Genomic DNA, 115,343 nt, shown 5'->3' on the forward strand with positions numbered 1-115,343 from the left:
GTTGACGACTTGGATACTTTATCATATCTTCTGTCTTTTGTCAACTACTTTTTTATTTTTCTGAAAGCAGATGTATTTATCTGTTTCTTAAAAACAATTTGTTCCTAACAACTCTGATAGAATAGCATTTTTTCCATTACCTGTCAACATGTTTTTTACATAAATTTCATTTTTTTCTGAAAAACGTATTTTTTCGCCAAAAACCGCATTTCACAGACATGGTCACCACCTGTATCCTGGTGCTTTTTCGTCTGCAAAATGCGGTTTCTTTTACCCACCATAAAATATTCCTGTAAAAATACGGATAAAAATATTTTTATCATAAAGAAAATCCAGTACTGTATCACCCCGGATCAGTCCCAGACCCTTTTGCCCTATTTCCGTGTTGCATAAAATCGTAAGTACCAGCATTCCGACCCATACAAAAACAATACACTTCATGCCTCCTACTACGGCGCCGGCTATTTTGTTGATCCCACGGATGACCGGCAATCTTGCCAGGAGATCCATGGCATACGCCAGCACATGGATCAGGATTGAGGAAAGTATGTATGATACCAAAAAAGAAAGACAGTTCACTGCTACATTGGCCAGATATCCGGAAATATACCCTGCAAATGTATTAACCGCCAGATATTGATACACCAATGCCGTATTATTTTCTGTTATTCCCTTCTGGAGGAGATCCGGAATATCCATGCTGCTGATCAGCTCCTTCTGTTCCTCCTCATCCATGGTTTCTTTTCCATCTGCCAGAGAATCCACAAATGATCCGCTGGCAGTCTGGATTTTTTCATAAACAGACGTATTCTCACGTATGAACTGATTCACATAAGGATTGATCAGCCATACCAGAGCAACGGAGATCAGAACAAGCAATGCAGATACTACTTCTTTTACAAAGCCATGCCTGTATCCATCCACCATGGAAAAGGCAAGCAGGACCAGTACAGCCAGTCCAAGCCATGTCCAGTTCATATCTGCCCCCTTAACTGAATTTTATGGTGCTGACGCCTGTATCCAGTACCATAAGATATTTATTCCATCCGATCTTAAAGAAATCCCGGATCGTTCCATCTACATTTCCGGCATATTTCTGTACGCCACGGTTGTTCATCACGCAGATCTGCGAGCTGTTATACATGATGATATTATCTCCGCTCATTTTTATAGTCGTATATGGAATATTGAAATTTTTACGGAATTTCAGCTGTCCGCTCATACTATAGACTTCCATTGTATACAGATCATCTTTATTATTGTTTTTAAATACCAAGCCAATCCTGTCATCACTGAAAAATGTACTTACGATCTCCTGTTTTACATTGACTGTTTTGCTTTCTTTAGGAATCTGGCTTCCCTGGTAAGTAGAAAATCCATCATCTCGCAAAGCAATATACTTACTGTCACTGATACATTCCACCTGCGGGATCACTACATTCTCATAGGTATAACCACTTACGATCCGATCATCCTCATTCTGCCCTACATCCCCATAATTATAAAATGCCACATAGCTGGTAGTCTTGCTTCCATCAACATACTGGAATGTTACCATCATCACTCCGTTATCAGACACTGCTACATCCATGGGATATCCCGGATCATCGATCTTAGTCAGATTTTCCGCGACCAGACTGCCATCCGGATTATAAAAATTGATCCAGGTATTATCATCATTGTCCAGGATCACTGCAACCATTCCATTCGATGCGATCCGCACTTTTACAATAGCATAAGATGTTGTTACAGTTCCGGTCACACCTTTTTTGTCGCAGATATAAAGCGATGTTCCCTCGCTGTCTGCAACAACCGCCCTGCTTCCATTCACATCTGCAATAGGATTCTGCATTGTATAGGTTTCATTCCAGATCGTATTCATGCTGTTGTCCACAACAGATACTCCATCCGGACTGTATCTCAGGATATCTCCATCCATGTCCACATACTGTGTGGACACAACATCTTCCTGTTCGCTTGTATTTAATACTTTATAGCTGTGATAGCTTCTTTTTTCTGCATAGAGAAAAACCAGGCAGACTGCAGCAGCGATCACTGCCGCTGTGATCACCTTTTTCCCCTTTCTTGAAATCCTTCGGCGATGAGAAGTTCTCCCGTAGTGAGCGCCTTCCTGTGCAGCCTGTTCCTGTGCAAGCCTGGCTTTTTGCCTCATCAGCTTTTTACGCTTTTGTTTTTTCTGTATTTTTTTTATGATATTCACAACCGTATCCCTTACCTTAAGTATTTTATTTTGTAATTGGTTTTCCAGTTATTATAGCACACTCCATCAGGGTAGTACAATTACCTGCCCGGGATAAATGATCTCATTGGCAGAAATTCCGTTTAATGCACAGATCTGCTCCATCGCCGCTACAGTACCATAGCGGTTGAGACTGATCTGATACAAGGTGTCTCCCGGGCGGATCACATAAGTTTCTCCAGGATTTCCTGCAGCCACTGAAGTCTCTTCTGTTTTTTTCTCTTCTGTTTTATTATCCTTTTTTTGCGTTGCTTCTGAAACAGACTGTTTTTTTGAACTTCGAGGTTCCGGTGTTATTGAGATTTTTTCTCTTTTCTGCATGGTTTCCGTCGGGACCGGAGTTCCCCGCACAGCTTCCTGCGTCTGTACCGGTTTTTGTGTTTGCACCGGTTTCTGCGTCTGCACCGCCTTTGGCGAAACCGATACACTCCGCACCGGTTCTGTTACTGCAGGTGTCATCTGCACCACCGAAGCAGAAGCAGCGCGATAATCTTCCGGAACCTCTGTTTTTTCCTGCTGATTCCGATAAAAGCCCACTCCAGCCACAAGAACTGCCAATGCCAGACACACCGTAGCCGCATAAGAAAAAACAGAAGTTTTCTCTTCTCCCTGTTCCTCCGGATTTTTACTATCTATGATCTTTCTGAAATTTCTGACAGCCCTGTCCTCCACTTTCTCGGATGCTTCTCCGCCCTCTTTCTGGCTGCGTTCGATCATATACGTCTGCATCTGAGAATTTTTCTCATAATAAATATAATACCCGCTCAGTTTTGCCATCATGCCGCCATCATAACGGAAAAAGGCATCCTCCCGTTCTCCAGGATCCATCAGCATCAGGATCTTTTCCCCTCCGAAATGTCTGAGATGTACTTTCACAAAAAGCTCCGTGATCTCCATTGCTATCTGAGGCTGTGCAAAAAACCATCCCACGATCTCCTGCTCCGGAAAATACTGATCCTTATCCTCCTGCAGTTTCTGCCAGAGTTTTTCCGAAAAGTCAATATGTTCTGCCGCAGCCTCCATGCCGTCTGCTGCAATGGCACCTTTTATAAAAATACAGGTCATATCTGCAGTCCATTGAATTTCACCTGTAAGTACCGCCACACTTCCCTGGCCTTCCGGCTTTTCATCTTCTGCCAGGCTGCAGAGAAATGTGTATACATAATCTTCTATATAAATCCTGTAATCTCCGTTCGCCAGCCCGATCTGCCTTACATTTCTAGGCATGGAAAACGATTCCTGTGCGGCTTCCTGTTCTGTTGTGTCCTCCTTATAAATGACTTCTATCATCTCATATCACTCCTTCTGTCCAAGCATAGCACAGTAAAAATGCGGATTTTAGCAGAATGTAAGAGTCTGTCCACAGAATTTAGCGACAGATTCCGCACCATGCATATTTTTCCTTTTTTCAGGATATGATAGAGTGAAAAAAGAATCGAGGTTTCTCATGGCTTTTTACATTGATGCCGGAAAAAACGGTTCATCCGGCGAGATTGCTTATCTTCTGAAAAAATGCATTCTTCACTGTCCTAAAAAATGGACTGAGATCGTGTTTTTATGCATTGGCAGTGATCGTGTTACCGGAGATTGTTTAGGCCCATATATCGGACACCTTCTTCATCCTCATGAAACCGGACATATTTTTGTCTACGGCACTCTTTCCTGCCCGGTCCATGCCCTGAACCTGGAAAAAACTTCATCGCTTATCACAAGGCTTCATCCACACGCCCTTGTGATTGCCATAGACGCTTCTCTTGGACAAAAAAAACACCTGGGCTATGTGACCATTGGAAATGGTGCACTTTACCCAGGTGCTGGTGTTCAGAAAGATCTTCCACCTGTAGGGGACATCCATATCACCGGCATTGTAAATACTGCCGGAATCATGGAGCAGCTTACCCTGCAGACTACCCGGCTCTCCACCGTGGTAACACTTGCAGATGTGATCGCCTGCGGGATTCTTAAGATACTTCCTGCAGAAACAGACTTATCCCCTGTTGATCTTGATTATGCGAACTCCTTGATCTGCTTATAGATACCCTCTGCATCGAGACCGTATTTATGAAGAAGCTCTAATGCCGGACCGGACTCACCGAATACATCATGGATTCCGATACGTTTAACCGGTACCGGTGCCTTCTCAGCCAGGCACTCGCATACAGCTCCGCCAAGACCGCCGATGATGGAATGCTCCTCAACAGTTACAACCTTGCCGGTTTCTTTGGCAGCTGCAACAACAAGGTCCTCATCCAGAGGCTTGATGGTATGGATATTGATCACTTTTGCATCGATTCCGTCTGCTGCAAGCTTCTCAGCTGCTTCAAGAGCCGGTGCAACGCAAAGTCCGTTTGCGATGATGGTAAGATCTTTTCCCTCGCGGAGAACGATGCCCTTACCAAGCTCAAATTTATAATCCGGTCTGTCATTGATAACCGGAACAGCAAGACGTCCGAATCTCATGTATACCGGTCCCTGATGCTCGTAAGCAGCAGCAACCATAGCTTTTGCTTCGATATCATCAGAAGGACTTGCAACGACCATGCCCGGAATCACTCTCATCAGGGCAAAATCCTCCAGGCACTGATGTGTGGCGCCATCTTCACCTACAGAAATACCGCCGTGAGTTGCTCCGATCTTTACATTCAGCTTCGGATATCCGATGGAGTTACGAACCTGCTCATAAGCACGTCCTGCTGCAAACATTGCAAAAGTACTTGCAAAGGGAACCTTACCTGTGGAAGCGATTCCTGCTGCAATACCCATCATGTTGCACTCTGCGATACCGCAGTCAATGTGACGCTCCGGGAATTCTTTTTTAAACATACCTGTCTGTGTAGCTGCAGCAAGGTCAGCGTCAAGAACGATAAGATCCTCGTGTTTTTTTCCTAATTCTATGAGGGCACTGCCGTAGCTTGCTCTCGTTGCGATTTTCTTTACTTCTGACATAATGCTTCACCTACCTTCTCCAGATCTTCCATTGCCTGTGCATACTGCTCGTCATTCGGAGCTTTTCCGTGCCAGCCTACTGCGTTCTCCATGTAGGAAACGCCTTTACCTTTTACTGTTTTCATGATGATAGCTGTCGGCATACCCTTTGTAGCTCTTGCCTCATCAAAAGCAGCCTTCAGCTGATCCATATCGTTGCCGTCCGCAACATTGATCACATGGAAATTGAAAGCTTCAAATTTCTTGTCGATCGGATACGGGGAGCATACATCTGCAATGTCACCATCGATCTGAAGTCCATTGTTATCTACGATCACAACCAGGTTGTCCAGTTTACGGAAGCCTGCGAACATAGCTGCCTCCCACACCTGGCCTTCCTCGATCTCACCATCACCCAGCAATGTATATACTCGATAGTCATCATTACTGAGTTTGGCAGAAAGAGCCATACCTGCTGCTGCAGAGATTCCCTGACCAAGAGAACCACTGGACATATCAACGCCCGGAATATGCTTCATATCCGGATGTCCCTGAAGATAGGAGCCCAGATGACGAAGTGTTTTCAGATCCTCTTTTGGAAAATATCCTCTCTCTGCAAGTACAGAATAGAGTCCCGGTGCTGTATGTCCTTTGGAAAGGACAAAACGGTCACGGTCTGCCTTCTTAGGATCCTTCGGATCGATGTTCATCTCTTCAAAATATAAATAGGTGAACACGTCTGCTGCAGAAAGGGATCCGCCCGGATGGCCGGCCTTTGCTGCATGGACTGCTGTTACGATATCCTTGCGGACTTCGTTGGCAACTTTCTGAAGTTCTAACTTATCCATGTTATTAATGTCTCCTTTTTAGTGCCCTGCTGTTCACAGGGAATTTGTATATAAAAGAGGTTTCGATCACTCACCGAATACTGCCTTGTAATCAGCCTGGAATTTAGCGATACCTGCATCTGTCAGCGGATGATGTGTCATCTGCTCAATTACCTTGAACGGTACCGTAGCGATATCTGCGCCTGCAAGTGCACATGCAGTTACATGCATTGGATGACGAACGCTTGCTGCGATGATCTCTGTCGGGATATCTGCAACTGCAAACATCTCAGCGATCTGCTGGATCAGCTCAACGCCATCTGTGGAGATGTCATCCAGTCTTCCAAGGAACGGAGATACATATGTAGCACCTGCTCTTGCTGCAAGAAGTGCCTGGTTAGCAGAAAAGATCAGAGTAACGTTTGTCTTGATCCCCTCAGAGGAAAGAACCTTAACTGCCTTCAGTCCCTCTGTTGTCATAGGAATCTTAACAACCATGTTCGGATGGATGGCTGCGATCTCACGTCCCTCACGGATCATTCCCTCAGCATCTGTTGTGGTAGCTTTAACCTCACCGCTGATCGGTCCGTCAACGATCGTTGTGATCTCTTTGATCACCTCGTTGAAGTCTCTTCCTTCTTTGGCGATCAGAGACGGGTTTGTTGTAACTCCACAGATAACTCCCATGTCATTTGCTTCTCTGATATCCTCTACTTTAGCTGTGTCGATAAAAAATTTCATTGTTTTTTCCTCCTGTTTACGTTCGTTCTTTTTCTTGATGATTCCATTATAACAAACTCATTGCGGGGGTCAAGGCACCTGTTTTTTATTAATAAATATTTTATTAATAAAATAACATTTTATTAATAGTGCCTGTCAATTTTTTCACCCAAAACAGCTTCTTTCCATTTTCCTCAATTCGAATATCGCCGTAATTATCGTAGCTAACAAGGTTTCTATTCAAATGTGTCATGGAAACTCTCTCTATATATTATTATTAATAATTTTTGCGCTATTATTTATTTTTCTGTTCATCAGACTGGTTTCTGTCCAGTCTTGCATACCCCGTCGTGCGGCGCGTGATCAGCTTCGGGGTATATTCGATATTATACAGGCTGGCAGGTCTTTCATCCAGGTAAAATTTATCATTCATGTCGATCTTACGGATGATGATGTCACAGGCATCTCTTCCCTTCAGCGCAACAAAATGATCAATGGTTGTCAGGGAGATCCTGCGGATGCCGGAATAAAAAATATTGTCGCACCCTATGACAGAAACATCCTTCGGAACGTGTATCCTCATTTCATGCAACGCATCAATGGCGCCTATAGCCATCATGTCATTCTGTCCTGCGATAGCCGTAAATTTCTGTCCTTCCTGGAGAAGCTCCATGGTCAGCTCGTAGCCCATGGCATACTCGGAATCCATCCGCGGGATCTTTCTGTCATTGGATTCATCTGCCGCCTTGATGAGCACATGATCTTTTTTTCCCTCTTTTTCAAACTCGCGGACAAAGCCCTCCACACGCTTGGAGCGCTGCCACTGCCGTCTGGTAAGAGGCGGCGTGATAAATGCCACATCCGTGTGCCCCAGATCAAGAAGATGTCTGGCCATCAGCCTTCCTACCACTGTGTTGTCCTGATTGATAGCATCTACCGTGGTTGTTTTTTCCTTGTTGCTGATGATGACGAGCGGTGTTTCTTTTGCGATCTTTTCTACCTGATGCTGGAAATCCGGATGAGGATTGCAGGTATAGATGATCCCTGCCGGCCGCATGGTCTGCATCATACGGAGATATTTTTCTTCCAACCCCGCATCGCGCTGGGTGTTGCAGATAAATACCCCATATCCCTGCTCATTGGCCACAGCCTCGATCCCCTGAAGCAGCAGTACATAATAGGGACTGGTGAGTGTGGGGCAGAAAACAACGATCAGCTTTTCTTTTCTGTCAGCTTTGTGTTTCCGACGTCCGGGAAGCTCATAGCCAAGCTCTCTGGCCGCCTGCTCCACCCGCTCCACAGTTTCTCTCGAAAAAGAAACATTATATTTCCGGTTCAGCACCATGGATACCGTTGCCTGGGAAACTCCTGCGCGTGCTGCCACATCCGATGAGGTTGCTTTCTTTTTTGCCACCAGTCTCACCTCCTTTATAACCTGGGGAAATTTCCTGGCTGCTTATCACTTTTTGCAATCCCTCAGGGAATTTTTTACCTGATCCGATTAAAGCTCCACTCTTCCTTCCAATGCCCGGAGAAGTGTCACCTCATCAATATACTCCAGATCACCGCCCACCGGAACTCCGCTGGCGATACGGCTTACTTTGATCCCGGTCGGTTTGATCAGCTTACTGATGTACATAGCTGTCGTTTCGCCTTCAAGACTGGAATTGGTTGCCACAATAACTTCCTTTACATCCCCCTGAAGGCGCTTCATCAGTTCCTTCAGTTTGATATCATCCGGCCCGATCCCAAGCATCGGGGAGATCGCACCATGAAGTACATGATATACACCGTCAAATTTACCTGTTTTCTCATATGCTGCCAGATCCCTAGTATTCTCAACCACCATGATCGTGCTGTGATCCCTTTTGGGATTGGCGCAGATCGGACAAAGCTCCTGATCTGTCAGCGTGTAACAGCACTTACAGTACTGAACATTCTGCCTTGCATCGGTAATGGAGGCGGTCAGCTGCTCCACCTGGTCCTTCGGCATATTCATGATATGAAATGCAAGACGCTGGGCAGATTTGGCTCCGATCCCCGGAAGATGGGAAAGCTGCTCAATAAGTTTATTGATATGGCTGCTGTAATATTCCATCAGAAAGGAAGACCTCCGCCAAGACCGCCAAGGCCGCCTGTAAGTTTGGACATCACTGCTGCTGACTCGGACTCAACCTGACGGAGCGCCTCATTTGTTGCTGCCGCGATCATGTCCTCAAGCATCTCGATATCATCCGGATCTACCGCTTCCTCGGAAAGTGTGACCTTTGTTATTTCACGTTTACCGGAAACTGTAACGGAAACAGCTCCGCCGCCTACTGTTGCTGTAAACTCTTTTTCCTCAAGAGCTTTCTGGTTTTCTTCCATCTGACGCTGCATTTTCTGCGCCTGTTTCATAAGATTATTCATGTTTCCCGGCATACCCATGCCAGGAAATCCACCTCTTTTTGCCATAATACTTTCCTCCTGTTTTTTGTTTACGGATTTATGACTCCTCATCCGGGTCTTCTTCCACTACGATATCCATGTGGATATTCTCCCGAAGTGCATCGTCTACTGTGATCTGCGCGAGATTGGTGTGCTGATGTTTGTTGGCTACCAGCATATGTATCTCCACGCTTTTGCCTGTCCGGGCAGCAATAATGTCCTGAAGCTCTTTCTTCGCCTCCGGATTGTCTACATAATTCATCCCCAGAAAATCCTGGAATTCCACATAAAGGATGGGATCTCCTGTTTCTCCGTTATACTTGGGGACTGCACGCTGCAGGGACTGCTTGAAAAGTCCGGTAGTCTGACCCACGATGGCACGCCAGCCTGCCACGATCTTCTGAAGATCCTCAGGAGCTGCCTTCTGTGGTTTCTGCTGCTGTACCGTTGCTGTACCGGTCACTGCCGCCCCCGGTTCCCCGGCTCCACCGGCCTCGCTCTCCCGAACGATCACCTGCTGCACAGGCCGTTCCTCCATCTGCTTTTCCAGGACACGAAGCCTGTCAAGAACAGAGTCCAGATTTGTCTCCATGGCCGGTCTGCACAGCTTGATCAGTGCGATTTCCACCAATACACGCTTCTGGCTTGCAAAACGGATCTGATTGGACAGATCGGAAAAAATACGAATGTAACGCATCAGCGTCTCCACATCTGTCATCCCGCTCTCTTCCTTCAGAAGCTTCAGATTCTCAGAAGAAACATCAATGGCTTCCTCCGGATTTTCGGAAGTCTTCACAAGCAGAAGATTTCGCATATACCAGGTAAAATCTGATACAAACTGTCCCAGCTCCCGGCCGCCTGTGATCAGGTCCTCCAGCACATGGATGGAACCTGTCACATCGCCGGAAAGAACCTTTCGGAGAAGCCTACTGAATACCTCTGTATCCACAGCTCCCAGAACATCCAGGACTTTATCATAAGTAAGCACCTGTCCCAGATAAAAGGAAATACACTGATCCAGAAGACTCAGGGCATCTCGCATGGACCCGTCGCCTTTTTTTGCCACATAGCGTACAGCCTTCTCCTCTGCTTCCACCCCTTCTGCTGTCAGAAGCTCGGAAAGTCTGGCAGCAATGGTATCAATGGATATCCGGTGAAAGTCATAGCGCTGACATCTGGACAGTATTGTGATCGGTATCTTGTGGGCCTCTGTAGTTGCCAGGATAAAAATAACATAAGAAGGCGGCTCCTCCAATGTTTTCAGAAGAGCATTAAATGCACCTGTTGAGAGCATATGCACCTCATCGATGATATAAACCTTGTATTTGCCCTCTGTTGGACGATAAGCCACTTCCTCACGGATCTCACGGATGTTATCAACACCGTTGTTGGAGGCTGCATCGATTTCGATCACATTCATGGCAGTTCCCGCCTGAATGGCCTTGCACATGGCACATTCATTGCAGGGGCTGCCATTTACAGGATGTTCACAGTTTACTGCCTTCGCCAGGATCTTTGCAACCGTAGTTTTTCCGGTACCACGCGTTCCGCAGAACAGGTATGCGTGTCCGATACGGTTCGCCTTGATCTGGTTTGTCAGTGTTGTCACAATATGATCCTGTCCTTTTACATCGTCAAAATTGTCGGGACGAAATTTACGGTAAAGAGCAGTATAACTCATAAAACTCTCCTTCTCTTCGCCACAGTCGCCGCGGAAAGACTCCCGCGGCGGCCAGATGACTCATAATTCATTAATCGCCAAAACTGATTCCGATCTGTTTGGCTGCTTTTACAAGCTGATCCTTTGGAGATACCATCTTCAACTTGCCTGCGCATTCAGCAAGAGGAACCCTCTTGATCTTGCCGTTGATGACACCGATCATAACACCGTATTCCTCATCCATGATCGCCTGCGCTGCACCGGCACCGATCCTTGTGGAAAGAACGCGGTCATATGCACATGGCTCTCCGCCTCGCTGCATATGTCCCGGAACTGTGATACGTACCTCACTTCCGGTCACCTGCTGGATCTGGTCTGCGATCTCATAGGATACAGACGGATATTTCTTCGCTCTTTCCGCAAGCTTTTCTTTGTATTTTTTCTTCGGAAGCTCTGCATCTTCTTTTGAGATAGCTCCCTCAGCTACTGCAAGAATGGTAAAACGCTTGCCTGCCTTGTTACGCTTCTGGATGGCTTCTACAACCTTATTGATATCGTATGGGATCTCCGGGATCAGGATCACATCTGCTCCGCCTGCAACACCGGCATTCAGTGTAAGGCTTCCGACCTTATGTCCCATGATCTCAACAATAAATACACGTCCATGAGATGCAGCTGTTGTATGGATGCAGTCAATGGCATTTGTTGCGATCTCCAGAGCGCTCTGGAAGCCAAAGGTCATATCTGTACCCCAGATATCATTATCAATGGTCTTCGGAAGATGGATGATATTCAGGCCTTCCTCGCGGAGAAGATTGGCGGTTTTCTGCGTTCCGTTTCCGCCGAGGATCACAAGACAGTCAAGACAGAGCTTATAGTAAGTCTGTTTCATGGCCTCAACCTTATCCAGTCCCTTCTCATCCGGAACCCGCATCAGTTTGAATGGCTGTCTGGATGTTCCGAGAATAGTTCCGCCCTGAGTCAGGATTCCGGAAAAGTCCCTGGCTGTAAGCATACGGTATTTCCCGTAGATCAGTCCCTTATATCCGTCATCAAATCCATAAACCTCAAGGTTCTCAACGCTGTTGCTCAGACCCTTTACAACGCCTCTCATGGTTGCGTTCAGTGCCTGACAGTCACCACCGCTTGTCAGCAGACCGATTCTTTTAATCATAGCGTCCTCCATTCTATGCCCTCTTATGTGCACATTTTATTTGTTGCTGTCTGCATATAAGACAGATATTCCACCTGACGTATTTCTGCAGAACAACTACTGTATCCTCTCTTTTCACAGAGTTTTACACAATATAATATTATAAAGCATTTTCAGGCAGTGTACAATAGCCAAAAAAGCACGAAAACAGCGAGTGTATTGATTGACTTTACCTGTATCTCATCGTAAAATAAAATTATCAGTAACTTTCGTATGTTTACAGAAAATTTTCACCAGGAAAGGAGCGTCCTATGAAAAAAATCCTCAAAAAACTATCCTGCGCTTTATTAGCCGCAGCCATGGTATGCGCCATGACTCCTCTCGCCGCCAGTGCAGCGATCAATTATTCCAAAACCCGGATCGTTTATATGCCCACATCCGGAAAGGACCTGGGATACGATGAGATCTCGATCAGCAATATTCCTGCTAACCAGAACATTCTCAAATCCAATGTTAAAGTAGTCAGCGGAGGATCTGTGATCGCACTGGACTCCTTCGGTTCCAGCAGCTTCAAAAGTACCACGGAGGCTTTCCGCAAGGGTGCAAAACCGTACACTCACTCCGATCATTTCTACAATATCGGTTTTGCCGTTAAAAAGCCCGGAACAGGAAAGATTTCCTTCAAGGTTGGAAACAAAACCTACACTTCCACCATCAAGGTGCTTCGTTATGTCAACCCGTTGAAATCCGTCTCCATCACAGGTGTAAAAGGCAATCTTGCCGGAAAATTCAAAAGATCCGGCCATAACGCCTTTCGTTACGCCAACAAGGCACAGAAGAATGCTGTCATGAAATGCACCGCTGCAAATGGCTGGAAGATCACAGGCGTTTCTTTCAACAACAACCGGACCCATACACAGTATAGTACCAATTACAACGCTCCTAACAGCGGGGCTTCTTCTTCCACGCTCCGTATCGGAAACCTTTCCGCGAAGCAGTCCGCCTATATCAGCTTCACCCTTCGCAACACCAAAAACGGAGCGGTACAGTACTGTACACTTAATATGAACTGATTTATTTCGGTCTGTACCTTGACAAATCCGGTTTCAGAGTCTATAATTAAATTCCGCGCAGCCGGGGAGATAGCGGTGCCCTGTACCTGCAATCCGCTACAGCAGGGGTGATGCCAATCTGAGGCTTGTATCTTGCAGAGCAGCCCTTTATAAGTGGCGTTGACGTCTGGGTCTTACGCAACAGGAATCTGTGAACCGTGTCAGGGCAGGAATGCAGCAGCACTAAGCAGAAGCTCTTGTGTGCCGTGAGGGTGCCTGGGCTGAGTTAACTGTAAAGGTAACGTCTGTGAGACCATTCCGAGGTGCGGCGCGCGTAAAAAAGGTTATAATATATGATCTCTATATAAACAGCATTCCCGCCGGGTCTGTCATTTATGACTGATCCGGCGGGATTTTTTGTACTATTATTTTATTTACAATATCCGGCAACTACCTGATTGATCAGCTTGCCGTCTGCCTTTCCCTTCAGATCTCCCATAACTGCCTTCATGATCTGGCCTTTATTTCCTGTTGCCAGAACATCTGCAAATTTCTCCTCGATATAAGCCTTGATCTCTGCTTCATCCATCTGCTTCGGAGCATATTTCGCAATGATATCATATCTTGCCTGATACTCCTCTTTCAGATCTGTACGTTCTGCAGGGCAGGTGTCGATCTGCTCTTTTGCTGTTTTCAGCTCTTTCAGGATAACTTTGTCTACAAGCTCTCCTTTGATGTCATCACGGCATCCCTCATCAATGGCAGCTTTTTTTACTGCTGCGATCAGTGCGGAAACTGCTTCCTTTGTTACCTTATCTTTGGCCTTCATTGCTGCTACCATGTCTTTTCTTAAAGCTTCAAGTTCCATTTTTTGTTCCTCCATTTTCTGTCGTTCCTGTATCAACGACTTTCGTTTGACCTGAATGGATTTTCTGTCTGTAATAGTGAAATCCATTTATGATTTTATTTTGATATTTTCACAGGATTCTGTCAAGAGTAAATCTCCCGGGACTTTTCGTTCTGTTCCGCTCTCTCTGACTGTGTCTGCCCGGCAAGGCGCTCTGCTTCCTGCTTCTTCAGGATTTTTGCCTGCTTCTTTTTCTCCCGCAGTTCCCTGAAAAATGTGGAAAGCATTTCGGAGCATTCCTCTTCCAATACCCCTTCTGTGATCTTTACCTGATGATTAAAGCCTTCAATCTGAAGAAGATTCATCACAGATCCGGCACAGCCTGCTTTCGGGTTCATACAGCCGATCACCACCTCATCGATCCTGGACTGTACCAGTGCACCGGAACACATCTGACAAGGCTCCAGCGTTACATACATGGTGCATCCCTCCAGACGCCAGTCTCCCAACTTTTTACTTGCCTTTCGGATAGCATTAAGCTCTGCATGAGATAAGGTATTTTTATCTGTATTGCGACGATTGTAGCCTCTGGCTATGATCTTTCCCTCATGCACGATCACGCAGCCGATCGGCACTTCCTCCAATGCACGGGCCTTTTTTGCCTGGCGGATCGCCTCTTTCATAAAACGTTCCTGATCTGTCACGTTTTTACTCCTCCTGTAACTTCACATTCCGGAAAAAGCTCCGGGATTCTATCTGTTCATACTAAGACTGCTCTCAGCCTTCTGTCCGTTCGATTATAACTTTTCAAATATTCCATGTCAATCTACTGCAAAACAGATATTTGCACACAGCCAAAAACGCCACAGAAATTTCCACACTAATTTCTGCAGCGTTTTCTTATTGTATAACAGAAAAACGCAGACAACGGAAGCTCTCGCGAACTCCATTGTCTGCGTCAATGAATGCATTATATCTGCTTTTTTCCGGAAAGTCAAGCAGCCAGATTGGTTCAGTGTACCTGTTCCATCGTCGTTGCGGTCCACGTAGATGTAGCCGTAGCGTTTTTTCAGCTCTGCTGTAGATGCACTGACAAGGTCAATGCAGCCCCAGGAGGTGTACCCCATAAATTATATGTTTTTTTCTTCCATGAGCAAGTCCCCATCTCTGCTTACTGCTTTTCGCAACTCCGCAGGAAACTTACTTGATTCGGTTAAAAAGGCTTGCAGCTTTTTTCGGGGGAGAGTATGCTTGTAGTATCATAAATAAGAGAAACAAGGGGATTTTCCTATGAAAATATGTGGCTTTAACAAAACAACCCTGCTGGATTATCCGGGAAGGGTAGCCTGTACCATATTCTTAGGCGGCTGCAACTTCCGCTGCCCATTCTGCCAGAATGGAGCTCTTGTCGTGGAGCCTGACACCCAGCCTGAATATTCCCAGGAGGAAATCCTGGCTTTTCTAAAAAAAAGAAAGGGGATTCTCGATGGCGTCTGTATTTCCGGCGGTGAACCCACACTTGCACCGGAGCTGCCGGAATTTCTCAGCAGGATCAGGGAACTGGGCTATGATGTGAAGCTCGATACCAACGGTTCCCGCCCCTCCGTGGTAAAAAATCTCGCAGCAGCTGACCTGATCAACAAGGTTGCCATGGATATCAAGGCCTGTCCTTCCAACTATCATGTGCTTACCGGTGTACATGCTGATCTGGATGGGATCCGGGAAACTGCCGGATGGCTGCTGGACGGACACCTTGATTATGAATTTCGTACAACAGTTGTGAGGGAACTTCATTCCGAAAAAGATTTTCAGGAGATCAGCCGGTGGTTAAGCGGTGCAAAAGCTTATTATCTCCAGGCTTACCGGGATTCCGACGGAGTTCTGATACCGGGATTCTCTGCCTGCTCCGAGGAAGAAATGAAAAACTACCGGGATATCCTGTCTCAGACGATCCCGGTAGTAGAAATTCGTGGTATGGAGCTGTGATCTGCGGATTTGCAAAACTGTTTGCTTATCTGCATGGATGCCGAAATTTTTCTGATCAGATGTTAATAAAACAGTACCAGTATCCTCCCTTTCCGCCTGGGATATGAATATCCGGACATTCCTTAAAGTAGGGAAAGCCAAACATATTGGCCATAAACCGTTCCTGCTGGCTGTATCCACCGGGTACTCCCAGTATGTACTGTCCCCGGGGATTTCTGCACAGCAGAAGATGGCCGAAATTCTGATATCCGTACATGACAAAACGGTTGCTGCAGAAGCAGCCGTTTTTTCTGCATAAGGCACTGCAGTCCGATGGTCTGATCTTGCGGCAGTCTGTGAAATAGCCGTCATTAAAGGGATCGTCACAGGGTATTCCCGGAAGTGGACGAGATGGCTCCGGTCGCGATGGTTTCGGCGGATGCGGTGACGGCTGGCCTGGCCGTGGTAGTTCCGGCGGATGCGGTGATGACTGGCCTGGTCGCAGTGGCTCCGGCGGATGCGGACTGGGAGCCTGATATGAATTTCCGGTTTCCGATGTCTTTAATACATCCTCCTGAATCTCCTCCACCGTCATGATCCTGTCTGACTCCTTCTGATTTTCCTGCACTTCTGGCAAGGTTCCATCTTTTTGATTTTCTTCTTCCTTTTCTTCCCGCTCTCTGCCTGTTTTCTCCGCCGCCTTCTGATATTCCGTTCCTGTTTTCTCCGTTTCCTTCCGAGATTCCGTTTCTTTTTTCTTCCACTCGCGGAAATTCTCCGGCCGGATCGGCTGATCATCCCATTCCGTTCCCCAGAATCCGCCGGCATCGGAGATCAGAAGCAGTCCTCCAAGCTCCTGAAGACTTTTTCCCATGCCTCCAATATCCCCTGTATCCGTCTCCAGTGCGCACTCGATCCGTTCCCGCCCGGTAACACAGCTTCCGATCAAAATACCATCCATCAGCCCTTCCTGCCGCACAAACCCATACACTCTGCACCGACTTCCAGGCTCCAGTCCAACGCAGCGCAGATGAACCTCCACCCGGCATTTTCTATCCCTGGCCTCCACCCTCACATAACCGCTGCTGCCATCTTTTTTTCCTTTCCGATACTCGTACACATACGCAACAAAACGCTGATATCCAGCCAACGCACGTCCCTCCGGTATTTCGGTTTCGTTAATATATATGAAGATCGAGAGAAATCATTCCATCAACTGAAAAAAGCTCCAGGATGTACAAACATAAAAAAGAACCCCTCAACCAAGGGATTCTCAAGCTATTAGTCGAAAGAATACGGCTATACCCGAATCAGTACACCGAAACAGAATATTAACAGACAGGTGAAGAATTAAGACGTACAGAAAATTTGCGCATTTGTCAAAAAAGCATTACTATCTTAGAACATTTTGCGCTTGTCAGGATTTTCCGTATATGCTACACTGTACGGGAACAATCGTGTTACAGGGTGGCTGACCTCTAGTCCCAAAAGGATGGAGGTGGTGCTGATGAACAACAATTATTTTGACTTCAAAGATCTTATGGCTTTTGGCATGTTCATTCTAGCATTGCTTACGTTCGTATTAACGTTTTGTAAGTAATTCTTTACATAGAAAAACCACCCCAAAACTTTGGCCGAGTACAGGGTGGGATTTTCTAATCTTCTCTTATAAGGTCAACCCCTTGTGGGCGGTTGTTCTTTATATCTGTATTATAGCACTGCTATTTAAAGCATTCAAGAATATTTTCATCTGTAAATATAAAAAGGCCCCTGGTGGTCCATGCTCGGGACATTCACCAAAGGCTTTCTCATTTCTTTTCTCATTGAGGTAACACAAGGTAACACAAACTTACGTTCTCTTATTTTTCACAAACAAAAAAAGAACCCCTCAACCAAGGGATTCTCAAGCTGTTAGTCGAAGCGACAGGATTTGAACCTGCGACCTCTGCGTCCCGAACGCAGCGCTCTACCAAACTGAGCCACGCTTCGTTATTCTGTTTCAGTTGTTTGTGTTTTGCTCAACTGCAAGAGCTATTATATTAGAGTTTCTGTACTTTGTCAATAGAAAAAATTAAAATTTTTCAAAAAAATCGAATTTTTTCTTTTTTCCTGCTTCGGGCATACTTTTTTTTGCAGACCCGAAGCAGTTTTTGGAAAGGTTCTTATAAATATCTATGCCCAGCGGCTCTTCTGTTCTTCGCAGATACTGTTCCACTGGCAGTTTCCACAGATTTCCTTACGTTTATCCATCGCAAGGATTTTTTCCTGGACTTTTTTTGTAAATTCGCTGAAGTGCAATGTCTGTCCGGCTTTCAGTCCACATTTTTCCAGCACGGCATTGTCATACTCTGCCACTTTATCTCCGGCTTCGCAATGTCCGCCCAGATTATTCGGACAGGCAGAACAGATCTCATCCGTATCCACATGAAGCCTTATTTTCTTTCCCTCCAGAAAAATCTTCAGCATCTCGGCCATATGTGCAGTAAAACCGTTACTGTAGCCTTCCCCCTTAAAATACGCCAGGCACATACCATGATGAGGGCGCAGAGGAATGACTATTTCCTCTGTGCCCTCATCAGAAGCATATGCCGCAGCACTGCTTTTATCTTGCATATTTACGTACCTTTCCTGATAAAACATAAGCCAGTGCAATCTTGATAAGATCCGGAATGATAAACGGGAACACACACCAGCCAAGAACTGCCATAAGGCCTACCGGACCTGTGCTTCTTGTGTAGGCAAGCATAAACCATGCGGTTCCAAAGGCATAGCATACGATCAGTCCAACGATCATGGAAATGATCTGAACGACCGGCTTTCTGCCAAAAACGTGCTCAAATGCCCACATAACAAGTGCGGAAAAGATAAATCCAATGATATATCCGCCTGCATTTCCGAGAAGAGCTCCAATGCCTCCGGAAAATCCTGCAAAAACCGGAACTCCTACTGCTCCAAGAAGAACGTAAACCAGAACTGCCATAGTTCCTCTTTTCCCTCCAAGCACACCAACTGCCATAAATACTCCGAATGTCTGCAGAGTAAACGGTACCTGTGCCGGAATGGAAATCCATGAGCAAACTGCCATCACTACTGCAAAAACTGCAATGTAAACAAGATCATACGTCTTGCTTCTGCCTGCTGCCACTGTTGTCATAATAATCTGTATCCTTTCTTTCCTTTTCTGCTTTTCCTGTCGGAAGATCATTCCTGTCCTTTATAAATGATATCCGCTCTTTCGCTGTTAACAATTTAACACAGCAGGATTTGAATGTCAACTTAATTTTATTTTTTAAGTTTACATTTTACAATGCCGTTTACTACTATGTAAACCTGCCATTTACAAATGATATTGTCAATTTTCACTTTCAAATTCCCCTCTCTGATGCTATACTGAAACCAATGAGTTTTCAGCAAAAAGGGGGATTTTTCCACATGGATATACACGATATTCATAACATCAGCACCAACTGCACACGTACTGAATTTGTAGGGACCGCAGTCCTTGACACAATCGGACTCGTGATCTCCGGAGTTGATGATTCTCTGCTTAAAAAGATGAACGTAGGTACCCAATACCACTGTCTGGGGCTTTTCAGTTCCCGAACAGGCGCTGCCGGCCAGATCACAGCTATTGACGATGCAGTAAAAGCCACAAATACAGAAGTCCTTTCCATTGAACTTCCAAGAGACACCAAGGGCTGGGGTGGTCACGGAAACTATATCGTCCTTGGCGGAAATGATGTATCCGACGTGCGTCACGCCATTTCTCTGGCTCTGGAACTGACTAACAAATATGCAGGTGAGGTCTACATCAGCGAATCCGGCCACCTGGAGTTTGCTTTTTCCGCAAGTGCAGGTCCTGCTATCCATAAAGCCTTCGGCACACCTCTGGGTGAAGCATTTGGTTTCATGGCAGGTTCTCCGGCTGCTATCGGTCTTGTGATGGCAGATAATGCCGTGAAATCCGCAGCAGTATCCATTACACAATATATGACTCCGAATATCGGTACCAGTCATTCCAATGAAGTGATCATCGCCATCTCCGGTGATGCCAGTGCTGTAAAAGCTGCTGTACTGGAAGGCCGTCAGACAGGCCTTGAGCTTCTCATCGGTATGGGAACCTATCCGGAGATCCCGGGTACGCCGTATCTGTAAAATCTCCGGATTGCAGGAAATTTGTGAATTTCCACACACTACACTTCACGAAACACATATCTGCGTCATGCATACAAAAGCAGCGCTGCAAGGATCAGCATACGATCCTGCAGCGCTGTATTTCTCTTAAATATTCTCCTCTGGATTTTCCCGGATCAGCCCACCTGATATACATCTGCAGACTGAAGTCCGAAGCTTAATGCCTCAGAATGGCTTCCACAATAGATATCCACATGTCCGTAAGGAGTTCCCAGATCCTCTACCGTATAAACAGTGCCGTTGATCAGAAGCTTGGTCCCAAACGGAACACCTGCCATAGCAACGGTACGTCCTGCTGTCGGAACTGTTCCGCTGGCTGTAAGATTGCCGGCTGTACCGCAGCACTGTGCACAGTTGCAGTATGCGGTCAGTGTAAAGTTTCCAAGATATGTTCCCTGACTGGAAGAACCGGAATCGGACGTATCCGCAGAGGCATCTTCCGTCTCCTCGGAAGCTGTCTCATCATTGGAAACCTCCTCAGAAACCTCCTCCTGGGAGCTGTCCTCGGAAACATCTTCGGAACTTCCGGACTGTACATCATCCGCTTCCTCTTCCTCCTCTACAACAATGTCTGTACTTGTAGAGCTACTGGAAGACTCGGTTGTATCCTCCTCCGGATCATAGCCATAATCATCGTCAGAATCAGCCTCTTCACTGTCCTCGTTATCCTGATCGGCTTCTTCCTGGGCTGCCGCTTCTGCTGCCTGTCTCTCAGCCTCTGCTGCCGCTTCAGCCTTAGCTTTCTCTTCTGCAGCCTTCTCCGCCTCTGCCTGCTGTACCAGAGCGGTAATACTGCTGTCTGCATTACTGATATCTGCCATCAGCTGCTGAGCCTCTTCCTGGCTGGCGCTGATCTGGTTTACATAAGAGTTAATATCATCGCTTGTGCTGGAAGCCATGGACTGCACTTCCTGCTGTTTAGCTGCACGCTCCGTCATCAGATCATCGATCTCTGCGGACTCCGTCTCAACCTTTTTCTCATTCTCCTGGATATTCTTCTGAAGACTCACATATTTATCCAGCATGTCTCTGTCGTATGTAGAAATCTGTATCGCATTCTCCGCGCGATTGAGGAATTCTGCAAGGCTTTCGGAAGAAAGCAGTGTCTCCAGTGCGGAAGTTCCGGCATTTTCATACATATATGCGATTCGAAGCTTCATGGATTCATACTGATCTGCAGAAGCTTTCTTTGCTTTTTTCAGTTCTTTTTTTACTTTATTTAATTCATCTTCCTTCTCAGCAGCCTGGATACTAAGCTCAGAAATGCTGTTGGTAAGATCCTCATACTGTGCGTTTAAATCAGCCAGATAGCTCTCCAGCTCCTGCTTCTTGCTCTCCAGTGTGCCGATGCTGCTCTGTACCTGCGCAAGACCCTCCTCAGCGGCCTGTTTCTCCGCCTGTGCCTCTGCGATCGCAGCGTCTGTACCTGATGCATATACGGTGCTTCCCATGGAAAGGGTCAGCATACCTGTAAGCAGTAATGTGAAAACTTTTCTATTCTTCATATAAACACCTTTCGTCCTTTCATGGATTCTAGTATAACACATTTTTCATAAAAAGCAATAATTTTATTTTATTTCTGTAACAAATACGTAATAATTTAAATTTTTATGAACTGAAAAGCGTTTTTTTGTTTTCCGGAGCATAAAAAAACTGCCCTCTCACAGATTTATCTGTAAAACGGCAGTTTTTATTCTATGCTGTTTCAATCCAAAGATCATCAGCTACGAGAATACTTCTCTGATGTAATCCCCCCTGAAGCTACTTCTCTTACTCCGCAGCCTCCATAAGAACCTCATTCTCAGCTTCCTCAGCCATTACTTCCTGATACTTGTCCAGGATGATCGTCTGGATCTGCTCTCTTGTTGCTGAATTGATCGGATGTGCGATGTCACGATATTCACCGTCGCTTGCCTTACGGCTTGGCATTGCGATGAACAGCCCCTTCTCACCTTCGATCACCTTGATGTCATGTACCACAAACTCATCATCTATTGTGACAGACACAACGGCCTTCATTTTCCCTTCTTTTGCTACCTTCCTCACACGTACATCTGTAATATTCATTGCTACTTGCCCCTTTCATTTCGCTAACCGTATCTGCGGAAAACTGATCTTCCGCATTTATAATACGTAGCGTTCGTTTTTCTCTACGACGATCTTCACTTCTCCTTCTTCGCCGCAGTAATATGAATTCGCCCGGATGGTATCCCGGCTCTCAACAATGCAATTCTCAATATGCGTATTATCTCCAAGATATACGTCATTAAAGATCACAGAGTTTTTGATCACACAGTTATTTCCTACAAATACATCACGGAACAGAACAGAATTCTCCACGGTTCCGTTGATGATACATCCGCTGGACACCAGACTGTTCTTCACAGTTGCACCCGGATTGTACTTAGCAGGAGGTACATCTGCGATCTTGGTTTTGATCGCCGGCTCCTGTTTGAAGAAATAGTTCCGGATCTCCGGTTTCAGGAAATCCATATTTGTCTGATAATAAGCCTCTGCAGTAGAGATATTATTCCAGTAGTTATCGATCTTATATCCGTAAATCCTCTTCAGATTTTTGTAACGGATAAGAATATCATTTACAAAATCATGCCTTCCTTCCTGGGCAGCACGCTCGATCAGTTCGATCAGCTGCCTTCTTCGGATGACATAGATACCAGTAGATACCGTATTATAGGAGGAAACGATCGGTTTCTCCTCAAATTCCTCGATCCGACAGTCCTCATTCATGCGAAGAACACCAAATCTCTCAACCTGGCTCTGATCCTTGCATGTAGTACATACAACGGTAACATCTGCCCGCTTTGCGATATGATACTCCAGGACTTTATTGTAATCCAGCTTGTAGATTCCATCGCCGGAAGCGATCACCGCATAGGGTTCATGACTGTTCTTTAAAAAGCTCAGGTTCTGATAGATCGCATCTGCAGTACCCTGATACCATAAGCTGTTATCTCTGGTAATGGTTGGAGTAAAGACATAAAGTCCTCCCTGTTTTCTTCCGAAATCCCACCATTTGGATGAACTTAAATGCTCATTAAGGGAACGGGCATTATACTGTGTCAGCACAGCAACCTTCTGGATATGTGAATTTGCCATGTTGCTGAGGGCAAAGTCGATCGCGCGGTAACTTCCTGCAATAGGCATTGCCGCGATTGCTCTTTTGTTTGATAATTCTCTCATGCGGTTATTATTACCGCCTGCCAAAATAATACCTATCGCTCTCATTCTTTCCCACCGTCCTTTGCTGCAATTACCTGGCCGGCTGCCAGTTCTCCGTCAGGGTAGTCTTCTTTTGTTGTAACACCGGCGATAGCGGTATTCTTACCGATTTTGACACTGTCCGGAATCACGCTGTTTTCGCCGATAGCCACAAGTCCAAAGGAATATACAGCCGGTTTCAGAACATTCGGTACCTCCTCGCCGCATCCGATCACAACATTATTTCCGATGACAACATCTTCTGCCACGATGGCTTTATCCATAACAACGTTCTCACCAACTGCTGTATTCTTCATGATAATAGAATCACGGATCACACTGCCCTTGCCGATGATAACATTCGGACCGATCACTGAATTATGTACTTCACCATAGATTTCTGTTCCCTCACCGATGATACACTTGTCCACAACTGCATCTGCGGAAATATACTGTGGCGGGATCACATCTCCCTTGGTGTAGATCCTCCAGAATTCCTCATAAAGATTAAACTCCGGAATGATATCGATCAGCTCCATATTTGCTTCCCAGTAAGAACCAAGAGTTCCTACATCTTTCCAGTAGCCGTTGTACTCATAAGCAAAAAGGCGCTGCCCCTTCTCTTTACAGTACGGAAGGATATGTTTACCGAAGTCACAGCCATTCTGATCCTTCAGGGCGATCAGTGCTTCCTTCAGAACCGGCCATGAGAAAATATAGATACCCATGGATGCAAGATTGCTGCTTGGATGCTCCGGCTTCTCCTCAAACTCAGTAATACGGCTGCTCTCATCAGTAACCATAATACCAAAACGGCTGGCTTCCTCAATGGGAACCGGCATACACGCGATCGTAATATCTGCCTTGTTCGCCTTGTGGAAATCCAGCATCACTTCGTAATCCATCTTATAGATATGGTCACCGGAAAGGATCAGTACATAATCCGGGTTATACTGCTCCATATAAGCCAGATTCTGATAGATCGCATTGGCAGTTCCTGTGTACCATTCACTGCTTGTGCTCTTCTCATACGGAGGAAGGACTGTGACACCGCCTTCATTGCGGTCAAGATCCCACGGAATACCGATACCGATATGTGTATTCAGGCGGAGAGGCTGGTACTGTGTCAGCACACCCACCGTGTCAATTCCCGAGTTAATACAATTGCTCAGTGGAAAATCGATGATACGATATTTACCACCAAAAGCGACTGCCGGCTTTGCAACCTTTTCTGTCAAAACTCCTAACCTGCTGCCTTGCCCACCGGCCAAGAGCATGGCAATCATCTCTTTCTTAATCATGCGATCACCTCTTGTATGTTATGATTATTCCATTATAGCATACTTCACTGTATTAGTGAACATTTTTTACAATTATTTTAGCTGTATTTTACTTTTTTTATCGCTATTGTATATTATAAATTGGTAAGACTCATCATTTTTTTCATTTCTCTGGTAATTTTCAACATTTTTCGATGTTATTTTCTGGTTACTTTTATATTCCGGAAAAAACCGCTTTTTTAGCCAAAAGAACCACTTTTCAATTGTTTCTGTTGGCGTTATAATAAAACAGACAAAAGAGCTACGAAAATAACATATATATAAGGAGATTATTATGTATCAGATAGACTTTCATAAACCGCTCCATATTCATTTCATCGGGATCGGAGGCATCAGCATGAGCGGCCTTGCCGAGATCCTTCTGGAAGAAAATTTCCGGATTTCCGGTTCCGATGCCAAATCCAGCCCGCTGACCCGCACACTGGAAGAACGTGGCGCTGTGATCTATTACGGACAGCGCGCTTCCAACATCAAGGATGATGTAGATGTGGTTGTCTATACAGCAGCGATCCACCCGGACAACCCGGAATTTGCCTGTGCGAAAGAAAAAGGGCTTCCAATGCTCACCCGCGCAGAGCTTCTGGGACAGATCATGCGGAACTACGATACACCGATCGCAATTTCCGGAACCCACGGAAAAACCACTACTACTTCCATGGTTTCCCATATCCTTCTTGAGGGTGACTGTGATCCTACCATCAGTGTTGGCGGAATCCTTCCTGCTATCCACGGAAACATCCGCGTTGGAAATTCTGAGACCTTTATCACAGAGGCATGCGAATACACCAACAGCTTTTTAAGCTTCTTCCCTAAGATCAGTGTGATCCTGAACATGGATGCCGATCATCTGGATTTCTTCAAGGACATCGATGACATCCGCCATTCCTTCCGGAAATTTGCAGAGCTTCTCCCTGCTGACGGCACTCTGATCATCAACGCCGACACACCGGAGTATGAGACGATCACCCGGGAGCTTCCATGCAATGTTCTTACCTATGGTCTGGAGCACGATGCCGATTACACCGCAGCAGACATTACCTGGGATAAATACGGACATCCTTCCTTCTCCGTTCTCTTCCGTGGCAAAAAGATCGGCAGCTATTATCTGCGTGTACCGGGTATCCACAACGTATCCAATGCACTGGCCGCCATTGCCGTAGGACGCCTTCTGGACCTTCCGGATGATGTGATCGTCAAAGGTCTCGGAAGCTTTACCGGTACAGACCGTCGTTTCCAGTATAAAGGTGAGATCGGCGGTATTACCATCATTGATGATTACGCGCATCATCCAACCGAGATCGAGGCAACCCTTCATGCTGCAAAGAATTATCCGCATCAGAAGGTATGGTGTGTATTCCAGCCTCATACCTACACACGTACCAAAGCTCTTCTTCCGGAATTTGCAAAAGCGCTGACTCTGGCCGATCATGTTGTACTGGCTGATATTTATGCCGCACGTGAAACAGACAATCTTGGTATTTCTTCCCAGGATCTCCAGAAACAGATCCAGGAACTTGGAACCCCCTGCGAATATTTCCCGACTTTTGATGAGATCGAGAGCTTCCTCTTAAAAAGTTGTGCACATGGTGATTTGTTGATAACTATGGGCGCCGGAGACGTTGTAAATATTGGAGAACACCTTCTCGGAAAATAATTATCCACATTATCCACATGCTTATGCACATTTCAGACGTGCCTGGCATGTGGATTTTTTTGTGTATAACCTACTTGACATAATTCAACAGCCAAATTCAACAAATACCGCATTTTTCTTACAAAATTAAGGTTTTTGTTAGTTGCTGATAATGTTATCCTCAAAGTTTTCCACACTATCCACATTTTCCACATGGAAATTAGTGCACAACTTCTGTGAAAATAGACTATTCTCAAGTAAAAGCGGTTGTGCTATAATCCTTTTTAGCATGGCGGACTTTGGGATATCACCTGAAATATCTGCTGTATTTTAGAAAGGGAGCTGCTGATCATGAGCCTGATTTCACTTCAGAATTCCTCTGAACTGGAGGTAACGATTCTTTCCAATCGCTTTATTGACAATTTCATGCCTCGTGCCAACGGGGAGTTCGTAAAGGTATATATCTACCTTCTCCGGATGGTATCTGCCGCTCCTTCTTCTTTCAGCCTGGAGCATATGGCAGACAGCCTTTTCTGCACGGAAAGAGATATTTCCCGTGCGCTGAAATACTGGGAAGGTGAGAAACTGATCGCATTAACCTATACTGCAGATCAGAAGCTTTCCGGGATCACTTTGCTGGAACCCTTTGCGGATACCGGTCATAGAGAGAGCAGCGCTTCCGTGGATACTTTCACCGGTTCCGGCAATTCTGCTTCCGTTTCCGGGAACACGGATCCGGGAGTCCCAAGCTCCGCTGATTACATTCTCAGTCTCACTCCTGACCGGATCAGAGAACTTAAGCAAAACGAAGAGATCAGTCAGCTTCTCTATATCACAGAGCAGTATCTGACCAAAACACTGACGCCTACAGAAATGCAGAAGATCCTTTTTTTCTATGATGAACTCCATATGTCTGCGGATCTCATCGAATATCTGGTGGAATACTGTGTTTCCAGAGGCCGCAAGAGTATGCGTTATATTGAAACTGTTGCACTCGCCTGGGCAAAAGACGGCATCACCACCGTCGAGATGGCCCGGGATGCCAGCTCCCGTTTTTCCAAGGATTATTACACGATCCTGAAGGCTATGGGGATCAGCGGCCGCAATCCTGTTGATAACGAGATCACTTACATTGATACCTGGCGCAAGACCTACGGTTTTGATCTGGAGCTGATCCAGGAAGCCTGTAGCCGTACTGTCCTTTCCACCGGACAGCCCAGTTTCCAATATGCAGATAAGATCCTCTCCGGCTGGAAAAAGAAAAACGTACATACGCTGGAGGATATCCGGCTTCTGGATGCCGCACACAAAAAACGCCAGCTTGAGAAATCCGTTTCCAGGAAGAAGCAGCCCCAGACTCAGCCTCAGAATAGCAACCGCTTCAATAATTTCCACCAGCGTGATTATGATTTTGCGGAATATGAGAAACGTCTTTTAAATAATCAGTAACAGAACCTGGAAGGAGCGCTTTATGCCTTTACAGAATTTTCAATATGATACTATAATGAGAGAATACAGCCGCCGGCAGGCACAGAACCACCGTATTCTGGAGGAGCACACAGCCGAAGCCTACGGAAAGATCCCCCGTCTGAAAGAGATTGATGACGAGGTGGCAACTTTAAGTGCTGACAAAGTCCGTCGCCTTTTAAACGGCGAAGAAAAGGGAACTTCGGATCTGAAGGCAGCCATCCAGGAGCTTTCCGATGAACGGATCACCCTTCTTGTTGCAAACGGCTTTCCCGGAGACTATCTGGAGATGCCTTACACCTGCCCTGACTGTCAGGATACCGGCTATATCGGCAGCCGAAAATGCACCTGTTTTAAAAAAGCTGAGATCGAACTGCTTTATGCACAGTCCAATCTGAATGAAATTCTCGAAAAAGAGAATTTTGACAGCTTTTCATTTGACTATTATTCTGCTACAATAAAAAACGAAGCCACGGGACTGTCTGCCCTGGAAACAGCCAGACGGGCCTATGACACTGCACAGCGCTTTGTGCAGAACTTCGACCATAAATTTGAAAACCTGTTTTTATATGGTGATACCGGTGTGGGAAAAACCTTTCTTTCACACTGCATCGCCCGAGAGCTTCTCAGATCCACCCACTGTGTCCTGTACTTTTCCGCCTACGATCTTTTTGATATGATGGCTGCGAATTCTTTTTCCCGAAAAGATACCGGCACAGACGAGGAACTGATCTATGACTGTGATCTTCTGATCATTGATGACCTGGGAACGGAGCTTACCAACAGTTTCGTATCTTCACAGCTTTTTCTCTGTCTCAATGAGCGGATCATGCGCAGGAAATCCACGATCATTTCCACGAATCTGACGCTCAAAAATTTCTCGGATACCTATTCCGAGAGAACATTTTCCCGAATTGCCAGCAACTATCAGATGATATCGTTGATCGGGAAAGACATCCGTATACAGAAAATATTTTTAGGAGGAAATTAAAATGGCACAGGTAAATACAAAAGATTTTTCCACACTCCCGGTAGGAAGACTTGGACTGATTCCCCTTCAGAGCTGCAGCTCATTAGGCGCGAAGGTGAATGACTGGCTGGTCAAATGGCGTGCCGAAAGACAGTATCCTGGAATGGACTCCTTTGCATTCGAGGGATACAAGCGCGATTCTTACATTATTGACGCCAAGACTCCACGTTTCGGCTCCGGTGAGGGTAAATGCACCATCAACGAATCTGTCCGCGGTGATGATATCTACGTAATGGTAGATGTGACAAATTACAGCTTATCCTATCCGATCGGACCTTACACGAATCTTATGTCCCCGGATGATCATTTCCAGGATATGAAGCGTGTTATCGCCGCTGTAGGCGGAAAAGCCCGCAGAGTCAACGTGATCATGCCATATCTCTATGAGAGTCGCCAGGACAAACGTGTCGGAAGAGAGTCTCTTGACTGTGCCAATGCACTTCATGAGCTGATCGATATGGGTGTTGAGAATATCATCACCTTTGATGCACATGATTCCCGTGTACAGAATGCGACTCCTCTTCATGGTTTTGAGACTGTACAGCCATCCTACCAGTTCATCAAGGCTCTTCTTAATAATGAAAAGGGACTTCATATCGACAAGGATCATTTCATGACGATCAGCCCGGACGAAGGAAGCATGAACCGTGCGATCTATCTCGCCAATGTCCTCGGTGTTGATATGGGTATGTACTATAAACGTCTGGATTACTCAAAATATGTAAACGGCCGTCATCCGATCGCAGCATATGAATTCCTCGGACCAAAGATCGAGGGCAAGGATATGATCCTGATCGATGATATGATCTCCTCCGGTGATACGATCATTAAGATCGCGTCTCTCCTGAAAGAGAAAGGAGCAGGCAGAGTTTACATCTGCTCTACCTTCGGATTCTTTACCGATGGGCTTGATAAATTTGACGATGCTTACAAGAAGGGCTACTTCGACAAGCTCCTTACTACTAACCTGGTTTATCAGTCACCGGAGCTTCTTGAGAAGCCATACTACATCAGCTGCGATATGAGTAAATATATTGCTCTGATCATTGATACGCTGAACCATGATACCTCTGTCAGCCACCTTCTGAATCCGGTAGACAGAATCAAACGCTGCGTAACAAATTACATGAGCCAGCATGAGAAATAAATAAATCATAACGCACGCAAAGCGGCTGCACCTTCTGAGAACGATATAACAGTTTCTCAGAAAGCGCAGCCGCTTTATATTTCTGTAACAGACGGATATCCATGATCCGCATCTGCTGTCTGCTTTGCTTTTGATCTTTATGCTGAAATCTTCCTGCAAAAGCTCACATAGGAAGCTTCTGATAGGGAATCCTCTCTTTATCCAGGATCTCCATTTCTCTTTTATGGCAGGTACTTATGATCACCTGTCTGTTTTCTTTATGCAGCCACCTGAGAGCCGCTGCAAGACGTTCTTCATCATACATGCCAAATACATCATCCAGGATCACAGGGAACGGTTCCTCTTTGCAGAAAAGCTCTCCTGCTGCCATACGAAGGGCAAAATAAATCTGCTCCAGTGTCCCGCGGCTCAGTCTCTCAATGGATACGATACGCTCCCCTGTGTTCACAGACATATGCAGTGCCTCATCCATCAGAACCTCCTGGTATCTGCCACCGGTGATCTCACTTAATATCTCAGATGTACGTTTTTTCAGACGGACCCCTATCTGATCCGTAATGTTTCCGGAAAGTGCCTCAATCGTCTCCATAGCCATATTCAGCGCCTGAATCTCCGTTTCCTCCGGAGTGATCACTTCTGTGTTTTCTTCACATTCCGTCAACTCTGCCTGCAGGTTCTCCAGCGCTGTATGCTTCTCTTCGTAGTCACTGTCCAGACTGTTCCGGTTCCAGGTCAGCTCTTCATGTCTGGAATGCCAGCGCTCTCTCTGACGTTCTCTCTTATTCAGCTCCCTGCTGAGCCGTATGCGAAAAAACAATGCCGCTACAGAAATCGCCGCAGTTGCCACGCCTGCCAGAACACTGAAAATGACCTGCCCGGAAAAAGCTGCCAGGCAGCCGGTACCGGCAATCCCACCAAGCAGCACAACTGCCAGAACTGCATCTGTCAGCTCCCGCCTTCTTTTTACACGATCGATCCGAAGCTCAAGAAGATCCTCTGTACTCCGTTCTCTGGTCCCTATGTTCATCCCGTCCTGCTGCTGCATGATCCGGTCACGCTTCTCATCCAGTTCACGGATCTCTCTACGGATATATTCCATGTTTGCGGAAATCTTTTCTTTTTCCTTTTCCAGATCTTTTTTTCGCCGGGCCGCTTCTGTCAGATATCCTTTTCTGGACATTTTCAGCATCTGCATGGCTCGTCCCATGTCAATGGAACTGTCACCGGTTCCCTGATAACTGGCCATGTAATTCTGCAGTTCACGTACGAGATCTTTTCCTGTAACGCTTTTCAGCTGTGCCACAGACACCGTATTATCATAAACTGCCTCACTTACATTTTCCAGAATAGTCCCAAGAGCTCCCTGTTCCGCATCCACAAGACTGCCATCATCTTCACAGAGAAGCTCTCCCAGCTTCTTTTCTTTATAAAAATTCCTGGTAAGACGATACTTCTTCCCCTTACTTGTAAACCACATGATCCCACCATATTCTGCCGGATTTTCCCATGGTTCATATTTTGTATATGTATCGTTCAGAGCAGCCTTTCCCCGCAGTCTGCGAACGCCGTAAAACATGGAGCGGATAAATGTATGTGTGGTAGTTTTTCCACTCTCATTTTCACCGTAAAGTACGTTGATCCCAGGTGAAAGCTCCATATCCTTGTCCCGGATCTTCCCGAAATTTTTTATTTTTAAACGTCTGATAACCATCTTATGCTATCCTCCTGTGCTGCCCCTTTATCGCCGGCTGCCTGTCTCAAGCAATGCCTGAAGCCCATAATACAGCGCCTTTTTTTCCACGGTATCCATACCCTTTTTGGCCAGAAAATAGCCGATATAATCACCGATCAGAGTACCGCTGTAGCGTTTGTAGAGCTCACCAAGATCATACGCCGGCCAGGATTCATCCACAACATCGGTAACATTTCCAAGACTTTTCAGTTTCTCAGGGATCAGAAGAAGATCCGGCGAACGCATTCCCTGAAGAACGATCCTGTAGATATTCCTTCCTCCTCTGCGGAAAATCTGGGATTTTACCGCTTCTTCCAGAGATATCTGTGTAGTTTCCTCGTGAAGTGTCATTACCAGCTGCTGATAGGAACGACAGGCAAAGGGAACGAACTCTGTACGGATCCTTCCGTTGATCAGTCGTCCCTCCATATATCCATGTTCCCCTGTATCATTCCTGTCAATGGGCTCCAGAGCCCCGGAAAAGGCCGCCTGGTCACGGATCAGGATCTGCGGCTTGTGGATATGCCCTAACGCCACATAATCGAAGCCTGACGCCGCCAGAGCTGCTGCACTGAGAGGAATATGCTTCTCATCGCCGCCATGAGCCAGCAGAATATGGATTCCTTCTTTCTGGACAGGGACAGCCTGATCATAAAGTCCGTCTTTTATTTCCCGGTCATAGTAACTCAGTCCATATACATAGACATCAAGCCTGGGATCTTTAACGCAGGTCAGTTCCCTGCTCCTGAAAAATATAACATTGGAATTCCACTCAAACGTATTATAAAAAGAATCTCTGCTTATAAAATCATGATTTCCTGCCATCAGATACACCCTGGTATCCGGGATGGTGGAAAACAGATAATTTACTTCCTTAAGCTCTCTCATAAGAGGCTGGCGGTGGAACAGATCTCCGGATATAAATAGCAAATCCACCGGATCTTCGCGGATGCCCGCAATAACCCGGCGGAAAGTGCTCCAGATTTCTTCCTCCCGCTCTTTGCTCCACGGGCAGCCCCTGTCGGGAACCGCGCCCAGATGCACGTCTGCAAGATGAATAAATCTCATAATGTTCTCCCTTGTGTGTCAGTCACACATATCAATACCTGTTGCCAATTTTTCTCTGCTGTTCTCTGATCTCAGGAGCACAGAACGTCCTGCTGTGCAAAAGTGTTCTGATCAAAGATCGCAGTTCTTTACAGTTCTCGGGAATGGGATCACGTCACGGATGTTACCCATACCTGTAAGGTACATGACACATCTCTCAAATCCAAGACCAAAGCCGGAATGACGTGTGGAACCATATTTACGAAGATCCAGATAGAAATCGTAATCCTCCGGTTTCAGACCCAGCTCATCCATACGTGTTTTCAGCTTGTCGTAGTCATCCTCTCTCTGGCTTCCTCCAATGATCTCTCCGATTCCCGGCACCAGACAGTCCATAGCCGCAACTGTCTTTCCATCCTCGTTGAGTTTCATGTAGAATGCCTTGATCTCCTTCGGATAATCTGTAACAAATACCGGTCTCTTGTAGACCTGCTCTGTCAGATAGCGCTCATGCTCTGTCTGAAGATCACATCCCCAGAATACCTTGTAATCAAATTTGTCATTGTTCTTCTCAAGGATCTCAACAGCCTCTGTATAGGTCACATGCGCAAATTCAGAATTAAGCACATGGTTCAGTCTGTCAAGAAGCCCCTTGTCAATGAAGGAATTGAAGAAGTTCATTTCCTCCGGTGCATTCTCAAAGACATAACGGATCACGTATTTCAGCATAGCCTCTGCAAGCTCCATAGCGTCCTGAAGGTCTGCAAACGCACACTCAGGCTCGATCATCCAGAACTCAGCTGCATGACGGGTAGTGTTGGAATTCTCAGCACGGAAGGTCGGTCCGAATGTGTAGATATTGCGGAATGCCTGTGCATAAGTCTCTCCGTTCAGCTGTCCGCTTACGGTAAGGTTTGTCTCCTTTCCGAAGAAATCCTGTGAATAATCAACACTTCCATCCTCTGTCAGCGGAATATTCTTCGGATCCAGTGTTGTTACCTGGAACATCTCTCCTGCACCTTCACAGTCACTTCCTGTGATCAGCGGTGTATGCACATAGACAAAGCCTCTCTCCTGGAAAAATTTATGGATCGCATATGCACAAAGAGAACGTACACGAAATACAGCCTGAAAAGTATTTGTTCTCGGTCTTAAATGTGTCATGGTCCTTAAGTATTCAAGACTGTGTCTCTTCTTCTGAAGTGGATAATCCGGTGCGGAAGCTCCCTCTACAGATATCTCTGTTGCCTGGATCTCAAATGGCTGCTTCGCCTGAGGGGTAGCTACCAGCGTTCCCTTAACAATGATGGCTGCTCCAACGTTCAGCTTGGAAACCTCTGCGAAATTCTCCATGTTATCGTGATATACGATCTGAAGAGTTTCAAAAAAGCTTCCATCATGAAGTACGATGAATCCAAACGCCTTGGAATCACGAACACTTCGTACCCATCCACCTACGGTGATCTCTTTGTCGAGATACTGTTCACGGTTTCTGTAAATCTCTTTCACTGTTGTCAGTTTCATAATCTATACCTCATTCCTCATATTCAGGATCACACGTCCCTGCGGACCTCCAAACGTCCGTATCGAATTAAGTATAGACTATTCTCATGGTTCGTGCAAGGAGTAATTGCCCTGTCGGACAGAAAAATAGCGGGCCGCCGGACAGAAAAATCCCGCCTGGCGGAATGTCTCCGGCAGACGGGATTTTTTCTGTCTGTTATACCATTAATAATAAGATGCGTTGATACTTCCTGTGTTGAGATAAGTAATGCAGTAATAGTAGATCCTCTTGAATGTCTTTGTTGTGTAGTGAAGTCCGTCATCACTGTCAGCGTCTGTGCCATTGTAGGAAGCATTGGTCCCGTAGCCTTTTTTCATAAGTACGCTGTACATATCGATGTACTTGTAATCCAGAGAAAGACCGGAACGGATCTTGCTGTTGAATTCTCTTACCTGTGCCTCTGTACGGGCGCCTCTTCCTGCTTTTGTGATCATGGTACTGTTGATCGGGTTTACAGACATGTAAAAGAGCTTACAGTTCTTACTTTTCAATGTGGATGCGATACTGGTCATATAGCTGACATAATTGCCTGCATTTCCCAGGTCATTGACACCCAGATTAAAGATAACGGCGATCGGTTTGGAACCTTCTGTTTTGTCGATTTCTTCTATAAGCTGTGCATATCCTGTATCCCGGAACCAGCTCAAGCCCTTTCCTGGGTTTGCAACAAAAGAAACCCCATTTGTTACAGAACTGCTCATCTGTTTTTTCAGTGTCGCCTGTATTCCTGCAGTACGGGAATCTCCCACAAAAATGACCTTACTGTACATCATACCGATAGCCGGATGAGCCATCTCATCGGAACTGATGTCCTTCTCCAGTGCACGGTTAAATACCGTCGCATACAGATTGGTGTTTTTGTTGATCCGCAGAAGTTCACCGGCTTCATAATCCGGATCTGTGGAAGAACCGGTCTGTCTGGTCTTAGACCAGCCCATAAACGTATAACCTGTCGCATTGGATACAGATGGGAGCTTAAGGTAACCGCCCTTTCCAAGTGTTACTGTCTTCCATACGGTTCCGTTTGCCTTGCGGAGATTTACCTTTACTGACTGCATCTGTACGGAATAGTATCTGATATTACCGGAGATTTTAATCTTCGTTCCTACTTTTTTTGCAGTAGATGCCTTGCCGTTCTTTGCTGTTGACCAGCCAAGATTTACATATCCCGATCTGGATGGAACTGCAGGCAATGTGTAATATGTACCCTCTTCTACTTTTTTCTGCAGCTTCTTATATGCGGAATTGGTGCTTCCATTTCCAAGATAGAAGTTTACGGTATAATACTTACTCTTTCTGCGGACCGCATACAAAGTCATATCTTTTCTGACCTTTACGCTGGCACCTGCTTTATATACCACCTTACTGCTCCCCTTCCGTGTGGTCCATCCGAGATTCTGATATCCCACAGCCTTGGGTACTGCCGGAAGCCGGATCGTAGTATTTAATGTCACGTTCCGTGTCAGTGCGGTATACGTCTTACTTTTGCTGGTACCTGAATTATTATTGAACTTAACGGTATAAACAAGCTTCGCCGCCGACACCTTATGCGATGCAGCCGGCACAAAGATCAGTGCAGCTGCCACAAGTGCCAGCAAAAGCCATTTTATCCGAAAGGCCTTTCCGGTTTTTTCCCTGTTTTTCATATAAACAAACTCCTCCTGAAATACATATCCATCCCCGGGTGCCTCCGTACTTTTTTACAGAGTATTGATAAATCTCATAAATGCATCCCTGCCCTCTGGTGTGCATTTATAAACACCGGCATCCTCCAGTACATGAACAAATACATTGCCCACTTCCCTGCGAAGGACTTCCTGGATATTATCTTTATCAAGTTTCTCATATTTTGGCAGAAATTCTGCAACCCATGCAGCATGTTTCTCGATTTTCTCATTGGAAGCGATGTCCCTGCCGCTTAAAATGTATTCTTCAAGAAGCTCCAGCTCTTCTTTCAGACGTGCCGGAAGAACAGCGAGTCCCATAACTTCGATAAGACCGATATTCTCTTTCTTGATATGATGATAGCATGCATGCGGATGATAAACCCCCAGCGGATGCTCCTCTGTTGTGATATTGTTACGTAATGTCAGATCCAGTTCAAAGGTATCTCCCACTTTACGTGCGATCGGTGTGATGGTGTTATGCGGCTCTCCGTCTGTTTCTGCAAAGATAAATGCAGCCTCATCCGTATATCCTCTCCAGCCTGCCAGTACATGTGTTGCCAGATCGATCAGTCTCGTCTCGTCTTTACTGCGGATACGCAGTACGGAAAGAGGCCATTTTACAATGCCGGCTTCCACATCTTCGTATCCCGGGATCGTCACATGCTTTTCAATCTCTGCCTTCGCCATGGCAAAGGTATAATGCCCGCCCTGGAAATGATCGTGGCTGAGGATAGAACCTCCTACGATTGGAAGATCCGCATTGGAGCCAAGGAAATAATGTGGGAACAGCTTTACAAAATCAAACAGCTTGATAAATGTATTTCTCTCGATCTTCATCGGAGTATGCTGACTGTTAAATACGATACAATGTTCATTGTAGTAAACATATGGAGAGTACTGGAAGCCCCATGGACTGTCATTGATGGTAATCGGGATGATCCTGTGGTTCTCCCTTGCCGGATGATTGACTCTTCCTGCATAGCCTTCATTTTCCGGACAAAGCAGACATTTTGGATAGCTGCTGGATTTTACCAGCTTGGCAGCTGCGATAGCCTTTGGGTCTTTTTCCGGCTTGGACAGGTTGATCGTGATATCGATCTTGCCATATTCGCTGTCTACTGTCCATTTCTGATCTTTTTTTACGCGATAACGTCTGATATAGTTACTGTCCTGACTCAGCTTATAAAAATAATCTGTGGCTTTTTCCGGATCTTCTTTATAAGCATCCCAGAATTCTCTCTGCACCTGGGCAGGACGCGGCATCAGACAGTTCATCAGTTTTGTATCAAAGAGATCTCTGTACACAATACTGTCCTCGATGATGCCCCTCTTTACAGCCTCATCAAGAAGTTCGTTCAAAGTCTCCTCAAGATTGATTTTAGCATACTCTGTCTCCGGTTCTGTATATTCGCTTTCCCCAAAGGCATCCAGAAGAAGATTGGTTGCATAAATTCTTTCGCATTCTGGAGTAATACCACTCTCCACCCCATACTGTACCAGTTTTTTAATACTTTCACTTAACATTGATTTTTCCCCTTTCCTGTCGCGCTTTTCCCGGAAAACAGGAACTTTTTTCCTGTTTTCCGATTTATGCCAAACGGGAACTCCCGTCTTGCCATCCTGCTGTAACCCCATGGCCTTCATCCGGCCTGCTCTGTAAGCATCACTCTATGACGTTTTCTATATAGGTGAGAAATACATTTCCGGCACTCTCAAACAGCGCTGTACTGTCATTCATTCCATACGGGCTGATCTGCCCTGTTGCCGGATCATAAAGATAGGTATTATATTCATCATAGCCTACGATCACCACACTGGAATTTTCTCCTGTCTTGGCGATCACCGGTCTCTGGGCACTGACCTCATAAAGAACATTGTCAAGAGTGCAGCCGGTCAGATCGATCACCGTTCCCATATCACCAAGGCTATCCTGAAGTTCTTTTTTCTTCCAGTTGGCTGTACGTATACTTTCCGGTACATCCTCTATATTCATCTGGAGCTTTGTTTTTTTGTTTCCACGTTCCCAGACATACTGCTGCGCACGGTTAAGTACCACTCCAGTCTGCGCATCCGCGCGTTTCACAGCTGCAGCCGGATCGGTATAGATACGGTCAAGAGAACCATATGCATAAACATAATAAAGTTCTCCCTGTGGAACGGTAGTATCCAATGTTACCGATGAGTCTTCAGTACTCTCGATCTTGGAACAAACAAGCAGCGGACTGTCTGTCTCCGGTTTCTGAGTCATGGTCAGGCGGATCAGCGTTCCTGCACGGTTTGTAGTGATCAATGCTACATCTATCTGGCTTCCGGATGCTTTTTTGTTATTCATGATATTGTCCTTTTTCTGGACTGTATAAGCATTCCCCGATTTTGCAGAAAGTTCAAACTCCATCATGGTACTGCCAACCGTTACGTTGGTGATATAAAGGCCATCCTGACGATACTCTTTTTTCACCTTTCCTTTAAAGCTTTCAATGCGGAAGGTACTGATTCCCTCTGTTTCATGTCCGTTGGCATCCGTAAGAATATCTTCATCGGAAAGGATCCCATATACCAGATCTTCATTCATAAATCCCAGAGCTCTCAGATTTTTTCTGCTTTCCGGCGAAATATCTCTTGTTTTCAGAGAATCAAATTCAATTTCCCGGATCTTCCCTGCATCATCTCCGGATTCGATCAGCCATGCTGCATGTGCCTTGGTATCTGACACAACAAAATGGTTCTGTTTGATTCCTTCTTCCAGAACCTGTGAGGTTCCTGTCTCAATATCTACCTGATACAGCTTCTGTGCAAACAGCAGAAACAGCTGATTGTTTTTGTTTACATAAGTGAGTGTTCCAAGATCTTCCTTCAGGAACTCGTAGGATTCTGTACTTGGTATGAATACTTTTTCTTCCACCACATTACGGTCGCTGTTGTAGTGATAAACACAGACACCGCTGTATCCCTCGTGAACACCACGGTTCATGTAACCGTACAATACAAAGTCCACATCCCCGTTATCTGCCACTCGGATGATCTTGATATCATGTTCGTTGCGCACATATCTGGAATCGTTATCTTCCTCTTTGCGGAAGCTGAAGATCCTTGTGATCTTTCCGCTGGACGGTGCATAAGACCAGAGATCCCCATCCTGCTCAAAAGCAACGATCTTTCCACTGCTGTCTGAAGCATAGGTGACATTCTTGTCACGGACACCCAGAAGCAGGCCTGCATCGGAAACTACCTTCTGAGACGGATCAAATACCTTCGTTGCAGAACGTTTAAAATCCAGCAGCATGATCCTTGTTTCTGTATAACGCATACGGTAAAATTCCGTAACATCATAAATTTCGGTTTTACCCTCATCATCCTGTGCGGAAACCTGATAATCCAGCGTGATACTTGCAGTCGTTTCATTGATATCATCGATCAGCGGAACTCCTTCCATGTAGAGCTTCGGAGAAAGGGATCCCCAGCTGATATTGGAAAGTCCAGAACTGATGGAAATATTATTGTAATTCGTTCCGCCGGAAATATCCTCCGCTTCCAGATATCCGGTCAGCGTATCTGCCTGTTCCTTGTCCAGACACTTTGTGGAAAAATCCTTGACAAACTGAAGATACGCTTCTGTATTCAACTGGGTTCTGGAAACCACTCTTGTATAGTAGTAAACTTCCCCCTCACTGGTATCCAGCGTGATCTGCATGGAATACTCCTGGTTCATGCGAAGGTCACTGCCGATCTCAATCTCTGTACTTAAACAGCCGTTGTCCTCTTTCGTGAGATTCTTGATCTTACGGTTCTCCATAACCTTGCTTCCGTCTGAAGTCCGTACCTCATAAGCAAGCCCTGTTACTGTATCAGCATATGGGTTGATCTCAAAAGACACTTTTTTGGTCGTATCCAGCGGAGTAATACTTCCTCTCATGAAATCGGTCTGCATCTGCTGTTTGTATCCATACATCTTATTTGCCTGGGTACTTCCGATCTTTACCATAACCTCCGGAAGTGTGGCATCGTTCATATCTGAGCGGTTATCTGTAGACTGACTGTTCATCAGAAATGAGGTCCCGGCTACTACTGCCACAAAGATCACCAGCAGTATCACTCCCTTACGTAGGATCTTCATCATGTCATTCTCCCTTCTGTGAGGCTGACTCTTCCGGATAAAGAAGCCTATCCAGGGTAGGAGCCACATGAAGAGCCTTCATGGTATCCGAAAAACTGTCCCTGCTCTTTTTCTTTCCGGTTTTTACTGCGCGGATCAGAATATTCTTTGGTGTATGTTCCATATCGATAAATTCAAGAAGCTGGGTTTCATATCCTTTGCTTTCCAGAAGCTCAGCACGAAGACCATCTGTGATCAGAGCTGCCATTCTTTCCTTCAGGATCCCATAACGCATAACAGGCTGGAGCATTTCGTTTCGGATCTGACGATTCAGTTCATGCTGACAGCATGGAACAGACAGGATCACCTGAGCCCCCCATTCCACTGCCTTGGCCAGAGCGAAATCTGTTGCTGTATCGCAGGCATGAAGTGTCACCACCATGTCCACAGAAGAAACGCCTTCGTACCCTGCAATATCTCCCTGGTAAAAATGCAGCTTGTCATAACCATAAGATCTGGCCAATTCACTGCAATGCCGTATCACATCTTCCTTAAGATCCAGCCCTATGATGTTTACATCAAAACCCTCCAGTTCTCTGAGATAATAATACATAGCAAAAGTAAGATAGGATTTTCCGCAGCCAAAATCCAGGATCGTGATCTCTCTGTCCTTAGGAAGCTTCGGAAGGATATCCCTGATAAACTCCAGAAAGCGATTGATCTGTCTGAACTTGTCATATCTGGAAGCAACGATCTTTCCATCCTTTGTCATAACTCCCAGATCCACCAGAAACGGAGCTGCCGTTCCCTCTCTGAGAATGTACTGTTTCACCCGGTTATGAGGAGCGATCTTTATCTTCTCATTCTGTGCAGGCCCGTGTTGTTTTGTTTTGATGGTTGCTTTCCCTTTCTTGCTGATAAGGATACTTCCATCCTGACTGCGTCCGGTTGCCTGAAGCTGACGAAATTCCTCCATGGCATGCTCCAGATAAGCGATCATCTCTTCCCTGGTAAAATTCTTATGATAAACCTTCGTCCCTTCTGTCATGGACGCCTGGTAAAAAATCTGACCCTTCAGCTCCACAGGACGAAGCTTCACCTTGGAAGGTCCCTCGCCAGTCCTGCGGCCACTGACAACAGCCTGTATCAGCTGTTCATTAATCTGTTCTTCTAAAAATTCCCTTATTGTTTTCATCATACTTCCATTATATTCACTTTTTGTTTTATTGTATATGGACAGATGTTGTGCGAACCAGTTTTGGTCGCTTCTGCCAGTATCACTGTATCGTTCATGGGTAAACCGCCATTTTAATACTCAGTGCGGAAACATTTTCTGCACCTTCTCCTCCTGCATCTTCGTCTGGAAATCTCCTGATACACCAGCACTTCGATCAGATCATCCAGGAACCCTCCTGGAATCTCCTGTACACTGGTATCTCCTTCCATCTGTCCTTTCACCTGGTGACAGATGTGATAGAGCATGAAACGATCCGGATATTCATCATACAGCCGGCTTCCCTCATAATCCAAAAGCTGACACTGTGCTTCCGCTTTTTCCTGGATCCTTCGGGCTGTATCCGGATAGTATGATCTCATCAGATCAAATTCCTTTTCCTGTTCTCTCTCTTCATTATAAAAACCAGGACTTCCCTGTGTAGCATAAAACGGATAAAAATCTGGATAGATCATAACTCTTCTGCTGTCCTCTCTCTGCTATCTCTTACAGTATATGCAGAAGAAAAATGACGGTTCCCTCCAAAGTTCCGATCAGGCCATCCGTTTCAGCATTCCCTGGGTCAGACGTACGCTGTGCTCAATTGCAAGCTTTTCAAAAGCCGGATAATCCATGTTCGCACTATTATCTGCTTTATCTGAGATAGCACGGATGATCAGGAATGGAATCCCGTTAAGAGCTGCTGCCTGTCCGATCGCTGCGCCCTCCATCTCAACAGCATAGGCGCTGAATTCCTTTACAATATTATCTTTTACACCCTGATCACATACAAACTGATCTCCGGAAGCAATTCTTCCTTCAAAAACCCTGATCTCCGGATTTACTTCCTCGCATACATCATGTGCGATCTTACGAAGGCACTCATCTGCCTGGAAGGAAAACTCTTTCATCTGCGGGATCTGTCCCTTCGGATATCCGAATCCGGTTGCATCCATATCATGATGAAGAACATCTGTGGAAAGTACGATATCTCCAATATTGATATCATTGTTAAGGCTTCCTGCGATACCGGTATTGATCACCGCTTCCACCTGAAAGAGATCTGCCAGGATCTGGGTGCACATGCCAGCATTTACCTTACCGATCCCGGACTGTACCACAACTACCTTCTTTCCTTCCAGAACACCCTCATAAAAATCCATTCCGGCTCTGGTAGTAATGGATACATTCTCCATAACCTCTTTCAGTCTTGCTACTTCCTGTTCCATTGCTCCTATGATTCCAACACATTTCATGATCTGTAAATCCTCTCTTTCAATATGATATCCCGCTGAATTTCACAGTTTTTTCCGTTCAGCAGTATCTTTTTCTTTTTCTACATTGTTCATTATAACAAATTTTATTTTTTATGGAAACTTTTTTTGAGAGATGCTATAATCGATAAATAAACAGAACAGGAGGTAACCAGAATGGTTTATAAGACAAAAGGCGTCTGTGCTCAGGGAATTGAGTTCGAGATCGACGATAATAAAAAAGTTCACAATATCAAGTTTACAGGCGGATGTTCCGGAAACACACAGGGTGTTGCACAGCTTGCAGAGGGAATGGATGCAGATGAAGTGATCTCCCGTCTGGAAGGCATCCGCTGCGGATTCAAACCAACTTCATGTCCGGATCAGCTTGCAAAAGCCATCCGCCAGGCATTGAACGAAGGCTGATCTCACATAATCTTATTTTGTATATCGGATTTATCATCACCCTGCGAAAAATTTCCGCAGGGTGATTTTATGATGATTTGACAAAATAATTGTTTCAATGTTATCTTTGTTATCCGGTTAAATATCTGTTCTGTCCCACTTGTCACACAGTGACTGGATATCTCTTGCAAAACGATCCAGATCTTTATTGGGGCAGCCTTCATTCTTCCGGATCACGGACATCAGGCGACGTCCCATAGCCAGCAGCTTCTCATATGCACGGGCAGCCTTAGTTGTTTTCGGCGAAGCAGTTGCCTTTACGATCCGAACACCAACAGCCTCATGGATACACCGGTTCTCCAGAAGATCATATTCAGTTCCACTAAAGGGTGCTGTTGCATCATACCCAAGCTCTTCTTTAAGCCTCTGGGCAAAAATCTCCGTCACCGTATCATCACCATGCGTAACAAATACGTGTTTTGGTCTCGTGTCAAAGGCTTTCGCCCATTCTATAAGTCCGTTTACATCAGCATGACCGCTGATTCCCGGCATTTTGCATATTTCAGCAGCTACCTGCACAGTCTCACCAAACAACTTCAGCTCCACAGCACCTTCCAATAATGCCCGTCCCGGAGTTCCGATAGCCTGGTATCCAACAAAAAGAATGGTATTTCTGGGATTCCACAGATTGTGTTTCAGATGATGTTTGATACGACCAGCATCACACATACCACTGGCGGAAATGATCACCTTGCAGTCCTCATCAAAATTGATAGCTCTGGAATCATCGGTAGTAACGGAGGTCTTCAATCCCGGGAAGGATAACGGATTGATACCTTTATTCAAAAGATCCATTGCTTCCTCATCATAGCAGGTATATGCATTCTCACTGAAGATCGTAGTTGCCTCATTGGCAAGGGGACTGTCTACATATACCGTAAAACCATCATGGCCGTGAACCAGTCCCTGTTCTTTGATCTGTCGGATAAAATACAGCATTTCCTGAGTACGGCCTACTGCAAAGGACGGGATCACCAAACTGCCGCCTCTGTCAAAGGTCCTCTGGATGATCTCTGCCAGTATTGCCGGATAATCCGGACGTTCTCCATGACTGCGGTCTCCGTAGGTAGATTCCATCACAACATAATCTGCCTCTCGGATATATACCGGATCCCTGATCAGCGGCTGATTGATATTTCCGATATCGCCGGAAAAAACGATCTTTTCTGTTTTGTCCTCTTCCGTCATCCAGACTTCAATACTGCTGGAGCCAAGAAGATGTCCTGCATCCACAAATCTTACTTCGATTCCCTCTGCCGGTTTGATGATCTTATCATATGGGCATCTGACGAAGTTCCGGAGCACACCCATGGCATCTTCCATAGTGTATGCAGGAATAAATTCCGGTTTTCCTTCTCTCCGCCCCTTTCGGTTTCTCCACTCAGCCTCGAACATCTGGATATGTGCGCTGTCACGAAGCATGATATCGCAGAGATTACAAGTTGCCTCTGTCGCATAGATCGGCCCCTGATAGCCTTTTGCATACAAGGCCGGAAGATTTCCGGAATGATCCATGTGTGCATGTGTCAGAAGCACAAAATCCAGATCACCCGGAGCCACCGGAAGCTCCTTATTTTCATAATAATCCGGTCCCTGCTCCATTCCATAATCCACCAGAAACTTCCGTCCTGCCGCTTCCAGATAATAACAGCTTCCAGTCACCTCATGCGTAGCACCGATAAATGTTATCTTCATGCACAAGCCCCCTTTTCCGTCCCACACTCTGAAATTTCCATATCAAAACCCGAAGGCTCTCTCTGTGATATCCGATCATACAGAAATGCGGTGATATACAATTTTAAGAAGAAATAATCAACTTTCTGTTTATTAACAGTTTATTATTGTATTTATTATACACGAAATATATGATTTTTGACAGTCTTTTTGTGAAATATGTTTCTTTTTTAAAGGGGATTTTTTTAGATTTTTTGATATTATTCAGAATTTTTAGACATTCCCCAGCGAAGGTAATGTAAAGTTTACTGGATTTTTTATTTTTTTGAGTGGCATCGCTGGGGGGTGTGTTATTTTGTTGATTTATTATTTTACAAGAATACCCTTGGTTAAGGTTGTGGTTGATTCTTTACTGCCATCTTTAGCTGCGTGATAGCCTCGTACACGGTAGTAATAACCGCTTGGCACGATTACTGTAATATCTTTAACTAAATTAGTTGCATTTTTTTTTGTAAAACTCCAACTTTTATATGTTGAATAAGTACCATTAACTTTTCGTTCTAAATACATGTTTAAATAAACTATATCGCAAGAGTGATGACACTGCGTAAGACCAGAAATAATCACTTTATTGCTAGCTAATTTCTTAATACTTAAATTTCCCAAATTTAAATTATTTCCACGTAATACGCTATAGGTTGTATCTTCTGCATAATCTGCATCCGTATCGGTTTCTACTGAAAAATCATCTGATAAGTTTTCTGCCATTACAGGAATTCCCAGCAACATACAACAACAGAATACTAAAAATACCGCCATTATTGTTTTCTTTATTTTCTCTTTCATGTATCACCTTTTCACCGCTAAACTTCCATTACAATAATATTACGATATATATTCTCCATAATCGCTTTAGAAAACTATATTTTTTATAAATTTTATAAATTCCTCTTTTTGCATTTTACCTGTAATCTGATAAAATATCGATTCATCTTTCCAACATGCTACATAATTTTCATTTGTATCTGCATCATCTTTTACTTTTTCAATATTTACTGTAATATTTTCATTCTCAAGATTTACCTTATCAATTACTTTCCCATCTAAAATATAAACACTGCTTTTAGCTTCTTGATCATATCTTCCTATATATACCATTATTATATTTTCCCCATAATAATATTCCATTACTGCATATCCCGCCGAAGTACTCACATAATAATCTTTAAACTCAAAACCATCTGGACGATACATAAATTGTGGAACTTTTGCACTAATCTCTTTTTCAATATTATCTAACGCTGTCTGCTCATCTTCACATTCTTTCTCATTCGTTCTATCATTATCTACCACAATCTTCGTATCATCCCCAAACCAATACCTCACAGAATCAATAAAATAACTCCTGTTTGCCTGGCTGGTCATGCTTGCGGCGAAGATACCGGCTGAGCATACAAGTACTGCTGCCGCTACGCGAGCTGCTTTATGACTTTTCTTTTCGGGCAGATAAACGATTTTTACATTCTCTTTATGATCATCAGTTTTAATACTGTCAGTTTCGTCTTCTTTGTAAACACCATCTGCTTTCAGTTTTTCTACAAGCCTCTGATAAGCAGCCTTTGCCTCCTCTTCTGTTTCTCCATCATCAGGAATCACTCCATCTGGAAACAGGATTTTTTCCATCTCTTCGGTTTCTTTTTCATATTCTTCTGCCAACCATTTTTTCAGTTCGGCATCCCTGAAATTTTCCATTATTTTTCTCCTGTAATCCTATCTTTCCTTGACAATTCCTCCGTTAGAGTTCATATTTAATGATAGTATATGACTATTCAGGAGGAATCCAAATGAAACACATCGTACTTACCGGCGGTGGTACTGCCGGACATGTAACTCCAAATATTGCCCTGATTCCAAAGCTCAGGGAGCTTGGTTATAAGATTTCCTACATCGGTTCCTACGAAGGAATCGAAAAAAAACTGATCGAAGAACTTGGAATCCCATATTATGGAATCTCATCCGGAAAGCTGAGACGTTACTTCGATCTCAAAAACTTCTCTGACCCTTTTCGTGTACTGAAGGGATTCAGCCAGGCCAGAAAGATTCTGAAAGAACTGAAACCGGACGTTGTTTTTTCTAAAGGCGGTTTCGTTACGGTTCCCGTTGTGATCGCGGCCAAACGTTTAAAAATCCCCGCATTGATCCACGAGTCCGACATGACTCCAGGTCTTGCCAATAAACTCTGTCTCTCTTCTGCATCCAGAATCTGCTGTAATTTTCCTGAGACAGTCGCCAATCTTCCAGCTGACAAAGCAGTTCTTACAGGAACTCCGATCCGCCAGGAACTTCTTTCCGGAAATGCGGAAAACGGTCGTAAATTCTGTGGTTTCACTGCTGACAAACCGGTACTTATGGTTATCGGTGGTAGTCTGGGAGCTGCTTCTGTCAATGATAATGTCCGCAAGATCCTCCCTGAACTTCTGAAGGAATTCCAGGTTGTTCATCTCTGCGGAAAGGGAAAAACCGATGAATCTCTCAACGGTACTGCCGGATACGTCCAGTATGAATATATCCAGGACGAGCTTCCGGATCTGTTTGCCATGGCTGATATCGTGATCTCCCGCGCAGGCGCTAACGCAATCTGTGAGATCCGCGAACTTCATAAGCCAAATCTTCTGATCCCGCTTTCTGCCAAAGCCAGTCGTGGTGACCAGATCCTTAACGCTCGATCCTTCGAACGCCAGGGCTTCAGTAAAGTGCTGGAAGAAGAGGAGATTACAGAAGAAAAGCTTCTGGAAACCATCCGCCAGCTCTATACCGATCGTCAAAAATATACAGATGCTATGGCAGGAAACGGCCAGGTAGATTCCATCAGTAAGATCACTGATCTTATTGAAGAATGCGCCAGAGCCTGACTATATTTCCACAACAGCCATATGAAAACTCTGCCACTCCCTTCCGGGCTGGCAGGGTTTTCTTTTATTCGTATACTTTGCGAAATTCTTCCTGCAGCCAGCGCTTCGCTTTATATATCCTGTTATTGACACCACTTTTCGTCAGACCATATTCTTCTGCAACTGTTTCAACGGAAATCTCCAGATATTTGACCTGAATTAAGATCTCATAATTTATCGGCTGTTCCTTTCGAAATCTTCTCAGCACCATATACATAAATTCTTTCTTCTCTTTACGCAGAAATACCTCTTCCGCATCGACCGAATTCTGTTCTTCCAGAAATGCCGCAACTTCTTCCTGACAGACAAACTCATGCTTGGAGCTTGATTTCTTTATATAATCCAAAGCCTTATTCATAGATGCCCTCTTGATCAGAGAAAACATCATCTTTTCATTATCAATATTCAGGCCATCCTTTATAGTATACATTTTGTAAAGTACATCCTGACTGACATCATCAGCAGTACTCCAGTCATGGAGAACCCCATACGCATACCCTCTGGATATTTTTCGGTATTTAAGATAAAACTCTTCAAATGTCTGATTATTCATTTTTCCTCTTTAGTGGCTATTTGTCATTCTTTAATTTTCTTTAAGATTTCATCTCTCACCTCATCGCTGAGTTCTCCGGGTTTCCAGGTTAAACCAACACCATCTCCCTCATATCTCGGAATCAGATGCATGTGAAAATGAAACACAGTCTGTCCTGCGATCTCTCCATTGTTCTGCACAACATTAAATCCATCACAGTTCAGTGCATCTCTCAGCTTTCCTGCCATTTTTTTAGCCAGGATCATTGCTTTTCCAGCAGTCTCATCCGGAAGTTCATAAATATTCGCTGCATGCTTTTTCGGCAGGATCAATGAGTGTCCTTTGCTTGCCGGTCCCAGATCCAGAATCACGCGAAATTCCTCATCCTCATAAAGTGTTGCTGATGGAATCTCTCCATTTGCGATTTTACAAAATATGCAATCTCCCATTATTTTGTCCTCCTTGTTTGCAAAATTATTTTATCTATATTCTTATTTTGTCGTATTTTCTCGAATTTTTCAATACTGTTCTTGTTGATATTTGAAATTTCTGATGTTAATATTTTTTCGAGGTGATAATATGTGCAACGATACTACAGTCAGTAAATTGAAAAACGATTTTCATTATACACTTTCAAAATTTTCACATGAACTCCGGAATCCTCTGACTCTTATTAACAGCGGACTCCAGATGATCGCATCTGCACATCCTGATGTCAAAGAATATGAGCACTGGGATGATGTTATGGATAATCTTGATTATGTAAAAGAACTTCTTGATGAACTTTCTGCATTTAATAATGCAGGCCATGTCAAAAGAGAAAACATTGACACCTGCAGCTACCTCCGAACGATCCTTTCCTCCATAAAACCTACTCTGGATTATCTGGAGATCACACTTGAAACAGATATTCCGGATTCATTGCCATCGATGGCTCTTGACCGGATCCGTGTCCGGCAGATGCTTCTGAATCTTCTGAAAAACGCATGGGAAGCCGTTCCTATTCCCGGAGGAAAGATTTCTTTTTCTGTCATTCCGGAAAATTCCGGCATCCGCATTGATATCCGGGATAACGGATGTGGAATCTCAAAGGAACAGCAGGCTACGATATTTCAGCCATTTTTTACAACCAAAGAATCCGGGACCGGCCTTGGCCTTGCTGTTTCAAAACAGATCGCTCAGGCACACAGTGGAGACATCACGCTTGAGAGCGCTCCCGGTCAGGGAACTGTTTTCCATATTTTTCTGGGATGATAAAGAATTACAGCGATCAGGAAACCACTCAACAAACCGCCTATATGCGCTACGTTATCCACGCCTTCACTTGCAAATCCGAAATACAGTGAAAATGCGGCCATGATCAGCATCTGTCTGACAGTCAGATCCGCCACTCTTCCTCTGTGCCGTATGATCACATAGATCATACCGCCCATGACTGCAAAAACAGCTCCGGAAGCTCCTGCAGATAAAGAAGCGTTTCCTGCATACATATCAAAAAACAAAGAGAGCATATTTCCGCCCAGACCACCAAATATATAGATCAGAAAAAATTTTATCTTTCCTGTTACCGGTTCCAGCCTCTGGCCAAGCACAAACAGAACCAGCATATTATTGATCAGATGCGGCGCACCAAAATGCAGAAACATACTGCTAAACAGCCGATACCACTGTCCCTGTTCCAGGATCAGCGGTGCATAAGCAGCACCGCATTCCAGCATATGCTGCCCGTTCTCCGAACCGCCGGTAAATTCCACCACAAGAAAGATCAGCGTATTTATGAGGATCAGTAAAACTGTCACAGGTTCTTTTTTTATTTCTTCCAATTCCGGCCTCTTTCCACAGCGGTTCCGGAAATATTCCCCATAACTCGCTGTTATAATCTGAAAATTTAAATTTATTTCATTATTTTAACAGATTTTCATCAGGCGGACAACCTACGGCCCTATATTAATACGATACAAAACCGGATTTTTCGCTCTGTTATTTCAAAAAAATATAACGGGCCTGTGCAAAATCAACTTCATCCTCATCCTCCAGCAAGTAATCTTCTCCTGTTTTCAGAAGCTGTCCATTTACAGAAGTCCCATTTCTGGAGTTCAGATCTGCCAGATAATATGCCCCCTCCCTTTTTCGGATCTTGGCATGGATTCTGCTGACAGTTGGTATATTGATCACTGCATCCGCCGCAGTTTCCAGTTTTCCGATCACTGTGATATCTCTTTCCAGATAAATGGTAGCCAATTCCCCCGGTTCCCGGCTCACCAATGTAGCAGGACCTTTGGATGCACCTGCAGAAAGAACTACCGTTTCACCAAATCCATCTAAAAAATCTTCCGCTTTTGTCGGAATATTTTTTTTGATCTGTTCCAGTTCTTTTCTGCTGTCATCGGCATTGCACCCGGACAGCGCACCAGATTCTTTCTGATCTTCAGCATATACAGCTACCTCTTTTTCCGCCGCACCATATTTCTGTTCAGGCACCGGCGTATCCAGTTTTTTCTTTTTTCCACAGACTTTTTTGATCAGAATATAGCTCAGCATCCCCAGTATCATTGCTGCAAGAATTCCCAGAAGAAAAATTTCTTTGCTTATTCTTGGAATATATCCGCCGGCCATTCCTGCCGTAATTCCTAGAAGAAGCACCAATGCTGCACCAAATCCAGCCACTGGCTTCCATATTTTGTTTGTTTTCCGCTTCTGTGAGTCCGCTGAAGATTTTTTCTGTTTTTCATTTCCGGACACACTGGCTCTTTCCCAGCCTTCCACCTGCCACAGATCCTCTGCTTTTTCCTCCTCTGTCATCCTGTTTTCTTCCTGGACCACTGTTTTCTTTTTTTCATATGGAGAAAAATCTTCCTCGTCGCTGTTACATATTTTATATAACTCTTCCTTGATGTATTCCAGATGAAAGCTGTCCTCCAGTGCACGTCTGTATACATTATATCCCAGCATAACCGCTTTTCCGTCTTCATGATCCAGCTTTGGAAGGATATACTCCGCAAGACTCTGAAACTGTTTCTGTATTTCCCCATGAAATCCCGGAAGATAACAAAATCGGACACTTTTTCTTTCCGCATCCAGATAGATATATTCCGGTTCCAGGATCAGCTGACAGGGATTCAAAAGATACTCGGACATTTCTTCCATGATCTGTATAAAGCCTCCCAGTATCACCTGAAGCGACTCCAGATCCATCTTTTTTTCCTCAAAAAGCGCAGTCATGGAATGCCTGGAAGTTATATCATAATACACCATGAATTTTCCGTCGATTCCCTGTATCCGACACTGAAGAAGATCAGGCACAGCATTGGCCACGATCATCCTTACCTGGTAAGAATCTGTATCGATTCTCTCATCTCCTGTCAGGATCAGATAATTATGATTCATATCTCTTTTATATTCCGTTCTCATTTTATGGCGTCACCTCTCCCAGCATATCCACAGTTCCTTTTACCTTGCGGATCCATCCCACAGGCCGCAGAGGCTTTGCCTTACCACTGACTTCCAGTTTCCATTTCTGCCCCAGGAACCCGGCAGGTACTTCCAGTCTGTAAGTTACTTTCACAGTTTTTCCTGCATTTGTCTGCATGCTCAGATTCTCTCCTCCCGGAAGCCCGATATCTCCCAGCATTCTTCCCTGTATATCCGCCTTTTCATATATGTTCCCTTTCTTTTTATATCCTTCCATACTGCCGCTGACTGCTGCCTCATAAGCTGCCGCAGTGAGATATGCTCTGTCATGTACAAAAAAATCCAGATACAGCACTCCGATCAGTATCATAAGCACCAGAGGCATGAGCAATGCAGCTTCTATTGTAAAGCTCCCCTTTTTTATTTTTCTCACAAAAATATCCCTCCCAAATATCCGATCAACAGAAACGGTACAAAAGGAATTTCCTCACTTCGACTCTTTTTTAGCATAAGATACTCAATGCCTGAGTAGATTCCGCACAACAATAATGCCCCACAGAGGATCCCTGCCAGTTCTCCGGCTCCCAACACAGAGCCCATTGTCAGTATCAGCAATCCGTCTCCAAATCCGACCATTCCTCCGCTGATCAAAGCGATCAAAATTATAAATACTCCGATTCCCATGGAAATAATCCCTGCCGGCCAGAGAAGCCCCTGCCTGATCCGCCACAGGATCCCGCCTGCCAGAAAAATAAAAAGCACCGGTAAACAGATTTCTTTTTTTCGGATATCTGTCCATGTATTAATTCCAAGAAGTACAGTCATGCAAATTTTTACACTGCTCATGATCTCTCCCTTCAGCCACATCGCCCGCAGGCACTCATTTCACCGGAAACCTCAGTTTCTTTCACCATCCGTACAGATCGTTTCAATGCGCTGCAGCTTTCCCTGTTATGAAAACGGTTACTCTTTTTTGTGATATATACCACTCCGGCCGGTTCCTGCCCACGACTGCACAGCTCACAGGCCTGATACTTTTCTCCATATGCATTTTTTAAAGCTTTAACCGAAGAGCCTGATATCTGCTGAACAGACAGATTCAGATAACTGCACCCCAATTTTCTGTGATACACACTTCCTGATTCTGTCACATACACCATAGGCTGGCTCTCCACTGTATCCTTTCCATTTTCGTATACCACACCATTCCACGTATGGACCTTTATCGTATTGTGAAACCATATTTTAGGAAGCGGGATCAGACCGCCTATGGGCTGATAGGAATATACGTCCGGCAATGTGATCGTTTCTGTACCTGAACCGCCGGCACCATACGCATACATACCTGCTTCCTTTGCTTTCTGGCACAAGCCGGTCAGATGCTCCGTCTGTACCTTATAAATATCCATAAAAGAAAGCAGCGTGAGCACTCCGAAAAAAAACAGCGGCAAAGCCATCGCAGTCTCCAGAGTGAGACTTGCTTTTTTCAGAAAGGTGCACAGGGATACTTTTCCAGAAAGCGTTTTCCGGCTTATCGGGGAAAGCAGGAAAAAAGCTCTTCGAGAGCGCCTTTCTCTTTTTTGATCCAGTCTGTTTATCTGATTTTTATCTTCTTTTTCTTTCTGAAAAAGCATCCCTGTACACCTCTCTTTCTATTCATACATATACTGACGCGTAACTGTAAATATTTTCCGTCTGTTTGCTTTTACATCTGCAGACGCTTCCATGGCAGTGATGCAGTGATCCATCCGAAAACCTGGTCTTTTTCCCTTTTCACGTACAGAGCACTCGATCATGTCCATTCCTCTCAGAACTTTATCCTGTTTTCCTTTCGCCATAAGCAGAACCTGAAGATAATCCTCATAAGACATTCCATTCCCTGCATCCTTTCTCGAAGAATCCAGTTTGTCCAGGATATTGGGCAGATTACTCAAAGACAGCTGCCAGTCTGAGGAGTTTTTTATAAGAGGTACATGTCCTCCTGCAAAAAGTTCCCGGACATCCAGAATACTCTCCGCAAATGCCCAGCAAAAGATCAGTGCCGCTTCGATCACTGCTGCCGCCGGTGGGATCAGAAAACCTGATGCAATCGCCAGCGCCAGTGTTTCGACCTGTATCCGTTTTCCACCATCTGAAAGCAGATACGCCATGTTAACCCCCTGACGGATCACCAGAAGTTTTCCTGCCACGGACTTCAGATTTTCCCGATCACTGTTCTTCCCTCCAAGAATATATTCCACCTGATAATTCAACCCCGCCGCTGCGGGTCTTCGATAATTTCCCAGTTTCTTTAGCAGATACTGTCCAAACAATATTCCGGACGTATACGAATTATCGGATCGTATATCCGTATCCAACATTAGTCCTGTCTGGAGCTTTCTTCCGGATGTAAGGCTTTTTCTGTCTGTAACCGCATCCGATATTCCCCGTTCGGATGGTACTACCAGATCAAGAAGTCCCATTTTACGGACTCTTCTGATGATCGGAATAGGATTTTCCACGCTTTCATCAACACCACCGGTAAAATCATCCCCATTTCCTGCATCCGAAAAATCTCCCTGTTTTTTTTGTTGTTCCTGTTCTTTTTTTGCTTCTTCGCTCTTCTGCGCGGCGTCCGTAATAGCAGAATCATAGGAATCCAACGTTCCTTTATTTTCTGCCTGTTCTCCTTTTTTCTCTGCATCCTCTGTCTTCTTTTCCTGATCCTTCAGTTTTCCGAGAAGAGTCTGTACCCCCTGGCTTCCCAGAGTTTCACGCATATACTGAACAGCCTGCTGGTAAAAAATCTCGCCTTTTCCGTCGCTCAGAAGCTGATAACCATTGAATCCGCCCTGAAGAAGCTCCAGTTTCTGACTGTTCTGTTTCAATACAGGTTTCATATAAGTCTGAAAATCATCATATACAGAAGCCATATCCAGTTCTTCTTTTCCACCTGCATACAGTGCAAACAGCTCATAATCTTCCAAAAGCGTTCGGTCATACTGTCCAAATAAGGAATATAAGCCAATATCCATACTGTTAAGTATCTGTGTCCTGGCAGCTGCCATGCGTACAGATTCAATGCTGGCACACACAAGAGAAAGAACCAGGCTCAAGATCAGAGCCAGAAAGATCGTAATGCTGCCTTTTTTCACATTTCCTGCCAAGGGGTACCTCTCCTTTCCAAAACGGAAATATCAGCAGATATCACCGTTTTTTCTCATTTTCAGATCGTGTTGCTTTGTTTTGTGATTTTTGTAAGGATTTTTTTAACAAGTGCTGTAAGCTGTTCCTTAAAGATGATGACCAGACTGATCAGAACCACCAGAATCAGGATGATCTCCACAACACCCACCGCATCCTCTTCCATCGCAAATTCTTTTACATACTTCCACATATTTTCATTTGTCACCTCACATTTCCTTTCTCTGTTCTCCAGTCCTACCCTCCGTAAAAGGAAAGGCATGCCGGAAGCATGATCACCGCCATCACCACCAGGAGCATCAAGACCATCGGAAGAAGCAGTTTTGTTGCTGCTGTATCTCCCAGCACTCTTGCTTTTCTTTTTCGCTCCTCCCAGGCTTCCACGGATTCCTTTTCCAGCAGATCGGCCAGATACCTGCTTCCTTTCTGGAGGTTCTGGATCAGTAGTGTTGACAGAGTTTTATACTTTACCTGTCCGCACCGTTCTCCAAATCTCCGGTAAGCCTCTGCTTCGGAAATCCCACTGTCCATCTCATAACAGGCTACTCGGATTTCTTCGTAAGCCTCACGTTTTTTACCATCTTCTCTCTTTCCGTAATCCAGTGCTATTTTCTGGAACGCTTTTCTGGCAGTTAAGCCTGCCTGCACCAGAAGGGTAAATTTCATGATCAGTCCTGGGTAATCCATCAGCATCTGTTCTCTTCTTTTTATCTGAGCATTCTGTTCTTCCCGTTTTTTTGCAATGACAGCTGCTGCCGCTGCTGCCAGACCAAGAGCTGAAAGCAGGTTTCCTGTTTTGTCTTTTGGCTGCTCCCATTCAAGATGTTTTCCATTCCATTCATCTGGAAGATAATAGTACTGCGGATCGTTTTTTTTCTGATTATATTGTACGATCATGTCCTGCAGCTCTTTCTCGCGCTGCTGTTCTTCGCTAAGTTCTGTTTCCGGTTCTTCTTCGGATCCTTCTGTTTCTTTTTCCGGCACCTGCACATACAGGGAACCGGCTTCTTCTCCGTCTACAGATACTTTGAATTTCTCTTCATAAGCACCTGTCTCCTCTTTTTCCATACGGTATCCGGATGAATAAACCTTATCTCCGCCACTTTGAAATGTCAGGAGCATACCGATGATATTTCCGGTAAGCGCTATCCGTATAAACAGTTTCTTTTCTTCCGGATTTCCGGCTTCCGGAGGCAGCCGCCCCATTTTTCCTGCCAGAAACACCCCAAGGATCACCATAAATATCAAAATATGTATCCACATTATCCTCACCTACACTTCTATGTCTACAATCTTCACACCCAGCCAGTAAGACAAGCCATAGATCACCATGCAAACTGTCATGGCACAGATTCCGAAAGGATTCCCATAAAGTACATCCAAAAATCCCGGCGAAGTCAGTTTCAGATAGCAGATGATACCGGCCGGCATGATACTCATAACCATCTGTTCCGATTTCTTTGCGGCCAGCGTTGCCTCGATCTCTTTTTTTACCTCGATCTTATCACTAAGCATTCTGGCTACTTTCTGGATCACCTGCGTCATATCCCCGCCTGTTCTTTTTGCTGTATAAAATACTGCTGCGAAATTTTCAATATCTTCCACTCCGCTGCGTTTTCCCAGATCCAGGAACAGCTCTTCCACCGGAACACTCAGACGCAGCTGGCTTTCGATATACCGAAATTCATCCAGGATATCACTTCCCTTTTCATAAAGTCTCCCCAGATCCTTTACACTGGCACGCACCGCATTCTCCGCGGAATAGCCGGCCTGTACCGCCACATTCATGGCCGTCAGAGCATCCCGGAACTGGTAATTCAGCTCCCTCTGCTGCCGTGCAGTGCATTTTTTCCTCTGCATTTTCAGAAAAAGCACTGGTATTGGAAGCATAAACAGCAACACAGGAAGGCTCTGATAAAACAGATAGTCGGCTGCAACGCATACGGCAGCTCCCTCCAGAAGATACTTTGCGGTCTCCTTCCCCGTAAAATGATACATCCTGTAATCTTTCCTCGTAGATCTCCATTTCTGATTCTTTCCTTTCCGCTCTTTCATAGTCTGATTCCTGCCCGTTTCATTTTTTCACAATGCAAAAGTTCTCCGGTTTTTACAAGTCCCTTTCCTTCTTCCCAGCGATACAGCGGCCTGGTCTGGATCTCTCCGTTTTCAAATCCACATACTTCTGTGATTTCCAGCAGCTTTCTGCTTTTATCCCGCATACGCCCGAGATGTACCAGAATGTCTACCCCGGAAGCGATCTGCCTTCGGATTGCTTCCAGGGGAAGATCGATCCCCATCAATGTCATCGTTTCAATTCGGGAAAGCATATCCTGACTGCTGTTTGCATGAAGTGTTGAAAGGCTTCCATCATGTCCCGTATTCAGGCTCTGCAGCATATCCACTGCCTCTCCTCCACGGACTTCCCCTACAATTATCCTATCCGGTCTCATTCGAAGGGCTGACCGGATCAGATCTCGGATCGTTACTGACACCGCGCCCGCCATATTGGCCATTTTTGCCTCCAGACATACCAGGTTATCAATTCCCCGGATCTTAAGCTCCGCATTATCTTCAATGGTGATCAGGCGCTCATCTTTTGGAATATATTCTGTAACAGCTCCAAGGAATGTTGTTTTTCCACTGCCTGTACCTCCACCGATCACAATAGAATATCTTGCCTGAACAAGTTTTTTTAAAAACTGTGCACATTCTTCGGTGATGCTTCCAAAAGCGATCAGTTTTTCCATTGTGATAGGATCATCCGGAAAACGACGGATCGTCAGGATCGGACCATTCAGAGCAACCGGATAAACCACTGCATTCACACGTGCTCCGTTTTCCAGCCTTGCATCTACAATGGGCATGGACTCGTTGACAACCCGGTTACAGCGCCCTACGATCTGCTGGATCACATCCTCCAGCTTCTCTTCTGACGTGAAGACCTTATTCCATCTGGTCAGTTTTCCTCCACGTTCCACAAAAATATGATCCGGACCATTTACCATGATCTCCGTAACACTTTCATCATCGATCAGTTCCTGCAGAACATCCAGCTTGCGCACAGAACAGAACAGCTCCTGTCTGAGCTCTACTTTCTCCTTCAGTGAAAGAAACAGTTCCCTTGCCTGAGTTAATATCAGTTCATCGATCACCCCCAGGATCTCATCATCGGACAGCTCTCTGGAAACATCCAGCTGTTCCATGAGCAGATCATACATTTCCCGGAATTTTTCTCTGTTCATGACCGCTCCTTTCTCAAAAGCTCACGGATATAATCTCCCAGTTCACTCCAGACCAGCTGTTCTACGTAAGCGTCAGAAGAGATCCTATCCATATGAAAGGGCAGATGCACCTTTTCTGTTTTTTCCAGGATCTTTTCTTTATTCCAGATACGCAGAAGATTTTCGAATTGTGTCACCTTACAGACAGAAAGTGTGTCATTCAAAACCGGCATATAGATTTTTCTGCACATTTCCAGAAGCCGGAAATCCTCATCTCCATTTTCTCCCATATCCAGGATCAGCACTTCATAGGAACTGTGAAGTACGATCTCCTGCAACAGCCGCTCCCAGTCTTCCCAGTCCACGGTCCGGATATCTGAAGGTGTTCTTACAGGCGGTATAAAATCCAGATTGTTTACTGTCTGGATCATTCCGTTCATTCTATGAATCAGGTTTTCATTTCCCTGGCGAACATAATAAAACAGATCACTCAGATTAGCCGGAAATTTTTTCCCAAGAAGTTCTTCAAAACCAGAATAGGATTCCAGATTCAGATAAAGAACGGCACGTTCTTTCGCCAGTATCTGTCCCAACGCAAGTGCAAAGGATGTCTTCAGACATCTGCCAAGAGGAGAAAAAACACCGATGATCTCCATTGTCTTTTTCAACACAGGAAAAGTTACCGGATCAAGAGACTTCTCTTCTCCATAGCAGGCCATCACCTCCCTTATCACATCTGAGGAAGATTGATATTTATACACACTTGAATACTGATCCAGCTCCGGAGGATGCACACCCTCTGAAAGAATGATGATCTTTCCGATACCAAGGTCACGGACTTCTTTTCGCATTGCTTTATCGGAAATCAGCAGCAACTCAATATGATTTTCTTTTCCGTAGGCAATGAGACTTTCCGCCGTGGTAAATGCCTGGATCTCAAACGGAAGATTCTTTTTCTGGTTCAGATAATCCATAAAATTGAAAGCATAATCCACCTCCAGATCACAGACTGCAAATATGTTTTTCTTCAATACACACCTCCTGCATAAAGCACCGCACTCAAAAATATGGGTACCGTAAAATGAAAGTTCTCCGGAAAGCTCATCCCCTTTCTGTAATAAGGACGTATCTCACCGGTACAGTAAAACTCATTCATATACTGATATAAATAAAGGAATCGTCGGCGGATACCGCCTGTAGAAATAAGAATTGCCAGAGAAATGCCTGCACCTGCAAGCAGAGAATAAACAATACATTCCATAACTGTCCGCGGCCCCATGATCCCGCCAAGTGCGCACAGAAGCTTGATATCTCCGGCGCCGATCATATGGAATATAAAAAGGATTCCCAAAAGAAGCACCGGCACGGCCACTCCTGCCAGAAAGATCACTCCACCTTTCGGCCCGTTTTCTGTGATCTGGATCAGGAAACCGATCATAAAAGAAAAAAGGATCCATCCATTGTCTACAGATGCATCTTTAAAATCCATCCAGACCGCCATCGCAGATATCACCACGGATAATTCTCCATAAAGAAACATACACGCCCCCTTTCCTTCTTAAAATATATGTTTATTCAGTTATGATAAAAATGGGATTTCCCGCCTGACCTGGCGGTGATCGATACCAGAAGATCTCTGGTGAAATTAATTATAGAATTTCAGGAGCATTTTGTCCAGCATTTTCGTTCGACAAATTCTGACACGAATTTTGCTGTCATCTGCTCCTGAAATTCTTTTTATCTTTTTATTTTTTATCGCTTTATCTTCTATGAGCTTATCGGATCTTTACTCCGTCCTTGATCACTGCTTTCAGTTCCAGATCACGATCCAGCAGTACCACATGAGCCTTTTTACCTGCTTCCAGAGATCCGTACTGTTCTTCCACCCCAAGGCTTCTGGCCGGATTTATAGTCGCGCAGGCCACGGCTGTTTCCAGCGGAAGATCCATCTTTTTAACAACTGTACGCATACAATCCATCAGATTTGTGGCAGATCCTGCGATCGCACCGTCAGATACCAGCGTGGCAAGTCTTCCCACAACCTTAACATCCAGTCCGCCCAGTGTATACTGGCCGTCCGGCATACCGGTAGCTCTCATACTGTCGCTGATCAGGATCATCCTGTCAGCTCCCATCATCTGAAAGGTAGATCGAACAACAGACGGATGGATATGGATCCCGTCACAGATGATCTCTGCCATAACATCCTTATTATCAAAAACAGCCCCTACGACACCTGGTGCACGATGCGTAAACGCAGGCATTGCGTTATACAGATGGACTGCATGGTTTGCCCCTGCTCTGCATGCTTCCATTGCTGTATCGTAATCTGCATTGGTATGTGCCAGAGAAACATTGACCCTTTCATGAACTTCCCGGATAAATTCTGCTGCATGCTCACTTTCTTCAGGTGCAATCCCTATAAATTTTACCAGACCTTCCGAGGCCTTTAAAAAACGGTCACAGATTTCCACATTACATGGCAGGATATTCCTCGCGTCCTGTGCCCCTTTTTTCGCCGGGCTGATAAAAGGCCCTTCCATATTGATCCCCAGAAAATCCGCCTTACGGCAGTCCTTTGTTTCTTTTTTATATTCTGCAGCTGTATGGAGGATCTGCTCCAGTTCCTCTACCGGTAAAGTCATAGTAGCCGGTGCAATCGCTGTAACTCCTACCGATGCCTCATATTCCGCGATCCTTCCGATCGCAGCCTTGTCTCCGTCGCAGAAATCATCTCCTTTGCATCCATGAAAATGCAGATCGATCAGTCCCGGAATGGCGTAGCAGCCTTTTCCGTCCAGAACATCCCCGTTAAGCTGCGGCGCATCCTTTTCTTCATAAACCTGTCGGATCTTATCCCCATCCAGGATAATCCCGCCTTTTACAAATGCTTTGTCCGATGTAAAAACATACACATTATCAATGATCATAGTAAAACCTCCCAAAATCCCCATTTGTGATCATAAACAAAAAAGCAACCAGAAACATGTTCTGATTGCTTTCAGTTAATAGCCAGTACGGGAATCGAACCCGTGTTTCCGCCGTGAGAGGGCGGCGTCTTAGCCCCTTGACCAACTGGCCATATTCTTTTGTTTCTGTCGTTTGATTTCGTTTTTTGTTGTTTCCCTCAACCGACTTCGTTAGTATATAACACTTTCTTTCAAAATGCAAGTACTTTTTTTAATTTTTTAAAAAAATTTTCATGTTTTTCACGTTTATTCGTTTTTTACCCATTTTCCGGTATTTCGTACGCTTGACCACTGCTGGTGTAAGTGCTACTATCAAAGCACCAATACGAAAATAATCGACTGCGGATAATGATCCGCCCGGTATAACAGAAAGAAGGAATTGTTTTTCCATGGCCACGCTGCTACGCTTCCTGGGCTCCCCTTCTTTCACAGATGTCCATGCATATTAAAAAGATCAGTCAGGATCATGGCGCCGTTTTTCTCCCGCTGCAGAACGATCTGGATCAGGAAGCTGCACGGTCCGGGCCTGCATCAATAACTTCTGACGGTATCCATCTCACACCACAGGGGCATCGGATCCTGGCAGATAAACTTTATAAATTGATCATATCAGAAAGGTAATACTATGGAAACAACGATCAAAAAAATCGAAGATATGTCACTGAACGCATGGCCTTCCCATAAAATGGAACTTTATGACGGATGGATCTTACGTTTTTCTTATTTCTATACGCACAGGACCAACAGTGTGGAACAGTTCGGAACCTCCACACTTCCATGGCGCGAAAAAATCCCCTACTGCGAACAGGTCTATAAGCGTCTGGGAACTCCTGCGATCTTTAAGATCAGCCCCCTTGTATCCCCGGATTTTGACTATATGCTGGAAAACAGGGGCTATTCCGTTCAGCACATAACAAATGTTATGACTGTAGACCTGGACAATGCCGTTCTGGATGCGTCTGTCACCGATGTGCTTTTTTCCAATGAAATTCCTGATTTCTGGATCCACAGCCTTTTTGACTTGAAAAGAACTACAAATCCGATCCATCGAAGTGTCGTTCCTTCCATGTACCGTGCCATTCTTAAGGAAACTGTCTGCGCTTCCATAACAAAAAACGGCGAGATCATTGCCACAGGTCTTGGAATCCTGGATCGCGACTACATCGGTATCTATGCCATTCATGTGCGTGAAGATTATCGCCGCAGAGGATATGCCCGTCAGATCTGTACCGGTCTTCTCAATGAGGGCAAAAAAAGAGGCGCCAGCCACGCTTATCTTCAGGTGGTAAAAAACAATACTTCCGCAGAAAAGCTTTACAGCTCTCTTGGATTTCAGTATTCCTATACCTACTGGTTCCGTGTTCAGCCTGTAGGAACACGTTTTCAGTAAATGCATGGATTTTCCGTAAATCCCTGTAGAAATCAAAAAATCTTTTTGCTATAATACCCTTAATATGTATAAAATCTTTCCTGCCTTCATATACTGATCCTTATCAATCAATAAGGAGACTGATCCGATGAACGATCCGCAGGAAAAAAACACCCAAAATCCCTATCATATTTATTACGATAATTATCTGGATACCAATGCCTGTACTGAATGCACGGGTCTGATCAACCATGGAATCGACAGCCGTGAGCAATGGGATTCTTTCCGCCAGATCTTTGACTTTATACCGGCGTCGGAAACCCATGATCTTACAGATAAACAGGACTGACCGTTATCCCGGGTCGGAGGACACAAATGAAAAAACTGTCTGCTGCATGTATGATTCTCGGCCTTTCCCTTTTTGCGGGAGGCTGCAGCAATGATCAGATCGATGATCATATTATTTCTCTTCAGGATAAAATTTCAGACGTTACTGCTTCAGATTCCACAGAACAGGAAGATCAGGAGCCTTCCACGGAAGAACGTGTTTATATGGATGAGCTTACCGGCACACTGCTGGATTTTGACGGTACACACCTGACGATTTCCAGCAATGGAGAAACCTATGTATTTGATGTTTCCCAGACAAGGCTTGAATGCAAATACGGCGTTGTATCCAGTGATCAGGTCAGTGTGATCTACCAGGGACAGCTTTCCGGAACAGATATCAGCGCCATTTCCCCCATCAAAATAACCGACAAATATCATAATGAAACTCCTCTGGAGGACCGCACTTTAAAGGGCAAAGTGAAATCACTCACCTCCAATGCCCTTGTGATAGTTACAGAAAAGGGAAATACCGTAACCTTCCCTGTCACCGGAGTCAGACAATACTACAAAAAAGGCATCAAGGCCGGCAAGTGGGTCTATGTCCATTTTCGCGGTAAATTCATCAACGAAACCCTCGTGGGTGACAAGCAGTATGACGGCAGCTTCACAAAAGTGATCAGTGTCTCCGATACGGATCCACTGAAAGTACCTGCAGCAACTCCTACGCCTTCCCCTGAACCGAAAAAAAAAGAGCAGCATCTCCGTGCAAAGATCGTAAATGTCAGCACCGGCACAATGACTGTCATTCCGCAGACCACAGGATCGGAACTGACTGTTTCACTTTCCTCGGTTCCTGTATATTTCAAAGGAGGAATGGCTCCGGGATCTTATGTAAACATTATCTATACCGGTAAATTTAATGGTGAATCCACCAGCGGCATGAAGATCCGTGGAATCACCGGGGAGGATCCGGACATACTTTCAGTACGCAACATTACTTCTACTGTAACCGGCACGATCCTGGGCACAACCGCCAATACCGTGCTGCTCCAGACATACGACGGCGTAAAGATCCTCTGCAGCCGTGAAAACGTTCCGGACCTTTCCTCAAGCGGAATGGAAGAAGGTGCCGATCTCCGGGTTACTTTCAACCCTGCGAAATCACGCACCTCCAATATTTATACCTGTATTAAATTCGAAGACCCGTGACGGAAGATGGTACGGATCCTTTTTTCTCCATCTTCCATCCAGCTTCGTACTGCCTGCGTATCACCCAGTATATCAAAAAAAGCTCTGCTTTCATCCTGTACACCCTGGCCGTGAAGAACCTGATATGCACCGGCATCGCTTCCTACTGCCACATGAACCTTCTTTTCAAAAGCTTTCTTCAGATTCTGCTCGCCTGCCTTTATAATAGATGCAAGGATCGTATCTTCAAATCTGCCGCAGCCTTTAAGATTCCGCACAGTTACAAGTGTCGGAACCCACACGCTTTCGCTGTCTGCCAGCATGGAAATCGTCTCATCATCCATATAGTTCCCATGCTCAATACTGTCAACACCAGCCTCCACTGCTGCCTGTACGCCATAGCATCCATTTGTATGGCTCATCACGGCAAATCCCTCTTCATGAGCAATATGTACCATTTCTTTCACATCCGTTGCTGAAAGCGGCGTTCCCGTAATTTTTCCGTGGTCTGCAAAATCCAGAAGCCCTGTAGTCATGATCTTGATAAAATCCGCACCTTCAGCGGCAGCTTCCAGAACTCTTCTGTGATATTCCTTCATGTCTGAAAAACTTTTTCCAACGATCTTCCCGTAATGACCCTCTTTATAAATGGCAAAAACCGGTGTGCGATAGTCAATTTCATATTCCGGGGCCAGTCTGGCAGCCCGTTTTGACACACCGTAATGATCTCCTCCGTCTCTCACAAAACGGATTCCTCTTTTCCGGTATTCCTCAAAATGAGCACGGATCAGTGCATCCCGGGGCCCGTTTTTCTGTGTCTCAACGGCTTTCCGGTAATCATAGCCATTGAGAAATATATGTGCATGACATTCCCCAAACATTTTCATCACTGCTCAAAAAAGTTTCGGATCTCTTTCTCAGATGCCTGCACCGACCCCTGTACAAAGAACGGCTTTCCGCCTCCGCGTCCGTTTAATTTCGCATTCATCTCTTTTGTAAACTGACGGAGATCGCCGTCTTTTTCGCCCATTGCATACTTGTAGCTTCCGTCTGCATTTCCGGAAAATACCGCACAGCAGCCCTGGCAGGTCTGCGTCACCGCATCTGCAAGCTTCCGCACACTGTCTGCATCCATTCCATCCATAAAGATGAGAACGCTTCCGCTTCCTGCATAACGCTCTGCCTCTTTCCGGCACATGTCGTCTACCAGCTGCCCAACCTGTCCTTTCAGTCGGAAATTCTCTTCCTGAAGGCGTTCCACTGCCTGCGCAGTCTTATCCATTTTTGCGGAAAGCTTTACAGAAATCTGGTGGTTCTGGTCATTGACCATGTTCAGATAATCCAGCACACGTTTTCCGCAGATCATCTCAATACGGACACCTTCACGAAATTTTTCCACGGAAAGAAGTTTCACCATTCCGATCTCTCCGGTATGTGTCACATGAGTTCCGCAGCATGCACAGATATCCACCCCTGGAAATTCTACGATCCGCACCTGACCGGTGAGCTCTTTTTTGCTTCGGTAGTCGATTTTTTCCAGTTCCTCCGCTGTAGGATATATGATCTTTATCTGCGTATCTTCCCATATCTTTTGGTTTGTTTTCCGCTCGATCTCAGCAAGCTGCGCCTCATCCAACGGGCCATTAAGATCTATGGTAATGGTATCGCTTCCCATATGAAAGCCTACATTATCATATCCGTAAGCCTCATGGATCAGTCCGCTCACCATATGCTCACCGGAATGCTGCTGCATCAGATCAAATCTTCTTGCCCAATCGATGCGTCCCTGTACTTCTGTTCCGGCTTCCATCGGCTGATCTGTATAATGAAGAAGTTCTCCCTCCTTTTCATGCACTTCCTTTACTTTCACATCGTTGAGATATCCGGTATCGCTTGGCTGTCCGCCGCCCTCCGGGTAAAAAGCGCTCTCATCCAGAATGATATGAAAACCTTTTTTTGCTTCTCTGCACTCCAGGACTTTGGCTGTAAATTCTTTTTTATATACATCTTCATAATATAAACGTTTCGTCTCTGTCATTTGTCTCATCCTTTCTGCATCTCTGCTTTGACGACTTATAGTATAGACCAAATTTTCTCTCCCCGCTATATAAAAACGGCATTTATCCAATGATTTACATATTTTTCTATAAAAGCTGAAGGCTTTCCTTCAGGTTCCGCGTTATAATAAATGAAGCGGGAAGAGAAGGGAGCTGATTGCATTACACGGGAAGAATATCTGGAATATCTGATACATACATACCAAAACTTAATATTTTCCATTTGTCTGAAATCGGTGGGCAATCCCTTTGACGCCGAGGATCTGACACAGGATGTTTTTCTTTCCGCCTACAAAAATCTCTCCCGTTTTGATGGCACCTACGAAAAAGCCTGGCTCAGCAAGATCGCAGTCAGAAAATGTCTGGATCATCTGAAAGCAGCTGGCAGACGTACCATTCCCACAGAGGACACCTATTTTGAACAGCTCCATGATAAAGAGTTTTCCCCGGAGGAGGCATTTCTGGACAAAGATTTCAAGGATCGGATCCGGCATTTATGTGCAGCGCTGAAAAGCCCCTACAGGGAGGTTGCCCTTGAGCATTTCTGCGAAGAAAAAACCGCCGCAGAAATTGCAAAAGCGCAGAATAAAAATATCAAAACAGTCCAGACGCAGATCTACCGGTCCAGATCTATGCTGAAAGCACTGCTGGAAAGGAGTGATTAGATGCACATACCACAGGATGAATTACAGAAATTCCAGGACGGAACCATGAATACGGATGAAATGATCCATTTTCTGGAGCATATGGAGCAATGTGACTTCTGTCTGGATGAACTTCTTCAGAATGAGGATGCCGCTTCTGAGTATGCTCCATCCTATCTGCAGGATGAAATTCTGAAAAAAGCAGCTTCTCCGGAAGTTCAGGCTTCCAGAAAAATACATGAAACTGCTTATTGGATGAAGCTTCTCTGTGCAGGCTTACGGACTGCCGTAGGCATGGGTGTTGCGCTGATCATGCTTTTTTCTGTATCTCAGACAGATTTTACGGCTCTTCATCCTTCACCGGAAACAAAAGTTAAGATTTCTTCATCCCTTGACATTGGTTCCGGCCTAAACCAGCTTTCCATGCAGGTAGGTTCCCAGCTCAGTGAACATTCTCAGAAGATCAGTAATAATCTGAACGATCTTACGAATAAAATTATAAACGGAGGCAAGTAAATTTATGAAAAAACAAAAACATGGTTTCTGGGTATTTATCTTTTCCCTGATCCCCGGTGCCGGGGAAATGTACATGGGATTTAAAAAACAGGGACTTAGCATTATGCTACTGTTCTGGGGATCGATCGCACTGGCATCCATAACCGGTCTTGGATGGCTGGCCATGTTTCTCCCGGTGATATGGTTCTATAGTTTTTTTAATGTCCATAATCTGAAATCCCTGTCAGAAGAAGAATTCTACTCTGTAGAGGATAATTACATTCTTCACATGGATCAGTTTTCCGGTGATATGGGAAAATTCTTACAAAAGCATCAGAGTGCAGCTGCATGGATTCTGATCCTGTTTGGTATCTGTATCCTGTGGAGTCGTTTCACAAGTCTTCTGTACTTCATTGTACCGAATAATATGGCCGACTATGTATACAATATCTGCAACAGCCTTCCGCAGATCGTCATTGCTGCAGGTATCATTGCTGCAGGTATTTATCTTCTTACTCAGCAGAAAAAGAAACTGAAACAGGAAACCGAAACAAAAGATGAACATTACTGGGAACCCTATCGTCCATATCAGCAGCTGACAGAAAAGCCTGTTCATACTTCTGATAACTCAGACAAAGATACAGCTTCTGAAACTTCTTCCATTACTGATCCGGAAAATACCGAATCTGATCCTGCTTCATCCACAAAATAACAGAGAAAAAAAAGATCCACTGCCAGTTTCCTGACAATGGATCTTTTTATATGATTTAAATTTACTGCTTATGTGTTACTTTAAGACGTGTCATCGCTCTCGCAAGTGCCATCTGGTTCATATGATACTCCTGGATGCTCTGTTTCTGACGAAGCTGCTCTTCTGCACGTTCCTTTGCTTCCTGAGCACGGCGGATATCAATCTCGTCCGGACTCTCTACGCTGAGGCAGAACAGCTTGGCACGGTTATTGATCATCTCAACAAATCCGCTGCTCACAGCAAACACATACTCATTACCGTCAGCATCCTCAAAACGCATCTCACCGGGAATGATGGCAGCTACAACATTCGCATGATGGGCAAGAAATCCCTGCTCACCATCCACTGCCGGGATAATAAGCTTCTGAGCACGTCCTGCATAAGCCAGTTTATTGCTGGCATATATTTCCAGGCCAAATGTCTCACTCATAGCTGCTCCTTACTGCCGGTTCTCCTCGGCTTTTGCTTTTGCAATTACATCATCAATGGTTCCAACATTAAAGAATGCGTTCTCCGGATAATCATCCATCTCACCGTCAATGATCGCCTTAAATCCGCGGATCGTCTCTTTCAGAGGTACATATTTACCTTTGATACCGGTGAAGTTCTCAGCTACATGGAACGGCTGGGAAAGGAACTTCTGGATCTTTCTTGCACGGAATACTGTCTGCTTATCTTCCTCTGAGAGCTCCTCCATACCAAGAATAGCAATGATGTCCTGAAGTTCTTTATATTTCTGAAGGATCTCCTGTACTCTACGTGCAACCTCGTAATGTTCCTCACCAACAATATCTGCCTCCAGGATACGGGAAGTAGACTCAAGCGGATCTACGGCCGGATAAATACCCTGCTCAACGATCTTACGCGAAAGAACGGTTGTTGCATCCAGATGGGCAAATGTTGTTGCCGGAGCCGGGTCAGTTAAGTCATCGGCCGGTACATATACTGCCTGTACAGATGTAACAGAACCTTCCTTGGTAGATGCGATCCTCTCCTGAAGCTCACCCATCTCAGTTGCCAGTGTAGGCTGATATCCTACTGCGGACGGCATACGTCCAAGCAGAGCGGAAACCTCAGATCCTGCCTGTACAAAACGGAAGATATTATCAATGAAAAGAAGTACATCTCTGTGCTCCTGATCACGGAAATACTCTGCCATGGTAAGTCCTGTCTCAGCAACACGCATACGTGCTCCAGGCGGCTCGTTCATCTGTCCGAACACTAAGGCTGTCTTTTCAAGAACACCGGATTCCTTCATCTCTGTCCAAAGGTCATTACCCTCACGGGAACGCTCACCGACACCGGTGAAAATAGAATATCCACCATGCTCGGTAGCGATATTCTGGATCAGCTCCTGGATAAGGACTGTCTTACCAACACCGGCACCACCGAACAGACCGATCTTACCACCTTTTGCATATGGAGCAAGAAGATCGATAACCTTGATACCTGTTTCCAGGATCTCAACTGCCGGTTTCTGCTCCTCAAATGAAGGCGGATCACGATGGATGACCCAATGCTCTTCACCGTCCAGAGAATCACCGCCATCTACGGTATCTCCAAGAACGTTGAACAGACGACCAAGTGTTTTATCTCCAACCGGAACCTTGATACCGCTTCCGGTAGCTGTTACTTCTCTGTCTCGCTGCAGGCCCTCGCTGGCTCCCAGCATGATGCAGCGTACGATATTATTTCCAAGGTGCTGGGACACCTCCATAACGCATCTCTTACCGTTGTTCTCGACTTCAAGGGCATCCTTGATATCCGGAAGCTGTCCGTCTTCAAAAACAACGTCTACAACAGGTCCCATAACCTGTACGATCTTACCTTTATTCATAGTCATCACTTCCTTTTTTGTGCTTTAGCACCGCTGATAACCTCAGTGATCTCCTGGGTGATCGCAGCCTGACGTGCACGATTATACTGAATGGAAAGATCCTTCAGCATCGCCTTCGCACTATCTGTAGAGGACTGCATTGCTGTCATTCTCGCACTGTTCTCACTGGCATATGCCTCTACAAGACATCCATAGATCACACCTGTAAGGTAGTTGGGGATCATAGTATCCAGAAGCACATCTGCAGACGGAGATAACACGATCTCCTCCTGATAAATATCTGCCGGGATCTGACCCACCTTAAAATCAGCCTTTTTCAGCGGTAAAAGCTGCATATTCACATTTTCCATTGCCATCGCATTCAGCATCTGTGTATAGACAATGTGAATTTCATCCAGCTCTCTTTCAAGAAATGCCCGTACGATCTCTTCCGTGATAAGGCGTGCTCTGTGCATAGTCGGCTTCTGCACGGTATAATGAAAACCGCCGTCCATATCCACATCTCTCTTGCCGAAATACTGACGCCCTACCATACCAAGGACATACAGCTTGTGATGTCCCGGTACCTCTTCCATGAAATCTTCTGTCATTTTCTGTACATTATGATTGTATGCACCAGCCATACCTTTATCACCTGTAATGACAATGGTACCTACCTTTCTTTCATCCTTCGGAACAAGATGACGCTCACTGAAGAAAGGATGCTGAATGTCCGGCATATGACGGAGGATCCTGGCAATGGCAGCCTGCATATTATAGAAATATGGTTCCGTATCCTGCAGGATCTTCTTGGCCTTCTGCATCTTGGAAGAAGAAATCATGTACATCGCATTGGTGATCTTCATGGTGTCCTGAATGCTTTTCATACGAGTCTGTATTTCTTTTGCATTTGCCATATCAACACCTACCTGCTCTTATCTCTGAATTCTTCTGCCGCCTTTACGATTTTCTCTACAAGCTCATCAGAGAGCTGCTTTGTAGTCTCGATCTCTTTGCCGATCTCAGGATATACATTATCAAAGTACTCCAGAAGATCCTTCTGATATTTCTTGATCTCTTTCTTTTCTACATCTACCATCAGCTTGTGAGTCGCAACGCAGAGAGTAATTACCTGCTGATGAAGACTTAACGGGCTGCAGAGCGGCTGTTTCAGAAGCTCCATCAGACAGCTTCCGTATTTCAGCTGTGCAGTTGTAGCCTCATCCAGATCTGAACTGAACTGGGTGAACACTTCCATCTCTCTGTACTGTGCCAGGTCGATACGTACACTACCGGAAGCTTTCTTCATAGCCTTGGTCTGTGCAGCACCACCAACACGGGATACGGAAAGACCAACATTGACTGCCGGACGCATACCTGAGAAGAACAGATCACTTTCCAGGAAGATCTGACCATCTGTGATGGAAATTACGTTTGTAGGAATGTATGCAGATACATCACCGGCCTGTGTCTCGATGATCGGAAGTGCCGTAATGGATCCGCCGCCTGCCTCTTCACTCAGACGGCTGGAACGCTCCAGAAGTCTGGAATGAAGATAGAATACGTCACCAGGATATGCCTCACGTCCCGGAGAACGCTCAAGCAGAAGTGACAATGCACGATATGCCACTGCATGCTTGGAAAGATCATCATATACGATCAGTACGTCTTTACCCTGATACATGAAATACTCTGCAAGAGCAGTACCAGCATAAGGAGCAATATACTGAAGCGGTGCACAGTCGCTGGCTGTTGCGGAGAATACGGTTGTATACTCCATTGCACCGTATTTTTCAAGATTGGAAACTACCTTTGCAACGGTAGAAGCTTTCTGTCCGATAGCAACATAGATACAGATCACATCCTTACCTTTCTGGTTGATGATCGTATCGGTTGCGATGGATGTTTTACCTGTCTGTCTGTCGCCGATGATCAGCTCTCGCTGTCCACGGCCGATCGGGAACATGGAATCAATGGAAAGGATTCCTGTTTCCAGAGGTACAGTTACAGACTTACGGTCGATGATTCCAGGAGCCGGGTTCTCGATCGGGCGGTATTCCTCTGCCTGGATCTCTCCCTTTCCATCAATAGGCTCACCAAGTGCGTTCACGATTCTTCCGATAAATTTATCCCCTACCGGAATACCTGCCTGCTTGCCAGTTCTGGCAACCTTGGTGCCTTCCTTGATTCCTGTATCCTTTCCGAAAAGAATACATCCCATGCTGTTGGCACGGACATCCTGTACCATACCTTTCAGACCATTCTCGAAGGTCACGACCTCACCGTACATGGCATGATCGATGCCATAAACAGTTGCGATACCATCTCCCACGGAGATGACAGTGCCTACTTCCTGGTCCTTGCTGATTTCGTCATAGTTCTTTATTTCTTCCTTGAGAATCGAAATGATTTCATCTGGATTTATTGCACCCAATTCAATTTCACCTCCGGGTTAATTTCTGTTTCAGTTTCTTATAACGTCCGATGAGGCTCCAGTCGTACTCACGATCTCCTGCCCTGAGAACAAATCCACCTACAAGGCTTTTATCCTCTGTAAGGGTAAGTTCCACTTCTCTGGCAGAAAACTGGCTACGGAGAAACTCCTTCATCTTATTTTCCTGCTCTTCGGCAGGACGTGTTACATAAAGAAGCTCTGCCTTGAGAATTCCTTTCTGTTCCCGGCTGTAAGCATCATAAGCTTCAAGGATCTCTCCGATTCTGTCAATCTTCTGATACTTACACGTTACTTTAAGAAAACTCTTCATTTCCTGCGGAAAAACCCGCTCTATTACCTGTTCTTTTTCTTTGAGGGAAACAAGTGGATTTTCAAGCATCTTACCTATCTCAGGTGTATTCTTAAAAATCCTTCCTGTTTCGCAGATTGCCTCCCCCGGGACAGAAAGACCGTATAATGCTTTTGCATAATTAATGGACGTCTCTGTCATGAGGATCACCTGCTCCTTCTAAAAACTGGTCATATAGGGACATATCCTGTGCTTCGTCGTTCTTTTTTCCCATGATTCTGGATGCTGCATCCATTGCCAGCTCAGCCACTTTGCCTTCCATCGCTTTCATAGCAGCTTCCTGCTCAGTGCTGATATCTCTTCTCGCTTTCTCAAGAATCTGACCAGCCTGATCATTAGCTCTCTTCACGATGCTGTCTGCCTGTACTTTTGCCTCGTCCTTAGCCTGCTCTACAATACTGAAGGATTCCTCCTTCGCAGATTTCAGTGCATCCTCATACTGTCCTTTCAGCTGGTTTGCTTCAGTAGTTGTCTTCTCTGCTGAAGCAAACTGCTCATCGATCATAGCTTTTCTCTTCTCCATAACACCAATGATCGGGCCGAAAAGGAACTTCTTCATTAAAAGATAAAGAACGATCAGGTTTATAATAGTAAAGACAAGGTTGATATCAATTTTAATCACCTGGTCCACCTGCCTCTCTTAATCCTGAATTAGTATCTCGTCTTTACCTATTAGCCAAGCATGATGATGATCAGAAGACCGATTACGAAACCGTAAATAGCTGTTGCCTCTGCAAGAGCACATCCAAGAAGAAGTGCTTTACTGATCTTGCTCTCTGCCTCTGGCTGTCTTGCGATAGCTTCTACTGCTTTAGATGTTGCAAGACCGATACCAATACCTGCTCCAATACCTGTAAGAACTGCGATAGCTGCACCAATTGCGATTAACATAGTTTTTTCCTCCTGTAAAATACAATTTTTTCATTTTTAGATCAAGCGGATCTTCCGCTTCACTACTCAATTGCTTCCTTAATGAACAAGGATGTTAAGAATACAAATACATACGCCTGTATGAATCCGTCGAAGAAATCAAAATACAGGCTGAATGGTATGGGAAGAATGGCCGGACAAACAAACTCCAGCAGCTTCATAACTACGAAGCTTCCCAGAACATTACCGAACAACCGCATGCAGAGAGATGTAGGTCTGATCGCTATTTCCAGAATGTTGATCGGAAGCATGATCGGAACCGGCTCCGCAAAGCTTTTCAGGAAACCCTTCAGTCCCCTTTTATGAAAGCCTGCATACTCGATCAGAATAATGCTCATCAGCGCCAGCGCAATGGTAACATTCATGTCCTTCGTTGGTGGTGTAAAACCAAATACGCCTGCGATATTGGCTATTCCGATGTAAATTACGGTTGACATCAAATAAGGCACATACTGTTTGCCTTCTTCTCCAAGGATACCCATGAAGAAATCCTGAAGAAAACTTACCCCGGTCTCCAGAAGCAACTGCTTCTTACCCGGATTTTCCACACTGAGATTCCGAACTAAGATCAGAGACAGAATCACAAGAACCGCCATGATGACCCATGTGACTACCACGCATTCTGCAATTGGTATTCCACCAAACGCCGGAATGGTAAAGGCTGTCTTACTGTTTAGTTCTTCTGCCAGTGTACTTGATAAATCTCCCGTTTTTCTCCCTCCTTTTCTCTTGGCGCTGATCGTATCTTTTTATAATTGGTATGACCACGCCTTGTAGTTGACTTTATTTTACTCCGCATTTCCAGAATGTCAATATTATTTTTGCCTGTTTTGCACAAAAAAGAATCTGTTTTTTATACAAAATATACAATTCATTTCAATTAACCTTGATCCGACTTCCTGCGTACAGATACTTCTCCATAAGAAAGCAGGGTTTCTGAACCATCCTGTTCTCTCACAAGAAGCCTTCCATCTGGTGCTATGGATTCTGCATAAGCTTCCCTTGTACACTGTCCGTCTGTGATCACGATCATGTTTCCAGGAATGATATTATTTTCTGTATATTCTCTGGAAAGTCCCGGAGTCTCCACTTCCATGAGAAGCTGATTGACGATCTCCGCCACAAGAATACTGCAGTTTATATGCTCTGCGTCATTCCTGTTTTCAAATAATGCTCCAGCCGTTTCCTGTATATCTTCAGGAAACCCATCTTCCGGCATATACAGATTCAAACCAATTCCTACAACTGCAAACTCAATGTTCCCGCTTTCAAAGTCTGTAACAGCCTCTGTCAGTATCCCACACACTTTCTTATTATGAAAATACAGATCATTGACCCATTTGATCCCAAGGTCGATCCCGCAGATTTTCTTCACTGCACGGCACACTGCAGTTGCCGCCGCTGTAGTGATCAGGAGTCCTTCCTTCAGAGTTCGGTCAGGTCTTAGAACGATACTCATATAAAGTCCTGCATTTTCAGGAGAATAAAAACTTCGGCCTCTTCGGCCTCTTCCGCTTTTCTGTCTGCGCGCCAGTATCAGTGCACCATGACCTGCTTCTCCTGAAAATGCAGCCTCCTTGGCTGCCCGGTTTGTAGAATCCAGTTCTCTGTATATTTTTACAGGGACATCCGGATGATCGAGGTAAAGCCGTATTCCTTCTTCCGATAAACGGCTGCCTCCTCGAAGCACATAGCCTTTGTTTGGTCCAGCTTCTATGGTATATCCCTCTTCACGAAGGGATTTCACAGCTTTCCAGATGGCTGCCCGTGTGCAGTTTAGTTCTGCTGCTGCCGCCTCTCCGGATATCAGTTCATTCTCGTGCTGCTCCAGAAGCTTCAGCATTCTTGCTTTTACAGTCATATCTTCACCGTCCGTAATCTGCCTGAAATGGCAAAATTTATTCCCTCCTAAGAGTCGAAAGCATTATAGCACTTAAGCATCGCGATGTCTATTATCTTTTTTACATATGCTATCTATATTATTTTTATATTTCAGATGCAGCTATTATATGATTTTTCTCATTTTTGTCTGTTTTCATTTATTTTTTTATATATTATTTCTGTTGAAAACCTGCAGACTCAGGAGTGAATTTTCCTGAATCTTTATTATATACAGATTTTCTTTATCATATATTTATCATTTGTAATTAGAAAGACTTTTCTCAAGAAATTCCCGGTACTTATCGCGAACCTCATCCGGTGACGCGATCACCGCATCCGGGCCAAGACTGGCTATCCAGCCAAAGAACTGGTCACTGATATTTACACGAACCAGTGTTTTGAAATGTTCAGGATCCTTCCTATGTATCATAATATCTCTGCCAAACCGATCCAGCACCACCCCGACCAAGCGGTTATGTGCTTCCAGACATATGGTTACTTCTCTGCCGCCAAACATCCCGAAGGTCCTGGATGTCAGCTCCCCTATATCATAATTCTCAAAAAATTCTCTGCCGCGTCGCACCTCCTTCTCTATACGGATCTGCTGGAGCTTATCTACCTGATACTGCTTAACCCTTCCACACTTCTCGTCGTAAGTGATCAGATAATACTCCTCATTCTGCCATACAAGTCCCCAGGGACTGACCGAATATCGTTCTCCCTCATTCTCCGGACGCAGCTTCTTCTCCACAGTCCATTCACAATATTGAAAAGAAATCTGCCTGTCCTCAGTTAATGCACGCTGGATCATATCAATACTGTAATACACATTCTCGTTTATAGTCCGGATACGGTTCTCTGCAAATCCCTGTCGCCGCAGCTGTCTGGACTCATAAACACTGGCAAGGCTCTCCAGCTTCCTGATCAGCTGTCGGGATTTCCCATTGGTGATACATCTGGAGGACTGTACTGCATCCACCAGAAGTCTCAGCTCCGGAAGCTCAAATTCCCGACTGGCAAGATAAAAACCGGCCGGGTGCTCCCGCCGGTTGAGGATATCCATTCCAAAATTCCGCAGGGTTTCAATATCATCATAGACAGTCTTACGCTCTGCACTGATCCCCAGACTATTCAGATAGGAGATCAGCTCCTTCACAGACATCGGATGCTCTTCGTCCGTCTGCTCCAGAAAAATGCGCATCAGATATAAAATTTTAATCTTCTGGTTAAAGACCCTTGGCATCCTTTCTCCTCCGTTCTGCTACTTGTCTGTCAGTGATGCTACCACTGCAAAATATAATACCATGAATGACAATACAACAGCAACGATATCTGCTCCGCGGAAATCAAAATTAAACAGCATCGCCCCGCCAAGCATGATCTCCATTGTAAGAAGTGCGCCCAGTACCATTGCCATTCCTGAGGAAAGCTTCTGTCTGCCGCAATGTCCGTTCTCAGCTTCCACATATCTTCCTTCTGCCAATACTGCCTTCCTGCTGCTCTCTGTATTCCACATAAGATCCATCCTCCCTGTCCTATGTTCGTCTCACGATTTATCGAACATATTTTCCAAACATATTTTCTGTATGTTTGCATTATAGCTCATTTTTAGTCCAATAAAACGGTACAAATATGGTTTTTCCGAACATTTGTTTATTTTATACAAAAATATGTTCGTCTTTAAGATCCACAAAAAAAGCCTGCCGTAAACGACAGACTTGTAAAATGTGACACTTTGAAAGGGCATTTGAAATCCTATGATATCTGCTTTTACATCATTCCCGCAAACACAGACGCTCCTACAACCGTAAGCAATCCGGCTACGGCAATGGCAAGGCTGCTCATGGCTCCTTCTACCGGGCCAAGCTCCATGGCTTTGGCTGTTCCGATAGCATGGGCAGATGTTCCAAGTCCAAGACCTCTTGCGATCGGCTCCTCGATCTTTGCGATCTTGTAGACAACCTCTGCGAGCATATTTCCCAGAACTCCTGTGATGATGATCACGGCAACGGTGATGGTCACGATACCGCCAAGCTCCTCGGAAACACCCATTCCGATGGCGGTTGTGATAGACTTCGGAAGCATAGTGACATATTCCTGATGATCAAAGCCAAACAATTTCGCCATAAGCAGAATGCTGCAAAGCCCGGCCAGCGTTCCGGAAAAGATCCCGGCAGCCACTGCCTTGAGATTTTTTTTCAGCAGATGGATCTGCTCATAAAGGGGCACTGCCAGACAGACTGTTGCCGGGGTCAGCAGATAGCTGATATATTTTCCACCTTCATTGTAATCATCATAATCAATATGGAAGATCAAAAGAACACCGATAACACAGATGATCGAGATCAAAAGCGGATTAAAGATTGCCATTTTAAACTTCTTTTTCAGGATCAGACTGATCTCATAGGCGATCAGACTTATCATTGCTCCGAAAAATGCGGAGTTTTTTATGAATTCCATCATTTTTCAGTTCCTCTCTTTCCCATACGGATCACTCCCTGTGTTACTTTTCCTGTTACGACCATTACGATCACCGTGCTGATAAACGTCATGATGAGAACCGGTACACAGATCGGTTTCAGAGTACTCCAGGCTGTGATCAGTCCCGCACCAGCCGGCACAAACATCACCGGCATGATCTCAACCAGAAAATCTGCCGCACCTTTGACCTGATCCAGCTTCAGAATACCTGTGAGCAAAGCCACCAGCATAATGATCAATCCATAGACACTGGCCGGTACCGGAAGTGGAAGAAAGGTTTTCAGTAATTCTCCAATGACGGAAATCAACAGGATGATGCTGAACTGCTGCACATGCTTCATGTTGCATCCCTCCTGATTCATGTAAAGCGCATATTCACATTTTGCTTTACTGCATACTCATGAACACAGCTGCGTTCAAATTCTGTGCTCAAACGAATTTTCCAAAAGTGGTAAGACCACTTTTGTTTTAAACGTTTTTTTATTATACGCTACAAATCCAAAATTACAAGGATTGTATCCAATAAAATACAAAAAATCCTTTTATGCATCAGCGTATTCCAGTAATCTACAGAAACGGATCTGCATAAAAGGATCTAAAAGGATCTATAAACAGGGGTATGATCATTTCCTGGAATTTTCCGCCAAAATGATTTTTTCCACTTGATATTTGCCATCCTCCACAGTCATCACCGCCATGGTAACCTCTCCGCCAAAGCGACTTCTTCCACAGCTTCCCGGATTCAGCCACAGTCTGCCATCGATCATCTTCTCAAAATATTTGTGAGTATGCCCGAAGATGACCACCTGTGTGTCCCCCAGCTCCCACGCAACGTCTTTTTTGTTATGAACCATAAAAAATTTTACGCCGCCAATGGTAAAGCTTAGACTGGTGCGGAGATTTTCCGCCCAGTCTTTATCATTATTTCCACGGACCACATAGAGATTCCCCATGGAACGCAGTACATCCAGGATCTCATCTTTATTGACATCTCCGGCATGGAGAATGTATTTGCAGTCTTTTAAGATTTCCAGTACCTCAGGCCGCAGAAGACCGTGAGTGTCTGATATGATGCCGATTTTTTCTTTCATGATCTCTATCCTGCTCCAATCCTTTATCATTATCGCCTTTTACCTTTTGCAGCTCACGCTATGACCGGCAATACTCTTCACAATACATAAATATTTAACAGCTGCTTCTTTTCACACTATTTCAGAAATTTTCTTAATTGGATCAAGCCGATATTCGCAACCCCGCAGAGGACTTACCTGATTCGCTTAAAACAATTCTATTTTTCCATATTCTCCGTCAGATCCCGGTTTCCGCACCACTTCTCCTGCACGGAGCCGCCGGATGCCTTCCGCCAGAACTTCTCCGCCGGCTTTTCGGATATCTTCCGGCGGAACCTCTCTCAATATGGTAAATTCCGCACCCAGTCTTTCAAGCAGCGCCTCGTACTGTCCCTGAACTTTTTTGCTTGCCGTGGAAAATCCCACGCAGGCGGAGATCACCTCCGGTAGCGGCATCAGGCTTTCATAAGGACGGCCGCTTTCCGGCATGGCCACTGAACTCTCGTCACGATCTGATAACTGCAGGATCCTGTGATCCACACCCATGGTCAGCTTCTTTCCGCAGACCGGGCAGATACCGTTATACCTCTCTGCCTCTTTCGGACTCAGGCACACGCCGCATTTCCGGTGTCCGTCATAATGATACTTTCCCTCTTCCGGAAAAAATTCGATGGTGCCCGTAAGTCCTTCTCCCTTCTGCACCGCATTCCACAAGCCCCGGTAGGAAAGCTCAATATCCAGAAGATCTGCTTCCCGTCCAAGTTTTGACGGGGAATGTGCATCAGAGTGTGATACCAGCTGATATCCATCCAGCGCCGAAATCTGCCAGTTCATCACTGGATCTGAGGACAGTCCGGTTTCCAGTGCATGAATGTACGGAGTCAGATCCTCAAAGCACTCTTCTATGGTATCAAAACCGGACTTTGCCCCAAACAGGGAAAAATGTGGCGTCCAGATATGCGCCGGAATATACATGCCTTCCTCACTGACTTCCAGCATGATCTCCAGAAGATCATGACAGGGCAAGCCAAGGATCGGACGCCCGTCTGAGTGTATATTTCCGATCTTTTCCAGCCTTGCGGCAAAATCATCCGCTTCTTTGAATCCGGGAAGCAGGATCAGGCTGTGCACTTTCCTGGTTCTGCCACCTTTTTTATAGATGGAACTGATCTCACCGGACAGAACAAAACTGGGTGCTTTTCCCGGATACCGGGCGGCCTCCGGCAAAATATACTCTTCTTTCAGCCGGAACAGCCCCTGCTCTGCCGGAATCAGCTTTTCTTTCAGTTCCTGCCTCCAGACAGGGTGTGTCATATCTCCCGTTCCAATCAGCGTAATCCCCTTTTTCCTGGCCCACAGATCCAGCATCTCCACGGTCCCGTCTCTGCTTGTTGCCATGGAAAATCTGGAATGGATGTGTAAATCTGCGATCTGCTTCAAAATTTTCCCTCCTGTATTCTTTTCAAAAGCCTCTGTAAATCTTTTGCATATTATTATAATTTCCTATATTCAATATGTACATCCTTTTCTCAACAAAAAGAAGCTATGTTTCCATAGCCCCTTTTATTTTGATTTTTATACTGTTATTTGTTTAAATGATATCTCTTTTAACCCATTAGTATTATATTTCTGACGCAAATTCGAATATTCTGTATATGTAATTTTCCGTTTATTATAATAACATATTTCCTTATATTCTGTTCTATTCTTTTCCATTGTATATTGTAACTGTCTTGTTACTACTAATTTTCCTGCTTTTATCGTAAAATATCCCAAATAATAAAAATCACTGCCACCCATCTTCACGATGAAATTCTTTCCGGATATATAATAACCTCCTCGTTTCCCACTACCGCCCACGTAAAGTAACGGTTTCACTTTATTATTATAGTATGTTAAAAGTAATATATAATTTCCATCATACGGCGAATTTATATCTGAATGAAGAATTAATTCTTTTATACCATCTTTATTTATATCTGTCACCTGATAATATGTAAATTCATTTCTATTCGCTATACACTTCTGTAGATCTTGGCCAAAACATCTCTGTACATTATATCTTCCATTTTTGCTTTTAAGAACTTTCTGATACCATATACCGCCTATTTCTGTTACCTTTTTTGCATTGGAAAATCCACTATATACATATTTGCCATTTTTCTTTTTTAATGCACGTATTTTTACATACATGGATTTTCCATTTCCAATATTAATTATTGTTTTTGACAAACTACCTTTTATTGTTTTACATTTTGTATACTTTATTTTTTTTGTATTTGAAGTATATATCACATATCCAGATACTCCTGAAATTTTATCCCATGTTATTTCAATTTTATTTTGCTTTGAATTATCAATTTTTTTAATCTGAGGAGTTTTTATCTTTCCTAATCCCGAATTTGCAGATGCTAAGCTATATATTGGTGTATTTTTATTTTTTTCTGAACAGTATCCCGGTGTTTGATATTTTTTTGATGGAACTTTATGATATTCACTTACTTTATCAATATATCCATTTATTGATACCCCTAACTCTTTTACAGTTAAAACACCATCTTTATTCTGATCTCCTCCAATTTCTCCGTTATACCCCATCATTTGAATAACTGCTTGTCCGTATACAGAGTAGGGTAAGCTCTCATTTTTATAGCTCGGCTCATTCTTTTTCGATGACCAGAATAGAGAAATCTTATTCTTCTTGTCTGCCGAAAGTTTATTATATGCCTGCTGAACTGCACCAGATTCGCATGCATGAATAATCACAACCATATGTTTACAATTAACACTTCCAAGCTTATTTAGAAGTTCCTTATATCCATACCAAGAAAGTGGAATGCTATCATTGCCTATTTTTTTGCTGTTTTTCAGCAAAATCCCCATGCCCTTAGTAAGTCCCTCCATTCCATGCCCACTATGGAAAAAGAATGCCGTATCATTTTTCGTACAATTTCTATACGCAGTATCAATTGCCTTTTGATAAGAATCTTTTCGTGTTCCTCCTGTATCTGTATCATAGCAAAATGTATATACAGAATTTTCAAGGAATAATGTATTTTTCTGTAAAATTTTTACCATTCCATCCTTATCGCCATTCCAAGTTCCTGCACCACTGACTACTAATGAATAAGATTTACTCTTAGCAGCCAATACCGTTGTTTGAGTTGACACAATTAACGTCATTATAAAAACAACACCCATTATCATATATTTAATACTATTGTTTACTGTTCTTTCTCTCTTCATATTCTCCCTCTTATTTTAAATATTTTTATTAATACATTTTTTTCCACACCCATTGACTGTATGGCCCATAAACATTTTTCCCTTTGACAACTTTATATGCCCTTACTCTGAATCCAAATTTGTAAACATCTGAAAATTGAATAGATGCATATGTTTGTTTTGTCCTCTTTAAATAACTATATCCATTACTTCCATCCCAACCATATTCTTTTGTTTCCACTATATATCCATCAGCATTTTGTACTTTTTTCCAAGTTGTTCTATATTCTTGTCCAGATGCAGAGGGTGCTGCCGAGCTCCAATATTTAATTGGGGTTAATTTAGGCGAACCTAATTTAATACTTCCTGTAACATTTTTGCTTCTCGCACTATATATGCGTTTATTCTTATATGTCTTGTACGATCTTATTGAATATTTATACTTCTTTCCAAATTCAACCTTTTTATCTATCCAAGTTGTTTTTCTTCTATTTTTTATTTCATTCAGTTTCTTATTATCACGATAAATAATATAACCTGAAACATTCTGGCATTCTTTCCAAGTTATCTTTAAATATCTAGCATTTACTGAATTTATACTTTTTATTTTTGGCTCTTCTAACTTTGATGAAGCATTTATCTTTAATGGGAAGGTAATAAATATTAACAAACAAACTGTTACTATAACTAATCTTTTACAACTGATTTTCATTCTTAAATCCCCCTTTAGTTTCAATTATTATATTGAATCTCTGTATCTAATAATGCCTCATTATCATCACCTATATTGATTTTTTTCCATAATTTCTCACTTCCCGTATAATAAACTATTTTTAAATTATCACACATTTCGAATGCGCCCTGATCTATCTTCGTTAAACTTGATGGAATAGTAATCTCTGATAATTTATCACAAGAATAAAAAACAGATTTCCCTAATTTTTTCAATTTTTCAGGTAATACAATTTTGGATAATTCACTACACACGTCAAAAGCACCTCTTTCAATAGATGTTATACTATCAGGTAATTTCACCTCAGATAAATAAAAGCAACTATTAAATGTTCCTTCTTTAATTTCCTGGTCCATGTTTTGCTTCCTTTCCCAAAATCAGAGTTTTTATAACGCTTACCAATAATATTATCGCCATAACAATAACATAATTTTCTGCAATCCACTCTCCCAGAGTTCCTACCGTTGTTATACCTAACACTATTAAAACCAACATAGCAGCTCCAATTAGTCCCAAATCAAAAAAGAAAAATATGTACATTCCCATCCTCCTTGTTTAATATATCTTTTATTATTTATTTCTATCTTATCTTTATCAATCCGTGGCATTCTTGTGGACAGCTTTTTTCTTGTATTTTCTCTTTTAGAGATTTATAATATCTCTAAAAGAGAAAAATAGCGTTTAGGAGAATTTATTGATGACAGAATTTTCAGATTTTTTAAAAAATTTAATACATTCCAAAGAAAATATGAGTGTCAATTCCCTTATCAAATATTGCAATATAGATCGTTCCACCATGTACAAAATCATCAACGGAACTCGGCGTCCCCCAAAACATGAAATTTTTGTGAAAATGGCTGAATTTTTCCAGTTAACGCCTTCTGAATATCAAAAGTTTTCAGAAACTTATCATATCAGTCTTACCACCCCAAGCTCCTATTACAGAAGAAAAAGCGTAGAAGAATTCTTCATACATTTTCCTGATATTTTCTCAACCCAACTCAAGATTTCCGAAAATGAATTTTCAAACAATATTTTAGAAAAAACTTTAGAAGACGCTCCCTGTTTTCCATTACATACACAATTTGAAATCAATCGCATTCTAAGAATTATCTTTTCAAAAGAAGCTTCCAGAAAAAACGGATTGATTCATTTACTTCTCCAACCCGATAACAAATTTTTATTTTCTTTGTTAGCTAGCATGGATTTTCCTGACTCATTAGAAATACATCATATTTTTTGTTTAAATAAAACTAATTCGCTCACGACCGATAACAAATCCTGTAATTTGGAATATTTAAAAACAATATTTCCTCTTTATTCACAATCTTTAAACTATCAGGCATACTGTTTTTATGATAATGTACATTCACATTTTTATAATATGAATATTTTTCCTTACTTAATTCTTACTACAGATTATGCAATGTCTTTATCATCTGACTTACAATCTGGTATATTTTTTAAAGACGTTAATTTAGTCTCTCAGTTTCATGAATTATATAATTCAATCCAAGAGAAATGTTCTTCACTATTTCAGGTTTTTCATATGAGTCCTGAGAATCTCACATTTCTTAACAGTATTGCAGTCCAAACTGCTCCTAACTACGTTTTGCAACCAGAGTCCTGCTTCACACCTTTTATATCTGAAAATATTATAGAAAACGCACTTCGACCTCAAATATCAGAACGCGAACAGCTGCTTCCTCTGATTAGATCTTTTTTCAAAAAAGCACTTCATACAATTGAAAGCCAGGACATGCATATTTATTTTACAGAAAAGGGAATTGAACATTTTATATATACAGGATGTCTTTATGAAATACCTTCTGAGTTTGCCCGGCCTTTTTTACCAGAAGAACGCCTTTCAATGCTTAAAGCACTTCTTCCTTACTGCCTCTCAGGGCACTATCATCTTCTCAAAAAACCGTTAGATCAACTACCTATAAATCTTCATTTATGTGTGAATACTCAATCTGGTTATCTCTCATTTGAAAACTCTAATGAACAAACAATGTATCTTTTAATCAATGAGTCTGGATTCTTATCTATTTTTATTGATTATATAGAAAATCTTAATAATGAATATAATTCTTATCTGGCCACTCCAGAAGAAACTGCAGATTTTATAAAAAAAGAAATTAAAAAATTAGAAGCATAAAATAAAAGGCCTTTCCTCTGTAATAAGAGAAAACGGCCTTTCCTTCTTTATCTTTTATGTTTCATCAATTCACGCAGAGCAGCTATAAACACATCCAATTCTTCATCCGTACACTTATCCATCATAAGATTCAATTCATTCATGCGTTTCTGATGTTTAACAGGCTGCGCTTCCATAAGCAAAGCATCTATAGAAAAATTTAATGTATCTGCTAAAGCAAACAGTACCTCTACTGACGGTTTTCTATGCTCACTTTCAATACGTTTCATATGTGTAGGACTAATATTTATTTCTTCTTCCAACTGTTCCTGCGTCATTTCATTTTCTATCCGTGCTTTCCTGATCGTATCCCCTTGCAGTCCATCCTTCATTCGTATCCCACTCCTTTTTTAAACAGAATACGTGGATAAGCAAATGTTGAAAATCATCTTTAAGGGATTTATATAGTCTCTTAAAGAGAACTATCTAATATATATATAATGTAGAAAAGTAGGAACTAATCCCAATTATTTTAGAAAAGTTCCTACTTTTTTATATACATCCTCTACTATTTTACTACACTGTAGTTTCCGTAATATTCCCTACCATTAATGGTTTTACAATTTCTTACTTTTAACATAGTAACTTTGAGTTTGATTATTTTTTCCCCTTTATTTGTCTGGCTCAGATATCCTTATAATAAGCCGGTGAGATCACATCGTATTCCCTGCAGGAACATCCATTTTCGTAGCTGTCACAGCAGTCACAGTTGGAACAATACATATGCGCGTCATTAATATAAAATAAACCGCCGTACTGCATGGAAGTGCGCTGATTCTTGGATTTCTTCTTGCTGTTGTCGTAGTAGGCTCCGTTGGGGATCATCATATTCTCCGGGGAGAAGCTGCTGAAATCAAAGAAATGGGATTCCGTACCATGATGTGGTACCTTGATACACCAGTAATGCTCATGAAGCGGAATCCTCCCATCATAGTTTTCTGCGATCATCCTCATGTACTGTGGCTGTACATCTCCGGTAAACAGAAGATTCAGCTCTCCGTCGCCGGTATTCTGAAATGCCAGACTGATCTTGTGGCGGAACTGACGCAAAAAATGCCCCTGTTTTTCCGCACTTTCCAGAAGTGCCTGAAATTCTCCGGTTGCCTGTAATTCACGGAATTTCTTTTCCAGCTTTTCCGGTTTAAGGCGACGTGCTCTCTCTTTTTCGGCTTCTTCCGGAGCCTCTGCTGTATCCTCAGCTGCTACGCCTGTATCTTCCATTATAAGCTCCAGCTTCTCCTGCGTATATCCTTCATTTTCCCCACCAGGCTCTGTCTGTCCTGTCAAAGAGCGCTCGGATTCCTCTGTATCCTCTTCCACCAAAGATGCCTCAGACAGTGGAGCAGATTTCTGCTCTGCTTCCGTCATCTCCTCTGTCATAGACAGGAACAGCTGACGTACCTCCTCCGCAATGTTCACAAGCTCGGTCATTGCGTTTTCATGATTCTCGATCAGGGAATTAAATACGTCCTCCGTTTCCCGGCTGACTTCCCTGAGATCCGGCCAGAGCGCTGTATATTTTCCCTCAAACTCTGAGCCTCTGGATAAAAGGTCGATCTTTACCCTTCTGGCGCAAAGAGCTTCTGCAAGGGCAAAAAGGCTGACACGTCTTCCGGGAAGGCTGGCCTTTTTTGTCACATCCGCAAGGAGCAGAAGCGCCAGTGTGTATTTCATTTCCGGACCGGAAAATACATCCGGAAGATAGATCTTTTCAAATTCGTAGGCATCTCTTCGGTAACGCATCATATAAAGCAATCCGGAAACATGGTCCGGATGAAAATGTGTCAGAAGAAGATTTTTTTTGCGGATGGTGGTAAGGTCTGAGATGATCACGTCAAAAACTTCTCTGCGCGGCCGTCCTTCGATCTTGCTGTTGGCTGCTCCGAAATCCACAAGCAGGCTGCTTTTTCTGTCACGAATGCAGAAACAGTCCCCGAATCCTACATTGTACATTCGTATTCTCATTTGTTTTTCCTCTCTCAGAACCAGATCTGCATATCATACCAGGTTGCTCCGCCGTGGCAGGAGTCTGCAACGCCCAGTTTCTTCAGTCCGTGGCTCTCATAGAATGGAATCATATGCTCCTTACAGGTAAGGATCAGGGCTTTTTTTCCACGCTCTTTCGCAAGGTTCTTGAAGTATTCCACAAGTTCTCCGGCGATTCCCTGATGACGGTATTCTGGGATCACGTTCAGTCCGAATACGGTCTGGATCTCTCCGTCTTTTTTATGAAGAGTGATATCATGATAAAATTCGTCCGGAAGTACCGGTTTATCTGTGGTTCCTCCGTTGATAAATCCTACGATCTGATCGTTCTTTACCGCTACTACAAAGTTCTCCGGGAATGCTCCCATACGGTTCACAACGTCCTCATGGCTTGCTGCTTCCGCAGGTGGGAAACAGATTGCCTCGATTTCTGCCAGACGGTCTGCCTCCTTTGGATCTGCCAGTCTGATCTGTAAATTTTCTGCCATTTTTTGTGGTCTCCTCTATATTATTTATTCCGTTTTCATTCGGTTTTGGTTCTTTTTTAATTATATCGGGTGAGGGAAAATGCGTCAACGTGTAACATACAAAAAAGCCCTCAGTATTCGCACTACTGAGGGGTTCGTTCTTTTGTTTTTATCTGTCATTATCACAGCACCGACCGGATCAGCTGCTCCGTATACTCTGTCTTCGGATGCTCAATGATCTCTTCCGGTGTCCCTTCCTCTTCCACATGTCCGTCATGCATCACGATCACCCGGTCGCAGAACAGCTGGACAAGGGCCAGGTCATGGCAGATAAAAAGAAAGGATAGCTGGTTTTCTTTTTTTAACTTCTGAAGCAGCTCCATGATCTGTTTCTGCACAGTCACATCCAGGGCGCTGGTTGCTTCATCACAGATCAGCACTCTGGGTTCCACAGCCAGGGCTCTGGCAATAGCCGCTCTCTGGCACTCCCCTCCGCTGACCTGATGGGGATACCGATCTGCATATTCCGGAGTCAGTCCGCAGGTAAGCAGAAGCTTTTCCACACGGTTCCTAGTTTCCTTCTTACTTATCCCCATATTCCGGAGACTTTCCCCGATGCCGTCCCCAAGAGTGCATCTGGGGTCAAAGGATTCTGCCGGTGTCTGGAAGACCATCTGAAGTTCCCGGTAAGTTTCCCGGAGAGCTTTTCCCTTCGCATGTGTGATATCTTTTCCCAGGAAAAAAATCTTTCCATCTGTAATATCCGTTAGATGCGTGATCATTTTTGCCACTGTACTTTTTCCGGAACCGGATTCGCCCACGATACCAAGAACTTCTCCCGCGTTCAGAAAAAAGCTCACATCTTCCACAGCCGTGAAGGATTTTTTCCCGGATAAAAATGTCTTTTTCAGATTCTGCACTTCCAGGATTTTTTCTGCCATCATCTTCCTCCATTTCCGGTGCCTGCACGTTTCAGGCGAAGTACCGAACGCATAAGTTCTTTTGTATAAGGATCTGTCGGAGCTGTCAGGACCTGAGCTGTTTTTCCATATTCTCTCACTTCTCCGTTTTTCAGTACCAGAACCTGATCTGCCATTTTTTCTACTACGCCGATGTTGTGTGTGACAACGACCATGGCTGTTTCATACTCCCGGCGCATCAGCAGCATTTCCTCAACCACCTGTTTCTGTACTGTTACATCCAACGCGCTGGTAGGCTCATCTGCCAGAAGAAGTGATGGATTCTGCAGCATGGAAATGCAGATTCCCACCCGCTGGTTCATACCACCGGACAGTTCAAAAGGATAGCTCTTTAAAACACGCCCTCCATCTTTGAGCCCGATCTTCGCCATCATTTCCAACGCACGTCTGTCGCATTCATGGCGGCTGATCTTTTCGTGTTCACGGAGACTTTCATAAATCTGGTCACCTACGGTACGGATGGGGCAAAGAGCTGCTCCTGAATCCTGAAAGATCATGGCGATCTCCGGTCCCAGAAGTGTGCGGAGTTCTTTTTCCGGCATATCCACTATATTTTTTCCCTTGTACCAGATATCTCCTTCTGTCACCATGCCTTCATTTCCCAGAAGTCCCATGATTGCCTTGATAATAGTACTTTTTCCGCTTCCGGATTCGCCTACTACACCCAGAATCTCCCCTTTATTCAGTTCCAGATCCACATCATGTACAACCGGCTCTCCGTTGTAGCAGATCGTCACATGCTCAAGCTTCAACAATGATTCCATCTTATTTCACTTCCAGATCTGCTGTGATCTCGTAATAATCACATGGATGGGCAGTCAGCCCCGATACATTTGACTTTGACACAAGTCCCATATTCAGATGAGAAACAAAGAAATACGCATCATCATCCAGAATGGTCTGCTGTGCGTCCACAGCAAGCTTGCTTCTCTCATCTGTATCAAAGGTCTCATGCAGCTTCGCCACGATATCATCAAGATCCGAATTGCTGTATTTGCCATAATTTTTGGCAGCATCAGATACAACTGTACTTGTGAAGAAATATTCCGGATCACCGGTAGGTGCAGTTGTAAGCGAGCTTACATATACATCAAATTCTCCATTCTTTGCATACGTCGCATGGTCTGCTGTATTGTTGACATCGACCTCAATTCCGATGTCCTTTAAAGTGGACTGTGCATATTCTGCAAGCTTAGGCTGTTCCAGACGGGTTGGATAGGTCAGCCATGTGATGGACAGCTTCTTTCCGTCCTTATCTGCATAGCCATCTCCATCCGTATCTGTCCATCCGGATTCTTCCAGAAGCTTTTTCGCCTCTTCCGGATCATAGGACGGTGCCTTTACTGCATCGTTTCCATAGGAAAAGCTGCTTGGGAAGGCTCCCACTGCCGGAACACCTCGTCCTTCCATGATCACACTGCAGAAACCGTCCTTATCGATTCCCATCTCAATGGCTTTTCTCACATTCTGATCCTGCATCAGTTCAGACTTCATATTAAACTGTCCGAAGAAACATCGGCTTGTTGCTACAGAGCTGATCTGATAGTCCGGATTTCCGTCAAAAAGCGCATAGTTGTCATACTGAAGTCCATAAGTTCCCTGTATATCGCCTGTCTGTAATGCTGCTGTCAGGGCACTTCCGTCTGAGAAGGATTTTACGATAACGTTGTCTACCTTTACATCTCCGCCCCAGTAATCCTCATTTTTTACCAACTTGATCTCTGTTGGAGATACCTCTGTTGCAACATAAGGGCCTGTTCCTGCCACATTTGCAGAGCCGCCCTCTCCCTGTACGCCATAATCCATATCAATGATAGCACCATATGGATCACCGAGATAATTGATCAGTGCCGGACATGGTTCGGAAGTATGGATCGTTACTGTCATTCCATCTGCTTCGATCTTATCGATCTTCATATCGTAAGGTGCACGGTCATGGTTTGCGATCAGATCTTCCAGACATTCCTTTACCGCTTCTCCGTCCATGGTTCTTCCGCTGGAAAATTTCACACCGTCACGAAGGGTGATCTTTACTGTATTATCGTCTGTAAATTCATAGTCTGTAGCAAGCCATGGCTCTACCTCCATGTTGTCATTGTACTTAAACAATGTTTCTCCTACACCATAACGCAGACAGCTCCATCCGGAATAATTGTCGTGAGGGTTTAATCCTGCATCTCCCATTTCTTCACTGTATCCGGTAGTTCCGTAAACAAAGGTAGTTCCTTCACTCTTTTCTTTGCTTTTTGCTGCTGCCGGAACTCCCGTCATGCTCATGACCATTGCCGCTGCAAGCACTGCTGCCAGAATCTTTTTCTTCATAATCTCCGCTCTCACTTTCTGTGTTATATTTATTTATAAGTGCCTGTTATCCTTTTCTCCTGTTTCGTTCCTTCGGATCCATATAATCCCGGATCGTATCTCCCAGAAGATTAAAGATCATTACCGTAATAAAAATCGCCATTCCCGGCGCAAGTACCATCCACGGTGAAATCTGCAGCATACTTCTTCCATCGTTGATCATACTTCCCCATTCTGCCATTGGAGGCTTTACACCAAGTCCGAGAAAGGAAAGTCCTGCCAGCTCCATCATCATGGTTCCAATATCAAGAACTGACGTAACAAGTATGGGGCCTGCAATATTTGGAAGGATATGTTTGAGCAGAAGCTTTCCTGTACTGCTCCCGGAAAGCTTTGCCGCCATAAGATATGCAGAGTCCTTCTGAGTCAGAGTAAGCCCTCTGGCAAGTCTTGCAAACTTCGGCCAGCTGATCACCGCCAGGGCAATAATGGCATTTTGGATACCGCCTCCCAGAACACCTGCTACTGCCAGGGCAAATACCAGTCCCGGAAAAGCCAGGAACAGATCGGAGATACGCATCAGAACGGTATCGGCTTTGCCGCCCTTCCAGCCACAGAAAATACCAATAGCCGTTCCCACCACCGTGATCACCGCAACCAGGAGCAGTGTTGCATAAATACTGGTCGTACTTCCTATGATCACACGGGAAAGCATATCTCTTCCATAACGGTCTGTCCCGAGCAGATGCTCCGGTCCCGGCGGTTTCTGAGCAAGTGCCAGATCCTGGGCATAAGGATCATAAGGGCAGAGATATTTTGCAAATGCCGCTACAAACAGAAGCACTGCTGTAAGCACAAGAAAAAAGACGAGCTTTGCTTTTGTATGATTTTTCCGGATCTTCTGCTTCCGGACTGTGATATTATTTTTTCCACTCATGCTCTGTCACCTCCAAGTCGTACTCTCGGATCCAGATAGTGGTAAATAATATCTGTCACCAGATTTACCAGAACATAAATAACCGCCATCCAGGCCACATAAGCCTGGATGATCGGATAGTCACGCATGGTGATCGCATCTACCGCCAGTTTTCCGACACCATCCCACATAAAGATATTTTCCACAATGGCAGTTCCTCCCAAAAGATTGCCGATGGACAGAGCCAGCAGTGTGATGATCGTCAGCATGGAAGCCTTCATTACACTCTTCCAGATGATCACACGACTGCGGATCCCTCTTGCCCGGGCTCCGGTCACATAATCCTTATTCAGTTCTTCAAGAACCGTGGCACGCACCTGTCTGGTATATTTTGCAGCCATGGAGATCGCCAGTGTCAGTGTCGGCAGAATAATACTCTGTCCGAGATCTGTATTTGTGACTACCGGTAAAACGCCCAGCCTGATGGACAGAAAATACATCAGGACCATGGCAGCAAAAAAATTCGGCATGGAATTGCCGATAAAGCTTAAAAATCTTATCAGATAATCTACCCATTTGTTGTGCTTTACTGCTGACAGGATTCCCAACGGGATCGCAAGAACAATTGTAAGAAGGATTGATGACAGAGTCAGCATCATCGTTGCCGGAAGCTTTGAAATAAAGGTTTCATAGACATCTCTGTGAGACACATAGCTCTCTCCCATATCTCCGGTTACCATTCCCGCAAACCAGGCAGCATATTGTACAAGGAATGGTTTATCAAGGCCATATTCTGTCTTTGCATTATCAATGACCTCCTGAGATACTGCAGAGCCTGCATTTTCATACATATAAGTTACTGCATCTCCGCCGGCAAGCCGCATCATGGCAAAAGAAAGAAATGTGATCCCGATCAGGACCGGGATCAACTGCAGCAACCGTTTTATTATATATTTTCCCATATTTTCCTCTCCGCACTTTGTTTCTCAGTATTTCGAATAACAAAAGTTTAACAACACGGCTGTTCTGCCACAACCCCGGCGGGGGGATTTTACATATTCCATTTTGTCATGCATCTGTATTCCATTATGTTCTTATATTCTCACACAGTGACATGCGGATAATTCTTTCCAGCCCTCTCCAAGAGACTGTGGCTCTTCATACTCGATCAGCCTCCGTTTTCTCTCTTCCAGCGGATCCGGGATATGGATCGCAGAAAGCAGGGACTGTGTATAAGGATGCTGCGGATTTTCAAAAAGCTCTTTTGTAGGTGCCATTTCTACCAGCTTTCCGTTTTTCATCACACCTGTTGTATCACTTAAAAAACGTACCATGGACAGATCATGGGCAATAAAAAGAAACGAAAATCTTTTTTCCTGCTGAAGCTTTTTAAAAAGCATGACGATCTGTGCCTGGATAGAAATATCCAACGATGCGATCGGTTCATCTGCAATGATAAGACGTGGTTCCATGAGAAGGCTTCTTCCTATGGCAACTCTCTGTCTCTGTCCGCCGGAAAGCTCTCCCGGCTTTTTCAACAGAATGCTTTCATCCAGTCCTGTCTCCTTCAGGATTTCCCGAAGCCTGTTCTCCAGCATTTCTCTGTCACGGATCCTGCGGCTGATCTTTACAGGCTCCAGCATGATCTGCCGTATGCTCATTCGGGGATTCAGTGCAGCGCCCGAATCCTGAAAGATCATCTGGATCTCAGTCTGCATTTTCTTCCGCATTCCGAAAGGATCCTTTTTATCCGGCACTCTTTCTCCCTGATAAAAGATCTCCCCGCCTGTAGGCCGGTAGATTCCTGCAAGCGTTCTGGCTGTCGTGGATTTCCCGCAGCCGGTCTCTCCCACCAGTGCCATGATCTCACCTTCCCGGATACTGAAGGAAACATCATCCACTGCATGGATCGTATAATCGGAACGGATACGGAAATGCTGCTTCAGATTTCTGGCTTCGATCAGTACAGGCGCCTGTTTCTGTTCTGTTTTCTGTAAAAATGGCGCTTCCTTTTTATCCGGTTTCTGTTTATGGCAGCTGTTTTTCTGTAATCTGTCCTTCAAAATGGAGGGCTTTTCTATTTTCGGAGCTCTTTCATCCAGAAGCCATGTGGCTGCATAATGCGTATCACTGACCTTAAACATCGGAGGAGTCTGTTCATAATCGATTGCCAGTGCCTGGGGATTCCGAACGGCAAACGCATCTCCCGGCGGAGGATCCAAAAGAGAGGGCGGCATTCCGGGGATTGGATTCAACTCCCCTTTTTCACCTGCAAATACAGGCAGAGAAGACAGAAGTCCCCAGGTATAAGGATGCCGGGGATCATAATAAACATCTTCCGCTGTCCCGATCTCAATGATCTTTCCTGCATACATAACTGCAACTCTGTCTGCGATCCTTGCAACAGCTCCCAGATCATGAGATATGAACACAATACTGATCCCTGTTTTTTCTCTCAGCTCAAGAAGCAGATCCAGAATCCTTGCTTCCACGGTTGCATCCAATGCTGTAGTCGCCTCATCGGCAAATAATATTTCCGGATCACAGGCCAGTGCAATAGCCAGCACACAACGCTGACGCATTCCTCCGGAAAAAAAATGAGGCTGCAGGCCATAGCGCTGTTCTGCATCCGGAATCCCTACCAGCTTCAGCATTTCCACAGCTCTTTTTTTCGCCTCATCCCTGGATACTTTCTGATTTTTGATAATAGCCTCTGTGATCTGTTTGCCAACAGGGATCGTCGGATTCAGCGTCAGCATAGGATCCTGGAACACCATGCTTACCTTACTTCCGCACAGCTTTTCCATTTTTTTTCTTTTATAGGCTGTGATATTCTCTCCGCAGAGACTGATCTCTCCGCTTTTTACATGTGCATTCGGTGGCAGAAGCTTCATCACGCTACGGCACATAACGGTTTTTCCACATCCGGACTCACCTACGATACAAAGTATCTCTCCTTTTTTTACCGTAAGATCAATATTCCGGACGGCCTGTACCTCGCCGTCCGGTGTGTCAAAGCTTACCGAATAGTTTTTTAATTCCAAAACGGTTTCCTGCATGATCTTTTCCTTATTTTGTAATGGTCCAGTCTTCAATATTCCACATAACACCTACGGAATGATGTCCCAGAACACGTGTGGTATCCAGTCCGTCAAGTCCGGAAACGCCTACATAATCTCCCTGAAGATAAGCAACCAGAAGGATTCCAGGTGCCTTGGCATATGCCTTTTCGAATTCACTATATGCTTCTTTTCTGGCTTCCTCAGTCTCACCGTGACGGCCTTCCTCAAGATATTTATCCACATCTGCATTGGAATAATGCATGTTGTTTCCACTTGCGTCGGTTACAAAGTTTACATATGCCATATCCGGGTCAAACTGTGTTGCATAGCCGGCAAGAAATCCATTGTATCCTGCATCCCAATCAAATTTGGTAACAAGCTTTACTTCCATTTCCACACCAGCCTGCTTCAGCATATCAGACATGACATTGGCAATATCCACACGCTCTTCTTCGTAATCACGTACCTGGATGGTAAAGTGGAATTTCTGTCCGTTTCTCTCATAGATCCCATCATCACCTTTTTTCCATCCCAGCTCTTCCATCTTCTTTGCAAAGGTGTCCAGATCATAGGAGTAGATATTGGCTTCCTTATCTGTTCCGAGAGGGTTTCTCTGGATCGGGCTGTATGCCGCCTCTCCCTGTCCTGCAAGAACACCTGCAATAATGGAATCCTTATCCAGTGCATAATTCAGAACGCCGATGGAATCTCCGTTTTCCTTCCAGAAATCTGTACTCATATCCATGGCAGCTCCACGGTAATCTGCTGTGGTAAACTCCCAGTAATTATATCCGTCCTTATCCTTGAACTGAGAAGCATAGTTGGAATTCAGCCATGCAAGATCCGCCTCACCAGACTGGAGCATGGTTGCCTTTGTAGTCTCATCCGACACTGTACGGTATACAACGGTTTCAATATTCGGAACCTTTCCGTAATAATCTTCATTTCGTTTCAGTGTGATCATTCCGCCGGTAGCATCCCAGTCTTCAAATTTATAACGGCCTGTTCCCACCGGATTCTGGTTAAAGGATGTGGTATTCACGTCCTCTCCTTCCAGAAGATGCTCAGGAAGGATTCCCATGGTAAAGTAATCCAGCATGGCAGCATCATACTGATCCAGTGTAAAGATCACCGTCTGATCATCCGGTGCCTCAATGCTTGTAATGTCCTGATAGTTGCTGGTGATACTGGCTCCCAGGGTTTCATCCTCTGTAAGCTCCTTATAGGTGTATACAACATCCTCTGCATTGAAATCTTCTCCATCATGCCACTTAACACCGTCTCGAAGCTTAAAAGTATAGGTATTGGTATCCTTGTCAAAGGTATAGCTCTCTGCAAGATCCTCTACCGGCTTTCCATTGGCATCATATTTCATCAGTCCTGAAAAAATAAGATCCGGAAGTTCATCATGGTTATTCAGAAGGGGATTGATCGTACTTTCTGACTCACCCGCATATACCAGGGTTTTGTTTTCTTCTGCTGCAGCTACGGTTACCGCACTGCCTGCCGATGCTCCTGTGCATGCTGCGGTCACTGCTGCCAGTGTTATCGCCGCATATTTTCTTCCATAGTTGATTCCTGTTCTCTTTTTCATTCTGTTTTCCTCATCTTTCCTTATTTTCAAACCGGTTATCTACACCTTGGAATGTTTTATCACGGTTTGCGTCCACATATTTTTTCTGACTGCATCAGAGATTGCTGTAATGATTATTTACCTCACTTCTCACAAAGCTTCCCATACTGGTAATGCACATTAAAGTAATGACCAGAAAAACTCCCGGGATCACGATCACCCACCAGGTATTCATGATCAGTGCTTTATTTGCCAGTGAGAGCATACTTCCCCAGGAGACTACATTTGCCGGAAGTCCAAGACCAAGAAAGCTTAAAGTAGATTCCATGGTAATACAGCTGCTTATCGAAGAGATCACCACAAACATGATCGCCGAAACAAAATTCGGTATCAGATGGTGATACATCACATATCCAAAACTTCCTCCGCAGAGTCTTGCATACATCACATAATCACTGTTCCTTATCTGCCGCACTTCACTTCTTACAATACGTGCCAGTGCAAACCACCCGGTAATACCGATGATCACAGATATGCTGATCACATCATTGGCCTGAAGGACCGCAGACAGGATCAGGATCAGCAGAAGGGTCGGAATACTTCCGCACATTTCCGTAAACCGCATCAGAACCGAATCCACCTTTGGACCTGCTGTTCCGCTGATACATCCGTAGGTAACACCGATCACAGTAATGATCGCAGCTCCCAGAAGCCCGATCACCAGAGAAACCCGTCCGCCATACCAGATCAGTGAATAAATATCTCTTCCAAGCGAATCCGTTCCAAAGATAAATTCCTTTCCCGGCGGTGTATTCAGATTCTGGAGATAAAAACCTGAGGGATCATGATTTGCCACAACATTTGCAAATACACAGCCCAAAACGATCAGAAAAAGCAGAAACGCAGAAAATACCGGTTTCCCCTTCAGCTTTTCCTGAAATGTTTTTTTCCGTTTTTCAGATTCTTGCTGCTTCCACCCGGCACCAACTACCTGAAAAAGCTCAGCTTCTGAAAGCTTCCGGTCAACTACCATACCCTCACCTCCGAATCCTTCATTCTTGGATCGATCTCTTCATTGACAGTCTGTGCAACAAAGCTGCTTAAAAATACGATAAATCCCGTGATCAGCACATCGATCATCAGCAGATTATAATCATGATATTTTGCAGATTCCACTGCAAGGTTTCCAATTCCCGCATAATTGAAAACAGCTTCCACAGTTACAGTCCCACCGGTTACATGGGGTACCGAAACTGCCATGATACTCACGATCGTCGGCATTACATTTCGAAGACAATGCTTCCACAGGATCTTTCTTTTGGAAAGTCCCTTGGATCTGGCAAGAAGTACATAATCCTTCCGCACCTCATCCAGGAATTTGTTACGTATCATATATGCGTAATACCAGAGATGGCTGAAGATCATTACTACCAGCGGAAGGATCATATGCTTCATACGATTGCCGATACTGTCTGCCATTCCCACATCATAGGCACCGCTGCTTGGGAACCATCCAAGATTTACACTGAAGATCAGGATCAGTACCACACCAAGCCAGAAAGCCGGCACATAATAGGCTGCTGTTCCGATCTTGCAGATCAGCCGGTCGATCCACTGATCCTCATGGAGCGTACAGAATATGGCGATCAGAACTGCCAGTAGAAAGATCACAATATAAGCGATTCCTCCCAGCACCAGAGTATTTCCGATCAGCGGTTTGATCACATTCATAACCGGCTGCCTGTATTTCAGCGACAATCCGAAGTCACCATGGACTGCATTGGCAAACCACCTTACATACTGTACCCCGATCCCCTGATCCAGTCCCAGTCTCGTTCTGGCCGCCGCCACTTCCTCGCTGGTCATCATTTCCAGGGAATCTCCGTAAAAGGACTGTAGGGGATCTCCCGGCGCCAGTCTCGCCAGCCAGAACACCACCACAGACAGCAGAAACATAACCACTGCAAGCAGAAGGATCCGTTTCAGGATCCGGATGACCAGTTTATTTTCTTTGTTCATAATTTTCCTTTCCCACTTCCCTTTACTTACATGTAAGACAGTAAGGCAGACATTCGCATTCCGCTCTGCTGCATGCTCATGAACACAAATCGTGGAGCGATTTGTGTTCATATTTCAAAAGCAGTTATGGCATCCAAAACCATAACTGCTTTTGAAAGGGTCGTGTTATTATTCGACAAAACATTTGTATGCACAAATAGGAGTGCGCGGAGGTTATGTGCATCACAGTGTTTTTATATTCAGCACGCGGAGTGTGCTGCTGATATTATTTTATCATTTAACAGCTTTCGGACAACCCCGGTACGGGGATATTGGACAGTCGGTTTTAGCATGGATGTGTATTCCATATAAAAAACGGGACTTTTCTGTATCCGGAACCTGTGTCCCGTGCAGAAAAATCCCGTCTGGTCTTTTGCTTTATTCTTTTATCACTTTCCGGAAATCTGAAGTCTTTCCTTCACGAATCCCAGAAAATCCTTTCCCTGTTCACTGAGCTCTTCACCTCTCCGGCAGATGCACCCGTAAACAAGTTTCTGGCCTTCTCCCGGAAATGTATATTTCACGGAGGAATATCCCGGATCACGGCCGGAAAGATCCGCACCACTGATATTACACAACTCTCCGGACCCAAGAAGACGTTCCACGATATAATCACTGTTTGTTACGACTACAGTCTCTGCCTCCACTGCGGAATGACCGTTTTCCTCTACAAGGTTCCGGTAATTATCCGGGGAAAATTCATCGGGAAATCTCTGGATCAGCCTGAGCTGGGACATATTAAAATCTCCCTCATCTGCTTTCCCTTTCCCGGTATAAATATTTACCTCGGTTTCCGTCAGCAGCTCAAATTCCAGGTAATTCCGGGAAAGAAAATACTGGAACGCCGCCAGCTGATTCTGCATCACATAGGCGAATCCCATATCATCCTGTCTGCCTTTCACACGTTTTATGATCTCATGGGTATCTGCTGCGTAAACCTGATAATGAAGATCATCGCACTTATGTGCTTCATAATACGTTACGAAGATATCCGCAAACCAGGAGCTGGGATGAAAGCATACACACAGGCTGCTTTTTGCAAGTGGCTGTGCCTGCATTTCCAGTTCATCTATATTTTCCAGGATCCTCTGCACATGGATATATGCACGCTCTCCTTCCGGTGTCAGCTCTATGCCCTTTGCATGGCGGACAAACAGCTGGGTACGCATATCGTCTTCCATGGAACGGATCACCTTGCTTACATTTGACTGCGTGGTAAAAAGCAGTTCTGCTGCCTGGCTGAAGGAGCCTGTTTTGGCACAGGCTGCAAAATACTGTATCTGTTTTATATTGAGCATGATCCTACCTCTGTTTCTTCGCAAAGATCAAAAACATCGGAGTCGGATTGTAAAACTCGTCTTTTTCTATATAAATACGTTTGCTGATACCAAGGTCAAAGGAAAATTCTTCCACACCTATACGGCTCAGCGTTTCCAGATCCCATGCCGGACGCAGAAAAGAACTGATGGGCAGCTGCCGCTTGATATCCTCGCATTCCTGCATCAGCTCATCCTGGATCTGATGATGAGCATGATTCTCCGGAAGATCCGCAGTGTCCGCAAAGTCTGCTGCTCCGTAGTTTGCATCCAGATTTATCATCACTCCGCCCGGTTTCAGTACGCGGAACCATTCCTGATAAGCATGCTCCGCGTCCGGAAGTGTCCAGGTAAGGTTTCGTGATACGATCACATCAAATTCCTCATCCGGAAAATCCGGAGCTTCTGCATCCATCACCATAAACCGGCAGTCTGCTTTTTCTTCCTCCGCCAGCTCCTTTGCATGAGTGATCATATCCGGCGTCAGATCGATCCCGGTTACCTGATGGCCTTCCTTTGCAAGAAGAATGGTAAAAAATCCGGTTCCGCAGCCTACATCCAGGATCCGGAGATTCTTTTTCTCAGGCAGATACTTCTTAAGCTCAGCCATCCAGCGGCCTGCAAGTGCACTGTGAAGCTCTGCTCTTCTCTGTTCCAGAAAGCTGTCGCTGCGCCTGGTCCAGTACTGGGCGATCCTTGTTTTCCGCTCGTCTTTTTCTCTTACGATATTTCCGTAGGTGATCACAGGGCCGCCTTCCACAACCTGAAGGCTTGATACCTGATAAAGGATCACACCATCCATGTCTGCACGACAGATTTCCTGTACATTTCCCTCATAATCACGGATCTCTCCAAGATACTCATCCTGATGAACGATATCGCCTGGTTTCTTCACCGGATACCAGAGACCGTTGACACTGGCGCACTGATAACGCACATCATCCATTTTCAGCGGATAGTACGTACTGTGGGAACGGATTCCGTTATAGGCTCCGATGCTGCAGAGGATATTTCTTACATCTCTTCGCATGGAATCCACTTCCTCCCGTTCCCAGGTTCCCATACAGCCGCGTTCCAGAAGGACCGCCGGAATATGGAAGGTACTTGCCGCATAATTGTAGGCGCCGCCTGTACTCACATTTGACTGTACCATATATGGGACATCAACCTGCTCTGCCATTTTTCGGGAAGCTTCCACGATCTCCGGCTTTGCCACGCCTGCAAAATATACATACGGAGTCAGTTCCTCATAATCATCACCGCCGTGAAGATCGATATAATAATCTGCCTTCCGGATCAGGGATTCTGTGATGGCCGCTGCCAGTCGTTCCATTTTTGTGCCATCTTTTCTGCCAGGGAAAACACGGTTCAGATTTTTTCCGTCTTCCCAGCTGATGCTGCCTGCACGCTTCTCAAAGTCTTCCCGGTTCAGCACCTTTACCAGAACCAGCTGACCCTTTACCTTTTCCGGCTTCAGCCGCTTCGACAGCTCGATCAGAGTCTGGATCCCCACATACTCTCCTGCATGAAGACCTGCTGTGACGAGAACGGTTTTTCCAGGATCTTTTCCACGGATGATGGTTGCAGGAAGGACAAATTCTCCATCTCCGAGCTCAAGAAAGCCTTCTGTTTTTTCTCCTACCGCAACCGGAAGATTCAGGAAATGATCCGGCTTTACACCAGTTACCATAAACATTGGTGTGGACTGATAATTTAATCTCTCCTCCTCACTCCAGACCGTTTTCCATATTTCTGTGTCTGTGCGGATTCCAAGAAGTCCTGCTTCTCGGAGAGTTTTTACATCCCACTGGGGACGATTGATCTTTGACAGCGGTACCTGGAGGGCGATCCGCTCCATGCGCTCAATATCCGTACAGAGATAGTGATCATCCAGGCTGTTGTTTTCCACATTTTTCCGGTCGTTTTCGTAGGCCTTACGCTGCTCTTCCTCATAAAGATAACCGTACCAGTTGGCATCAAAATTCAGAAGTCTTCCTCCTACCTTCAGTACACGGACCCACTCTCTATAAGCAACATCAGGATGCTCCAGATTCCAGGTAAGATTTCGTGAAATGACCACGTCAAAGGTATTATCCTCAAAATCCAGCTTCTGTGCATCCATCCTCAAAAAGCGAATATTCCGGCAAAGATCTCCGGCATTTTCCTTTGCCTTTTCCAGCATTCCTTCCGTATAATCCACTGCATCTACATGATATCCGGCTTCTGCCAGGATCACAGGAAAAAATCCGGGGCCCGTTCCGATATCCAGGATACGGATCTCTTCCTTGGGTTTGTCCGGAAACTGACTGGTCAGCACCTTAAGCCATGCGTTTTTCTGCGTTCCTGCAAGCTCTTTATGATTCACTTCGGAGTACCCTTCTGTACGAGTGCTCCAGTAAGATTCGATTTCATCGAGAAGTTTTTCCACGTTGATTCCTCCGCACTTTTCTATTCACGTGAGGGAGATCAGGTCCCTCACAGGTCACGTTTAATGTACCAAATTGTCAGGGTATTAACAAGCCCCTGGGGGGGATTCCCAAAATTGCTCTGCTGATAAAATTCCCAAATGCCACACACTGCTTCTGTACTCCTGTCCACCTTGTAATTCTCCGAATGCTGTGGTATCATCCTGGCTGTAGTAATTCAGTAATATAACCGAAATTGAAAGGATGGTTCATATACAAATGACAACACAGGAACTGGCCTATGAAGTTATCAGCCGTTTAAAAAAGGAATATCCGGATGCAGACTGTACACTGGATTATGATGATGCCTGGAAGCTTCTTGTAAGTGTCCGTCTGGCAGCTCAGTGCACCGATGCCCGGGTCAATGTAGTTGTTCAGGATCTCTATGCAAAATACCCGGATGTGGCAGCCCTGGCAGCAGCAGAGCCGGAAGCGATCGAATCCATTGTACGTCCCTGCGGCCTTGGAAAAAGCAAAGCCCGGGACATCAGCGCCTGTATGCGCATTCTCCACGAACAGTATCACGACAAGGTGCCGGAAGACTTTAACGCACTTCTGAAGCTTCCCGGTGTGGGCCGAAAAAGCGCAAACCTGATCATGGGGGACGTATTCGGCAAGCCCGCCATTGTAACAGATACTCACTGTATCCGCCTTTCCAACCGCATCGGCCTTGTCCATGACATGAAGGATCCGAAAAAGGTGGAAATGGCTCTCTGGAAGATCATCCCTCCGGAAGAAGGCAATGATCTCTGCCACCGTCTTGTCAATCATGGAAGAGAAGTCTGTACAGCGCGGACAAAACCTTACTGTGACCGCTGCTGTCTCAATGATATCTGCGAAAAAAATGGGATCTGAATGTATGCAGTTCAATAAACCTTCAGACCTCGGAAAGGAAAAACATAATGAATTTCAAAAAACTGGAAAATAATCTCCTGGATATGATCCAGGAACAACAGGTAAAGATCGGATACATGAGCGGAGTTACCCGTTTTTATTATCCGCTGCAGTCTCTGAACCGCCTTCTTGGCACAGAACTTACGGAAGAAGAAATGCAGCATGCAATGGAAAAATTCTCAGATCATGCCTGTGACCGTCTTGGAAAAGTAACGGCTTCTTCCAAAAACGGGCGTTTCTGCATCACCCTGCCGCCTCAGGCCTCGGACTACGTTCACGAAAACCGGAAGCCGAGTGAATTTCTGGTACACTTTATAGGCACGGTTGCACGTCATGGCTGTACTCTTGATGAAGTGATGGATGTTTTTCATGCTTATTCCGAACATGTACACGTGGAAAAAACAACCGGAACCGGATTTGATTATCTCGTATATTTCGAAGACGGGATCCCGGATGACTACCGGTATTGTCTGTCCCTGGAGGGTGAGCATATGATCTATCATAAGTTTACACCGGAGGACTATGAAGATTTCGGATTCTGATCTCCGAACACCGAACAGGTTCCCACCCACTGCTTATTGCTTTTCGCAACCCTGCAGGAGACTCCCTTGATTTGATCAAAAAACCGCCGATCTGCAGACAGATCTTCAAAAAATCCTCTGCAGATCGACGGTTGTTTTTATTTTCTATGCACGGAATTTCTTCTGCATCTCCCGCACCATATCTTTCCTCTTAAACAGGAACAGCCATATCAGCATCAGGAAACTGACGCATATGCAGATCAGCGACGGATACAGCACCGTTACCACACCGGCAGCCAACAGGATCACAGGGATCACTCCTCCGAAAGCTCCTGCTTCCAGAAGATAGATCATATATTCCGCCACCTCCAGCTTCTGTACCGCAGTGATCACCCACATGGAGCAGATCACAGCAAGCGAAGCCAGAGGAAGCAGATAATCCACAGACCAGCCACGCCAGCCGGTAAACACATCCCAAAGCACTCCTGCAACAGCTGCGATCACCAGCTGCCACATCTCATTCTTCAGAAGATTCCGCCGCTTCACATAAGCCACTGAAACCATCAGCCAGGTGCAGAACGCCCCTGCAGTCACAAACCAGGCCCAGCCTATATGACCATCCAGCAGATAATCGATCAGATTACATACCACAGCCAGCACAATACACAGAAATGTAAAGCTCTCAAAAAACTTCATCTGCTGTTTCTGCTCCTCTTTTTGTCCCGGAAGATCATTCTCCCGAATTGTACAGGATACCTGCTCATTTTTCAGTCTCTCCACAAAATTCCGCTCAATATTTCCATTGGGGATCTTGGACGTAAAGCTTAAAACCATCTCATCTCCAAAAGAACAGGAACACAGCTGCAGACTGTCCGTGCTTGCAAAAAGTCCGAATCTCTGAATATATTTCCGATATTCCTCCGGCATCCGGATAATCCCCACATTGGAATAGATCGCCGTGATAGACCTCCCTCCGAGAGTCGTCCCGGCAAGAAGGAACGGGGTTTTGATCTCCAGTGGTACCAGACGCAGGATCGGATTTTTCTCCAGGCTTACCAGATCATTCAGCTTTGCTTCGATCACGTCCTTACTCAGTTCCTTTGCAAACTGCTCCTTTACGGATCTCAGAATATCCTCAAAGGCTGTATCAGGCTGAAAATAACAGCTGATCTCGATCCATCCGAAAAAATTTGCCATAGACCGGGACGGAAAATAATTTCTCAAATTTACCGGGATCATCAAACCAATGGGCTTTTTCGCCTGATTCTGAGGCACTTCTTCATGGATCGCCCAGATAAGTGCTGCCGTAAGAAAAACCGTGATCGATACACCGGCCGCTTTTGCACGAGCGTGGATCTCTTTTACCGGAACACAGACTTCCGTGATATTCATATCCTCCTGCCTGAGCTTCTCGCCTTTTAACTGGAAAGCAGGCTTCTTGGACTCTCTCTTTCTTGGCGCGTCGGAGGAATAATACTGAGAAAAGCTGTCCTCCTCCATATCCCTGCCCGTAATGTTTTCATCCGGAAAAAGCTCCGGAAGCTCTGCGGATGGGTGCGTCTCCTGAAGATAATTTTTCACCAGCTCCATCAGAAAATGCATGGCTCCCGTTCCATCCGTCAGCGCATGAAATACCTCGAAATTGATCCTGTTCTTATAATAGCTCACCCGAAAAAGAAGCGTTTTTTTGTCCGGAATATAAAGTCCGCTGCAGGGTGCGCCTGCTTCTTTCTTTACCACTGCCGGAATATCACGTCTCTCCAGATAAAACCAGAACAGTCCCTTTCTTAAAACTGCACGGAAAAGAGGATATTTTTCCAGTGTCCTCTCCAGGGCTTCCTGCAGGTTTTCTTCTTTTATCTCTTCTTTCAGTTCACAGTAAAAACGAAATACCCTGGTGTCATTCTTTCCTGTCACCGCCGGGAACGCCAGCGCCGCATTGTCAAGTTTTCTCCACTGTGCATATTCGTTCTTCATGATGCTTTCCTTCTTCCTGTTCCTCTGTTTCCAGAAAACGATTTACATATGCAAAGCTCTCCTGCACATGCAGAAATTTGATCCCCAGTGCAAAATACCCGTGAAACGCACCTGCGATCCTGTGCACTTCCACACGATTTCCCGCTTCCTTCAGTTTTTCACCAAATGCCTCACCTTCATCCCGAAGAGGATCGAACTCAGCGGTAAGTATCAGTGTATCCGGCATATTTCGAAAATTCTTCTCCAGGATCGGCGCAAAATAGGGATTCCTCCTGTCTTCCGGACAACTCTCATAGAATTTCAGATAATCTTCCATCTTCTCCGCTGTGAGAAGATAACCGGTTCCGTTTGTTTTTACGGATTCAAAGGGAGAGTCTTCCGTATAACAGTTGTTCAGTGCCGGATAAATAAGGATCTGTTTTTTTGGAAAAAAATCTCCGCGGTCTCTGGCCATCATACATACAGCCGCTGCCAGATTTCCGCCTGCACTATCTCCCATAATGGTGATACGATCCGGATCCGTATTCAGAAGAAAACGATTGGTGTAAAAAGTCTTCGCAGCTGCATAACAATCCATCAGTCCCACCGGGAAACGGTATTCCGGTGCCAGCCTGTATTCAACAGACGCCACGATCTGACCGGTAGACTGTGCCATTCTGGCACAAACCCGCTGATAATTCTCTACACTTTCCGTAACCCAGCCACCGCCATGGAAAAACAGTATCACCGGTGGTTTTTTTCCGGAGGCGGCACCGTTTTCCATGTCCTCTTCTGTTGGAAAAAACAGACGGATCGGCACTTTATAGTCTCCGTTATAAACTTCCGCATCCAGTGTCCTGTAAAAGATCCTCATAGGATCCATCTTCTTAAGATCTGCCAGCTTTCTGGAAGCCTCCACTTCGATCCCGCCATAGGAAAGAGCATGGAGCACTGTCCGCACGGCACGTGGCATAGCCGTTTCTCTCCCGGTCGGAATGCCCGGAACTATGACTGGGCGGCTTCTTCTGTTTTCTTTTCTTGTATAGATATATTTTGTTTCTGTTTCATATCTTCCAGGAATGCAGACTTGTTTCACGCAGGTACGCCTGTAGGCAATCCTCTTCAGAATCTCATGATCTGTACGGATGATCACTTCCGTTCCCTTATAGCCCCGGATATAATATCTGTTTTCTTTCTTTTTTATACGTGGTTGTCTCAATCGCAGTGAATATTTTCTGATTACTTTTTCCTCCGTGGATTTTTCCTTTATTTTCACCTATGATAGCATCCGCAGTCTATGAGTACAAGTCATAGTAAAAAATATACTGTTGCATGATCCCACGCATTCCTCTGTATCTGCGGTTGGGAAATCCTCTTTTGTAATGCACGTCCATGACCTGACGGATGTGGGTATCTATGGGAAAAGCATCCATATGATGCAGTGCAAACAGGCAGATACATTCAGCTACCTTTTCTCCCACACCACAGAGCTTCATCAGCTCCTTCTTTGCCTGAGGGTAACGCATATCATAGATTTTTTCCAGAGAGATCTGACCGGATGCAATGGTCCTGGCCGTTACCGCGATATATTTTGCCCGGTATCCCAGGCCGCATCCTCTTAACTCCTCTTCCGTTGCTTGACTCAGCGCCTCTACAGTCGGAAAAGCGTAGTATTCCACACCTGAAGATGAATTTTTTCGCTCTCCGTACTTCCGGCAGATGGTTTCGATACATTTGCGGATACGCTTGATATTGTTCTGCTGAGATATCAGAAACGTAACGATCATTTCCCAGAGATCCTGTCTTAATATCCGTATCCCGTCTCCTGCCTTTATTGCGGCACCTAGATATTTATCTCGTGGATTAGCAGCATTCATGTAAGCTTCATAATCCGTATCCAGATCAAAATAAAGCACCCAGTAACAGATAAATTCCTCCTGAGAGCAGCAGAAATCCACCACTCCGTCTTTCTGATACATTTCCAGATACTGGTCTCCCGCCACCATGGAAAAATGTCCGTCTCCAAGCTTTCTCATCCGGAAGCACTGTCCGGAATCGCATATTTTATCAAGGCTGAAATGTTCCAGCTCTACTGTGATCATGTCTGTTCCTCTCGTAAATATTTTTCCTTATATAATGTTCTGTATTCTCTTGGTGTCATCCGGTACCGTTCCCGGAATACCCGGTTAAAAGTCCTCTGACTTTCAAATCCCGGAATCTGCACATACGCCTGTTCCACTGCAAGATTATCATCCTTCTCCTTGCGGTTTGCCCTGAGACACCGTACCGCATTTACAATATCCGGATGCACCTGCTCCTTTTTTATAACCGGGTCTTCCGGACAGCTGTTCTGAATGATATCCGCAAACTGACCAGTCAATACCGGCTTTGCCTAGAGATAGACTGCTTTGTTTTCTCCCGGAGAGAACACCTGATAGTGATGGATCACATCCGGAAAGATCACTGCAAGATCTCCCTCTTCCATATGATAAAGCTCCTGTCCCATACCAAGCTCCAGAGTTCCCTCTGTGATATAGATAAACTCTATGGAGTTATGAAGATGGGGTGAAGCATGGGCTAAGGTCCGCAGATGAATATGGAGATTCTTCTTTTTTTCTTCGTATACTGGAAACATGGATTTTTCTCTCCGCAATATTTGACTACTTTTTCTGTGTTTTTGGCACGTAATGTTTCCGAGAGTTTATTATAATGCATTTGTAAGTTAAAGAAAAGAGGAGGAAAATAAAATGAAAAAAATCATAGAATTTATCAAATATGCGATCAAATGCTACATAGAGATCAATGCAAGAAATCCATACTTCCACTAAGAAGATCCACAATAATATCTGAGGTCACGGATATTTTGTGTGGATCATGCGCATGAAAAAACTGAATAAAAGTCAATAAATGACTTGTGCGAAAATAATATCACCTGGCATCATGAAGTATCTCCAAAGCCCGTTTATATCTTCCATGCAGCCGTGATATCTGTTCAGTAGACATATTTTCGCAGTCAGAAAGACGTGTTACATCAGAATTGTGGAGCAGATCAGCCTGCTTCACTTTTTTTGCGATCGGATTCTTCCTAAGCTTCCGGATATAATCGAAATAATTCATATTCTTATCTCTTGTAAGACAACGTAAGGCCTCCACAACCTCTTCCGGAAATTCTCCGGTAAGATCCTCAAATGTGATCTCTGTATCTTCTATCACATCGTGCAGAAGTGCCGTACATACACTGAGTTCATCATCCATCTGCTCCGCTACGTGAAATGGATGAAAGATATAAGGTGTCCCGCTTCGATCTGTCTGTCCATGATGTGCCTCGTACGCCACCTTCATAGCTTTTTTCGTCAAAGCTGTATAAATCATAGCTGTGCCTCCCGTCAGGTCTTTCGACCCCCCGTTCATACTCTGTATTACACAGTATAGCATCTATATTTCCTATATACAAGGACAAAAAGGGTTATATATCTATCATTTTTACTTATATACGACAATTTTCTGATTATAGCATTCCCAAAACTCTGCTGTTCTTATTTAGATCTTTCATTGGATCATGAACTCGCTTGCCCTCATTCTGAAATTAGTATATACTTACTAGTACAGCGAAAATTAAGTTTCTGCCATATTGACGCAGGATGATTTCTTCATCTGCAAGGCGGAGGAATGAGGCGTAGCGGTGGCTACGACGATTGACGACAACGCAGCAGATGAAAAATCAGACAAGTCAATATGGCGGTTACTTAATATTCGCTGTACTAGGTCAGGTAAAACTATCCATATTCATGGTATTACACGGATCACTTCATTTTAAAAAAGAAAGGAATCTTACCTATGAAATTTATATATCCCGCAGTTTTCCGTCCCACAGAGGACAAAAAATACAATGCTTTTTTTCCGGATCTTGCCTGCTGTGAAGCCAACGGTGACACGCTGGATGATGCCATCGAAAATGCCAATGCAGCTGCATACGACTGGATCTACACAGAGCTTATGGAATTTGAGGGAAAGCTTCCTCCGGTTTCCGATGAGAGCGATCTGGAGCTTCAGGAAGGAGACGTTGTCCGCAATATCTCTGTAAATATCCGCTTCCAGGATGGCTGGGACGAATAAACTCTCGTATCACAAAAACAAAGGCGACATTTAATATCATTTTCAATAAATGTCCGTGTCGAAAATGCCTGTTATGCAAAAAGCATCCGGATCGGTAATTGTCCTTTATTACCGATCCGGATGCTTTTATTATACATTTCTTCATTGTTCGTGATACTGTCTGAAAAATTTACGCAGTCCGTCCAGTGCTTTTACCAGCACGTCTGTCTCATTCTCATTCAGCTCTGCGATCACCGCTTCTGTCATCTGCCTGTGAAACTCCGCATGATGATGATATGCCATACGTCCCTTATTTGTAAGCTGGATAAATACCACACGCCGGTCCTTCTCACTTCGCTCTCTCTTCACATAGCCTTTTTTTACAAGACTGTTCATAGATGTTGTGAGGGAGCCTACGGTGATCTTAAGCTTGGCTGCAATGGAGGACATGTTCCCCCCTCCAAGACCTACAGCCTCGATAATGTGCATATCATTGTTGGAAATATCTTTATATTTATCTGTGATGATGGCTTCCTCCTCCAGTCGGAGGATCTCATTGAACAGATTCACCAGCACGTCATTTATAACTTCCCGATTGTCCACTCTACCCGCTCCTGTTTCTCCGGAGCAAAAAGGCTTCTCCGGTTCTCTGTTTATGAAGCCATCGTAACATAAATATGGCATTTTTTCCACTGGATTTTTACTTTGCGGGCTACAAAATCACTGCACTTATTGCTTCTACATTTTCCGGAAACGTTCATAGCGATGTTCCAGAAGCTTCTCCGGCTCTTCTTCGCCATATTTCTCAAGAAAATCCGCAATTCCGTTTTCCAGATAACCCGCAATATCATTTATGTTCTCACGGCTTACAGGCTCTGCTTCCGGGATCACATGCTCGATCATCCCCATCTGGTAAAGGTCTGCAGCTGTGAGCTTCATCACTGCTGCTGCTTCCTTTGCCTTTTTGCTGTCTTTCCAGAGAATGGAGGCAAAGCCCTCCGGGGACAGGATGGAATAAACGGAATGCTCCAGCATCCATACCTCATCTGCCACCGCCAAGGCAAGGGCCCCTCCGCTTCCGCCTTCACCGATCACAACGGAAAGCACCGGCACTGTGAGACCTGCCAGTGTATAGAGATTTTTTGCAATGGCTTCACCCTGTCCACGTTCCTCAGCTTCCAGCCCGCAGAATGCGCCTGGCGTATCTACAAGGCAGATCACCGGACGGTGAAATTTCTCTGCCTGCTGCATCAGACGCAGGGATTTCCAGTACCCCTCCGGAGATACCATTCCGAAATTCCGGGTAATGTTTTCCTTTGTACCCTCTCCTTTTTCCTGTACAAGGACAGTTACCGGCTGTCCGTGGAAAAATGCCACACCACCGATCACTGCCGGATCATCCCCGCAGTGACGGTCTCCGTGAAATTCCATGAAATCGTCAAAAAGCGCTTCGATGTAATCCTTTCCTGTAGGGCGTGTTTTGGCTCTGGCAAGCTGGACATGTTCCCAGGGAGTGAAATCTCCGGATGGAACGAAGTCCGGCCAGATCCTATTATCTTCCTCAACAGTTTTCATCGATTCCTGATTGTCAGACTTGAACCCATTTTTAATGTCCGTATTATCGGACTGTACATTATTTAGGACTTTATCCTGATGTAATCTCAGAATATCCGCCAATACGATCCTCTGCTCCTCACGCTTTACGATCTTGTCCACAAAGCCGTGTTCCAGAAGAAATTCCGCTCTCTGGAAGCCTTTGGGAAGCTTTTGCCCGATGGTCTGTTCGATCACTCTGGGACCTGCAAAACCGATCAGCGCTTTCGGCTCTGCCAGGATAATATCTCCCAGCATAGCAAAGCTTGCCGTCACGCCGCCTGTTGTCGGGTCTGTGAGGATCGGCACATAAAGAAGTCCGGCATCGCTGTGCTTCCGGATGGCCATACTGGTTTTTGCCATCTGCATCAGGGAAACCAGCCCCTCCTGCATTCTGGCACCGCCGGAACAGATATAGAGGATTACCGGCAGCTTCTCCTCTGTGGCACGTTCAAAAACCCGCGTGATCTTTTCCCCCACGACTTCTCCCATACTGGACATCATGAAACGACAGTCACAGACACCAAGTGCCACAGATGTCCCTTTTATAGTACACTTTCCGGTAACTACAGCCTCATCAAGCCCTGTCTTTTCACGAAGCCCCTGAAGCTTTTCTTCGTAGCCTCTGTACTGAAGGGGATTCTGTTCTTCCATGTGAGCATCCCACTCCACAAAGCTCTTTCTATCTGCGATCATTTTGATCCGACGATAAGCGGGTACATGGAAATAATTTCCGCAGTGGGGACAGATGTATTGATTCTGCTTTACCTCGTCTACAAAAACCGCCGCTTTGCAGACGTTGCATTTACGCATCAGGTTATCCGGCACCTCCGGAGTGTTTTCCTGTTCCTCACCCCGGATATCCCTGACTGTTTTTTTGAACATGTGCTTAATTCTCATTGATCTTCACTCCCGCAATGATATGGCTGGCAAGAAAGCCAGTGTCAAAGTTTCCGGACTGATAATCCTCATCTTTCAGGATTTCGTACTGATAGTCAATATTTGTATCGATTCCGTCAATGATCACCTCACCAAGAGCACTCTGCATTTTTGCAATGGCTTCTTTCCGGTTACCTGCATGAACGATCAGCTTCGCAAGCATGGAATCATAATATGGCGGGATCTTACAGCCGTTATACACACAGGTATCCACACGGATCCCGTTTCCTCCCGGAAAATGCGCTCCCTGGATAGTTCCCGGCGAAGGGCGGAAATTTTTCTGGGGATTTTCAGCATTGATCCTGCACTCAATGGCGTGTCCCTGGATCCGGACATCCTCCTGAGCAATCTCAAGAGGCATTCCGGAAGCGATCTTCAGCTGCTCCTTTACAAGATCGATACCTGTTACCCACTCTGTCACCGGATGCTCCACCTGGATCCTTGTATTCATTTCCATAAACCAGAATTTTCCATCCGGTTCCAGAAGAAATTCGATCGTTCCCGCATTTACATAACCGGCTGCTTTCGCCGCCGTCACCGCCGCATGACCCATTTTTTCTCTTAATTCCGGAGAAACTGCAGCACTTGGAGATTCCTCGATCATCTTCTGATGATTTCTCTGGATGGAGCAGTCACGCTCTCCCAGATGGATCACATTTCCGAAGCTGTCTGCAAGGATCTGAAACTCAATATGTCTCGGATTTACCACGAAATGTTCAATATACATGGTACCGTCGCCAAAAGCGATCTCAGACTCTTTTCTGGCGGTTGCATAGGCTTCCGGAAATTCCTCCGGTGTGTTTGCCACACGCATGCCTTTTCCGCCGCCGCCAAGAGCTGCCTTGATGATCACCGGATAACCGATCCTCTCAGCTTCCTTAAGACCGGTTTCAATATCCTCCACATCCCCTTCGCTGCCCGGAACTACCGGAACACCAGCTGCGATCATGGTGCTTCTTGCAATTTTTTTGTTGCCCAGCATACGGATGACCTTTGATGGAGGACCCACAAATGTGATCCCGCATTTTTCACAGAGCTCCGCAAATCTGGCATTTTCAGAAAGAAAGCCAAATCCCGGATGAATGGCATCCGCACCGGAAACCATGGTTGCACTGATGATCTGTTCCATATTCAGATAGCTCTGTGCAGATGGCCCCGGTCCGATACAGATTGCTTCGTCCGCCAGCTGTGTGTGAAGGCTTTCCTCATCTGCCTCAGAATAAACCGCCACTGTGGCAATTCCCATTTCTCTGCAGGCACGAATAATACGCACCGCGATCTCGCCTCTGTTGGCGATCAGTAACTTTCGAATCATACAATCACCTTACCCGATCATAAATGTAAGCTCAGCCTCTACGGCAACCTCACCATCCACAGATGCCACTGCAGAACCAATGCCTACAGGACCCTTTCTGCGGATGATCTTTGTTTCAAGACGGAGCTTGTCTCCCGGAGCTACCTTTCTGCGGAATTTACACTTGTTGATGCCTCCGAAATAAGCGGTTTTTCCCTTCATGTCCTCCAGGGAAAGAATGGCTACCGCACCCACCTGTGCCAGCGCTTCTACCATCAGAACACCCGGCATTACCGGCTCCTGGGGAAAATGTCCCCGAAAAAAATCCTCGCGGAAGGTCACACATTTATATCCGACAGCAAATTCACCCGGCTCATAATCTTCAATATAGTCCACAAGCAGAAACGGATGTCTGTGTGGAATGATCTCCTCGATCTGTTTTACATCAAGATGCTTCATTCTCTATCCTCCTGAAACAATAATTTTTCTTATTCTCTGATTCTGATCTGAAGGTACTTATCGGATACGGAAAAGCTTCTGACCGTATTCTACCGGCTGTCCGTTCTCCACATAGATCTCTGCGATCTCGCCGTCAAAATCACTTTCGATCTCATTCATCAGCTTCATAGCTTCCACGATTGCAAGAACCTGGCCTTTTTTTACCTTGTCTCCCACCTGAACGTAAGGCGGAAGATCCTGGGACGGTGCAGCATAGAAGGTTCCTACCAGCGGAGATGTTACCAGGCTGCCTGTCTGATCTTCCCCGCTCTGTGGTACGGTTTCCGACTGCTCAGTACCTTTCACTCCCTGTGCTTCTGCCACAGTTTTTCCTGTCATTGTCACTGCCATTTCATCTGTTGAAGCCGGTACCACAGGATCTTTGCACGCCACCGGTGCTGTATTCACTGCCCTGCGGACTTTTCCACCGGTCATTCCTACTGCCGGAATGTTTTCCACAGTTTCTCCCATAACCCCCTGGATGATCTGTGGCTTTCCATGCTCCATACTTAAGGTCAGATCTGCTGTCTCATATGTAAAGGCAGTAAGCTCTGATGCAGATACGTGATCGATCAGTTCAAGAATCTGGTTAAATTCCATAGCTTCAGTCCTCCTCATACTTCTTTACAAGCAATGTTCCGTTGTGTCCTCCAAATCCAAGGGAATTGCTCATTGCATAACGAACTTCCTGTTTTGCCGGAGCGCCGATCATATAGTTCAGATCAAGCTCCTCCTCTGTTTCTGTTGTTCCCACTGTCTGATGGATAAATCCGTCCAGAATGGATTTTACGCATACGATAAACTCAACAGCTCCTGCTGCGCCAAGAAGATGGCCCACCATGGATTTTGTGGAATTGATCTTTACATCCTTGGCAGCGTCCTTAAACGCAAGCTTGATAGCTCTTGTTTCAAACAGGTCATTGTGATGTGTTCCGGTTCCGTGTGCATTGATATAATCTACCTGCGCCGGTGCAACACCTGCTTCCTTCATGGCATTTTCCATAGCACGTGCGGCGCCGCTTCCGTCCTCGGCCGGAGATGTGATATGGAAAGCATCTGCAGTTGCACCGTATCCCACAACCTCTGCCAGGATATTGGCATTTCTCTTTTTGGCATGCTCAAGCTCTTCCAGAACAACCACACCTGCACCCTCGCCCATAACAAAACCGCCTCTGTCTTTATCAAACGGAATGGATGCACGCAGCGGATCCTCACTTGTGCTCAGTGCAGTAAGGCTTGCAAAGCCTGCGATACCGATAGGGCAAACAGCTCCCTCTGTACCACCGGCAAGCATTACATCTGCATCACCATACTGAATGGCACGGAAAGCATCTCCGATACAATGTGTTCCTGTCGCACATGCCGTTACCACGTTGGTGCATTTTCCTTTTGCGCCGGTAGCGATAGAAACATTTCCGGCTGCCATATTTGTGATCATCTTCGGAACAAGAAGCGGATCCACTCTTGAAGGACCTTTTTCCATAAGCTTCTTCTCATTGGTCTCGGTAGCCTGAAGACTTCCCACACCGGAGCCGATGATAACGCCTACCATGTACGGATCTTCCTCTTCCATCTTAAGCCCGGAATTTTCCACTGCTTCCAGTGCAGCTGCTA

At 44.8% G+C, this 115,343-nt stretch carries 112 protein-coding genes, 2 tRNA genes, 1 other RNA gene and 3 pseudogenes (1 of these 118 running past the window's edge); 22 read left to right on the forward strand and 96 right to left on the reverse strand.

Annotated elements, in window-relative coordinates; genetic code table 11:
- Window positions 1-270: 270 nt before the first annotated feature.
- The 3 genes from GPK58_RS02470 to GPK58_RS02480 form a co-directional block, all read right to left on the reverse strand.
- A complete protein-coding gene (locus GPK58_RS02470) occupies window positions 271-978 on the reverse strand; it encodes a CvpA family protein (protein ID WP_015525674.1) in 708 nt (235 codons plus the stop codon).
- Window positions 979-988: 10 nt separating this feature from the next.
- Window positions 989-2,221, reverse strand: a complete 1,233-nt coding sequence (locus GPK58_RS02475; RefSeq protein WP_227574176.1) for a DUF5711 family protein — start codon at window positions 2,219-2,221, stop codon at window positions 989-991.
- Between the two features lie 66 nt (window positions 2,222-2,287).
- Complete coding sequence (locus tag GPK58_RS02480) at window positions 2,288-3,550, reverse strand: LysM peptidoglycan-binding domain-containing protein (protein ID WP_173740028.1); 1,263 nt, start codon at window positions 3,548-3,550, stop codon at window positions 2,288-2,290.
- 157 nt (window positions 3,551-3,707) lie between these two features.
- On the opposite strand from GPK58_RS02480, the gene yyaC reads away from it, so the two are divergent.
- Window positions 3,708-4,295 (forward strand): spore protease YyaC, encoded by a 588-nt coding sequence (gene yyaC / locus GPK58_RS02485; RefSeq protein WP_178687362.1) that lies wholly within the window; start codon window positions 3,708-3,710, stop codon window positions 4,293-4,295.
- Here the strand turns inward: yyaC and GPK58_RS02490 are convergent.
- From GPK58_RS02490 to GPK58_RS02525, 8 genes are all read right to left on the reverse strand, one after another.
- Window positions 4,268-5,206, reverse strand: coding sequence for a transketolase family protein (locus tag GPK58_RS02490; protein WP_015525670.1), 939 nt, complete (start codon window positions 5,204-5,206; stop codon window positions 4,268-4,270). The two genes, yyaC and GPK58_RS02490, sit on opposite strands and share 28 nt — an antisense overlap.
- Window positions 5,194-6,033 (reverse strand): transketolase, encoded by an 840-nt coding sequence (locus GPK58_RS02495; protein ID WP_015525669.1) that lies wholly within the window; start codon window positions 6,031-6,033, stop codon window positions 5,194-5,196. Before GPK58_RS02495 ends, GPK58_RS02490 begins: the two co-directional genes overlap by 13 nt.
- A gap of 66 nt (window positions 6,034-6,099) precedes the next feature.
- On the reverse strand, window positions 6,100-6,753 hold the full coding sequence (gene fsa, locus GPK58_RS02500; RefSeq protein ID WP_015525668.1) for a fructose-6-phosphate aldolase: 654 nt from the start codon (window positions 6,751-6,753) through the stop codon (window positions 6,100-6,102).
- Between the two features lie 274 nt (window positions 6,754-7,027).
- Window positions 7,028-8,146, reverse strand: coding sequence for a LacI family DNA-binding transcriptional regulator (locus GPK58_RS02505; protein WP_059086187.1), 1,119 nt, complete (start codon window positions 8,144-8,146; stop codon window positions 7,028-7,030).
- Window positions 8,147-8,233: 87 nt separating this feature from the next.
- The gene (gene recR, locus GPK58_RS02510; protein WP_015525667.1) at window positions 8,234-8,830 is read right to left on the reverse strand and encodes a recombination mediator RecR; all 597 of its coding nucleotides are present in this window, start codon (window positions 8,828-8,830) and stop codon (window positions 8,234-8,236) included.
- A complete protein-coding gene (locus tag GPK58_RS02515; protein WP_015525666.1) occupies window positions 8,830-9,186 on the reverse strand; it encodes a YbaB/EbfC family nucleoid-associated protein in 357 nt (118 codons plus the stop codon). Before GPK58_RS02515 ends, recR begins: the two co-directional genes overlap by 1 nt.
- A gap of 31 nt (window positions 9,187-9,217) precedes the next feature.
- The gene (gene dnaX / locus GPK58_RS02520) at window positions 9,218-10,840 is read right to left on the reverse strand and encodes a DNA polymerase III subunit gamma/tau (protein WP_092072216.1); all 1,623 of its coding nucleotides are present in this window, start codon (window positions 10,838-10,840) and stop codon (window positions 9,218-9,220) included.
- 70 nt (window positions 10,841-10,910) lie between these two features.
- Entirely contained in the window at window positions 10,911-11,993 is a 1,083-nt protein-coding gene (locus tag GPK58_RS02525; RefSeq protein WP_021977972.1) for a 6-phosphofructokinase, read from the reverse strand.
- Between the two features lie 290 nt (window positions 11,994-12,283).
- On the opposite strand from GPK58_RS02525, the gene GPK58_RS02530 reads away from it, so the two are divergent.
- Both GPK58_RS02530 and ffs read left to right on the forward strand, forming a co-directional pair.
- Entirely contained in the window at window positions 12,284-13,045 is a 762-nt protein-coding gene (locus GPK58_RS02530; protein WP_173722313.1) for a hypothetical protein, read from the forward strand.
- 53 nt (window positions 13,046-13,098) lie between these two features.
- Window positions 13,099-13,360: signal recognition particle sRNA large type (gene ffs, locus GPK58_RS02535), an RNA gene on the forward strand.
- A 94-nt stretch (window positions 13,361-13,454) separates the two neighbouring features.
- On the opposite strand, the gene GPK58_RS02540 is transcribed toward ffs, so the two are convergent.
- From GPK58_RS02540 to GPK58_RS13270, 3 genes and pseudogenes are all read right to left on the reverse strand, one after another.
- Window positions 13,455-13,892 (reverse strand): GatB/YqeY domain-containing protein, encoded by a 438-nt coding sequence (locus GPK58_RS02540; protein WP_022426683.1) that lies wholly within the window; start codon window positions 13,890-13,892, stop codon window positions 13,455-13,457.
- A gap of 122 nt (window positions 13,893-14,014) precedes the next feature.
- Window positions 14,015-14,575: a tRNA adenosine(34) deaminase TadA gene (tadA, locus tag GPK58_RS02545; RefSeq protein ID WP_227574179.1), complete on the reverse strand. Its 561-nt coding sequence runs from the start codon at window positions 14,573-14,575 to the stop codon at window positions 14,015-14,017.
- Window positions 14,576-14,878: 303 nt separating this feature from the next.
- Window positions 14,879-14,998: pseudogene (locus GPK58_RS13270) on the reverse strand (family 1 glycosylhydrolase); the annotation flags it as partial.
- 163 nt (window positions 14,999-15,161) lie between these two features.
- Here GPK58_RS13270 and GPK58_RS02555 point away from each other — a divergent pair.
- Window positions 15,162-15,857 (forward strand): anaerobic ribonucleoside-triphosphate reductase activating protein, encoded by a 696-nt coding sequence (locus GPK58_RS02555; RefSeq protein ID WP_021650953.1) that lies wholly within the window; start codon window positions 15,162-15,164, stop codon window positions 15,855-15,857.
- A 55-nt stretch (window positions 15,858-15,912) separates the two neighbouring features.
- Here the strand turns inward: GPK58_RS02555 and GPK58_RS02560 are convergent, their stop codons facing one another.
- The 4 genes from GPK58_RS02560 to GPK58_RS02575 all read right to left on the reverse strand — a co-directional run bounded on the left by GPK58_RS02560 (window position 15,913) and on the right by GPK58_RS02575 (window position 18,990).
- The gene (locus tag GPK58_RS02560) at window positions 15,913-16,986 is read right to left on the reverse strand and encodes a DUF6128 domain-containing protein (RefSeq protein WP_215638140.1); all 1,074 of its coding nucleotides are present in this window, start codon (window positions 16,984-16,986) and stop codon (window positions 15,913-15,915) included.
- A 765-nt stretch (window positions 16,987-17,751) separates the two neighbouring features.
- Window positions 17,752-17,825, reverse strand: a tRNA-Pro gene (locus tag GPK58_RS02565).
- Window positions 17,826-18,008: 183 nt separating this feature from the next.
- Window positions 18,009-18,449 carry a DUF1284 domain-containing protein gene (locus GPK58_RS02570; protein ID WP_015525657.1) on the reverse strand — a complete coding sequence of 147 codons (441 nt, stop codon included), beginning with the start codon at window positions 18,447-18,449 and terminating at the stop codon, window positions 18,009-18,011.
- Entirely contained in the window at window positions 18,439-18,990 is a 552-nt protein-coding gene (locus GPK58_RS02575; protein ID WP_215638141.1) for a biotin transporter BioY, read from the reverse strand. Before GPK58_RS02575 ends, GPK58_RS02570 begins: the two co-directional genes overlap by 11 nt.
- A 278-nt stretch (window positions 18,991-19,268) precedes the next feature.
- On the opposite strand from GPK58_RS02575, the gene pduB reads away from it, so the two are divergent.
- Window positions 19,269-19,991: a microcompartment protein PduB gene (pduB, locus tag GPK58_RS02580; protein WP_015525654.1), complete on the forward strand. Its 723-nt coding sequence runs from the start codon at window positions 19,269-19,271 to the stop codon at window positions 19,989-19,991.
- A gap of 155 nt (window positions 19,992-20,146) precedes the next feature.
- On the opposite strand, the gene GPK58_RS02585 is transcribed toward pduB, so the two are convergent.
- From GPK58_RS02585 to GPK58_RS02600, 4 genes are all read right to left on the reverse strand, one after another.
- Window positions 20,147-21,535 (reverse strand): PcsB-like coiled-coil domain-containing protein, encoded by a 1,389-nt coding sequence (locus GPK58_RS02585; RefSeq protein WP_021652858.1) that lies wholly within the window; start codon window positions 21,533-21,535, stop codon window positions 20,147-20,149.
- A 265-nt stretch (window positions 21,536-21,800) separates the two neighbouring features.
- The gene (gene spoVG, locus GPK58_RS02590) at window positions 21,801-22,097 is read right to left on the reverse strand and encodes a septation regulator SpoVG (protein ID WP_015525652.1); all 297 of its coding nucleotides are present in this window, start codon (window positions 22,095-22,097) and stop codon (window positions 21,801-21,803) included.
- Window positions 22,098-22,154: 57 nt separating this feature from the next.
- Window positions 22,155-23,276 carry a glucose-1-phosphate adenylyltransferase subunit GlgD gene (glgD, locus tag GPK58_RS02595; protein WP_215638142.1) on the reverse strand — a complete coding sequence of 374 codons (1,122 nt, stop codon included), beginning with the start codon at window positions 23,274-23,276 and terminating at the stop codon, window positions 22,155-22,157.
- Window positions 23,273-24,550 carry a glucose-1-phosphate adenylyltransferase gene (locus tag GPK58_RS02600; RefSeq protein WP_015525650.1) on the reverse strand — a complete coding sequence of 426 codons (1,278 nt, stop codon included), beginning with the start codon at window positions 24,548-24,550 and terminating at the stop codon, window positions 23,273-23,275. Before GPK58_RS02600 ends, glgD begins: the two co-directional genes overlap by 4 nt.
- A gap of 313 nt (window positions 24,551-24,863) precedes the next feature.
- Here GPK58_RS02600 and murC point away from each other — a divergent pair, with 313 nt between their 5' ends.
- From murC to GPK58_RS02620, 4 genes are all read left to right on the forward strand, one after another.
- Window positions 24,864-26,243 (forward strand): UDP-N-acetylmuramate--L-alanine ligase, encoded by a 1,380-nt coding sequence (murC, locus tag GPK58_RS02605; protein ID WP_021652856.1) that lies wholly within the window; start codon window positions 24,864-24,866, stop codon window positions 26,241-26,243.
- Between the two features lie 330 nt (window positions 26,244-26,573).
- Window positions 26,574-27,671: a DnaD domain protein gene (locus GPK58_RS02610; RefSeq protein ID WP_015525648.1), complete on the forward strand. Its 1,098-nt coding sequence runs from the start codon at window positions 26,574-26,576 to the stop codon at window positions 27,669-27,671.
- 22 nt (window positions 27,672-27,693) lie between these two features.
- Window positions 27,694-28,680 carry an ATP-binding protein gene (locus GPK58_RS02615; RefSeq protein WP_015525647.1) on the forward strand — a complete coding sequence of 329 codons (987 nt, stop codon included), beginning with the start codon at window positions 27,694-27,696 and terminating at the stop codon, window positions 28,678-28,680.
- A gap of 1 nt (window position 28,681) precedes the next feature.
- Complete coding sequence (locus GPK58_RS02620) at window positions 28,682-29,866, forward strand: ribose-phosphate pyrophosphokinase (RefSeq protein ID WP_215638143.1); 1,185 nt, start codon at window positions 28,682-28,684, stop codon at window positions 29,864-29,866.
- A 163-nt stretch (window positions 29,867-30,029) separates the two neighbouring features.
- Here the strand turns inward: GPK58_RS02620 and GPK58_RS02625 are convergent, their stop codons facing one another.
- The 9 genes from GPK58_RS02625 to GPK58_RS02665 all read right to left on the reverse strand — a co-directional run bounded on the left by GPK58_RS02625 (window position 30,030) and on the right by GPK58_RS02665 (window position 42,438).
- Complete coding sequence (locus GPK58_RS02625) at window positions 30,030-31,577, reverse strand: ATP-binding protein (protein WP_215638144.1); 1,548 nt, start codon at window positions 31,575-31,577, stop codon at window positions 30,030-30,032.
- 27 nt (window positions 31,578-31,604) lie between these two features.
- The gene (locus GPK58_RS02630; protein WP_015525644.1) at window positions 31,605-32,666 is read right to left on the reverse strand and encodes a metallophosphoesterase family protein; all 1,062 of its coding nucleotides are present in this window, start codon (window positions 32,664-32,666) and stop codon (window positions 31,605-31,607) included.
- Window positions 32,667-32,777: 111 nt separating this feature from the next.
- Window positions 32,778-34,169 carry an asparagine--tRNA ligase gene (gene asnS / locus GPK58_RS02635; protein ID WP_015525643.1) on the reverse strand — a complete coding sequence of 464 codons (1,392 nt, stop codon included), beginning with the start codon at window positions 34,167-34,169 and terminating at the stop codon, window positions 32,778-32,780.
- A 204-nt stretch (window positions 34,170-34,373) separates the two neighbouring features.
- Window positions 34,374-35,855, reverse strand: coding sequence for an InlB B-repeat-containing protein (locus GPK58_RS02640; RefSeq protein ID WP_215638145.1), 1,482 nt, complete (start codon window positions 35,853-35,855; stop codon window positions 34,374-34,376).
- A gap of 54 nt (window positions 35,856-35,909) precedes the next feature.
- Complete coding sequence (gene galT, locus GPK58_RS02645; protein WP_044962316.1) at window positions 35,910-37,400, reverse strand: UDP-glucose--hexose-1-phosphate uridylyltransferase; 1,491 nt, start codon at window positions 37,398-37,400, stop codon at window positions 35,910-35,912.
- Window positions 37,401-37,539: 139 nt separating this feature from the next.
- Entirely contained in the window at window positions 37,540-39,993 is a 2,454-nt protein-coding gene (locus tag GPK58_RS02650; RefSeq protein WP_215638146.1) for a C39 family peptidase, read from the reverse strand.
- Window position 39,994: 1 nt separating this feature from the next.
- Complete coding sequence (locus tag GPK58_RS02655) at window positions 39,995-41,164, reverse strand: class I SAM-dependent methyltransferase (protein ID WP_015525637.1); 1,170 nt, start codon at window positions 41,162-41,164, stop codon at window positions 39,995-39,997.
- A gap of 113 nt (window positions 41,165-41,277) precedes the next feature.
- Window positions 41,278-41,658: a hypothetical protein gene (locus GPK58_RS02660; protein WP_021652849.1), complete on the reverse strand. Its 381-nt coding sequence runs from the start codon at window positions 41,656-41,658 to the stop codon at window positions 41,278-41,280.
- 78 nt (window positions 41,659-41,736) lie between these two features.
- The gene (locus GPK58_RS02665; protein WP_015525635.1) at window positions 41,737-42,438 is read right to left on the reverse strand and encodes a 5'-methylthioadenosine/adenosylhomocysteine nucleosidase; all 702 of its coding nucleotides are present in this window, start codon (window positions 42,436-42,438) and stop codon (window positions 41,737-41,739) included.
- Between the two features lie 174 nt (window positions 42,439-42,612).
- Here GPK58_RS02665 and GPK58_RS02670 point away from each other — a divergent pair, with 174 nt between their 5' ends.
- Window positions 42,613-42,861, forward strand: a complete 249-nt coding sequence (locus tag GPK58_RS02670; protein ID WP_015525634.1) for a TIGR03905 family TSCPD domain-containing protein — start codon at window positions 42,613-42,615, stop codon at window positions 42,859-42,861.
- A 117-nt stretch (window positions 42,862-42,978) separates the two neighbouring features.
- Here the strand turns inward: GPK58_RS02670 and GPK58_RS02675 are convergent, their stop codons facing one another.
- From GPK58_RS02675 to GPK58_RS02685, 3 genes are all read right to left on the reverse strand, one after another.
- Window positions 42,979-44,595 carry an MBL fold metallo-hydrolase RNA specificity domain-containing protein gene (locus GPK58_RS02675; protein ID WP_173732618.1) on the reverse strand — a complete coding sequence of 539 codons (1,617 nt, stop codon included), beginning with the start codon at window positions 44,593-44,595 and terminating at the stop codon, window positions 42,979-42,981.
- A gap of 345 nt (window positions 44,596-44,940) precedes the next feature.
- Complete coding sequence (locus GPK58_RS02680; protein WP_252195746.1) at window positions 44,941-45,420, reverse strand: DUF6147 family protein; 480 nt, start codon at window positions 45,418-45,420, stop codon at window positions 44,941-44,943.
- Window positions 45,421-45,486: 66 nt separating this feature from the next.
- Window positions 45,487-46,326: a DUF4367 domain-containing protein gene (locus tag GPK58_RS02685; protein ID WP_215638147.1), complete on the reverse strand. Its 840-nt coding sequence runs from the start codon at window positions 46,324-46,326 to the stop codon at window positions 45,487-45,489.
- Between the two features lie 92 nt (window positions 46,327-46,418).
- Here GPK58_RS02685 and GPK58_RS02690 point away from each other — a divergent pair, with 92 nt between their 5' ends.
- The gene (locus GPK58_RS02690) at window positions 46,419-47,486 is read left to right on the forward strand and encodes an undecaprenyldiphospho-muramoylpentapeptide beta-N-acetylglucosaminyltransferase (protein ID WP_092072263.1); all 1,068 of its coding nucleotides are present in this window, start codon (window positions 46,419-46,421) and stop codon (window positions 47,484-47,486) included.
- Between the two features lie 64 nt (window positions 47,487-47,550).
- Here the strand turns inward: GPK58_RS02690 and GPK58_RS02695 are convergent, their stop codons facing one another.
- Complete coding sequence (locus GPK58_RS02695; RefSeq protein ID WP_144093376.1) at window positions 47,551-48,078, reverse strand: RNA polymerase sigma factor; 528 nt, start codon at window positions 48,076-48,078, stop codon at window positions 47,551-47,553.
- A 23-nt stretch (window positions 48,079-48,101) separates the two neighbouring features.
- Entirely contained in the window at window positions 48,102-48,506 is a 405-nt protein-coding gene (locus GPK58_RS02700; protein ID WP_015525628.1) for an HIT family protein, read from the reverse strand.
- Window positions 48,507-48,636: 130 nt separating this feature from the next.
- On the opposite strand from GPK58_RS02700, the gene GPK58_RS02705 reads away from it, so the two are divergent.
- Window positions 48,637-49,311, forward strand: a complete 675-nt coding sequence (locus tag GPK58_RS02705; protein ID WP_161209126.1) for a two-component system sensor histidine kinase NtrB — start codon at window positions 48,637-48,639, stop codon at window positions 49,309-49,311.
- On the opposite strand, the gene GPK58_RS02710 is transcribed toward GPK58_RS02705, so the two are convergent.
- From GPK58_RS02710 to GPK58_RS02775, 14 genes are all read right to left on the reverse strand, one after another.
- Window positions 49,278-49,880 carry a rhomboid family intramembrane serine protease gene (locus GPK58_RS02710; protein WP_114001496.1) on the reverse strand — a complete coding sequence of 201 codons (603 nt, stop codon included), beginning with the start codon at window positions 49,878-49,880 and terminating at the stop codon, window positions 49,278-49,280. The two genes, GPK58_RS02705 and GPK58_RS02710, sit on opposite strands and share 34 nt — an antisense overlap.
- A 157-nt stretch (window positions 49,881-50,037) precedes the next feature.
- Window positions 50,038-51,468, reverse strand: coding sequence for a DUF6382 domain-containing protein (locus GPK58_RS02715; protein ID WP_215638148.1), 1,431 nt, complete (start codon window positions 51,466-51,468; stop codon window positions 50,038-50,040).
- A 1-nt stretch (window position 51,469) separates the two neighbouring features.
- A complete protein-coding gene (locus GPK58_RS02720) occupies window positions 51,470-51,901 on the reverse strand; it encodes a TadE family protein (RefSeq protein WP_021652838.1) in 432 nt (143 codons plus the stop codon).
- Complete coding sequence (locus GPK58_RS02725) at window positions 51,898-52,314, reverse strand: prepilin peptidase (RefSeq protein WP_215638149.1); 417 nt, start codon at window positions 52,312-52,314, stop codon at window positions 51,898-51,900. Before GPK58_RS02725 ends, GPK58_RS02720 begins: the two co-directional genes overlap by 4 nt.
- Window positions 52,315-52,325: 11 nt before the next feature.
- A complete protein-coding gene (locus tag GPK58_RS02730; protein WP_244093112.1) occupies window positions 52,326-52,925 on the reverse strand; it encodes a hypothetical protein in 600 nt (199 codons plus the stop codon).
- Between the two features lie 195 nt (window positions 52,926-53,120).
- Window positions 53,121-54,614, reverse strand: coding sequence for a DUF5702 domain-containing protein (locus tag GPK58_RS02735; protein WP_252195747.1), 1,494 nt, complete (start codon window positions 54,612-54,614; stop codon window positions 53,121-53,123).
- A 59-nt stretch (window positions 54,615-54,673) separates the two neighbouring features.
- Complete coding sequence (locus GPK58_RS02740) at window positions 54,674-54,844, reverse strand: Flp1 family type IVb pilin (protein ID WP_044962312.1); 171 nt, start codon at window positions 54,842-54,844, stop codon at window positions 54,674-54,676.
- Between the two features lie 44 nt (window positions 54,845-54,888).
- Window positions 54,889-55,914: a type II secretion system F family protein gene (locus GPK58_RS02745; protein ID WP_021652833.1), complete on the reverse strand. Its 1,026-nt coding sequence runs from the start codon at window positions 55,912-55,914 to the stop codon at window positions 54,889-54,891.
- A gap of 9 nt (window positions 55,915-55,923) precedes the next feature.
- A complete protein-coding gene (locus GPK58_RS02750; protein ID WP_215638150.1) occupies window positions 55,924-56,706 on the reverse strand; it encodes a type II secretion system F family protein in 783 nt (260 codons plus the stop codon).
- Window positions 56,703-57,893, reverse strand: coding sequence for a CpaF family protein (locus GPK58_RS02755; RefSeq protein ID WP_092071684.1), 1,191 nt, complete (start codon window positions 57,891-57,893; stop codon window positions 56,703-56,705). The genes GPK58_RS02750 and GPK58_RS02755 overlap by 4 nt, the downstream gene beginning before the upstream one ends.
- Entirely contained in the window at window positions 57,890-58,903 is a 1,014-nt protein-coding gene (locus tag GPK58_RS02760) for a hypothetical protein (RefSeq protein WP_021652830.1), read from the reverse strand. The genes GPK58_RS02755 and GPK58_RS02760 overlap by 4 nt, the downstream gene beginning before the upstream one ends.
- On the reverse strand, window positions 58,900-59,412 hold the full coding sequence (locus GPK58_RS02765; protein ID WP_114001499.1) for a prepilin peptidase: 513 nt from the start codon (window positions 59,410-59,412) through the stop codon (window positions 58,900-58,902). The genes GPK58_RS02760 and GPK58_RS02765 overlap by 4 nt, the downstream gene beginning before the upstream one ends.
- A 235-nt stretch (window positions 59,413-59,647) precedes the next feature.
- Window positions 59,648-60,802 carry an N-acetylglucosamine-6-phosphate deacetylase gene (gene nagA, locus GPK58_RS02770; protein ID WP_215638151.1) on the reverse strand — a complete coding sequence of 385 codons (1,155 nt, stop codon included), beginning with the start codon at window positions 60,800-60,802 and terminating at the stop codon, window positions 59,648-59,650.
- Between the two features lie 79 nt (window positions 60,803-60,881).
- Window positions 60,882-60,953 (reverse strand) — tRNA-Glu (locus tag GPK58_RS02775).
- A 513-nt stretch (window positions 60,954-61,466) separates the two neighbouring features.
- Here GPK58_RS02775 and GPK58_RS02780 point away from each other — a divergent pair.
- The 3 genes from GPK58_RS02780 (at window position 61,467) to GPK58_RS02790 (ending at window position 63,749) form a co-directional block, all read left to right on the forward strand.
- A complete protein-coding gene (locus GPK58_RS02780; protein WP_015525590.1) occupies window positions 61,467-62,231 on the forward strand; it encodes a GNAT family N-acetyltransferase in 765 nt (254 codons plus the stop codon).
- A gap of 127 nt (window positions 62,232-62,358) precedes the next feature.
- Window positions 62,359-62,559, forward strand: coding sequence for a hypothetical protein (locus GPK58_RS02785; RefSeq protein ID WP_021652824.1), 201 nt, complete (start codon window positions 62,359-62,361; stop codon window positions 62,557-62,559).
- Window positions 62,560-62,585: 26 nt separating this feature from the next.
- The gene (locus tag GPK58_RS02790) at window positions 62,586-63,749 is read left to right on the forward strand and encodes a hypothetical protein (RefSeq protein ID WP_022427139.1); all 1,164 of its coding nucleotides are present in this window, start codon (window positions 62,586-62,588) and stop codon (window positions 63,747-63,749) included.
- Here GPK58_RS02790 and GPK58_RS02795 read toward each other — a convergent pair.
- Entirely contained in the window at window positions 63,719-64,609 is an 891-nt protein-coding gene (locus GPK58_RS02795) for an amidohydrolase family protein (RefSeq protein WP_215638152.1), read from the reverse strand. The genes GPK58_RS02790 and GPK58_RS02795 overlap by 31 nt on opposite strands.
- A gap of 5 nt (window positions 64,610-64,614) precedes the next feature.
- On the reverse strand, window positions 64,615-65,775 hold the full coding sequence (locus GPK58_RS02800) for an alanyl-tRNA editing protein (protein ID WP_114001503.1): 1,161 nt from the start codon (window positions 65,773-65,775) through the stop codon (window positions 64,615-64,617).
- A 141-nt stretch (window positions 65,776-65,916) separates the two neighbouring features.
- Here GPK58_RS02800 and GPK58_RS02805 point away from each other — a divergent pair, with 141 nt between their 5' ends.
- The 3 genes from GPK58_RS02805 to GPK58_RS02815 are packed head-to-tail and all read left to right on the forward strand — an operon-like array spanning window position 65,917 to window position 67,636.
- Entirely contained in the window at window positions 65,917-66,450 is a 534-nt protein-coding gene (locus GPK58_RS02805) for an RNA polymerase sigma factor (protein ID WP_021652820.1), read from the forward strand.
- A complete protein-coding gene (locus GPK58_RS02810; RefSeq protein ID WP_022427141.1) occupies window positions 66,451-66,945 on the forward strand; it encodes a hypothetical protein in 495 nt (164 codons plus the stop codon).
- 4 nt (window positions 66,946-66,949) lie between these two features.
- Window positions 66,950-67,636 carry a hypothetical protein gene (locus GPK58_RS02815; protein ID WP_195634947.1) on the forward strand — a complete coding sequence of 229 codons (687 nt, stop codon included), beginning with the start codon at window positions 66,950-66,952 and terminating at the stop codon, window positions 67,634-67,636.
- Between the two features lie 61 nt (window positions 67,637-67,697).
- Here the strand turns inward: GPK58_RS02815 and atpC are convergent, their stop codons facing one another.
- The 19 genes and pseudogenes from atpC to GPK58_RS02910 form a co-directional block, all read right to left on the reverse strand.
- Entirely contained in the window at window positions 67,698-68,105 is a 408-nt protein-coding gene (gene atpC / locus GPK58_RS02820) for an ATP synthase F1 subunit epsilon (protein ID WP_015525582.1), read from the reverse strand.
- Window positions 68,106-68,114: 9 nt separating this feature from the next.
- A complete protein-coding gene (gene atpD, locus GPK58_RS02825; RefSeq protein WP_015525581.1) occupies window positions 68,115-69,512 on the reverse strand; it encodes a F0F1 ATP synthase subunit beta in 1,398 nt (465 codons plus the stop codon).
- 5 nt (window positions 69,513-69,517) lie between these two features.
- Entirely contained in the window at window positions 69,518-70,408 is an 891-nt protein-coding gene (gene atpG / locus GPK58_RS02830) for an ATP synthase F1 subunit gamma (RefSeq protein WP_022427144.1), read from the reverse strand.
- An 8-nt stretch (window positions 70,409-70,416) separates the two neighbouring features.
- Complete coding sequence (atpA, locus tag GPK58_RS02835; RefSeq protein WP_021652816.1) at window positions 70,417-71,925, reverse strand: F0F1 ATP synthase subunit alpha; 1,509 nt, start codon at window positions 71,923-71,925, stop codon at window positions 70,417-70,419.
- A gap of 7 nt (window positions 71,926-71,932) precedes the next feature.
- Window positions 71,933-72,436 (reverse strand): ATP synthase F1 subunit delta, encoded by a 504-nt coding sequence (gene atpH, locus GPK58_RS02840; RefSeq protein ID WP_015525579.1) that lies wholly within the window; start codon window positions 72,434-72,436, stop codon window positions 71,933-71,935.
- Window positions 72,417-72,917 carry a F0F1 ATP synthase subunit B gene (gene atpF / locus GPK58_RS02845; protein ID WP_022427145.1) on the reverse strand — a complete coding sequence of 167 codons (501 nt, stop codon included), beginning with the start codon at window positions 72,915-72,917 and terminating at the stop codon, window positions 72,417-72,419. The genes atpH and atpF overlap by 20 nt, the downstream gene beginning before the upstream one ends.
- Before the next feature lie 50 nt (window positions 72,918-72,967).
- A complete protein-coding gene (atpE, locus tag GPK58_RS02850) occupies window positions 72,968-73,186 on the reverse strand; it encodes an ATP synthase F0 subunit C (RefSeq protein WP_021652814.1) in 219 nt (72 codons plus the stop codon).
- 62 nt (window positions 73,187-73,248) lie between these two features.
- Entirely contained in the window at window positions 73,249-73,914 is a 666-nt protein-coding gene (locus tag GPK58_RS02855) for a F0F1 ATP synthase subunit A (protein ID WP_084449196.1), read from the reverse strand.
- A 191-nt stretch (window positions 73,915-74,105) separates the two neighbouring features.
- The gene (locus tag GPK58_RS02860) at window positions 74,106-75,086 is read right to left on the reverse strand and encodes a biotin--[acetyl-CoA-carboxylase] ligase (protein WP_015525577.1); all 981 of its coding nucleotides are present in this window, start codon (window positions 75,084-75,086) and stop codon (window positions 74,106-74,108) included.
- Window positions 75,087-75,362: 276 nt separating this feature from the next.
- A complete protein-coding gene (locus GPK58_RS02865; RefSeq protein WP_215638153.1) occupies window positions 75,363-76,349 on the reverse strand; it encodes a helix-turn-helix transcriptional regulator in 987 nt (328 codons plus the stop codon).
- A gap of 18 nt (window positions 76,350-76,367) precedes the next feature.
- Window positions 76,368-76,622, reverse strand: coding sequence for a hypothetical protein (locus GPK58_RS02870; RefSeq protein WP_059086214.1), 255 nt, complete (start codon window positions 76,620-76,622; stop codon window positions 76,368-76,370).
- 254 nt (window positions 76,623-76,876) lie between these two features.
- Window positions 76,877-77,569: an LrgB family protein gene (locus GPK58_RS02875; RefSeq protein WP_215638154.1), complete on the reverse strand. Its 693-nt coding sequence runs from the start codon at window positions 77,567-77,569 to the stop codon at window positions 76,877-76,879.
- Entirely contained in the window at window positions 77,566-77,928 is a 363-nt protein-coding gene (locus GPK58_RS02880) for a CidA/LrgA family protein (protein ID WP_015525571.1), read from the reverse strand. The genes GPK58_RS02875 and GPK58_RS02880 overlap by 4 nt, the downstream gene beginning before the upstream one ends.
- Window positions 77,929-78,210: 282 nt before the next feature.
- A complete protein-coding gene (locus tag GPK58_RS02885) occupies window positions 78,211-78,678 on the reverse strand; it encodes a metallophosphoesterase family protein (RefSeq protein ID WP_022427149.1) in 468 nt (155 codons plus the stop codon).
- Between the two features lie 189 nt (window positions 78,679-78,867).
- A pseudogene (locus GPK58_RS02890) lies at window positions 78,868-80,055 on the reverse strand (endonuclease Q family protein); the annotation flags it as partial.
- Window positions 80,056-80,232: 177 nt separating this feature from the next.
- Entirely contained in the window at window positions 80,233-81,903 is a 1,671-nt protein-coding gene (locus GPK58_RS02895) for a caspase family protein (protein WP_215638155.1), read from the reverse strand.
- A gap of 28 nt (window positions 81,904-81,931) precedes the next feature.
- Window positions 81,932-82,594 (reverse strand): hypothetical protein, encoded by a 663-nt coding sequence (locus tag GPK58_RS02900; RefSeq protein WP_215638156.1) that lies wholly within the window; start codon window positions 82,592-82,594, stop codon window positions 81,932-81,934.
- A 20-nt stretch (window positions 82,595-82,614) separates the two neighbouring features.
- Window positions 82,615-82,971 carry a leucine-rich repeat domain-containing protein gene (locus GPK58_RS02905; protein WP_215638157.1) on the reverse strand — a complete coding sequence of 119 codons (357 nt, stop codon included), beginning with the start codon at window positions 82,969-82,971 and terminating at the stop codon, window positions 82,615-82,617.
- Window positions 82,955-83,155 carry a hypothetical protein gene (locus GPK58_RS02910; protein WP_215638158.1) on the reverse strand — a complete coding sequence of 67 codons (201 nt, stop codon included), beginning with the start codon at window positions 83,153-83,155 and terminating at the stop codon, window positions 82,955-82,957. The genes GPK58_RS02905 and GPK58_RS02910 overlap by 17 nt, the downstream gene beginning before the upstream one ends.
- Before the next feature lie 157 nt (window positions 83,156-83,312).
- Between GPK58_RS02910 and GPK58_RS02915 the strand changes: the two genes are divergently transcribed.
- Window positions 83,313-84,776: a helix-turn-helix domain-containing protein gene (locus GPK58_RS02915; RefSeq protein ID WP_215638159.1), complete on the forward strand. Its 1,464-nt coding sequence runs from the start codon at window positions 83,313-83,315 to the stop codon at window positions 84,774-84,776.
- Between the two features lie 47 nt (window positions 84,777-84,823).
- On the opposite strand, the gene GPK58_RS02920 is transcribed toward GPK58_RS02915, so the two are convergent.
- From GPK58_RS02920 to GPK58_RS02985, 14 genes are all read right to left on the reverse strand, one after another.
- The gene (locus GPK58_RS02920) at window positions 84,824-85,147 is read right to left on the reverse strand and encodes a helix-turn-helix domain-containing protein (RefSeq protein WP_215638160.1); all 324 of its coding nucleotides are present in this window, start codon (window positions 85,145-85,147) and stop codon (window positions 84,824-84,826) included.
- Between the two features lie 292 nt (window positions 85,148-85,439).
- On the reverse strand, window positions 85,440-86,780 hold the full coding sequence (locus GPK58_RS02925; RefSeq protein WP_252195748.1) for an MBL fold metallo-hydrolase: 1,341 nt from the start codon (window positions 86,778-86,780) through the stop codon (window positions 85,440-85,442).
- Between the two features lie 14 nt (window positions 86,781-86,794).
- Entirely contained in the window at window positions 86,795-87,289 is a 495-nt protein-coding gene (locus GPK58_RS02930; RefSeq protein ID WP_173722330.1) for a GNAT family N-acetyltransferase, read from the reverse strand.
- 161 nt (window positions 87,290-87,450) lie between these two features.
- Window positions 87,451-88,209, reverse strand: coding sequence for an ABC transporter ATP-binding protein (locus tag GPK58_RS02935; RefSeq protein ID WP_215638161.1), 759 nt, complete (start codon window positions 88,207-88,209; stop codon window positions 87,451-87,453).
- Window positions 88,209-89,012, reverse strand: coding sequence for an ABC transporter ATP-binding protein (locus GPK58_RS02940; protein WP_215638162.1), 804 nt, complete (start codon window positions 89,010-89,012; stop codon window positions 88,209-88,211). The genes GPK58_RS02935 and GPK58_RS02940 overlap by 1 nt, the downstream gene beginning before the upstream one ends.
- A 1-nt stretch (window position 89,013) precedes the next feature.
- Window positions 89,014-90,570: an ABC transporter substrate-binding protein gene (locus tag GPK58_RS02945; protein ID WP_215638163.1), complete on the reverse strand. Its 1,557-nt coding sequence runs from the start codon at window positions 90,568-90,570 to the stop codon at window positions 89,014-89,016.
- Between the two features lie 46 nt (window positions 90,571-90,616).
- A complete protein-coding gene (gene nikC / locus GPK58_RS02950) occupies window positions 90,617-91,486 on the reverse strand; it encodes a nickel transporter permease (RefSeq protein ID WP_195273706.1) in 870 nt (289 codons plus the stop codon).
- The gene (gene nikB / locus GPK58_RS02955) at window positions 91,483-92,427 is read right to left on the reverse strand and encodes a nickel ABC transporter permease (protein WP_215638164.1); all 945 of its coding nucleotides are present in this window, start codon (window positions 92,425-92,427) and stop codon (window positions 91,483-91,485) included. Before nikB ends, nikC begins: the two co-directional genes overlap by 4 nt.
- Window positions 92,428-92,559: 132 nt before the next feature.
- Window positions 92,560-94,509, reverse strand: a complete 1,950-nt coding sequence (locus GPK58_RS13195) for a dipeptide ABC transporter ATP-binding protein (protein WP_276571942.1) — start codon at window positions 94,507-94,509, stop codon at window positions 92,560-92,562.
- A gap of 25 nt (window positions 94,510-94,534) precedes the next feature.
- A complete protein-coding gene (locus GPK58_RS02965; RefSeq protein ID WP_215638166.1) occupies window positions 94,535-96,121 on the reverse strand; it encodes an ABC transporter substrate-binding protein in 1,587 nt (528 codons plus the stop codon).
- Window positions 96,122-96,215: 94 nt separating this feature from the next.
- On the reverse strand, window positions 96,216-97,133 hold the full coding sequence (locus tag GPK58_RS02970) for an ABC transporter permease (protein WP_215638167.1): 918 nt from the start codon (window positions 97,131-97,133) through the stop codon (window positions 96,216-96,218).
- Complete coding sequence (locus tag GPK58_RS02975) at window positions 97,127-98,119, reverse strand: ABC transporter permease (RefSeq protein WP_215638168.1); 993 nt, start codon at window positions 98,117-98,119, stop codon at window positions 97,127-97,129. Before GPK58_RS02975 ends, GPK58_RS02970 begins: the two co-directional genes overlap by 7 nt.
- Before the next feature lie 428 nt (window positions 98,120-98,547).
- Window positions 98,548-99,456, reverse strand: coding sequence for a LysR family transcriptional regulator (locus GPK58_RS02980; protein ID WP_215638169.1), 909 nt, complete (start codon window positions 99,454-99,456; stop codon window positions 98,548-98,550).
- Between the two features lie 4 nt (window positions 99,457-99,460).
- A complete protein-coding gene (locus GPK58_RS02985) occupies window positions 99,461-101,902 on the reverse strand; it encodes a methyltransferase domain-containing protein (protein WP_173740376.1) in 2,442 nt (813 codons plus the stop codon).
- Between the two features lie 256 nt (window positions 101,903-102,158).
- Between GPK58_RS02985 and GPK58_RS02990 the strand changes: the two genes are divergently transcribed.
- Together GPK58_RS02990 and GPK58_RS02995 are read left to right on the forward strand one after the other, a co-directional pair.
- The gene (locus GPK58_RS02990; protein WP_215638170.1) at window positions 102,159-102,794 is read left to right on the forward strand and encodes an endonuclease III domain-containing protein; all 636 of its coding nucleotides are present in this window, start codon (window positions 102,159-102,161) and stop codon (window positions 102,792-102,794) included.
- Window positions 102,795-102,841: 47 nt separating this feature from the next.
- Window positions 102,842-103,375, forward strand: coding sequence for a DUF3877 family protein (locus GPK58_RS02995; RefSeq protein WP_092071731.1), 534 nt, complete (start codon window positions 102,842-102,844; stop codon window positions 103,373-103,375).
- A 144-nt stretch (window positions 103,376-103,519) separates the two neighbouring features.
- Here the strand turns inward: GPK58_RS02995 and GPK58_RS03000 are convergent, their stop codons facing one another.
- The 5 genes and pseudogenes from GPK58_RS03000 to GPK58_RS03020 all read right to left on the reverse strand — a co-directional run bounded on the left by GPK58_RS03000 (window position 103,520) and on the right by GPK58_RS03020 (window position 108,682).
- Complete coding sequence (locus GPK58_RS03000; protein ID WP_173741098.1) at window positions 103,520-105,331, reverse strand: DUF6320 domain-containing protein; 1,812 nt, start codon at window positions 105,329-105,331, stop codon at window positions 103,520-103,522.
- Window positions 105,297-106,529, reverse strand: coding sequence for an alpha/beta hydrolase (locus tag GPK58_RS03005; RefSeq protein ID WP_330383016.1), 1,233 nt, complete (start codon window positions 106,527-106,529; stop codon window positions 105,297-105,299). The genes GPK58_RS03000 and GPK58_RS03005 overlap by 35 nt, the downstream gene beginning before the upstream one ends.
- 76 nt (window positions 106,530-106,605) lie before the next feature.
- A complete protein-coding gene (locus GPK58_RS03010; RefSeq protein ID WP_173740375.1) occupies window positions 106,606-107,412 on the reverse strand; it encodes a DNA-3-methyladenine glycosylase family protein in 807 nt (268 codons plus the stop codon).
- Window positions 107,409-107,945 (reverse strand): annotated as a pseudogene (locus GPK58_RS13400) (AraC family ligand binding domain-containing protein). The gene GPK58_RS03010 and the pseudogene GPK58_RS13400 overlap by 4 nt, the downstream one beginning before the upstream one ends.
- Before the next feature lie 293 nt (window positions 107,946-108,238).
- Window positions 108,239-108,682 (reverse strand): HD domain-containing protein, encoded by a 444-nt coding sequence (locus GPK58_RS03020; protein WP_022427167.1) that lies wholly within the window; start codon window positions 108,680-108,682, stop codon window positions 108,239-108,241.
- Between the two features lie 465 nt (window positions 108,683-109,147).
- Here GPK58_RS03020 and GPK58_RS03025 point away from each other — a divergent pair, with 465 nt between their 5' ends.
- The gene (locus GPK58_RS03025) at window positions 109,148-109,426 is read left to right on the forward strand and encodes a type II toxin-antitoxin system HicB family antitoxin (protein WP_015525547.1); all 279 of its coding nucleotides are present in this window, start codon (window positions 109,148-109,150) and stop codon (window positions 109,424-109,426) included.
- 141 nt (window positions 109,427-109,567) lie between these two features.
- On the opposite strand, the gene GPK58_RS03030 is transcribed toward GPK58_RS03025, so the two are convergent.
- The 6 genes from GPK58_RS03030 to fabF all read right to left on the reverse strand — a co-directional run.
- Window positions 109,568-110,008, reverse strand: coding sequence for a MarR family winged helix-turn-helix transcriptional regulator (locus GPK58_RS03030; RefSeq protein WP_044962274.1), 441 nt, complete (start codon window positions 110,006-110,008; stop codon window positions 109,568-109,570).
- A gap of 135 nt (window positions 110,009-110,143) precedes the next feature.
- Window positions 110,144-111,898: an acetyl-CoA carboxylase carboxyltransferase subunit alpha gene (locus GPK58_RS03035; RefSeq protein WP_215638171.1), complete on the reverse strand. Its 1,755-nt coding sequence runs from the start codon at window positions 111,896-111,898 to the stop codon at window positions 110,144-110,146.
- Window positions 111,888-113,252 carry an acetyl-CoA carboxylase biotin carboxylase subunit gene (locus GPK58_RS03040; protein WP_015525545.1) on the reverse strand — a complete coding sequence of 455 codons (1,365 nt, stop codon included), beginning with the start codon at window positions 113,250-113,252 and terminating at the stop codon, window positions 111,888-111,890. The genes GPK58_RS03035 and GPK58_RS03040 overlap by 11 nt, the downstream gene beginning before the upstream one ends.
- Window positions 113,253-113,261: 9 nt before the next feature.
- Entirely contained in the window at window positions 113,262-113,690 is a 429-nt protein-coding gene (gene fabZ, locus GPK58_RS03045) for a 3-hydroxyacyl-ACP dehydratase FabZ (RefSeq protein ID WP_015525544.1), read from the reverse strand.
- 57 nt (window positions 113,691-113,747) lie between these two features.
- On the reverse strand, window positions 113,748-114,329 hold the full coding sequence (gene accB / locus GPK58_RS03050) for an acetyl-CoA carboxylase biotin carboxyl carrier protein (RefSeq protein ID WP_215638172.1): 582 nt from the start codon (window positions 114,327-114,329) through the stop codon (window positions 113,748-113,750).
- A 4-nt stretch (window positions 114,330-114,333) separates the two neighbouring features.
- Window positions 114,334-115,343, reverse strand: partial view of a beta-ketoacyl-ACP synthase II gene (gene fabF, locus GPK58_RS03055; RefSeq protein WP_015525541.1) — the 3' portion only. The gene runs 232 nt beyond the window's last position; only the last 1,010 of its 1,242 coding nucleotides appear in the window; its start codon lies beyond the right edge, outside the window; the stop codon is at window positions 114,334-114,336.

Source organism: Blautia sp. MCC270 (assembly GCF_018785605.1).
GTDB classification, from domain to species: Bacteria; Bacillota; Clostridia; order Lachnospirales; family Lachnospiraceae; genus Blautia_A; species Blautia_A fusiformis.

Excerpts from the sequence above, each read along its gene's own strand:
- GPK58_RS02470 (WP_015525674.1), bottom strand. The coding sequence starts at position 978 with ATGAACTGGACATGGCTTGGACTGGCTGTACTGGTCCTGCTTGCCTTT.
- GPK58_RS02480 (WP_173740028.1), bottom strand. The coding sequence starts at position 3,550 with ATGATAGAAGTCATTTATAAGGAGGACACAACAGAACAGGAAGCCGCA.
- yyaC (WP_178687362.1), top strand. The coding sequence starts at position 3,708 with ATGGCTTTTTACATTGATGCCGGAAAAAACGGTTCATCCGGCGAGATT.
- GPK58_RS02490 (WP_015525670.1), bottom strand. The coding sequence starts at position 5,206 with ATGTCAGAAGTAAAGAAAATCGCAACGAGAGCAAGCTACGGCAGTGCC.
- GPK58_RS02495 (WP_015525669.1), bottom strand. The coding sequence starts at position 6,033 with ATGGATAAGTTAGAACTTCAGAAAGTTGCCAACGAAGTCCGCAAGGAT.
- fsa (WP_015525668.1), bottom strand. The coding sequence starts at position 6,753 with ATGAAATTTTTTATCGACACAGCTAAAGTAGAGGATATCAGAGAAGCA.
- recR (WP_015525667.1), bottom strand. The coding sequence starts at position 8,830 with ATGGAATATTACAGCAGCCATATCAATAAACTTATTGAGCAGCTTTCC.
- GPK58_RS02515 (WP_015525666.1), bottom strand. The coding sequence starts at position 9,186 with ATGGCAAAAAGAGGTGGATTTCCTGGCATGGGTATGCCGGGAAACATG.
- dnaX (WP_092072216.1), bottom strand. The coding sequence starts at position 10,840 with ATGAGTTATACTGCTCTTTACCGTAAATTTCGTCCCGACAATTTTGAC.
- GPK58_RS02525 (WP_021977972.1), bottom strand. The coding sequence starts at position 11,993 with ATGATTAAAAGAATCGGTCTGCTGACAAGCGGTGGTGACTGTCAGGCA.
- GPK58_RS02530 (WP_173722313.1), top strand. The coding sequence starts at position 12,284 with ATGAAAAAAATCCTCAAAAAACTATCCTGCGCTTTATTAGCCGCAGCC.
- GPK58_RS02540 (WP_022426683.1), bottom strand. The coding sequence starts at position 13,892 with ATGGAACTTGAAGCTTTAAGAAAAGACATGGTAGCAGCAATGAAGGCC.
- GPK58_RS02555 (WP_021650953.1), top strand. The coding sequence starts at position 15,162 with ATGAAAATATGTGGCTTTAACAAAACAACCCTGCTGGATTATCCGGGA.
- GPK58_RS02570 (WP_015525657.1), bottom strand. The coding sequence starts at position 18,449 with ATGCAAGATAAAAGCAGTGCTGCGGCATATGCTTCTGATGAGGGCACA.
- GPK58_RS02575 (WP_215638141.1), bottom strand. The coding sequence starts at position 18,990 with ATGACAACAGTGGCAGCAGGCAGAAGCAAGACGTATGATCTTGTTTAC.
- pduB (WP_015525654.1), top strand. The coding sequence starts at position 19,269 with ATGGATATACACGATATTCATAACATCAGCACCAACTGCACACGTACT.
- GPK58_RS02585 (WP_021652858.1), bottom strand. The coding sequence starts at position 21,535 with ATGAAGAATAGAAAAGTTTTCACATTACTGCTTACAGGTATGCTGACC.
- spoVG (WP_015525652.1), bottom strand. The coding sequence starts at position 22,097 with ATGAATATTACAGATGTACGTGTGAGGAAGGTAGCAAAAGAAGGGAAA.
- glgD (WP_215638142.1), bottom strand. The coding sequence starts at position 23,276 with ATGAGAGCGATAGGTATTATTTTGGCAGGCGGTAATAATAACCGCATG.
- GPK58_RS02600 (WP_015525650.1), bottom strand. The coding sequence starts at position 24,550 with ATGATTAAGAAAGAGATGATTGCCATGCTCTTGGCCGGTGGGCAAGGC.
- murC (WP_021652856.1), top strand. The coding sequence starts at position 24,864 with ATGTATCAGATAGACTTTCATAAACCGCTCCATATTCATTTCATCGGG.
- GPK58_RS02610 (WP_015525648.1), top strand. The coding sequence starts at position 26,574 with ATGAGCCTGATTTCACTTCAGAATTCCTCTGAACTGGAGGTAACGATT.
- GPK58_RS02615 (WP_015525647.1), top strand. The coding sequence starts at position 27,694 with ATGCCTTTACAGAATTTTCAATATGATACTATAATGAGAGAATACAGC.
- GPK58_RS02620 (WP_215638143.1), top strand. The coding sequence starts at position 28,682 with ATGGCACAGGTAAATACAAAAGATTTTTCCACACTCCCGGTAGGAAGA.
- GPK58_RS02625 (WP_215638144.1), bottom strand. The coding sequence starts at position 31,577 with ATGGTTATCAGACGTTTAAAAATAAAAAATTTCGGGAAGATCCGGGAC.
- GPK58_RS02630 (WP_015525644.1), bottom strand. The coding sequence starts at position 32,666 with ATGAGATTTATTCATCTTGCAGACGTGCATCTGGGCGCGGTTCCCGAC.
- asnS (WP_015525643.1), bottom strand. The coding sequence starts at position 34,169 with ATGAAACTGACAACAGTGAAAGAGATTTACAGAAACCGTGAACAGTAT.
- GPK58_RS02640 (WP_215638145.1), bottom strand. The coding sequence starts at position 35,855 with ATGAAAAACAGGGAAAAAACCGGAAAGGCCTTTCGGATAAAATGGCTT.
- galT (WP_044962316.1), bottom strand. The coding sequence starts at position 37,400 with ATGTTAAGTGAAAGTATTAAAAAACTGGTACAGTATGGGGTGGAGAGT.
- GPK58_RS02650 (WP_215638146.1), bottom strand. The coding sequence starts at position 39,993 with ATGATGAAGATCCTACGTAAGGGAGTGATACTGCTGGTGATCTTTGTG.
- GPK58_RS02655 (WP_015525637.1), bottom strand. The coding sequence starts at position 41,164 with ATGAAAACAATAAGGGAATTTTTAGAAGAACAGATTAATGAACAGCTG.
- GPK58_RS02660 (WP_021652849.1), bottom strand. The coding sequence starts at position 41,658 with ATGATCTATCCAGATTTTTATCCGTTTTATGCTACACAGGGAAGTCCT.
- GPK58_RS02665 (WP_015525635.1), bottom strand. The coding sequence starts at position 42,438 with ATGAAATGTGTTGGAATCATAGGAGCAATGGAACAGGAAGTAGCAAGA.
- GPK58_RS02670 (WP_015525634.1), top strand. The coding sequence starts at position 42,613 with ATGGTTTATAAGACAAAAGGCGTCTGTGCTCAGGGAATTGAGTTCGAG.
- GPK58_RS02675 (WP_173732618.1), bottom strand. The coding sequence starts at position 44,595 with ATGAAGATAACATTTATCGGTGCTACGCATGAGGTGACTGGAAGCTGT.
- GPK58_RS02680 (WP_252195746.1), bottom strand. The coding sequence starts at position 45,420 with ATGAAAGAGAAAATAAAGAAAACAATAATGGCGGTATTTTTAGTATTC.
- GPK58_RS02685 (WP_215638147.1), bottom strand. The coding sequence starts at position 46,326 with ATGGAAAATTTCAGGGATGCCGAACTGAAAAAATGGTTGGCAGAAGAA.
- GPK58_RS02690 (WP_092072263.1), top strand. The coding sequence starts at position 46,419 with ATGAAACACATCGTACTTACCGGCGGTGGTACTGCCGGACATGTAACT.
- GPK58_RS02695 (WP_144093376.1), bottom strand. The coding sequence starts at position 48,078 with ATGAATAATCAGACATTTGAAGAGTTTTATCTTAAATACCGAAAAATA.
- GPK58_RS02700 (WP_015525628.1), bottom strand. The coding sequence starts at position 48,506 with ATGGGAGATTGCATATTTTGTAAAATCGCAAATGGAGAGATTCCATCA.
- GPK58_RS02705 (WP_161209126.1), top strand. The coding sequence starts at position 48,637 with ATGTGCAACGATACTACAGTCAGTAAATTGAAAAACGATTTTCATTAT.
- GPK58_RS02715 (WP_215638148.1), bottom strand. The coding sequence starts at position 51,468 with ATGAGAACGGAATATAAAAGAGATATGAATCATAATTATCTGATCCTG.
- GPK58_RS02725 (WP_215638149.1), bottom strand. The coding sequence starts at position 52,314 with ATGAGCAGTGTAAAAATTTGCATGACTGTACTTCTTGGAATTAATACA.
- GPK58_RS02730 (WP_244093112.1), bottom strand. The coding sequence starts at position 52,925 with ATGGCTTTGCCGCTGTTTTTTTTCGGAGTGCTCACGCTGCTTTCTTTT.
- GPK58_RS02740 (WP_044962312.1), bottom strand. The coding sequence starts at position 54,844 with ATGTGGAAGTATGTAAAAGAATTTGCGATGGAAGAGGATGCGGTGGGT.
- GPK58_RS02745 (WP_021652833.1), bottom strand. The coding sequence starts at position 55,914 with ATGTGGATACATATTTTGATATTTATGGTGATCCTTGGGGTGTTTCTG.
- GPK58_RS02750 (WP_215638150.1), bottom strand. The coding sequence starts at position 56,706 with ATGAAAGAGCGGAAAGGAAAGAATCAGAAATGGAGATCTACGAGGAAA.
- GPK58_RS02755 (WP_092071684.1), bottom strand. The coding sequence starts at position 57,893 with ATGAACAGAGAAAAATTCCGGGAAATGTATGATCTGCTCATGGAACAG.
- GPK58_RS02765 (WP_114001499.1), bottom strand. The coding sequence starts at position 59,412 with ATGTTTCTTTATGGAGAATTATCCGTGGTGATATCTGCGATGGCGGTC.
- nagA (WP_215638151.1), bottom strand. The coding sequence starts at position 60,802 with ATGATCATTGATAATGTGTATGTTTTTACATCGGACAAAGCATTTGTA.
- GPK58_RS02780 (WP_015525590.1), top strand. The coding sequence starts at position 61,467 with ATGGAAACAACGATCAAAAAAATCGAAGATATGTCACTGAACGCATGG.
- GPK58_RS02785 (WP_021652824.1), top strand. The coding sequence starts at position 62,359 with ATGAACGATCCGCAGGAAAAAAACACCCAAAATCCCTATCATATTTAT.
- GPK58_RS02790 (WP_022427139.1), top strand. The coding sequence starts at position 62,586 with ATGAAAAAACTGTCTGCTGCATGTATGATTCTCGGCCTTTCCCTTTTT.
- GPK58_RS02795 (WP_215638152.1), bottom strand. The coding sequence starts at position 64,609 with ATGTTTGGGGAATGTCATGCACATATATTTCTCAATGGCTATGATTAC.
- GPK58_RS02800 (WP_114001503.1), bottom strand. The coding sequence starts at position 65,775 with ATGAGACAAATGACAGAGACGAAACGTTTATATTATGAAGATGTATAT.
- GPK58_RS02805 (WP_021652820.1), top strand. The coding sequence starts at position 65,917 with ATGAAGCGGGAAGAGAAGGGAGCTGATTGCATTACACGGGAAGAATAT.
- GPK58_RS02810 (WP_022427141.1), top strand. The coding sequence starts at position 66,451 with ATGCACATACCACAGGATGAATTACAGAAATTCCAGGACGGAACCATG.
- GPK58_RS02815 (WP_195634947.1), top strand. The coding sequence starts at position 66,950 with ATGAAAAAACAAAAACATGGTTTCTGGGTATTTATCTTTTCCCTGATC.
- atpC (WP_015525582.1), bottom strand. The coding sequence starts at position 68,105 with ATGAGTGAGACATTTGGCCTGGAAATATATGCCAGCAATAAACTGGCT.
- atpD (WP_015525581.1), bottom strand. The coding sequence starts at position 69,512 with ATGAATAAAGGTAAGATCGTACAGGTTATGGGACCTGTTGTAGACGTT.
- atpG (WP_022427144.1), bottom strand. The coding sequence starts at position 70,408 with ATGGCAAATGCAAAAGAAATACAGACTCGTATGAAAAGCATTCAGGAC.
- atpH (WP_015525579.1), bottom strand. The coding sequence starts at position 72,436 with ATGACAGAGACGTCCATTAATTATGCAAAAGCATTATACGGTCTTTCT.
- atpE (WP_021652814.1), bottom strand. The coding sequence starts at position 73,186 with ATGTTAATCGCAATTGGTGCAGCTATCGCAGTTCTTACAGGTATTGGA.
- GPK58_RS02860 (WP_015525577.1), bottom strand. The coding sequence starts at position 75,086 with ATGACTGTAAAAGCAAGAATGCTGAAGCTTCTGGAGCAGCACGAGAAT.
- GPK58_RS02865 (WP_215638153.1), bottom strand. The coding sequence starts at position 76,349 with ATGCCAAGGGTCTTTAACCAGAAGATTAAAATTTTATATCTGATGCGC.
- GPK58_RS02870 (WP_059086214.1), bottom strand. The coding sequence starts at position 76,622 with ATGTGGAATACAGAGAGCAGCAGGAAGGCAGTATTGGCAGAAGGAAGA.
- GPK58_RS02875 (WP_215638154.1), bottom strand. The coding sequence starts at position 77,569 with ATGATGGAATTCATAAAAAACTCCGCATTTTTCGGAGCAATGATAAGT.
- GPK58_RS02880 (WP_015525571.1), bottom strand. The coding sequence starts at position 77,928 with ATGAAGCATGTGCAGCAGTTCAGCATCATCCTGTTGATTTCCGTCATT.
- GPK58_RS02885 (WP_022427149.1), bottom strand. The coding sequence starts at position 78,678 with ATGAAAGAAAAAATCGGCATCATATCAGACACTCACGGTCTTCTGCGG.
- GPK58_RS02895 (WP_215638155.1), bottom strand. The coding sequence starts at position 81,903 with ATGAAGAGAGAAAGAACAGTAAACAATAGTATTAAATATATGATAATG.
- GPK58_RS02900 (WP_215638156.1), bottom strand. The coding sequence starts at position 82,594 with ATGAAAATCAGTTGTAAAAGATTAGTTATAGTAACAGTTTGTTTGTTA.
- GPK58_RS02905 (WP_215638157.1), bottom strand. The coding sequence starts at position 82,971 with ATGGACCAGGAAATTAAAGAAGGAACATTTAATAGTTGCTTTTATTTA.
- GPK58_RS02910 (WP_215638158.1), bottom strand. The coding sequence starts at position 83,155 with ATGTACATATTTTTCTTTTTTGATTTGGGACTAATTGGAGCTGCTATG.
- GPK58_RS02915 (WP_215638159.1), top strand. The coding sequence starts at position 83,313 with ATGACAGAATTTTCAGATTTTTTAAAAAATTTAATACATTCCAAAGAA.
- GPK58_RS02920 (WP_215638160.1), bottom strand. The coding sequence starts at position 85,147 with ATGAAGGATGGACTGCAAGGGGATACGATCAGGAAAGCACGGATAGAA.
- GPK58_RS02925 (WP_252195748.1), bottom strand. The coding sequence starts at position 86,780 with ATGAGAATACGAATGTACAATGTAGGATTCGGGGACTGTTTCTGCATT.
- GPK58_RS02930 (WP_173722330.1), bottom strand. The coding sequence starts at position 87,289 with ATGGCAGAAAATTTACAGATCAGACTGGCAGATCCAAAGGAGGCAGAC.
- GPK58_RS02935 (WP_215638161.1), bottom strand. The coding sequence starts at position 88,209 with ATGGCAGAAAAAATCCTGGAAGTGCAGAATCTGAAAAAGACATTTTTA.
- GPK58_RS02940 (WP_215638162.1), bottom strand. The coding sequence starts at position 89,012 with ATGGAATCATTGTTGAAGCTTGAGCATGTGACGATCTGCTACAACGGA.
- GPK58_RS02945 (WP_215638163.1), bottom strand. The coding sequence starts at position 90,570 with ATGAAGAAAAAGATTCTGGCAGCAGTGCTTGCAGCGGCAATGGTCATG.
- nikC (WP_195273706.1), bottom strand. The coding sequence starts at position 91,486 with ATGAGTGGAAAAAATAATATCACAGTCCGGAAGCAGAAGATCCGGAAA.
- nikB (WP_215638164.1), bottom strand. The coding sequence starts at position 92,427 with ATGGGAAAATATATAATAAAACGGTTGCTGCAGTTGATCCCGGTCCTG.
- GPK58_RS02965 (WP_215638166.1), bottom strand. The coding sequence starts at position 96,121 with ATGAAAAAGAGAACAGGAATCAACTATGGAAGAAAATATGCGGCGATA.
- GPK58_RS02970 (WP_215638167.1), bottom strand. The coding sequence starts at position 97,133 with ATGGTAGTTGACCGGAAGCTTTCAGAAGCTGAGCTTTTTCAGGTAGTT.
- GPK58_RS02975 (WP_215638168.1), bottom strand. The coding sequence starts at position 98,119 with ATGAACAAAGAAAATAAACTGGTCATCCGGATCCTGAAACGGATCCTT.
- GPK58_RS02980 (WP_215638169.1), bottom strand. The coding sequence starts at position 99,456 with ATGCTCAATATAAAACAGATACAGTATTTTGCAGCCTGTGCCAAAACA.
- GPK58_RS02990 (WP_215638170.1), top strand. The coding sequence starts at position 102,159 with ATGACAACACAGGAACTGGCCTATGAAGTTATCAGCCGTTTAAAAAAG.
- GPK58_RS02995 (WP_092071731.1), top strand. The coding sequence starts at position 102,842 with ATGAATTTCAAAAAACTGGAAAATAATCTCCTGGATATGATCCAGGAA.
- GPK58_RS03000 (WP_173741098.1), bottom strand. The coding sequence starts at position 105,331 with ATGAAGAACGAATATGCACAGTGGAGAAAACTTGACAATGCGGCGCTG.
- GPK58_RS03010 (WP_173740375.1), bottom strand. The coding sequence starts at position 107,412 with ATGATCACAGTAGAGCTGGAACATTTCAGCCTTGATAAAATATGCGAT.
- GPK58_RS03020 (WP_022427167.1), bottom strand. The coding sequence starts at position 108,682 with ATGATTTATACAGCTTTGACGAAAAAAGCTATGAAGGTGGCGTACGAG.
- GPK58_RS03025 (WP_015525547.1), top strand. The coding sequence starts at position 109,148 with ATGAAATTTATATATCCCGCAGTTTTCCGTCCCACAGAGGACAAAAAA.
- GPK58_RS03035 (WP_215638171.1), bottom strand. The coding sequence starts at position 111,898 with ATGAGAATTAAGCACATGTTCAAAAAAACAGTCAGGGATATCCGGGGT.
- GPK58_RS03040 (WP_015525545.1), bottom strand. The coding sequence starts at position 113,252 with ATGATTCGAAAGTTACTGATCGCCAACAGAGGCGAGATCGCGGTGCGT.
- fabZ (WP_015525544.1), bottom strand. The coding sequence starts at position 113,690 with ATGAAGCATCTTGATGTAAAACAGATCGAGGAGATCATTCCACACAGA.
- accB (WP_215638172.1), bottom strand. The coding sequence starts at position 114,329 with ATGGAATTTAACCAGATTCTTGAACTGATCGATCACGTATCTGCATCA.